The following is a 115,343-nucleotide window of genomic DNA, read 5'->3' as shown; positions in this document are numbered from 1 at the left end:
GGCCAGATCGCCCACCAGTACACCAACGGTCAGGGCTACGGCGGTGGCCTGCCCGAGGGCGCGCCGCCCTTCGGCAACTGCGATATGAACTCCGCCGACGGCCTCTCGCCGCAGGACTTCGCCAATGCCTGCGGCGTCGGCTCGGTCTCGGTGGATCCGGTGGCCGACATGTGGATTCAGTTCATGGGAACCGGCGGCAACGGCTGGCCGCAGCTGGCCGGGCACACCCTCGTCGACGGTGTCGCCACCGTGGGCCAGAGCCTCGGCCTCCCCGGGTTCGCGGCGCCCACCGGACCGACCCAGGTGCTGATGCCCGCGGGTTCCGCCGCCCGCATCCGGGACGAGTGGATCCAGCTGCTCGGGATCCAGGGCACGGGGTGGGCACAGCTCGGCGGCCACACGCTCGTCGACGCCGTCGCCGCCATCGGACAGAAGCTGGGCGTCACCGACTTTCAGCCACCCGCGCGGTAGGAGCACCGAGATGCCTTCGCTGGTCAACCTCGCCACCCGCCAGGTCTTCAATACCGCCGCGCACCGGGCCGCCCGCTCAGCTCGTCATCTCGGCGAACAGGCCAGGGTGGTAGGAGCCGCCCTGCTGGCGCAGGATCACACCCATCCGGTTGGCGGCGTTCACCATGGCGACCATGGCGACCAGCGCGGCGATCTGGTCCTCGTCGAAGTGCTCGCGCACCCGGGCCCAGGTCTCGTCCGACACTCCGGTGTGGGCGTCGGCGAGCCGGGTGCCCTCCTCGGCGAGCGCCAGCGCGGCCCGCTCAGCCGCGCCGAACACGCTCGACTCCCGCCAGGCGGCAACCAGATTGATGCGGACCGCGGATTCGCCCGCGGCCGCGGCCTCCTTGGTATGGGCGTCCACGCACCAGCCGCAGCCGTTGATCTGGCTGACGCGCAAGGCGACCAGCTCCTGCAGGGCCTCGGGCAGCGTCGACTGCGTGATCACCAGGCTCGCATTGGCGAACCGCTTGGTGAACCTGGCGCCGAGCTCGTTGCCGAACATATCCAATCGGGTCATGATCTCGTCCTCACTCCGGTGTTGCACGGTACGAACACCAGATGCCGGCGACCCGGCCCGCGTGACAGGTTCCGGACGGTGACGCTCGTCACAGCGTGCCGGTGTCACAACGCGCCGGTCTCCGGCGTCTGGTGGGTATGAGCCAGCCCGACCAGACCGCCACCGACGCGTTCATGGCCCACCGCAACCTGCTGTTCACCGTCGCCTACGAGCTGCTCGGCTCGGCCGCCGACGCGGAGGACGTGCTGCAGGAGACCTGGCTGCGGTGGGTCCGCGTCGATCTGGACACCGTGCACGACCGGCGGGCGTATCTGGTCCGGATCACCACCCGCCAGGCGCTGAGCCGGTTGCGAATCCTCGGCCGCCGCAAGGAGTCCTACGTCGGACCCTGGTTGCCCGAACCGTTGCTCACCGCGCCCGACGTGGCCGAGGACGTCGAGCTGGCCGACAGCGTCTCGATGGCGATGCTGCTGGTGCTGGAGACGCTCACCCCCGTCGAGCGGGCCGTGTTCGTCCTGCGCGAGGTGTTCGATCTCGGCTACGACGAGATCGCCGAGGCCGTCGACAAGAGCCCGGCCGCGGTCCGCCAGATCGCCCACCGCGCACGCGGGCACGTCGCCGCGCGGCGGCCCCGCGAGGTCGTGTCCGCCGCCGACACCCGCGGCGCGCTCGACGCGTTCCGCCGGGCCATCGAAACCGGTGAGCTCCAGGACCTTTTCGATCTGCTCGCGCCCGACGTGGTGCTGCTGGGCGACGGCGGCGGAATCAAACAGGCGGTGCCGCGGCCCATTACGGGCGCCGACCGGGTCGCCCGCCTGCTCGCCATCGGCCTGCCCAAGCTGCGCGGCCTGGCCCTCGTCGAGCCGGTGCAGATCAACGGCTACCCGGCGCTGCTGTTCCGCGTCGACGGCGAGATCGAGCAGGTCGTGACGGTCCGCATGGACGACGGCCTGGTCACCGAGCTCTACGTGGTCCGCAATCCCGAGAAACTGTCGCGCCTGGAGCGAGAGACCGCGCTGCGCCGCTGAATTCCGGCGGTCCGCGTTACCGGCCGATGTCGGCGAATTACGGGTGGATTTCCGGGATCGCGGCGATACCGCGCCGCCGGACCGGTCACCGGCTATGATCCGAAATGTGTTGCGCCGCATCATTGCTGAGGGGCCGATGCGGCCGGTTCTGGGCAACCTGCACAGCTTGGTACATAGGGGTTGACGGTGGGGGGAGGCAGGTCGTACGGTTCGCCCATTCTTTGTCAAGTTGTTTTCAGGGTGATCGAGGGGAAACTGTGGCCGCCTTGCTCACGGACGAGCATGCACCGGATGCCGAATCGGTTGGCAAACAGGCGAGTAAAGGCCCGCTCGGCCGTTCTCCCGGACAGCTGGCCTGGTTGCGTTTCAAGCGCGACCGGGTCGGCGTGGTGTCCGCCGTCGTCGTGTTGTTCTTCTTTCTCGTCGGTTTCGGGGCGCCGCTGATCGCCCTGCTCCACGGCCGCGATCCCTACACCCCCTACGCCACAACCGGCAATGGATTGCTCACCGACACCGGCTTTCCCATCAAGCCCAACGGCGGCATCGACGGCAATTTCTGGTTCGGCATCGAACCGCATACCGGCCGAGACGTATTCATGGTGCTGGTGTACGGGATTCGCACCTCCCTGCTGATCTCGCTGGCGGTCGTGCTGCTCACCACGATCATCGGCACGATTCTCGGGGTCACCGCCGGATATGTGGGCGGCCGCACCGACTATGTCATCAGCCGGATCACCGATACCCTGCTGTCGATCCCGTCCACGCTGTTCATGCTCGCGTTCATGCCGGTCGCGTGGGCGAGTTATCAGGCCACGGGCCAGGAGGTTCCGGTCTGGGTGCGGGCGGTCAGCATTATCGGGATGCTGACCCTGTTCGGCTGGACCCGCAATGCCCGCCTGCTGCGCGGGCAGGTGTTCTCGTTGCGGGAGCGGGAATTCGTCGAGGCGGCGAAGGTGACCGGAGCGGGCCCCGGGCGGATCATCTTCCGGGAACTGCTGCCGAATCTGTGGACCCCCATCCTGGTGCTGGCGACGCTGGACCTGCCCACCTACGTGACGGCGGAGGCGGCGCTGTCGTTCCTCGGCGTCGGCATCACCGATCCGACACCCGACTGGGGGGTCATGGTCCAGAACGGATCCGGCCTGATCTCCTCGGACATCACCTATCTGGTCTTCCCCGGCATCGGGATGATCATCTTCGTGCTCGCCTTCAACTTGCTCGGGGACTCGGTGCGCGACGCACTGGACCCGAAGGGGAGCCGGTAACCATCGAGTCGCCGGTTGTCGGCGGTACAAGGAGGGCATGAACGGGAATGAAGCGAAAGTACTTGGCGCAGGCCGCCGCCCTGGCCGCGATCGCGGCGCTGGCGGCGAGCGGCTGCTCGGCGGGCGGCACCAATGTCGGCGGCGGCAATGGGCCGAAGGCCGTGGTCAACAAGCTCACCCTGGACCCGGACGGTAAGCAGTCCTACGGTCCGGCCCCGGAGGCGCCCGAGGCCCGCAAGGGCGGCACGCTGAATCTGACGTGGCGCACGGACTTTCCGGACTACGACCCGGCCCGGGTGTACACCGCCCCGGACGACGACGCGTTCCGGCTCATGAACCGACGCCTCACGGTGCTGAAGCAGAACGACGACGGCACGATGGTGCTGGTCGGCGACCTGGCCACCAACACCGGTGTCTCCTCCGACGGCGGTAAGACCTGGACGTACACGCTCAAGGACGGCCTGAAGTACGCCGACGGCACGCCGATCAGGTCCCAGGACATCAAGTACGCGGTCGAGCGCACCTTCGACACCCGGTTCGCCACCGGACCGCAGTGGATCCAGAGCTGGCTGGCCGGGAAGGACGACTTCCACTCGGTCTATCCCGGTCCGTACGGCGGCCAGGAACTCGGGCCCGACAAGATCGAGACGCCCAACGACAAGACGATCATCTTCCATACGCCGCAACCACAGTCGGACTTCCCCTTCGCCGCCTCGATGACCCAGACCGTCCCGGTGCGCCGGGACCGCGACGCCAAGCCGGACGACCTGAACGTCAATGGGCTGGGCGACATGGCAACCGGCCCGTACCTGATCGGCTCGCACGATGTCGACAAGACGCTCACGCTGGTGAAGAACCCGAACTGGGATCCCAAGACCGACCCGGTCCGGCACCAGTACCTGGACCAGATCCACTTCCAGTTCGGCGTCCAGCCCAAACAGGAGACCGACCAGCTGCGGGCGGATACCGATCCGACCTCCGCCGCCTTCTACGATCAGATCGACACCGATCAGATTCAGGCGATCATGCAGGATCCGAACCTGAAGAAGCGCACCGTCGATCAGGAGACCACCGGGGTGGTGGCCTACAACATCAACACCTCCCGGGTCACCGACGTGAACGTCCGCAAGGCCATCGCGACCGCGTTCCCGAAGCAGGACATCATCACCACCCAGGGCGGCCCGTTCTACGGCAATGTCGCCAACACGTTCGGCCCGCGCAGCTCGGTGGGCTACTCGCCGCAGCCCAACGCCTACGGCGTCGGCGACAACGGCGACCCGCAGAAGGCGAGGCAGATCCTCACCGACGCAGGCAAACTCGGCTACGTGGTCAATATCGCCTGGGAGTCCACCCCCGCCGCCGACCGCGAGGGCGCCCCGATGAAGCGCGCGCTGGAGGAAGCCGGTTTCAAGGTCAATCTGAATCCCCTGCCGGACAAGGGTTATTTCGACGCCATCCGGCATCTGGGCAACCCGTACGACCTGATCTGGTACCAGTGGAGCCCCGACTGGCCGACCAACCGCACCGTCTACAGCGCCCTGTTCTACGGCGGCGCGGTCTCCGAGGGCGGTAACAATGTGGCCCAGCTCAGGGAGAAGCAGGTCGACGACGAGATCAACCGCATTCAGGGCATTCAGGACATCACCGAGCAGGGCAAGCAGTACATGCCGCTGGATCAGATGATCCAGAAGGACTACGCCGCGGCAATCCCGTTGGTGTACACCCGCAAACAGATGATGTTCGGCTCGAAGGTCGGCGGGGTGCGGATGGACGTGCTCAGCTCGACCGTCGATCTGTTCACGGTCTATCTGAAGAAATAGAGATACGTCCGAATGTTGGCCTTCCTCACCCGCCGGATCCTCGGCGGCCTCGTGATCCTGCTGATCATCTGCGCGGTCACGTTCATGCTGTTCTATATCGCCCCGGGCAGTAATGTCGCCCGGCTGGCGTGCGGGAAGACCTGCTCGCCGGAACTCGTCGCCGCCGTCGCGCATCAGATGGGGGTCGACAAACCGGTGTGGCAGCAGTTCCTCGTGTATCTCGGCGGCATCTTCGCGGGCCGCACCATCGGCGACAACTATTGCGGCGCACCGTGTCTGGGCTATTCGTTCCATAATCACCGGCCGGTGCTGGACACCATCGTGGACCGGCTGCCGGTCACGCTCTCGCTGACCATCGGCGCGGTGGTGATCTTCCTGGCCGTCGGCGTCGGCTCCGGCATGCTGGCCGCGCTGCGCAAGGGCAAGCTGTCCGACAAGGCCGCCATGGGTTTCGCGGTGGTGGGCGGGGCGCAGCAGATCTTCGTGCTGGGGCCGTTCCTGCTGTTCTTGTTCGTGTACTCGACGCACATCATGGACGTGCCGCACTACACCTCGTTCCTGAGCAATCCGCTGCGGTGGGCGATCGGGCTGCTGCTGCCGTGGGTCTGCCTGGCCATCATCACCGCCGCCTATTACGCGCGGCTCACCCGCTCCTCCATGGTGGAGGTGCTCAGCGAGGACTACATCCGCACCGTGCGCGCAAAAGGCATGGGGCAGGCCACCATTTACGTCAAGCATGCCTTCCGCGGCGCCATGAGCCCGATCGCCACCCTGCTCGGGCTGGATATCGCGGTGCTGCTGGGCGGTGCGATCATCACCGAGACGGTGTTCAATCTGCCCGGCGTCGGTCAGCTGGCGGCGACCTCGGTGAAGGACTCCGACCTGCCGGTCATGATGGCCGTCGTCCTGCTGGCCGCGGCCGCCGTGGTGGTGGCCAATATCGTCGTGGACGTCGTCTACGCGTTCATCGATCCGCGAGTGAGGCTGCGATGACCACACAGATCGAACCAGACCTGGAGCGCCACATGGCCGATCGCGGCGCCATCCTCTCCATGCGGGATCTGACGGTGCATTTCCGCACCGAGGACGGCGTGGTCAAGGCGGTGGACGGGCTGTCGTTCGACCTGGCCCGGGGCAAGACGCTGGGCATCGTGGGCGAGTCCGGATCGGGCAAGAGCGTCGCGACCATGGCGATCCTCGGCCTGCACAACCGCGCGAGGGCGACCATCGGCGGGCAGATCCTGTTCGAGGGAACCGATCTGGCCGGGGCCGACGAGCGGGCCCTGCGGCAGTTCCGGGGCAAGCGGATCTCCATGATCTTCCAGGACCCGCTCACCGCGCTGTCGCCCTACTACACGGTCGGCGACCAGATCATGGAGACCTACCGCCGCCACACCGGCGCGGACCGCAAACGCGCGCGGGCGCGGGCCGTCGAGATGCTCACCAAGGTCGGTATCCCGCAACCGGAACGGCGGGTGGACGACTATCCGCACCAGTTCTCCGGCGGCATGCGACAGCGGGCGATGATCGCCATCGCGCTGTGCTGCGACCCCGACCTGCTCATCGCGGACGAGCCGACCACCGCGCTGGACGTGACCGTGCAGGCCCAGATCCTGGACCTGCTGCGCGAGCTACAGTCCGAATTCGACACCGCGATCATCCTCATCACCCACGATATGGGCGTGGTCGCGCAGATGGCCGACGACGTCCTGGTCATGTACGCGGGCCGCTGCGTGGAGCGCGGCACCGTGCGCGAGGTCCTCAAACAGCCACGCCACCCGTACAGTTGGGGCCTGCTGTCGTCGATCCCGCACCTCGGCGGCGATGTGGACATCCCGCTCACACCGGTCCGCGGCACACCACCGAGCCTGATCGACGTGCCCTCCGGCTGCCCGTTCCACCCCCGCTGCGATTACGTGGCCCGCGTAGGCGGCACCCGCTGCACCACCGAGCGCCCCCTCCTCGACCCGGCCACGGGCCACGGCTCGGCCTGCCACCTACCCACCGAGGACGCCCACCACATCTTCGTCGACGAGATCCAGCCCGCACTGGGCACGGAGAAGGCATCATGATCGAACAGACTCTGCCCCAACCGACCTCACGGTCGGTCGGCGAGGAACCGCTGCTGCGGGCGAGCGGGTTGCGGATGCATTTCCCGATTCGCACCGGGTTTCTGTTCAAGCGCCGGACCGGGGAGGTGCGGGCGGTGGACGGGATCGATGTGAGTGTGGCCGCGGGGCAGACGTTCGGGCTGGTGGGTGAGTCCGGGTGCGGGAAGTCGACCACCGGGCGGATGTTGGCGCGGCTGCTGGAGCCGACCGCGGGGACGATCATCTACGACGGTCGCGATATCACCCATCAGAGCCGGCGCGAGCTGGCGGCCGTGCGGTCCGAGATTCAGATGATCTTCCAGGATCCGTACTCCTCGCTGAATCCGCGGCAGACGGTGGGCGCGATCATCGCCGGGCCGATGGAGATCAACGGCATCAATCCGTCCGGGGGGCGGCGCGCCCGGGTGCGGGAGCTGCTGGAGACCGTCGGGCTGAATCCCGAGCACTACAACCGTTATCCGCACGAGTTCTCCGGCGGGCAGCGGCAGCGCATCGGCATCGCGCGCGCCCTGGCGCTGGAGCCCAAGCTGATCGTGGCCGACGAGCCGGTGTCCGCGCTGGACGTGTCAATTCAGGCGCAGGTGGTCAACCTGCTGCAAAGGTTGCAGCGCGAGCTGGGTATCGCGTTCGTGTTCATCGCGCACGACCTGGCCGTGGTGCGGCACTTCAGCGAGCGCATCGCGGTCATGTACCTGGGCAAGATCGTCGAAATCGCCGACCGCGCGGACCTTTACGATCGCCCGCAGCACCCGTACACCCAGGCGCTGCTGTCCTCGGTGCCCGAAGCCGACCCGGACAGCGCCAAGCAGCGGGAGCGGATCCGCCTCACCGGCGACGTCCCCTCCCCCATCAACCCGCCATCCGGCTGCCGCTTCCGCACCCGCTGCTGGAAGGCACGCAACATCTGCGCCGAACAGGAGCCACCGCTGATCCAGCTGGCCGGATCGACCGAGGGCCACCACGCCGCCTGCCATTTCCCGGAGCCGCGCCATGTCGTCGCCTGAGTCGATCGTGCACGACCCGTTGCGGATTCAGTTCGAGACGTTCATCGATCAGCACCGCGAGATCCTGCGGCACTGCCTCGACGGCCTCACCGAGGAGCAGGCCCGCCGCGCGCTGGTCCCGTCGCGCACGACCCTGCTCGGACTCGTCAAGCACGCCACCTTCGTGGAGCAGGTCTGGTTCGACGAGGCGGTCACCGGCCGCTCCCGCCACGAGATCGGAATCCCTGCGGCATCGGAGGATTCGTTCCTGCTCACCGCCGAAGACTCGATCGACACCGTCCGCAAGGCACACCGCGAGGCATGCGAGGCATCCCGGCGCGCCACAGCCGATCTGGGACTCGACGACCTGCTGCCCGGCAACCGCCGCGGCCCGCTCCCGCTGCGCTGGGTCTACCTGCACGTGCTGCGGGAACTGGCCCAGCACTGCGGCCACGCGGACATCCTGCGCGAGCAGATCCTCGCGCCCGGCGCTACTTCGTCGTAGTGACCTGGGGGATCTGGATCGGGGCGAGGCCGGGGTCGGCGGGCAGGCCGAAGGCCGCGCGGGCCTGCTGCTCGGCCTCCGACGCCGCGTTCGACTTCACCAGGTCGTTGCCGTCGGCACCGGCCTGGTAGGCGGTGTCGAATGCCTTGCGCGCCGCGACAACCCGCGCCTCGCTCGCGCCGTCGTCGACGGCGTGGAAGTACACCACGCGGCTGACCTCCGCCGCGAGCGGCGCGACGATCTGATTGTCGTCGGAGTAGTCGATGGTGGCGCTGTAGTCGTGGCCGCTGGCCCGGTCGATCTTGAAGGCCGGATTCTCGAGGGTGGCCGACCGGGCGACGGCGCTGTGGGCGCGGGCGCGAGACTGCTTGAGCAGGGCCGCCTTCAGCGTCGCCGACAGTTCGACCTCGTGCAGCACATGGCCGGTCACCGGCCCGGCGAAGGCCGAACCACCGGCGGCCACACCGCCCACCACCAGGGCCACCGACACGCCTGCCACGGCCACACAACGAACAGCGAACATCGAACCTCCAGTACCCGAATCCGGACAGCCGCACGGTCACGCTACGACCCACCCACGGCCGCACACCACCTCTGCCGGGAAGTACTAAGGGATTTCGGGTAGCCACCGGTCCGGAGAATAATAGGGGTGAACGGGGTCACAGCTAGTCATTCGCGAGCAAATAGACCTTATGGTTTGCCGAGTTCTATAACAAGTTGCGCATTCAATCACACGATCGGCTCGCCGGAGGTGCCCAGATTTCAGCCACCGGCATTCCTACTTGTGGCGGCAGCATTGCATAGGTACGGTTTCCCCCTGTTCGGAAATATCGCCGAATGCGGGTACCGCGCCCCGAAACACCTTGACAATCGTTGCCGGGAGCTGACAATGGACCAGCGACATCGCCACCATCCAGCGCTGACCAACCGGGAGATCCAGGTGCTCGCCCTCGTGGTGTCGGGCGAGACCTATCGGAATATCGCCCGGAGCCTGGAGATAAGCACGCATACGGTGGACACCTATATTCGCCGCCTGCGCGGCAAGCTGGGCGCCGCGAATCGCACACAACTCGTCGTCATGGCGCTACGCCGCAAGGAATTGCCCTTCGACATCGACCGCGCCCCATCGGATTCAACCTTTCCGAGACCCCGAACAATTTCCGCCCGCCCCGGCCGAATTTAACAGAAAACATCGCGTCACGATCCGACACCCGGAGAAAGTCCAGAAATTCCGGGACCGCGCGGGTCGGCGAGACGATCAATGGCGCGGGTAGCTGGTCGCCGCCGCGAGCATACCGGCGGCCAGCAATCCCGCCAGCGCGAATCTCGGTGCGGCCGAAGCGGTGTGTGTGCCGCCGAGGTGCAGGGCGAGGGTGACGACCGCGACGCCGCCCGCGGTGCCCAGCCCTCGGCTCATATTGACCAGCCCGCCCGCGGTGCCCGACCGGCCCGCGGGGACGGCGGCCATGATGGTGGAGTTGTTTCCCGGGATGTACAGGCCCAGACCGAGACCCAGCACGCCGAGCCATCCGAACACCCATCCGGCGTCGGTCGGTCGCATCGTCAGCGCGGCCAGGGCGGCGACGGCGGCCGCGATACCCAGCAGTTGGCGACGCCGATTCCCCCAGTCGTACGGGAGAATCCGCCCACCCGCCACGGCCGCGAGCGCGAATCCGGCCGGGAGGGCGGTGAGCATCAGCCCGGCCCCGGCGGCGGTCGTCGAATGTAGTTGGGGGAACAGGGCCAACGGCCCGAACAGCACGAGGTAGGCGGCGAATGCCCCCACCAGTCCGGCCGATACGGCGGCCGGGTGCAGCAGGGCCGGATCCACCAGTGGTTCGCGGGCGCGCCGCGCCCACCACACCATGGCGACCGCCGCCGAAATCGACACCGCGACAAGCACTCCGGCCACCCACCCCGGCACGGGCAGACCCGATACCACCGAGATCGCCAGCAGCAGCGTACTGGTGCAGGTGACGAGCAGAACCAGTCCGCGCCAATCGAATTCGCGCAGCGCGGTCCGTTGCCTGGTGCGCGGCAACAGATATCGGCCCGCGAGCAGCGCGAGACATCCCACCGGCACATTGACCCCGTACACCCACCGCCACCCCACCGACCCGACCAGCAGACCCCCCACCGCCGGTCCCAGTGCCAGCCCCAGCGCCTGCGCCCCGGCCTGCACCCCCAGCGCCGCCCGCATCCGCCGCCCCGGCACGCTGGTCACCACCAGCGCAACGCTATTGGCCTGCAACATGGCCGCCCCCACCGCCTGCACCACCCGAAACCCGATCAGCCACCCCAGCCCCGGCGCCAGCGCACACGCCGCCGACGCCACCGTGAACACCACAAACCCCTGCAAATACATGAACTTCCGCCCCACCGCATCCGCCACCCGCCCCGCCGCCACAACCAGCCCCACCAGCGTCAGCAAATACCCCAGCGACACCCACTGCACCCCCGCCAGCGGCGCCCCGAACTCCCCCTGCACCGCCGGAAACGTCAACGTCACCACGCTCGCATCGAGCTGCCCCATGAACGCCCCGACACACACCGCCCCCACCGCCAGCCACCCCGCCCGCCGGTACTCCCGCACCACCCGAGGACGAGCCGACTCCTCGAACATCCACTTCCTTCCGCAGGCTATGGGTTCGATCATTCTGCACCAGCGGTCACGGATGCATCCGAGCCCCCTTCATGATCTTGTCCACCGCATTGCGGGGGCCGTAGACGGCGAGGCCGACCAGGTCGAGGGCGGTGGTGGGGACGGCTCGGACGGCGGCGCGGTTGTCGTGGTCGTTGCCGGTGGTGAACAGGTCGGAGGTGAAGATGGCCGTGGACAATTCGCGGGTCAGGGCTCGGGTGTGGGCGGTGGTGAGGAGTTCCTTGTCGGCTTCGAAGATCAGGACGGGCTGGCGGAACATGGGGCGGTAGCGGGTGGCGTCGGCGTCCTCGTAGGGGGCGCCGATCACCTCGGGGTGGGTGGTGCCCAGGCCGCTGACCAGGAAAGCCGTCACGTTCAGCCGTTGCCATGGCGCCAGGTCCGCGCGGAGCAGGACCGCGATCTTGGTGTCGAATCGCACGTTCTCCATGCGAACGACTCTGCCGCGGCGGGGAGCCGCGAGGCTTGTACGATCCTGGCATGGTTGCCGCGGCGGGGATCGAACGGGTCCGGGCCTGGCAGCCGCTCGTGCCGGGGATCGTCGAGGTCTTTCACGCCCGATTCGTCGAGCACGTGTATCCGATGCACGCGCACGACAATTGGACGCTGCTGATCGTCGACGACGGGGCCGTCCGCTACGACCTGGACCGGCACGAACACGGGGTGCTCGGGTCGGTGGTCGCCCTGCTGCCGCCGCACGTCCCGCACAACGGCCAGTCCGCGACCACCGACGGATTCCGCAAGCGCGTGCTCTACCTGGACCCCGCGCACTTCGCCGCGGCGATCGGGCCCGCCGTCGACGCACCCGCCTTCGCCGATCCGCTGCTGCACCACCGCATTCGCCAGTTGCACGCCACCCTCGCCCACCCCGGCGACGAATTCGAGGCGGCCGGACGCCTCGCGCTCGTCCTCGACCGCGTCCGGGACCGGATGCGCGGCACCGACCCGCCGCCCCGGCGGCCCGATCCGGGACTGGCGCACCGCCTGCGGGAGCTGCTCGATTCCCGGATCGCGGAAGGTATTTCGCTGGACGAGGCCGCCGCCGCGCTGCACGCCGACCCCACCCACCTCATCCGCGCCTTCGGCCGCGAATTCGGCATGCCACCGCACCGGTACCTGATCTCGCGCCGCGTCGACCTCGCCCGCCCCCTGCTGCTGGACGGCATGGCACCCCGAGATGTGGCCGCCACCACCGGTTTTCACGACCAGCCGCATCTGACGCGGCATTTCAAGCGCATTCTGGGCACCACGCCCGGCCGGTACGCACGCAGCGCGCGACGCGGACACGCGCCGCCGGGGCTTGCGCCCGGCGGTCCGCTCGGATTCAATGCAAGTAAGTAGTTACTTGCAGGAGGCTGGATGAGCGGGTCCTCGCGGGAGCGGATCATCGACGCGGCATTGCGCCTGTTCGGTGAGCGCGGTTTCGCGGGGACCACCATCGTGCAGATCGAGCAGGCCGCCGGGCTGTCCGGCGGATCGGGTGCGCTGTATCGGCACTTCCGGTCCAAGGACGAGTTGCTGGTGGAGGCGATGCGGAGCCGGCTCGGCGACCGGTCCGTATGGGGCCCGCTGCTGGATCCGGACTTCTCGGTGGTGAAGTGGCTCGAGTCGCAGGCTCCGGACGGGTCGACGGTCGACAAGATCACCCTGCTGTTCCGCATCGGCCTGGCCCGGATGGACCACGATCGCGATATCAACCGAATCCTGTTGCGGGACAACTCGATCGCACCCGAGGTGCGCGAGGTGTTCCGGCGTGACGAATACCTGGTCTTCGTGTCGGCGGTGCGGCGCGCGCTGACCGAGATGGCCGGTCCGGACCGAGACGGCGAGGACTGGGAGGCGGCCGCCGCGGTGGTGGTCGGCACGATCGCGCACTACTGGCTGATCAGCGACACGTTTCACGGACAGCATCCGACCTCGGTCGATCCGGACCGCTATCTGCGGGCGGTCGCGGAAATGACCGTCGCCCAGCTGAACCGGGCGCATCCGGAAGGGGACAATTCATGAACACCCGTATCACTGTGATCGGCGGCGGTCTGGGCGGGCTCACGGCGGCGATCACGGCCGCCGAGGCCGGGGCGCAGGTGGTGCTGCACGAGGCGCACGCCAGCGTCGGCGGCCGCGGCCGCGCGACCGAGCCGCCCTATGTCGTCCACGACGGCGCACACGTCTTCTATGCCGACGGCCCGCATTACGCCTGGCTGAAGCGGCGCGGCTTCGTCGACGATCTGGGCTGGCCGCGGCTGCGGGACTGGACCCGGCTGGGGTATCGCGCGGGCGGCCGGGTGCGCATGGCGCCCCCGGTGGGTGTGTTGCGGGCCGCCGCGCGGGCGGGGCTGAAGGCTCCCGTCGATGCCGATTTCCGGAGCTGGGCGTCGGCCCGGTGGGGCGAGACGGCGGCCGAGGGCATGGCCAATATGGTCAGCGTCGTCACCTACGACGCCGACACCGGCCGGTTGTCGGCCGCGTTCGTGTGGGGGCTGTTCCAGCGCATTTCGGGCCCGCATCTGCCCGCGGTGCGGTGGGTGCGCGGCGGCTGGCAGCGCACGATCGATCGGATGGCGGCGCGCGCCGCCGAGCTGGGTGTGCGCATCGAAACCGGTTCCCGCGTCGAGGAATTGCCCACCGGCGGCCCGGTCATCGTGGCCACCGACCTGCATGCGGCGCGCACCCTGCTGCGCGACGACACGCTCACCGGGATCAGCGGATACGCGGCGCTGCTGGATCTGGCCGTCTCCGCCGATCGCCGCGACCGGACGCTGGTGTTCGACCTGGACGAGGGTGCGTTCCACGAAAGCTATTCCATGCAGGACGATTCCGTCGCCCCGGCCGGTGAATCCCTGTACCAGTTGCAGATTCCGGTCCGCGCCGACGAGTCCCCCGCCGACGCGCAGCGGCGGCTGGAGAGCTTCGTCGATATCGTCGTCCCCGGCTGGCGCGACCGAACCACCTTCCGCCGCACCGCGACCGCGAAGGGCCGCACCGGCGCCCTCGACCTGCCCGGCCACACCTGGCGCGACCGGCCCGCCATCGATCGCGGCGACGGCGTCTACCTGGTCGGCGATATGGTCGCGGCCCCGGGCATGCGCGGCGAGATCGCCATCAACAGCGCCCTCATCGCGGCCGAACGCGCGGTCGCCAGCCTGCCGCAGTCCGACCGCGCACCCTCCGGCCAGCAGAGCGGAAACTAGCCCGTCACCCTCGCCGACGCGCGGTGAGCAGGTCGCGCACCAGCGTCTCGTATTCCCTTCGCAGCCGCCGGTATTCGGCGTCCAGTGCGGGGACGGCGCGAGCCAGTGCCGCGAACAGGTCGACGCTCTCGCGGCCGAGCTGTAATGCCTCTTCGCGTGGAGTCATCCCCGCGCAGGTCGGCAGGACCGCGCGCCGGGACCGCCACCCGCGCGCCCGGGGATGGTCGACCATCAACCGCGCCACCAGTATTCGGGCGTAGGCCGCGCTGGCCATCCGCTCCGAGGGTGTAACGCCCACGACGCCATCGATGTTCAGGCGATCCAGCTCCGGACCCGCGAATACCGCGCCGACCCGGTCCGGCCGACCGCCGGACGGGTCGGCCAGGTAGGCCGCGGCGAGTGCGGTGCGAGCATCGATCGTCGCGAAATACCGTGCGCCACTTGCCAACAGCGCGGGCACCGCCTCCTGCCCGAGCATCGACAGCGCATGGCAGGCCGCGGTCGCCTCGGTCGGGTACGAGTGCGGGTCGCGGCGCACGGCGCCGACATATCGCAGGAAGCAACGGAAGGCCCGATGGTAGGCCAGTCCGGTCCGAATCGTGGCGGCGCGCCCCTCGACGGTCCGCGCCCGCACCCACAGCTCGCGCGCCTTCTTCAGCCGATCGCCCGCGGTAGTCATATCGCCCCCTCGATGACCCCAGGCTAGCAATTGGTGCGGGCTCAGCGGTTCTGGGTGAAGACGCCGCCGAAGCGGGCGATGGCCGTGATGGCCAGTGCCAGCAGCGGTAGCGTCCACAGGGCGGTGCCGAGGCCGACTCGGTCGGCGAGGTGGCCGATCAGGGGTGGGCCCGAGACGTAGCCGAGCCAGCCGAGGGCGGAGACGGTGGCGATCGCGGAGCCGGAGTTGGGGCCGGGGTCGGCTCGTCCGGCGGCGCTGAAGGCGCTCGGAACGATCAGGGCCAGACCGATTCCCATGGCGGCGAAGCCGAGCAGGGCCGGAATCGGTTGGGCGACAAGCAGAGCCGTTGTCATGCCGAGCGCGAAGACCGTGGACAGCGCGGGGAGCAGGCGGTCGATGCGGAATCGGCGCTCCAGAATCGTGCCGCCGAGGCGGACGGCGACCATGGCCAGGGCGTAGGCCGCGTAGCCGAGGCCGCCGAGCGCCGGGCCCGCGCCCAGGTCGTCGCGCAGATAGTTGGCCGACCAGTCCGCAGCGGCGCCCTCGCACAGCATCGACGCGAAAGCGATGCCGCCCAGGATCGCAACCAGCGGGGACAGGCGCGAACGGCGAGGCGGCCGGGTCCCGCGGGGCCGCGCGCCGTCGGCGAGCATGGCGCGCGACAGCCATCCGATCACCGCGACCGCCACCACACCCAGCACGAACAGCTGCGCGGTCAGCCCGAGGCCCGCCGCCACCGCGCCCGCGCCGATCAGGGCGCCGAGGAAGCCGCCGATGCTCCACAGGCCGTGCAGCCGCGCCATGATCGCCGTGCCCGCCGCCCGTTCCACCGTGACGGCCTGGGTGTTCATCGCGACATCGAGCGCCCCCTGGAACAGCCCCCACACCGCGAGCGCCCCGAACAGCAGCACCGGCGAATCGGCCAGTCCCACAGCCACACCGCCGATCGCATACCCGACGACGGACACCCGGATCATGCGACGGCTCCCCAGCCGCGGCAGCAGCGCCCCCGAGGCCACCATGGCCAGCACCGACCCGATCGGCGCACCCAGCAGCGCGGTGCCCAGCGCGCCGTCGCTCAACCGCAACTCCGCCTTGATCTGTGGAATGTGCGCCGTCCACGAGGCGAACAGCAGGGCGTGCACCAGAAAGGTCACCGCCACCGAGACCTGTACGGCCCCAGACGTTTTCGGCTCGGCGGCGACGGCGCAGCGGTCAGACACGATGCACCTCGATACCGTCGGCCTCCAGTGCCGCGACCGCGTCCGGCGGTGCGTCGGTATCGGTGACCACGATATCGATCGCGGAGGTCGCGCACACCACGGCCAGTGCCGTGCGGGCGAACTTGGCCGAATCGAGGAGGGCGACGGTCCGGGCGGCCGCCGCCATGCCGGCGCGTTTGACCGCCGCGTCCTGGAGGTCGTAGGCGGTCACACCGCGGCGCGGGCTGAATCCGCAGCAGGTCAGCAGCATCGTGTCGCAGCGCAGGGCGGCCAGGTTCTGCTCCACCATAGGCCCGACCAGCGTCGACTCGCCCGGTCGCACGGTGCCGCCCGGCAGCAGCAGCTGTATCCGCGGGGCGGCGGCCAGCACGGTGATCGCGTGCACGGCAAGCGGAATCACGGTGAGCCGCCGCGCGCTCAGTGCCTGCGCGGCGGCCGAACCCGTTGTGCCGCTGTCGAGTATCACCGACTCACCGTCCGCGATCAGCGCCGCGGCGGCCGCGGCAATGCGCGCCTTCGCCTCCACCCGCTCCAATTCCCGCATGGCATAGGGCATTTCCTCGCCGCGCGGCAGGGCGCTCACCGCGCCGCCGCGCACCCGCCGCAGCACCCCCGCCTGTTCCAGTTCGGCCAGATCACGCCGGATGGTGACCTCCGAGGTCGCCAGTGCGCGAGCCAGTTCGGTGACGGTGACCCGCTCCGAGGCCCGCAGGGCGCGGACGATGTCCGCGTGCCGATTCTCCGCTACAGCCATACCCATAACGTACATCAAGGGTGATCATTCGAAAGAATCTTATGATCAGTTCTAAGTCTCGGCCGGGTCCCTACGGCGCCTCAGGCTTGCCCGAGTCGGAGACGTCGAAATGCGGTGGAAGCGGCGCGGCGCCGGTGACCGTGCGCACGACCTGGGCGGCCACCTCCGCCAGCTTGATATTGCGGCGCTGCGATGCCTGCCGCAGGACGTCGAACGCGGCGTCGCGGTCGCACCCGCGGCGGCCCATCACGATGCCCAGGGCCTGATCGATCACCGAGCGGGACGCCAGGGCCTGCCGCAGTTGCGCGGTCAGCGCGGCCTGGCGGGCGCGATCGACCGCCGCCGACAGCACGACGGTGAGATATCCGGCCGCCTGCCGGGTCGAGGCATCGAATCCGTGCGACCGGGCGGAGTACAGGTTGAACGCGCCGATCACGGTCTCGTTCGACCACATTGGTCGGCTGTAGATGGAGCGCACCCCGTGCGCCAGCATCCGGGCCGGATAGTCGCCCCAGCGCTGTTCGCCCGCCACATCGGGCACCCACACCGGCTGTTCGCCCCGGACCACGTCCCAGCACGGACCCACCCCGGCGTCGCACTGGACGGCGTCGACCACGGCCGTGCGCCCGCCCGCCGGGGCGATGGTCTCCGGAGCGCCCTCGTGATGCAGCGTGACCGCCGCCATCGGCCGCCCCGGCAGCAGGCGCGACGCGAGCAGCACGACCTCGCCGATCGCGGCCCTCGCCGAGCCGGACGAGGTCACGAGCGCGGACAACTCTCGCACCGTCTCCGCGAACAGGTCGGGGATATCGGCATCGCCCACCTCGAACCCTCGCCCGGGCATACCTCTTCCTACCACCTCGACAGCCGACTCATCACCGCTTCGCACTACGAGAACTTTTCGTACCCAACGAATTTCGATAACGACAGGGATGCTGGGCGGGAGATCGGGCGATGAGCGGCCGCGGCGATAGACTGAGGCCGTGAAGAACTCGCGCCGAGGTCCCTCGGCCGCGGGCTACGGCATCGTCGCGATCGGCTCCTCGGCGGGTGGGGTCGGCGCACTGATCCGGCTGCTGAGCGGCCTACCGATGCTGCTCCCGGTACCGGTCGTCGTCGTACAGCATCTGAACCGGCAGCACGACACCATCATCGCCGAGGTCCTGAACCGCAAGTCCGCGCTCCCGGTCGCCCTGGCCGAGGCCGGGATGCGGATCGCGCCGGGCGCCGTCTACATCGCGCCGCCGAACTTCCACCTGCTGGTCGGCCGGGGCGGCATGCTCATGCTGTCCAGCGGCGCCCTCGTGCAATTCGTCCGTCCCTCTGCCGATCTGCTGTTCTGCTCGATCGCCGAGGCATACGCCCACCACGCCATCGCCTGCGTGCTGACCGGGTCCGGCAGCGACGGCGCGCGGGGGGTCGACGCGGTCAAGGCCCGGGGCGGGACGGTCATCGTGCAGGACCCCGACGAGGCCGAATTCCGGGGTATGCCCGACGCCGCCGTGCGGACCGGCGCGGCGGATCTGATCCTGCCGCTGGCCGAGATCGCCGACGCCATCGGGGGTTTGGTCGAGGAGCGCGAGCCGTGACAGAGGCCGACGGTGAGATCGCAAGTGAGTGGCGACAATTCGCCCGCGAGCGGGAGCGCGCGGCCCGTGCGGCCGCCATCGCCCGCAGATACGAGCAGCAGGCCGACCGGCCGGTGGCGTCGATGCGACCGTTCCGCCTCCGCATGGCGCAGTTGCACCGCGCCATGGAGGCCCGCCACTACGCCTGCGCCCGCCTGCACCGGCAGTACGCGCTGCGCCTGCAACGCTGGCGCGCGGCCGGAATCGCCGAGCGGCGGCCGTTGTTCATGGGCACGGTCGCCGACCAGCTCGGCATGACCAGCGCCGTGGTCACCCTGTTCACCGAGAACCGGCAGGAACTGCTCACCGCGGCCTCGGACGGGATCGCCCGCACCGCCCACGATCTCGAGGCCGTCCTCGGCCGCGGCCCGGCGCGGGACGCGTTCGTCGGCGGGGAAGTGCTGGTCGGCACGCGCGCCGAGCTGATCGACCAGTGGACCGAATACGGTTCGGCGGTCGCCGAACTGGGGGTCAACGCCGTGGTGGCGGTTCCGCTGGCGTCGATGTCGCGGCGGGTCGGCGCCCTGTGCGCGTTCTCCTCGCACCGGGCGCCCGCCGGGGTCACCACCACCGCCGACCGCGTCGCCGACGCCCTGGCCAATTCCGTCCTGCTCGGCGCCCACGACACCCGCGACGACGGGATCACCCCGCGCGGCACCCTGTTCGACGAGGCCGACTACCTCGACGCGGTGAATCAGGCCGCGGGTGTGCTGTCGGTGCGCCGCCACTGCACCGTCGACGCGGCGCTGGCGCTGCTGCGAGCGAGGGCCTATACGACGAACGTGCCGCTGCCCGAGTTGGCCCGGAAGATACTCGATGGGACCTCCGAACTCTGATCGGTGCGCGACGCGCGGAATCGACCGCTCGAGCAGGTACGTTGTCGATGTGGACCATCAGGAGAATGCGCCGGACCCCGGCTTCGAGGACATCCTCCAGTACGTCAAGGAGACGCGGGGCTTCGACTTCACCGGTTACAAACGCAGCAGCCTCATGCGCCGGGTCGACCGCCGCACCTCCCAACTCGGCATCGAGGACTACTCGGAGTATCTCGATGTGCTCCAGGCGAATCCGGACGAGTTCGTGGCCCTGTTCAACACCATCCTGATCAATGTGACCGGATTCTTCCGCGACGCGGACGCCTGGGAGTTCATCCAGACCGGCGTGGTTCCGATGCTGCTGGCCGAGCGCGGCCCCGACGAGCCGGTGCGGGTGTGGTGCGCCGGCTGCGCCTCCGGGGAGGAGGCGTACGGCCTGGCCATCGTGCTCGCCGAGGCGCTGGGCATCGACGAATTCCGGCGGCGCGTCAAGATCTACGCCACCGATGTCGACGAGGAGGCGCTGGCCGTCGCCCGGCACGCCACCTATACCGAGAAGGAGGTGTCCCCGGTCGGCCCGAACCTGATTCAGCGGTATTTCGAGCCGGCGGGCACCCGCTATTGCTTCCGCAAGGATCTGCGTCGCTCGGTGATCTTCGGCCGCAACGATCTCGTGCAGGACGCGCCCATCTCCCGGATCGATCTGCTGGCGTGCCGCAACACCCTGATGTATTTCAACGCGGAAACGCAGAGCAAGATCCTCGACAAATTTCATTTCGCCCTGGCGCCCCGGGGTCTGCTGTTCCTGGGCAAGGCCGAGATGCTGCTCAGCCACAACCGCACCTTCGATCCGGTGGACCTCAAGCGGCGGGTATTCCGGAAGGTGCCGACCTCCCGGGTCGATATCGGGTCGATATTCGGGCGCACCATGACTCCGGATCCGCGGGAACCGGATGAGGCGGAGGTCCTGCGCGGCCTGGCATTCGCGGCGGGGCCGGTGGCGCAGGTGGTGCTCGGCCACGATGACGCGCTCGCCGCGGTCAATGATCAGGCCAAGCATCTACTCGGCCTGAACGACCGCGAGATCGGGCGGCCGCTGCGAGATCTGGAGCTGTCCTATCGCCCGGTCGAGTTGCGCGGCTACATCGATCAGGTCCGCGCCGAGCGCAGGGCGGTGCGCATCAAGGACATCGAGTGGCAGCGCGGCCCGGGTGAGGTGCTCGCGCTCGAGGTGCACGTCTATCCGCTGTCGGTCGACGACGCGACCGCGGGCATCTCGGTGGTCTTCCACGACGTCACCTCGAACCGCCGCCTGCTCACCGACCTCGATCGCGCCAATCGGCAGCGCGAGTCGGCCTACGAGGAATTGCAGTCGACGAACGAGGAACTCGAAACCACCAACGAAGAACTGCAATCCACCAACGACGAGTTGCAGACCATCAACACCGAACTGCGCGAACGCAGTAACGAGCTCGACGAGGTGAACGGATTCTTCGGCTCGATCATGAGTTCGTGGTTCGCGGCGGTCATCGTGGTCGACACCTCCCTGCGCGTCGTCGTCTGGAACGCGGGCGCGGAGAACCTGTGGGGGCTGCGGCCGGAGGAGGCCGAGGGCGAGCATCTGCTCAATCTCGACATCGGTCTGCCGGTGGCGGAGTTGCGCCCGCTGGTGCGCCCGGCGCTGTCGGAACCGCAGTACCAGAACGAGATCCGGCTCGAGGGCGTGAACCGCCGCGGGCGGCCGGTCACCGTCCGCGTGGTCTGCACCTCGCTGCGGGAGCGCTCGGGCTCGCCGACCGGAGCGATCCTGGTGATGGAGACGATCGAACCGAACACCGCGCCGGATTAGGGGCTTTTCACCCTTGCGGCGCCGAGTGCGGATGTGCGACAACGGTGTTTGTGCGTCCGTTCGACGTCGATCTGTTCCTGTCCTACAACCACGACGCCGATCGGGCCCTGGCCCCCGCCGTGCAGCGGGGGCTCACCCACCTGGCGAAGCCGTGGAATCAGCCGCGCGCGCTGCGCGTTTTCCGCGACCGCACCGATCTGGCCGCCGCCCACGACCTCACCGCCGAGATCGAGAACGCGCTGCGGCGCGCCCGATTCTTCCTGCTGCTGGCCTCCCCGCAGGCCGCGGCCTCGCCGTGGGTCGCGCGGGAGATCGCCTACTGGCAGCGCTACCGTTCCCCGGAGACCTTCCTCATCGCCGTCACCTCCGGTGTGGTCGCCTGGCGCGGAAACGATTTCGACTGGAACGTCACCACGGCGCTGCCGCGGTCGCTGAGCGGCTGGTTCGCGCGCGAACCGATCTGGGAGGACCTGAGTTTCGCGCACGATCGGGACAAGCAGTCGCTGCGCTACGGCGAATTCCGCAGCGCGGTGGCCTCTTTGGCCGCTCCGGTGCGCGGGGTGCCCAAGCAGGAGCTCGACAGCGAGGACGTGCGCCGCCATCGGATCGCGACCCGGCTGGCCCGGGCCGCCGTGGCCGGGCTGACGATGCTGCTGGTCGGCGCGCTCGTGCTCGCCGGGGTGGCGGCGGTCCAGAAGAACACCGCCGATCGCCAGGCGCGGCTGGCGTTGTCGCGGCAGCTGGCGGCCACCGCCGACAGCCTGCTGCCCACCAATGTGCGGTCGGCGCTGCTGCTGGCGGTGCGCGCCTACCGCATCGACGCCAATCCGCAGACCCTGGGCGCGCTGCTGCGGGCGGATACGGCCAGTCCCGCGCTGGTGCGCTACCTGCCCGCGGGGGCGGCGGTGCAGACGCTGGTGGGGTCGGCCGACGGGTCGGCGATCGCGGCGGGTCTGGCCGACGGGCGGGTCGAGCTCTGGAGGCGAAATCGCCTGTCGCAGCCGGTGTTCGCCGCGACGCTGCACGGACCGGTGAGCGGCGTGGCGGTCGATGCCGACGGCGGTGTGCTCGCCGCCACCGACGGGAGTTCCGTCGTGCTGTGGCACGCCGACGGTCACCTCGCGACCGTTGCGCACCCGCCGGGGCAGCAGCCCGACGCCGTCGCGGTCTCCCCCTCCGGGGCGGTCGCCGCGGTCCACGGCCGCAGCCCGGGATTCGAGACGCCGAAATCGATGAGCATCGTCGACACCGCGACCGGCTCCGTCCGCGCGGTACAACCCGCGAGCAACACCAGCTCCGGGACCTCGCTGGTCCTGCCGACCGACGACGAGGCGCTGATCTTCGACCCCGGGGACGGCACGTGGGAGCGCCGACGAATCGCCGACTGGTCGGTACTGGCGGCCTCGACCGTGGGTTTCGGCGTGCACCAGCAGGGCGGGCGCCCCTCGGGCAACGGGCAGTTCCTCACCGGATCGAACGGTTCCTCGACCATTCCGGTGTGGCAGACCACCGGCCCGACCGACCCCGACCACCCCGCATTCACCGCCCTGGCGGATATCACCCGGGCGTCCGCGCTCACGTTGAGCCGGGACGGGTCCGCGCTCGCGGTCGCCGACGGCGGCGACATCTACCTCGCACCGGTCGCCCCCGCGAACGCGATCGTCCCGGCCGCCCCGATCGTCGGTGGATTCGACAGCCCCACGCCGGGACCCGTGCGCGCACCGACCGTGCACCTGCACGGCACCCCGCCCGTGACGGCCACCCCGCTGCTCGACTTCCTCGGTGACGATCGGAACCTCTTGTCGGCCACGGGTGCTCAGATCGCGCTGTGGAATCTCGACCAGGTGGATCGGCTGAGCCACACCAGCCCCATGAGCATGGGATCCCTCGACGACTGCGGCGGCTGCGGCGACCCGACCGTCTCGATCGCGCCGGACGACTCCGCCGCCGCCATCGTGAGCGCCGCCAGCACCAGAACCATCGTGGCGCCGCTGGCGGGGTCCGCGCACCCTGCGGCGAATCTGCCCGCCGTCCACGGGATTCCGCTGTGGACCACCGACAGTCGGCTCACCCTCGTGGCCGACGAGTCCGCTCCGACCCGTGGGGGCTCCGTCGACATCCTGCCGGGCGGCGACGGGACCGTCCCGATCCTCGCCGCCGATCGCACCGCCGACGGCGCCACCGTCCTGGCCCTCGACGACCGCGGTGACGTGTTCGCGCGCGACGCCCGGACCGGCGCCCTGCGCCACCTGCTGCCCGGCCCGCTGCACGGCACCGCCGACAATCTCGTCGACGGCGCCGTCGACGCGCGCGCCGGATTGGTCGTGCTCGTCGGAAACGACGGGGTGGCAACGGTTTACGACGTCGTCACCCATCGCCCACCGCACACCGTCCCCGGCCACGACGTCGCGCACGTGGCCTTCGCGGGCAGCCAGCTCCTGGTCATGCGCGCCTCCGGGTCGCTCGAGGTATGGAACAACACCGGGTCGCGGCCGATCCGGACCATCGGCGGGGACGGCAACGACCGGCGGCCACCGATCCCCGATCACACCGGCACGCTGGTGGCCCGCGACCGGTTGGACGGAACCATCGTCCTCACCGACACCGCCACCGGCACCACCCTCGACACCCTCCCCTACACCTCGCCGACCCGGCCCACCAAGGTCGGGGTCGCCTTCTCCCCCGACGGCCGCTATCTGGTGAGCGCGAACATCGACCTCGACACCATGGACACCGGAACCCTGATCCAGCGCGACATCTCACCCGATGGACTCATCCGCGACGCCTGCGCCGCCGCGGCCTCCGAATTCACCGACGACGAATGGCGAGCACTCGTGGGCACCGGCCAACCACACGTCGACTCGTGCCGGTGAGGGTCGCGCGGACCCGTCGTCCGCCCAGGCGTCGTTGGGTGACAATACAATTTGCGTTTTACACGGTCCGCGCGAAACGGCCGGGCCGGGGAATACGAGGCCGATCATGAATTTTCGGGATCGAATCAGCGCCGCGGGGCCGAAGCGGCTGCTGTCGCTGGATGGCGGGGGGATTCGGGGGGCGCTGAGTCTCGAGGTGCTGGCCGAGCTGGAGCGGCTGTGCCGGGAGCGGCTGGGGGCGGACGAGAACTTCGTGCTCGCCGACTATTTCGACTACATCGGGGGTACCAGCACGGGGGCGATCATTGCCGCGGGGCTGGCCTGCGGGATGCCGGTGGACCGGTTGCGACGGCTCTACACCGAGCACGGCCGCGAGATGTTCGACCGGGCCTTTCTCGCCCGGCGACTGCGCTACCGCTACGACAGCTCCCGCCTGCAGGCGCTGCTCCAGCACGAATTCGGGGCCACGACCACCTTCGGCGACGACCGACTGCGCACACTGCTGATGATCGTGCTGCGCAACGCCAGCACCGACTCGCCGTGGCCGCTGTGCAACAACCCGCACGCGAAATACAATGCGCCCGACCGCAAGGACAACAATCTCCAGCTGCGGCTGTGGCAGCTGGTGCGGGCCAGCACCGCCGCCCCCGTCTACTTCCCGCCCGAGGTGGTCGAGGTCGGCGACCAGGAATTCGTCTTCGTCGACGGCGGCATGACCATGTACAACAATCCGGCGTTCCAGCTGTTCCTGATGGCCACGCTGGGCGCCTACGGGCTGCGGTGGCCGACCGGGGAGGACCGGATGCTGGTGGTGTCGGTGGGCACCGGCACCGCGCCCAAGGACAACGACCGGCTGCGGCCCGGGGATATGAACCTGCTGTTCAACATTCCCTCCATTCCGGCCGCGCTCATGGTCGCCGCGCAGTACGAGCAGGACATGCTGTGCCGGGTGTTCGGCCGCTGCCGCCACGGCGCGGTCCTCGACCGCGAGATCGGCGACCTGCGCGGCGACGACGACGGGCTGCCCGGCCCCCGGCACTTCACCTACCTGCGCTACAACGCCGAACTGACCCCGAAGGGCCTGGCGGAGTTGGGACTACCGGACATCGACCCGGCCGGGGTGCAGAAGCTGGACTCGGTGGACCACATCGACGAGCTGCGCCGCATCGGGCGGCGGGTGGCCGGGCGGATCACCCCGGAGCATTTCGAGGGGTTCTGGTGAACGCTCCGCTGTGCTTCGTGCTCATGCCGTTTCGCACCAAGAGCGAGGCCGGGGTGACCGTCGAATTCGACGAGGTGTACCGCCGGATTCTGGAACCGGCGGTCACCGCGGCGGGGCTCACCTGCCTGCGCGCGGACGAGGATCAGGTCGCGGCGGTCATCCACAAATCCATGTTCGAGCGAATCCTTTTGTGCCCGTTCGCCGTCGCCGACCTCACCATGGCCAATGCGAACGTCTTCTACGAGCTCGGCATCCGGCACGCCGTGCGGCCGTGGAGCACGATCCTGGTGTGCGCGCGCGGATTCCGGCTCCCCTTCGATCTGATGCCCGCGCCGGTGCTGCGCTACCCCATCGACGAGCGCGGCGGCCCGGTCGACGACGACGCCGTCCGGGCCGAGCTGATCACCCGGCTCACCCGGGCGCGGGCCGACGAGAGCACCGACAGCCCGCTGTTCGATCTGTTCGACACCCTCGGCGCGCCCGACACCTCGCGGCTGGGCCGCGAGGGCTTCGAGGCCCGCGTCCGGACGACCGAGACGCTGCAGCAGCGCCTGCGGGTGGCGCGCACGGTGGCCGAGGTGGCGCGGGCGCGCGTCGACGTCGACGCGGCCGGTGGTTCCGACGACGCGATCGCCATCGAACTGCTCATGGTCTACCGGCGACTGCGGCAGTGGCAGGCGATGGTCGATCTCATCGCCGGGTTCCCCCGGCATCTGCGGGGCAACACGCTGGTGCGCGAGCAGGACGCGCTGGCGCGCAACCGCCTCGATCCCGGCAGTCCCGCCGCCGAATTGGCACTCGAGCAGTTGTGCCGCGACGCCGGACCGTCGGCGGAGACGCTGGGTCTGCTCGGCCGCGTCTACAAGGACCGCTGGCTGGCGGCGGGGTCGTCGCCGCGCGGGCGCGGACTGCTGAACAAGGCCATCGCCACCTATCAGCGCGGCTTCGAAACCGATTGGCGCGACCCGTATCCCGGCATCAACGCCGTCCACCTGATCTGGCTCACCGACCCGCGCGACGAGCGGCTGGGCGAGCTGATGCCCGTGGTGGAGTACAGCACCCGCCGCCGCATCGCGGGCGGCAGCGACGACTACTGGGACTACGCCACCATGATGGAGCTGGCGATCTACCGCGACGACTCGGCCGCCGCGCTGGACTGGCTGGAACGCGCCCTGGCCACCGATCCCGGTCCGATGGAGGCCGAGTCCACGCTGCACACCGTCTTGCGCGTGCGCGACCATCGCCCATCCCCGACCATGGCATGGGACATTCTGATAGCGGCGCTGCGCGAGGCCGCCGCGGACCCACCGACGAAGGACGGCCCATGACGACCGGCCCCGAACAGATCAGCGTCGACCGCACCGACGATCTGGGGCGGAGCCTGGCCGCCCATCGCATTCCGCTCGGACGGCCGGTGCTGGTGGTGATCGGCGGGGCCGCAGGGCTGTCGGAGACGGTGTCCTCGCCGGTGGCCGCGCTGTTCTCGGCGCTGGCGCCGGAGCTGGACCGGCTGCGGGCCGTGGTCGTCGACGGCGGCACCGATTCCGGGGTGATGCGCATCCTGGGCCGGGCGCGCGCCGCCGCCGGGGCGAGCTTCCCGCTGGTCGGCGTCGCCGCCGCGGGCACGGTGGGCCCGGCCGGGACCGAAACCGTCACCGCCCCGGCCGAACCCGGCCACACCCACCTGGTGCTGGTGCCCGGCGACAGCTGGGGCGACGAATCGCCGTGGCTGTCGGCGACGGCCGACGCGGTGGCCGGTGCGCGGCCGTCGGTCACGCTGCTGGTCAACGGCGGCTCCATCACCCTCGGCGACGCGCTCACCAGCCTCGCCGCCCGGCGGCCGCTGCTCGTGGTCGACGGAACCGGCAGGGCCGCAGACGATATCGCCCGCGCGCACGCGGCGGGGACCGTCGCCGAATCGGTGGGCGCCATCGCCGCCTCACCCCTCACCCACGTCCTGTCCATCCACCGGCCGCGGGAGATCGTCGCCGCGATCACCGCCATGCTCGCTCCCGCGTGAACGGCGGCATCGGCGCGGCAGCACACCTTCGGCTTACTCGAGAATCAACAGGCTCCCGTTGGGCACCATGGTGAGTCCCGCCGGATCGACCCTGCCGACCACCGGTCCGGCGCAGTTGCGGCCCGCATGCACCTCGACCACTTTGTCGGTGGTATTGCCGACGATGGTCTGGAAAGAGTTGCCGGTGTCGATGCACCCGGTCGGGTTCTGGTAGACCTTACCGTTGATGCTCACCTCGCCCGTCGCTGCCTGCGCGGGACCGGCCGCCAGCACTGCGAAGGCCCCGGCCGCCGCGACTGCGGCGACCCACCCAGCGGTACGAATCATCAAATCCTCCACATCGTTTCAGCTATCTCCCCGCCGACAGGCTACTCGGTCACTCGTCCATGGGCACCGGGCTCGAGACGAACGGTCTCGATTCCGCGTTTCGTGCTCGTAGCCCTCGGGTAGTCCTTTCCAAGTGGCTCTCTTCGTCCATGCCGTGCGCACGATGTGCGGGGGGCCGAGTGGGTCGGGTTGTCGTGGGTCGCTTGGTGGATGGCTAGGAGAAGAGGGTGGCAGTTGTACTCGTGCTGCGCGCACGCGGGCTCGGTGATCTCCTCACCGCGGTCCCGGCTCTTCGTGCGCTGCGACGGGCCAGGCCACAGGATCACATCGCGCTGGCCGCACCGCATCGGCTGAAACCGATCGTCGATCTGATCGCATCGGTCGACGAGATGGTGCCGACCGCCGATCCGGAGAGCATGCGCTGGGACGGCGAGCCTCCGGCACTGGCGGTGAACCTGCACGGTGCGGGCGCCGAGGGGATCGTGGAGCTGGCGAAGACGAATCCCGCGCGGATCCTGACATATCGCAATCCGGCGTTCCCGGAACTCGACGGGCCGCACTGGCAGCACGAGATGCACGACGTGGACCGGTGGTGTCACCTGCTGGAGTCCGACGGCATCGCGGCCGATCGCCGCAATCTCGGGCTGGTGCCGCCGGTGGCGACCACCAGCCACCGCAACAGCGTGGTCGTGCACGCGGGCGCGGGCGCTCCGGCGCGGCGCTGGCCGCCCGAGCGGTTCGCCGCAGTGGTGCGGCATCTGCTGGTGCAGGGCCGCGAGGTGGTGCTCACCGGCGACGAATACGAGCGCGAGATCGCCCTGGGCATCGCCGCGCGCGCCGGGCTGCCGCACCGGCAGGTACTGGCCGGGCAGCAGAACCTCATCGAGCTGGCGGCGGCTGTCGCCGAGGCCACGCTGGTGGTCTGCGGCGATACCGGTGTCGCGCATCTGGCCACGGCGTTCGGCACCCGGACCGTGCTGCTGTTCGGGCCCACCCCGCCCAGTTTCGCCGGGCCGCCGCCGCATCTGCTGAATCGGCACGTGGTGCTGTGGGCCGGGCGCGTCGGCGATCATCATGGCGCCGAACCGGATCCGGGGCTGCTCGAGATCGAGGTGTCCGACGTGGTGGACGCGGTGGACCGGCAGTTGAACAAGCGGCAGTGGCCGGGCGTGGACCGCCGCCGCCCCGCCTACCGCCGGGTGGGCTGAGCGCCCGAGGTTTCGGTGGCGTCGGCCGCCTCCGACAGGGCCGCCGCGTAGGCGGCGAGCGCGCTCGGCCAGAACTGTTCGAGATAGTCGCGCGCGTCGGCCAGGCCGCGGGGGTCCAGGGAATAGAGCCGCCGGTTGCCGTGCGGGCGCATCATCACCAGCCGCGCCTCGCGCAGCACCCGCAGATGTTGCGACACCGCCGAACTGGTGACCCCGACGGTCGCCGCGAGCTCGCCGACCGATCTCGGGGCCTGCGGCAGCGCCTCGAACACCGCCCGGCGGGTCGGGTCCGCGAGGGCGACGAGGGCTCGGACTCCGTTAGTGGGCACTAATGCAGAGTGCCGCGCCCGGCGATCGAGATCAAGCGGTCGGGTCGCCGATATCTGCGCCGGTCCAGGGTAAATCGCCTGGCCACGAGCCTGTCGGCGATCGACCCGCGTACCCGATGGCACCGATGTGACGGTAACAACACGATTAAGGTGCGGCGCGCCTGCTCCCGTATGTTCGCCACATGCCCGTGATCGTTTCGTTACCTTCGCACCGGGCTCGCCGCGCCGCTCAGGCGGTGGCGATGACCGCGGTGGTGGGCGCCTCGCTCGGCGTGCTGGGCGCCGCGGACCGGCACAGCGCCGGGGCGGCACCCGGACTCGCCGCCCGCCAGCACACCCTGGCCGAGGTTCCGGCCGCCGCGGAGCCGACGCCCGCCGGGCCCGCGCCCGTGCCCGCCGCGATGCCCGCGCCGGAGCCGCTGGCCAAGATGGCCCGCGACTTCCACCCGCGCACGGTGCGGCCCGTCGCCGGGGTGCTCACCTCCGGCTTCGGCATGCGCTGGGGCGAGTTGCACGCCGGGATCGACTTCGGTGAGGCGCTGGGCACGCCTATCGCGGCCGTCACCGACGGCGTGGTCGTCGAGGCCGGGCCCGCTTCGGGATTCGGCCTGTGGGTGCGGGTCCAACAGGACGACGGCACCATCGGGGTCTACGGACACGTCAACGACATTCTGGCCACCGTCGGCCAGCAGGTCCGCGCGGGCGACATCATCGCCACCGTCGGCAACCGCGGCTTCTCCACCGGCCCGCACCTGCACTACGAGGTCTGGGCGGGCGAGGGCGGCGAGAAGCTGGACCCGCTCCCCTGGCTGGAGGGCCGCGGAATCCCGGTCGGTCAGCCGCAGGACTAGATCCTCATCCCGCAGTACTAGGGGCGAATGGCACCGGCGGGGGACGTGACCTGCGAGTCCGCGATCCTAGCGTCGTCGCATGACCTCACTTGCTGTGCTTTCCTCCGGCCGCCGCTGGCATCGGCCACTGCTGTGGGTGACCGGCATCATGGCGGCGCTCGTGGTGTTCAGTCTGTGCGCCATGGTCGTCGACCATCGCCGCGTTCTCGACGAATCGGTGTGGCTCAAGCCCGCCAAGTTCGGGCTGGCCTTCACCCTCTACACCGGGACGCTGGCGTGGCTACTGTCGTTCCCGCACAAGGGATCCCGTATCACCTGGTGGCTGGGGACCGTGTTCGCGGTGACCGGTGTGATGGATGTCGGGTTCATCGTGGTGCAGGCCGCGCGCGGCACCTTCAGCCACTTCAACCACGAGACCGATGCGGTGAACCGGATCGGGCAGCTGGTGTTCGACTCCGGGGTGCCCGGATTGTTCTTCGCCAATCTGTGCATCGCGCTCATCCTGTGCTGGCAGCGGATTCTCGACCGGCCGTTCTCGCGGGCGGTGCACGCCGGGCTCGGGATCGCCGTGGGCGGAATGGCATTGATGTATCTGGTGGGCACCACCGGCAAGCAGACCGTGCACGATGCCACCGGGAAGCCGGTCCCGCTGACCGCCGGGCACACCGTGCTGCGTTCGCATCCGGTGGCGCGCGACGGCGGGCCGGGACTGCCGATCACGCACTGGAGCACCGTCGGCGGCGATATGCGGGTCCCACATTTCTTCGGGCTGCACGGAATTCAGGTGCTGCTGCTCGCGGCGATCGCGCTGGCGTGGGCGGGCCGCCGGTACCCGTGGCTGACCGAGCGGGTGCGGGCGCGGCTGATCGGGGTCCTGGCCCTCGGCTACGCCGCAATGGTGGCGCTGCTGCTGTGGCAGGCGCTGCACGCCCAGCCACTCACCCATCCCGACCGGACCACGCTGCTCGCCGCGGCCGCCCTGATCACCGCCACCGCACTCGCCACCGCCGCCGTGATCGCACTGGCCCGCCGGGCCGAGCACCCCACCCTCGCGCCGCCGCCCCAATTCGACACCACCGCAGCACTTCCGATCAGACGGTAACCGAGATACCCGTGGGCACAACGCTTTTCCTTGAAGCGACCACTCCGACGATCCCGTGCGTCACTCGTACGGTCCCGGTGCGTCATTCGTACGATCCGGGCGCGTCATTCGTACGATCCGGGCGCATCACTCGTACGATCCGGGCGCATCACTCGTACGATCCGGGCGCATCACTCGTACGATCCCGGCACATCCCTCCCATGTTCCCGGCACATCAGTCTCATAGTCCAGGCGCGTCACTCTCATGGTCCCGGCGTGCTTTTGGCCGGGACCTTACGGTGAGGTCCCGGCCAAAAGCACGCCGGGACCAGAGGGGGACGACGGCGCCGGGACCAGAGGGGGGCACCACCGGGATCGGAGGCGTGGCTTGTCGGCCTACTGCCCCCGGACGGAGCGGATGGCCGACACGATGGCGTCGAGATCGATGTCCAGGCTCGGGTCCTGCTGTTTGGCCTCGCGGAATTCCTGGACCAGGTCGTCGATGGTGCTGCGGCGGGCCAGGGTGATCAGTTCCTGGCGGACGTAGTCGCTGAGCGGCAGGCCGGTGGCCGCGGCGCGACGGGCCAGCATGCCCCAGGCGTCGGCGGGCAGGTCGTAGGTGTTGAGCAGGACCATGGCGTCGCTATCGATTTCCGGGCCCGGCTGGTCGGGGCGTTCGGCGTCGAGAAATTCCACCACGGTGTCGATGGGGACGCGTCTACCGGCCAGGGCCGTCAGTTCCCGGCGGATGTACGCCACCACCGGCATCCCGGCCGCGCGGGCCCGGCGACCCAGCACATCGGCGGTGGATGCGGGCAGATCCTCGATCTCGATGAGCGCCATAGCGGACACGGTAGGGGCACCATGATCGTTCGACAAGCGCACAGGCGCGGTCGGCGCGCGGTTCAGGGCAACAATTCGGTATCGGCCCGGCATCCGCACCCGGATCCGCGTCAGCGCAGCCGCTCGGCGTCCTTGGTCAGCTTCACCAGCGTCGCGGTCAGCTCCGACAGTTCGACGGCCCCGGCCCCCTCGGCCACGGCCGTGGCCACATCCTCGGCGGCGCAGCGGGCGGCGAACCAGCGGTCCGCCAGATCGGCCGCCTCGGCGGCGCTGAGCACCACCGCGTCCTCGGGAATTCCGGTGCCCTCCAAGCCCTTCCGATGCTCGTAGGCGCGCTGGCGGCAGGACTGCCGGCAGTAGCGGCGGCGGCGCCCCAGCTCGGATTCGTCGACCTGACGCCCGCACCACAAACAGGACTGCACACGACGCATGAGCCGACACCTTAACGGGAACCCGCCCCGCCCGTCCCGGGGCACGCCGAATTCCCCTGCCACCGGTCGCACGGGGAGCCGATGTGACCCGCTACCGTATTTCCGACTAAAATGACAGGGTTGACCGTCGCCGGGAACTGAACTAATGCAAGGCGCGTTCACACTTGTGTTGGAGCGTTGCCGACAGGCTAGAGAGGACCGCACACCATGGCAGATCGCGTACTCCGAGGCAGCCGGCTCGGAGCGGTGAGCTACGAGACCGACCGCGACCACGACCTGGCGCCGCGTCGGGTGGCGCGGTACCGGACCGAGAACGGCGAGGAGTTCGATGTTCCCTTCGCCGATGACGCCGAGATCCCCGCGACCTGGCTGTGCCGCAACGGCCAGGAGGGCATCCTGATCGAGGGCACCACCCAGGAGCCCAAGAAGACCAAGCCCCCGCGCACCCACTGGGACATGCTGCTGGAGCGACGGTCCAAGGATGAGCTCGAGGAGCTGCTGCAGGAACGTCTGGAGCTGCTGAAGACCCGCCGCGGGCGCTAGTTCGCACCACGATGAAGGCTCCCTCGCATTCGTGCGAGGGAGCCTTCGCCGTTTCGGCTACAGCTCCGACAGCGCCTCCGCGACAGCATCACGCACATCGGCGGCGGTCGGCATCGGCCGCGCCTGCTCGGCGGCCAGTTCCGCCAGCGACACCATGTCCACGTCCGGGAGGCCGCAGGCGGTGAAGTCGCGGAACGGGCGCATGTCGGGGTCGACGTTGAGGGCGAAGCCGTGGCTGGTGACGCCGCCGCGGATGCGCAGGCCGATGGAGGCCACCTTGCGGTTGTCGGGGGTCCAGACGCCGACCAGGCTCGGCGCGCCGGGCGGAGTGTCGCGGCGCTGGGCGGGAAATCCCAAGGCGGCCAGGGCCGCGACCAGACCGTTCTCCACCCAACGCACGATGTCGACCGGGCCGCGGTCGCGCAGGCTCACCACCGGGTATCCGATGAGCTGGCCCGGCCCGTGATAGGTGGCCAGCCCGCCCCGGTCCACCGGGACGAGCGGAATGTCGTCGCCCACCGGGAGATCCGCGAGCGGGGTGGTGCGGCCGTAGGTGATGACCGGCGGATGCTCCAGCAGAAACAACCGGTCGCCCACTTCCCCGGCCCGCCGCTGTAGCACCCACTGCGTCATATCGTCGATAGCCTGCTGGTAGGGCACCAGCCCCAGGTCGATCCGCTGCACCGGTCGCCTGCCACCGTCGGTGACCAGCGGCACCGACTTCGAGTCTGCTTGCACCGCACCAGGTTACGCCGATGCCGGTTAGTGGCTGGCTACCTTGCGATACTGCAGCAGCGCCAGCGGCACCGCGACCACCAGAATCGCCAGCGAGCAGCCGATCGCGTATTCGACGCAATGGTCGGCCGCCCAGCCGCGCGGCGGCACGAACGACGGTGGCGCGCCGTTGTCGAACAGTTTCCGACCGGCGGCGGACACCGCGGTGATCGGATTCCATTCGGCCACCGTGCGCAGCGGCCCGGGCAGGGTCTCCGCCGAGATGAACGCCGAGGAGACGAACGTGACCGGGAACAACCAGATCAGCCCCGCGCTCTGGGCCACCTCCACGCTCGGCGACATCAGCCCGGTCAGCGCCCCCACCCACGACATCGCGAACGCGAACAGCAGAATGACGCCGAATGCCAGTGCGGCAGAAGCGATTCCGCCGTTGATGCGCCAGCCCACCAGGTATCCGCAGCCGACCATCACCGCCAGCGACGCGATGTTCACCACCAGATCCGACAGCGTGCGGCCCATCAGCACCGCCAGCCGCGACATCGGCAGCGTGCGCATCCGGTCGATGATGCCCTGCTGCAGATCGTTGGCCAGCCCGACGGTGGTGAACGCGGCATTGAACGCCACGGTCTGGGTGAAGATCCCCGCCAGCAGGAACTCTCGATACTGGCCGCCGCCCATGGACGCGCCGAAGATGTAGGCGAACAGGAACACGAACATCAGCGGCTGGATGGTGGCGGTGACCAGCAGCGTCGGCACCCGCGCGATGGTCAGCAGATTGCGGTAGGCCACGATGGCGCTGTCGCGGAACATCCGCACCGGCGCGCCGATCGGCGCCACCGTTCCTCGATCCGCCGTCGATACCGACTGCGCCGCACCGGAATTCGCGCCCTCGACCGCGAGTTCGGCGGATTTCACGACATGATCTCCTCTGCTACGTCACGGGATTCGGTTTCGGCGGCCGGCGCCGCGGGGGTGCCGGTGAGCGACAGGAACACCTCGTCGAGGCTGGGCCGGTGCACGTGCGCGTCGACCACGCACACCCCGGCGTCGTCGAGGCGGCGCAGCGCCTCGACCATGGTGCGCGAACCGTTGCCGACCACGATCGACACCTCGTCGGTGCCCGGCTCGTGCCCCGGCTCCCCCACCCCGACCTGGGCCAGCACCGGCATCGCCGAGGCCGGGTCCTGCCCGGCGGCGAGGGTGACGGTGAGCCGGTCGCCGCCGATGGAGGTCTTCAGCTCGTCGGCGGAGCCGCGCGCGATCACCCGGCCGCGGTCGATCACGGTGATGCGGTCGGCGAGCAGGTCGGCCTCCTCCAGGTACTGCGTGGTGAGCAGGACGGTGGTGCCGTCGTCGACGAGGTCGCCGATGACCCGCCACATGTCCAGGCGCCCACGGGGATCCAGCCCGGTGGTCGGTTCGTCGAGCACCACCACCGCGGGCCGGGCCACCAGCGCCCCGGCCAGGTCCAGCCGCCGCGCCATGCCGCCGGAGTAGGTGCCCGCGCGCCGATCGGCGGCGTGCTCGAGCCCCAGGGCCGACAGCAGTTCGGCCGCGCGAATGTCGGCCTGCCGGTGCGTCATTCCGTACAGCCGCGCCACCATGCGCAGATTCTCGAAACCGGACAGGTTGGCGTCGACGGCCGCGTACTGGCCCGACAATCCGATCCGGGTGCGGGCGCGCGCCGGATCGCGCAGCACGTCCACCCCCGCCACCCGGACCGTGCCGCGGGTCGGCCGCAGCAGGGTGGTGACGATGCGCACGGTGGTGGTCTTACCGGCGCCGTTGGGGCCGAGCAGGCCCATCACGGTGCCGACGGGTATGTCCAGGTCGATCCCGTCGAGCACACGGACCCGGCCGTAGTTCTTGGCCAATCCCGTGACCTCCACCGCCAGGCTCATGCCGCACCCTCTGCCGTTACCTCGCCGTGTTCGATCACTGTGCCTCCTCCGCAGGAATTTCGCTGTCGCGCAACCGATCCCGCAGGATCGGCCCGATCACCGCCAGCACCTCGGGCGTGGTCATGCCCGAATGCCGGCAGCGCACCAACTGGTCGTGGATCGCGCCGGTCACGTACGGCTCCCAGGCCCGCGCGCACCGGGTGGGATCGGCCCGGTTGACCTCGTCGTCGGCGGCGGTGAAGAACAGCAGGTCGCCGTCGAAGACGCGGGGCCGGAAGCCGTGGGCGAGGACCGCGCCGCCCGCGTATCCGGTGTAGAGCCGCTGCAGGTGTTCGACGGTCAGCGCGGTGAACGGGCCGGGCCGCGAGCGCAGCAGTTCCGCCGCGTCCTGCAAAGTGAGCCGGGGGTCGATGGCATTGTCGCCGCCGAGCAGGTCGCTGCCGAATTCGCCGATGATGTCGGCGATTCCGGGGATGGCGTGCTCGAGCCATTCGTCGGACAGCTGATAGCTGTCCATCAATGCCAGCATGCCCACCCGCTCCCCGGCCAGTTGCAGCTGCACCGCCATCTCGTGCGCGATCAGACCGCCCAGCGACCAGCCCAGCAGGTGGTAGGGGCCGTGCGGCTGCACCGACCGGATGCGCGTCACATAGTCGCGGGCGGCCTCGACCACGGTCGCGTGCTCGTCGGTCCCGCTCACGTGCGGGGCCTGCAATCCGTATACCGGGCGGTCCGGCGGCAGGTGAGCGAGCAGGCCCGAGTAGCACCACGACAGCCCGATCGCCGGGTGCACACAGAACAGCGGCGCCGCAGTCGATTCCGTCGCGGGACGGATCGGCAGCAGCGGTTGCAGGGCGACCGACAGCGCGTCGTCGGCCGAGGCCGCGAGCCGCGCGGCGATGGCCGCCGGGGTGGATTCGCCGAACATCATCTGCACCGGCAGGTCGAAGCCCGCGGCCCGCACGTGCGCGACCACCTTGGTGGCCAGCAGCGAGTTGCCGCCGAGTTCGAAGAACCCGTCATCGATGCCGACCGATTCCGCCCCGAGCACCTCCGCGAACGCCGCGCACAGCACCGACTCCACCCGGGTGCGCGGCGCCCGGGAGCCCTCGCGGGCACCGAACACCGGCCGCGGCAGCGCGGCGCGGTCCAGCTTGCCGACCGGATTCAGCGGCACCGTGTCCAGCAGCATGATCGACTGCGGCACCATGTAATTCGGCACCAGCCCGGCCAGGTGCGCGGTCAGTTCCGCGGCGGTGGGCGCGGTTGCGGCGCGCGGCTTCACATACGACACCAGCGCGGTGGATCCGGCCGGGGTGCGGTGGCCGATCGTGGTGGCGAACTCCACCGCGGGGTGGCAGGTCAGCGCGGCGTCGATCTCGCCGAGTTCGATCCGGAAGCCGCGGATCTTCACCTGATGATCGGTGCGGCCGACGTATTCCAGGTCCCGGCCACCACCGCGATCGCACCAGCGCACCAGATCGCCGGTGCGGTACATGCGCTCGCCCGGTTTGCCGAACGGGTTGGCCACGAACCGGTTTCCGGTCGGTCCGGGGCGGCCCAGATAGCCGCGGGCCAGGGCCGGACCGGCCAGATACAGCTCCCCGGTGACGCCGACCGGCGCCGGATGCAGCCGCGGGTCCAGCACCACGGCGCTGACGCCGCGGATCGGGCCGCCGAGCGCGATCGGACCGCCGGGCGTCATCGGCTCCGACATGAGCGTGACGATGGTGGTCTCGGTCGGCCCGTACACGTTGTAGAGGTTGCGGCCGGGCGCCCACCGCGCCACCAGCTCCGGCGGCAACGCCTCGCCACCGACCAGCACGTGCCGCAGCGCGGTGACCCCGGCCGGATCGACGGTGCCGAGCGCGGAGGTGGTGATGAACGCGTGCGTGATGGCCTCCTCGGCCAGCACCCGGCCCAGGTCCGCACCGCCGTACACGCCCGGCGGGGTGATCACCAGCGTCGCCGCGCCGCCCAGCGCGAACAGCAGATCCAGCATGGCGGCGTCGAAACTCGGTGTCGCGAAGTGCAGGACGCGGCAGCCCGGCCGCACCTCGAACCGCTGCGCGGTCTCGGCCGCGAAGTTGGACAGGCCGCCGTGCGTGACGACCACGGCCTTCGGCGTGCCGGTCGAGCCGGAGGTGTAGATGACGTAGGCCGGGTTGTCCATGCGCAGCGGCAGCAGCCGTTCGGCCGGATCGATCGCCGCGTCGGAGGTGCGCAGCACCCGCCGCCGGAACGACGGCGCGTCCAGCACCGTCCAGCTCGTGCCGTCGGGCAGCCGATCCCGGTGCACCGACAGCGTGATGCCCAGGGCCGCACCGGAATCGGTGAGCATATGGGTGATGCGCTGCTCCGGGTAGGTGGGGTCGATCGGCACGAACGCCGCACCGGCCTTGGCCACCGCCAGGGTCACCGCGACCGATTCGGCCGACCGCGGAATACCCAGCGCCACCAGCGTTTCCGGGCCGACCCCGGACGCGATCAGCACCCGCGCCAGCCGGTTGGTCCACCGGTCGAGCGCGTCGTAGCTGATCTGGGTGCCGCCGCAGCGCAGCGCCACCGCATGCCGGTCGACCTCGACCGCCGCCGCGAACACCTCGGGGAAGGTGATCCGGTGCTCGGCCGCCGCGCCGCGCACCGAGGCCAGGCCGGACCACTCCCCCGCGTCGAGCAGTTCCAGATCGCCCACCGGCAGTGCGGGATTGGCGGCGGCCGCGGTGAGCAGCCGCGCCAGCCGACGGCCCAGCGCGGCGGCGGTGCCGTCGTCGAACAGGTCGCGGGCGAAGTTCACCGAGACGGTGAGGCCGTCGGGTTCGCGCCGCGCGGTCCACGACTCGGTGACGGTGAACTGCAGATCGAACTTCGCCACGCCCGGGTCGGCGTCGTCGGCCTCGATCCGCAGGCCGGGCAGCTCCAGCACCCGCACCGGCTGGTTGCGCACCGACAGCATCACCTGGAACAGCGGGTGATGCGCCTGCGAGCGAGCCGGATTCAGCACCTCCACCAGCCGCTCGAACGGCACGTCGGCGTGCGCGAACGCCTCCAGGTCGGTGTCGCGGACCGCGCGCAGCAATTCGGCGAACGACAGCCCGCCGTGCACCCGGGTGCGCAGGACCAGGGTGCCGACGAACATGCCGATCATCGGATCCAGCGCCGGATGCCCGCGCCCGGCGATCGGGGTGCCGACCGGGATGTCGTCGACGGCGGTGAGCCGGTACAGCAGCGCGGCCAGCGCCGCGTGCAGCACCATGAACATGGTGACGCCGTGCTCGGCGGCCACCGCCTGCAACTCCCGGTGGGTGAGCGCGTCGATCGCGCAGTCCACGGTGCCGCCGCGATAGCTCGGGGTGGGCGGGCGCGGCCGGTCGGCGGGCACGGAGAGCAGGCCGGGCATGCCGTCGAGGGTGCGCCGCCAGTAGTCCAGCTGACGGCTGATCGTCGACTCCGGATCGTCCTCGGCGCCCAGCGACTCCTGTTGCCACAGCGTGTAATCCGCGTACTGCACCGGCAGCTCGGCCCGGTCCGGGGCGACCCCGGCGGTGTGGGCGCGGTAGGCCGACGCCACGTCGGCGGCCAGCGGTTCCAGCGACCAGCCGTCCATCGCGATGTGATGCACGACCAGCACCAGCACGTGCTCGTCGGGGGCGACGCGCAGCAGCCGGGCGCGCAGCGGGACCGTGGTGGCCAGATCGAAGCCCGCCGCGGCGAAATGGCGTACCTGCGTGGCGATTTCGGCCGGGGAGACCGCCACGGTGGTGAGCGTGATCGCCGCGACGGCCGGGTCCAGCACCCGCTGCGACGGTTCGCCCTCGAGCTCGGGGAACACCGTGCGCAGGGTCTCGTGCCGCCGCTGCAGGTCGTGCAGCGCCCGCTGCAGCGCCTCGGTGTCGAGGTGGCCGTGCAGCCGCAGCGCCACCGGCACGTTGTAGACGCCCGCGAGCTCGCCGCCGGAGTCGTTGTACCGGTTGAGGAACCACAGCCGCCGCTGCGCCGCCGACAGCGGGATGCGGCGCGGCCGGGGGCGGCGGCGCAGCTCGGGACCGGCGTCGGAGTCGCCCGCCCCGCCGTCGAGCAGGGCGGCCAGCTCGGCGACGGTGGGCGCGGCGAACACCGTGCGCACCTGCAGCCGGGTACCGGTCGCGGTGGCCAGCCGCGCCACCAATTGCGTTGCCAACAGCGAGTTTCCACCGATCTCGAAGAAGCTGTCGTCGGCGCCGACCGAGTCCGCGCCGACCAGGTCGGCCATCACCCGGGCGACCAGGTGCTCGGTGTCGGTCTCGGGTTCGCGCACCGCGGTCGGCACCGGCTGCGGGTGCGGCAGCGCGGCGCGGTCCAGCTTGCCGACCGGGGTGAGCGGAATGCGGTCGAGCACGGTGAGGCTGCTCGGCACCATGTGCGTGGGCAGGTGCGCGGCCACGTGGGCGCGCACCGCCTCGGTGTCGATCCGGGCCTCCGGCCCCGCGGGCAACAGGTAGGACACGATGCGCTCGGTGCCCGCGATCTCGCGAACCTCGGTGTGCGCGAAGCGCACCGCCGGATGACCGGTGAGCACGCCGGTGATCTCGCCCAGCTCGATGCGGAAGCCGCGCAGCTTCACCTGCTGGTCGCTGCGGCCGTGGTACACGAGCTCGCCGTGGCCGGTCCACTGCACCACGTCCCCGGTCCGGTACAGCCGGGCGCCCGCCGGGCCGTACGGGTCGGCCACGAAACGCGTTGCGGTGAGCCCGAATCGGTCGAAATAGCCGCGCGCCACGCCCTGGCCGCCGAGGTACAGCTCGCCGGGCACGCCGACCGGCACCGGCCGCAGCCGCTCGTCGAGCACCACCGCGCGAGAGCCGCGCACCAGCGAGCCGATGGTGACGGGGTCCTCGGCGCGGATCGGCCCGGCGATGGTGACGACCACGGTGGTCTCGGTCGGGCCGTAGCCGTTGAACAGCAACCGATCCGGGGCCCAGCGGGCCACCAGTTCCGCCGACAGCGCCTCGCCGCCGGTCATGAGCGAGGTCAGGTGCGGCAGCGGCCAGCGCTCCCGGTCGATGGTGGCCAGCACCGCGGGGGTCATGAAGGCGTGCGTGATGCCCTCGCGGTCCATCAGCGCCGCCAGCTCGTCACCGCCGTACACGTCGGGCGGGCAGATCACCATGGTCGCGCCGGTGCCGACCGCCAGCAGCAGATCGAAGACGGCCGCATCGAAACTCGGCGTCGAGAAGTGCAGGGTGCGCGCGTCGCGGTCGACCCGCATCCGGTCGCGCACCTCGTCCCCGAGATTGGACAGGCCGGCGTGGGTGACGGCCACGCCCTTCGGGGTGCCGGTGGAACCGGAGGTGTAGATGACGTAGGCCAGGTCCGCGGTCCACACCGTGCGCAGCCGGTCGGCGTCGGTGACGGTGGCGTAGTCGTGCTCGTCGAGTTCGGCGAGCAGGTCCGGATCGTCGAGCAGCAGCCAGGCGGTGCCGCCGTCGGCCCGCAGCAGCCGATCCGCGTGCGCCGCCACCGTGAGCCCGACCTGGCAGCCGGAGTCGGCGAGCATGTGCCGCACCCGATCGATCGGATACTGCGGATCGATCGGTACGAACGCCGCCCCCGATTTGGCGACGGCGAGTACCGCGACCACCGACTCGATCGAGCGGCTCAACCCCACCGCGACCCGGTCGCCCGCCCCGAGCCCCCGCTCGATCAGGGCCCGCGCCAGCCGATTCGAATACTGATCCACATCGGCATAGCTGAGCTCGAAATCCCCGTAACGCACCGCGACCCGATCCGGATGCAGATGCGCCGCCGCCGTGAAGTAGTTCGCCAGGCTGCACTGCGGCGCCGCCACCGGCCCATAGGCAGGCGAGAACCGCTCCTGCTCCTCGACGGTCCGCGCATCGATGTCCCGCACCCGCACCCGCGGATCCGCCGCCACCGCCCCCAACACCAACACCAACCGCTCCGCCAGCGTCGCCACGGTCCCCGCCTCGAAAAGCTCCGCAGCATAAACGAATTCGAAGTACCGATCCCCATCGCCCCGCCCTCCGGCGGGCACCGAGGAGTCGTCCCCGAGCGCCATGGAGTCGCCCCGGGGCACCACGAAGTCACCCCCAAGCGCCATCGAGTCGCCCCGGGGCACCACGAAGTCACCCCCAAGCGCCATCGAGCCGTCCCGGGGCACCACGAAGTCACCGCCAAGCGCCATCGAATCGCCCCCGGGCACTACCAAGTCGCTCCCGGGCACCACCGAGTCGCCTCCAGGCACCACGAAGTCTCCCCCGGGCCCCATAGAGCCGCCCTCGAGCACCGAGGAGTCTGCCCCGGCACGCATCTCCAAAGAGTCCCCGGCGTACATCTCCAAAGAGTCCCTGGCATGCATCTCCAGAGAGTCCCCGGCACGCATCTCCAGAGAGTCCCTGGCACGCATCTCCAGAGAGTCCCCGGCGTACATCTCCAGAGAGTCCCCGGCATGCTTTTGGCCGGGGTCCAGTACCCGCAGCTCCAAGTCGAACTTGGCCAGGGCGATGTCGAGTTCCTCGGCGCACAGGCGCAGGCCGGGGAGTTCCAGGGCCGGGAGGGGGGCGTCCTGGACGGTGAGGGCCACCTGGAGCAGGGGGCGCAGGCCGCCGCGGCCGCGGGCGAGTTCCTCCACCACGCGTTCGTAGGGGAGGTCGGCGTTGGCCATGGCGGCCAGTTCGCCGTCGCGGTCGGCCAGCAGCTGGTCGGCGAAGCTGCGGTCGGGGTCGACGTCCGAGCGCAGCACCAGCGTGTTGACGAACATGCCGACCAGATCGTCGAGTTGGGTGTCGGTGCGGCCCGCGACGGGGGTGCCGATCACGATGTCGCGGTCGCCGGTCACGATGCGCAGCAGCACCGCCAGCGCGGACCGCAGCACCATGAACAGGCTGACGCCGTGCGCGTGCGCCAGCTCCTGCAGCCGCGCCTGCACCGCCCCGGGCACCGCGAATCGCACGGTCCCGGCCCGCTGGGTCGGGTGCTCGGGCCGCGGCCGGTCGTAGGGCAGCGCCAGCTGCTCGGGCAGGTCCGCGAGGGCGCGGTGCCAGAAGTCGAGCTGGGCGGCCGCGGCGCTGGCGGTATCGGACTCCTCGCCCAGGCATTCCCGTTGCCACAGGCTGAAATCGGCGTACTGCACCGGCAGCGGCGGCCAGTCCGGGGCGGTGCCGCCCTGGCGCGCCACATAGGCCAGCGCCAGATCGCGGGTCAGCGGGCCCAGCGACCAGCCGTCGGCCGCGATGTGATGCAGCACGATGCCGAGCACGTACCGGTGTGTTCCGGTGCGCAGCAACATCACTCGCAACGGGGTCTCGCAGGTGAGGTCGAAGCCGCGCCGCGCCGTACCGTGCAGCGCCGCCCGCGCCCCCTCCGCATCGGTGTCGACCGGTTCCAGCGACGGGACGCAGCGGACGGTGTCGAGCACCACCTGGAACGCCCCGGCGTGGTCCTCCGGGAACACCGTGCGCAGCACCTCGTGCCGGTCGATCACATCGGTGAGCGCCGCCCGCAGCGCCGCCGGATCCGGGTCGCCGTCGATGCCGATCGCGAAAGCGATGTTGTAGGCACTGGATTCGGGCGAGTAGCGGTTGAGGAACCACAGCCGCTGCTGCGGCAGCGACAGCGGGATGCGGCTCGGGCGCGGGGTGTAGGGCGCCAGCGCCAGCCGCCGGGTGCGGGGCGCCTCCAGCAGCCGGGCGGCCACACCCGCCACCGTCGGCGCGTCGAAGATCGCCCGCACCGGCAGGTCGATGCCGAATTCGGCGTGCAGGGCGGCGGTCAGCCGGGTGGCCAGCAGCGAATTGCCGCCCGCGTCGAAGAAGCTGTCCGCCACGCCCGGCACCGGGTTGCCGAGCACCGCCTCGAACACCCGCGCCACCCGCTGCTCGAGCTCCGACTCCGGCGGCCGCGACCGCGCGCCGGTCGCGAAGACCGGCTCCGGCAACGCCTTTCGGTCCAGCTTGCCGGACGGGGTGATCGGAATCCGGTCGAGCACCGTGATCGCGGCGGGCACCATGTAGCCGGGCAGCTGCTGCCGCGCGCTCTCCAGCACCGCGGCCGGATCGAGACCGCCGTCGGCCGTGACGTAGGAGGCCAGCCGGGCGTTACCGGTCTCGCCGGTGTGCACCACGGTGAGCGCGAACCGCACGCCCGGATGGGCGCGCAGCACGTGGTCGATCTCGCGCAGCTCGATGCGGAACCCGCGGATCTTGACCTGATCGTCGGCGCGGCCCAGGAAGCGCAGCTGCCCGGTCGCGTCGGTGACCACCAGATCCCCGGTGCGGTACATGCGTTCGCCGCGGCGGCCGTGCGGATTGGCCGGAAACCGTTGCGCCGTCAGGCCGTAGCGGCCCAGATAGCCGCGGGCCAGGCCGTGCCCGGACAGGTACAGCTCGCCCGGCACGCCCGGCGGCACCGGATGCAGCCGGGCGTCGAGCACGAACAGCCGCATGCCGCGCACCGGCAGGCCGATCGATACCGGGCGGCCGGGCAGCATCGGCCCGGTCGCGGTGGCGGCCACGGTCGCCTCCGACGGCCCGTACATGTTGTGCATGCGGTGCTCGGCCGTCCACGCCTGCACCAGTTCCTCCGGGCAGGCGTCGCCGCCCACGATCACCGCGTCGAGGTCGGGCAGGTCGCCCGGCGGCACGGTGGCCAGCGCGGCCGGGGTGACGAAGGCGTGCGTGACCCGCTCCTCGCGCAGCAGCCGGGCCAGCTCCGCCCCGCCGTACATGCCGGGCGGGGCCACCACCACGGCCGCGCCCGCGGCGAAACCGAGCAGCATCTCCAGCACCGACGCGTCGAACGACGGCGACGAGAAGTGCAGGGTGCGAGCCGAATCGGTGACGCCGAACAGGTGGATCTGCTCGTGCGCCAGCGACGCGAGGCCGCCGTGGGTGACCACGACCGCCTTCGGCGTGCCGGTGGAGCCGGAGGTGTAGATGAGGTAGGCCGGGTGCGCGAGGCGCAGCGGATGATGCCGCTCGGCGTCGGTGACCGGGGTGCACGGGTACTGCGCGAGCTCGGCCGTCAGCCGGGCCGACCCCAGCAGCAGCCAGTCCACGTACTGCTTGCGGTGCCGCCCGCGCCGCACCGGCCAATCCGGCATGGCCGCATGGCAGTGCGCGGTGGTGAGGCCGAGCATGGCCCCCGAGTCGGACAGCATGTGCGCGATCCGATCGGCCGGATAGTCCGGGTCGATCGGCACGTAGGCCGCGCCGGTCTTGGCGACCGCCCAGATCGCGGTGACCGAGTCCAGCCCGCGCGGCAGCGCGACGGCCACCACCATCTCCGGCCCGGCGCCGTGCTCGATCAGCACGCGCGCCAGGCGATTCGACAGCTCGTCCAGCTCCCGGTAGGTGGTGTCGCGGCCGTCGAAGCGGACCGCGACCGCGTCGGGCACCCGCTCGGCGGTCTGCGACAGCAGCCGGGCCAGGGTGACCGGGGGTTCGCCGGGCGCGCCGGTGATCGGCACCAGGCGGCCGGTCTCGCGGGGGTCGAGAATGCTCAGATCGCCCACCGGCACGCTGGGCGCGGCGACCGCGGCGGTCAGCAGCCGCACGTACCGGCGCGCGATGGCCTCCACCGTGGCGGCGTCGAATACGTCGGTGGCGTAACCGAATTCGGCGGTGATCGGCCGGTCCTCGGCGGCATCGGTGTCGTGCACGGTCAGCTGCAGGTCGAACTTGGCCACGCTCACGTCCAGCGGCAGCACCCGCGCCTGCACGCCGGGCAGCTCGACGCGCAGCTCCGGGTTGTTCTCGTAGGACAGCATCACCTGGAACAGCGGGTGCCGCCCGGCGTCGCGGGCCGGGTTCACCACCTCCACCAGCCGCTCGAACGGCACGTCGGGGTTGGCGAAGGCGTTCAGGTCGGTCTCGCGGACCTGGTCGAGCATGCGGTCGAATCCGGCGGCCGGGTCGACGGTGGTGCGCAGCACCAGGGTGTTGACGAACATGCCGACGAGATCGTCGAGCGCGGGATCCGACCGGCCCGCGATCGGCGTGCCGACCGCGATGTCGGTCGTATTGCACAGCCGCGCAAGCAGAGTCGCGAGCACCGCGTGCAGCACCATGAAGGTGCTCACGCCGCGGTCGGCGGCCAGCGCGGCCACGGTCCGGCGGGTGGCGGCGGGAATGGTGAACTGCACCCGGCCGCCCTCGACGGTGCGCCGCAGCGGGCGGGGCCGGTCCAGCGGGAGGTCCAGCTGGTCGGGCAGGTCCGCCAGCGCACCGCGCCAGTAGCCGAGCTGACGGCTCAGCGCGCTCGCGGGATCGCTCTCGTCGCCGAGCAGTTCGCGCTGCCACAGCGCGAAGTCGGCGTACTGCACCGGCAGCGGCGGCCAGTGCGGGGCGTACCCGGCGGCGCGGGCGGCGACCGCGGTCATCAGGTCGCGCGCCAGCGGCGCCACCGACCAGCCGTCGCCGCAGATGTGGTGCAGCACAACGAGAAACACGTAGCGGTCCGGTCCGGTGAGATACAGCGCCGCCCGGATCGGGGCCTGGCTGCGCAGATCGAAACCGTACCCGGCGTACTCGGTGGCCAGCGCGAGCGCGTCGGCGCCGGTGGCGTCGATCGGCTCCAGGTCGAGCGGAATCTCGTCGGCCGGATGGATCAGCTGCACCGGGCCCTCGGGCGAGTCGGGGAAGGTGGTGCGCAGGCTCTCGTGCCGCTCCAGCACATCGAGCAGGCCGCGGTGCAGCGCGTCGATGTCCAGCGGGCCGGTCACCTCCAGGGCGAGCGGCATGTTGTAGGCCGAGGCGTGCTCGGCGAATCGGTTGAGGATCCACAGCCGCTGCTGCGCCAGCGACAGCGGAACCCGCTCCGGCCGGTGGGCGGCAACGAGTTTCGGGGACGCGTCGTCCGGGTCGTGGGCGTCGAAGCGGGCGGCCAGCGTCGCGATCGTCGGCGATTCGAACAAGTCGCGAATGGTCAGCCCCGCGCCCAGGATGGCGTTCACCCGGGCCACCGCGCGCGCCGCCGACAGCGAATTGCCGCCGAGCTCGAAAAAGCTGTCCTCCACGCCGATCTCGTCGCCGCCGAGCACCTCGGCGAAGACGGTCGCCAGGCGCCGCTCCGTCTCGGTGCGGGGGTGGCCCAGGCCGCGGCGGCCCACCCGGCGGGCGCCGGGTTCGGGTGCGGGCAGCGCCTTCCGGTCCACCTTGCCGTTCGCACTCAGCGGTAGCTCGTCGAGCTCGAGCAGGTGCGTGGGCACCATGTACGCGGGCAGCACGGCCCGCAGCCGGGCGACGAGCGCGCCGGTGTCCAGCCGCGCGCCGGGCGCGGCCACCACATACCCGACCAGCTCGTCCCCACCGTGCGCGGCGTAGGCGACACACACCGCCCGCGCCACCTGGGGATCGGCCAGCAACGCCGCCTCGATCTCCCCCAGCTCGATCCGCAACCCCCGGATCTTCACCTGAAAGTCACTGCGCCCCAAGTACTCCAGCACCCCGCCGCCCCCGACCCGCCAGCGCACCAGATCCCCGGTCCGATACAACCGAGACCCCGCCCCGGCGGTTCCCACCGGGTCGATTCCGAAGGTGCTCGCCGGCGCCCCGAAGGGGTTGGCCACGAAGCGGTCGGCGGTCAGGGCGGGGCGGCCGAGGTAGCCGCGGGCGAGTTGGACGCCGCCGAGATACAGCTCGCCGACGACGCCGGGGGGCACGGGGCGGAGGTGGTCGTCGAGGACGTAGGTCTGGGTGTTCCACACGGGTGTGCCGATCGGGACGGTGTCCTGGTCGGGGGCGCAGGGCCAGGAGGTGACGTCGACGGCCGCCTCGGTGGGCCCGTACAGGTTGTGCAGTTCGGGGACCGGGCCGGTGCCGGTGAAGGCGGCGTGGAAGTCGCGGACCGTCGCGGCGGGCAGGGCCTCGCCGCTGCAGAAGACCCGGCGCAGCCCGGCGCAGCCGCGCACATCGGTCTCGGTGACGAAGACCGACAGCATGGACGGAACGAAATGCGCCGTGGTGACGCCTTTTTCGGCGATCAGCCCGGCCAGATAGGCGGGGTCGCGGTGCCCGTCGGGGGCGGCGACGACCAGGCGCGCGCCGATCTGCAAGGGCCAGAAGAACTCCCACACCGACACGTCGAAGGTGGCGGGCGTCTTCTGCAGGACGACGTCGGTGGGGTCGAGCGGGTATTCGTGCTGCATCCAGCGCAGCCGGTTCACGATCGCGGCGTGCGAGACGCCCACGCCCTTGGGTCGGCCGGTGGAGCCGGAGGTGAAGATGACGTAGGCCAGGTGGTCCGGGCGCAGCGGCGCGCGCCGGTCGGCGTCGGTCACCGGGCGGCCGCTCACCGCGGACAGGTCGCAGGTGTCGATGTCGAAGCGCGCGGTGGACGCGGGCAGCGTCGGCGCGTCCCGCGCGACGGTCAGCACGCACAGCGGCCGCGCCTGCGCGAGAATGTGACCGGTGCGCTCGGCGGGATGGTCGGGATCCAGCGGCACGTACGCGGCGCCCGCCTTCACGATCGCGTACATGCCGACCACCAGGTCCAGGCTGCGCCGGATCGCGAGACCGATGACGGTGTCCGGGCCCGCGCCGCGCCCGGCGAGGACCCGCGCCAGCCGGTTGGCGCGGTCGTCGAGCTCGGCGTAAGTCAGTGTGCTGCCGCCGAATTCGAGCGCGACCCGCTGCGGGCAGACCGCGGCCCGGTCGGCGAACAGCCCGGCGAGGGTGCCCTCCTGCCGCGCCACGGCCGTCGAATTCCATTCGCGCAGCACCAGATCGCGTTCGGCGCGGGTGATGAGCGGGACCGCGGTGACCGGGGACTCCGGGTCGGCGGCCAGCAGCCGCGACAGCAGATCCAGGAACCGGCGGTGGTGCGCGGTCACCTCCTGCGCCTCGTACAGCTGCGGGTTGGCCTCGAAGTCGATGTGGATGCGATCGTCGGCGCCGTTGTACAGATTGATCGACAGGTCCTCCACCGGACCGGTGGACAGCACCCGCAGCGTGCCGGCGGTGCCGCCGAAGGTCAGATCGGTGTGGAACAGCATGACATTGACCATCGGGCCGAAGAAGCCGCGGGCGTCGCGGGAGTAGCCGCAGTCGCGCCGGATGTCGTCGTGCCGGTAGCGCTGATGCTGCAACGCCCCGGCGATCTGCAGCTCGGCCGCCCGCACCACATCCCCGAGCGTCGAGCGGTCGTCGATGCGCACCCGGATCGGGACGACATTGGACACCACGCCGGCGGACCGGCGCAGCGCCGCGGTGGTGCGCGCCGAGATCGGCAGGCTCAGCACCACATCCGGGTTGGCGGAGGTGGCGCGCACGTAGCAGGCCACCGCGGCGACGAACAGGCTGGCGCGGTGGGTGCCGAAGGCCGTGGTCGCCTCGTCCAGCGTGCGCTCGAGGCTCTTGCCGAGCACCTCGTTGGCCAGGTGCCGCCCCGGGTCCGGGACCGTCGCCGCGCTGCTCGAGGTGGACAGCCGAAAGGGCGCGCCGACCCCCTCGAGCTGCGCGCGCCAGTACTCGCGATCGACGCAGAACTGCTCGGAGTCGCGGTAGCGGGATTCCTCGGCGTAGATCTCGGCCAGCGGGACCGCGCGCGAGACGACCGGTTCCGTGCGATTCTCCAGGGCGGTGTAGATCTCCGCGGCGCGGCTGATCGCCTTCAGCGCGCCGTAGCCGTCGATGACGATGTGGTGCGCCCGCGCGTACCAGATGTAGTCCCGATCCCCGGTCCGCAGAACGATATTGGTGGTCAGCGAGTCGTTCTCGATGTCGATGGGCGAGCTCGCGTGCGCGGTCATCCAGCGCAGCGCGGCCGCGCGCGGATCGGCCTCGTGGCGCAGATCGATGCGGCCCCAGCCGGGCCGCCGCGCCGGATCGACGAGCTGGTGCGGGATTCCGTCGATGTCGAGCAGCCGGACGTAGCCGAACTCGGCCTCCGCGCAGGAGCGTTCCACGGCGTAGAGCAGGCGGCCCACGTCGAGGTCTCCGTGGATCTCCACATACTGGGCGATGGTGAGCGGGACGTCGGGGCGAATCCGTTGGGCGTACCAGAGTGCGGTCTGAGCCGGGGTGAGAGCGAATGGTTGCGCTGAAAATTCGCCGAAAGCGCATCGCGCGACGCGATCGCTGGCAAATGAACTCATCATCACTCCGTTCGGACGCTATCGACGCAACTCTCCGAGCCCTGCGAACCGGCGGACCTCGGCGAGTGCGCGCGCACCGACCGCAGGACGCGATCCACGTCCTATGATTCGGAGCCTGGCCTCGGACGGATCGGTTGTGATCGCGAGTTGTTTCAATTCGAACGACGTTGCCGGATGGGTGCTTTAGCCAGCTATCTATTCGCTATCCAGTAGCAGGTCTCTGAGCTGGGCGAAGTGAACGGTGAATCCGGAAGTGCGTCGCAAAAACGGACACTACTCGAAATCGCGCTACGAACGGGCGAACTCCGCGTCGTGTCACGAATCGTTATGAGCCGCGCCAGCACCCCGAGACAAGAATCGGACACCGGATCGGATCGGATAGCGGTGCGGTCGCTACCGTCCGGTCGGTTCGCCCGGCGAGACGGTGTCCGCGCCGCGCTCGGCCCGCGCCGTTCGCCGCCGAATTGCCGCAGCGCCAACAACAATCGCGGCGAGCGCGCCCACGACACGCTCCGGCCACGGCCCCAGGCGGGTGGCGAGGGTGGTGCCGCCGCGCAGCGGCAACGTCGCCTCCAGGGCGGCGGGCACGAACTTGGGCGTCTGCTGCCGGACCACGCCGTCCGCGGTGATGATCGCGCTGACCCCGCTGGTGGCGGCGACCACCAGCGCGCGGCCGTGTTCCACCGCGCGGACGCGCGACATGGCCAGCTGCTGGTAGGTCATCTCGCTGTCGCCGAAGGTGGCGTTGTTGGTGGGCACGGTGAGGATCTGCGCGCCGGCCCGCAGCGAATCCTCGAAGGCGCGGTCGAAGGCGACCTCGTAGCAGGTGGCGACGCCGACGGCGACGACGCCGCGATCGGTCGGCACGTGCACCACGCCGTCGCCGTGGCCGGGCACGAAATAGCCTGCGCGGTCGGCGTATTGCGAGAAGTGCCGGAAGAAGCCGCGGTAGGGCAGGTACTCGCCGAACGGCTGGATGATCTTCTTGTCGTGCCGCTCCCCCGGGCCCGCGGCGCCGTTCCAGACGATGACCGAGTTGGTGGTGGTGTCGTCGGAGTTGACCAGGACCGCGCCGACCAGGATCGGCGCGTGCACGTCCTCGGAGGCCGCGGTGATCTCGGCGGCGGCGTCGGCATTGCGGATCGGGTCGATGTCGGAGGAGTTCTCCGGCCAGATCACCAGATCCGGCTGCGCGGCCTGCCCGGCATCGATGGCGCGGGCGAGCTCCTCGGTGCGGCGGACGTGATTGTCGAGCACGGCGCGGCGCTGGGCATTGAAGTCGAGCCCCAGGCGCGGCACGCTGCCCTGGATCGCGGCGACCGTGATCGGCCGGTCACCGCCGTCCGGGGCGGGCAGCGCGGCCCGGAGGATCACTCCGGTAAGAGGAATACTAGCCACAAGTATTGCGACAGTGGCAATTCCGAGCCGCCACCTGGGCGTCCGCCGCCCCCGCAGCCGAACCACCAAGGCCGCCAACCCCGTTCCGGTCAGCGCCACCGCGAAGCTCAGCCCCGGCGCCCCCGCCACCTGCGCCAGCGGCAGATACCACCCGTCCCCCTGCCCGAATGCCAGCCGCCCCCAAGGGAATCCGCCGAACGGGAAGCTGGAGCGTATCCACTCGGTGAGCGTCCACATCCCCGCCACCCACACGGGCCAGCCCGGCAGTCCCCCCACCACCCGCACGAGCATCCCGAACAATCCGACGTACACGGCGCACACCGCCGACAACGCCAGCCACGGCACCGGCCCGACGTAGATACCCGTCCACGGCAGCAGCGGCAGGAAGAACCCCAACCCCGCCAGCAGCCCGTACCCGAATCCGCTTCGCAGCCTGCCCGGTTCGCGTACGACGAGGGTGAGCAGCGCGACACCGACGGGCGCGAGGTACCAGCAGGTGCGCGGGGGGAAGCTGGCGAAGATCAACAGCCCGGCGAGGATCGCGACGAGCATGCGAGCCGGAACCGGATACCGCCGGGGCAGACCCTGCCCACCCGAACCGTTCTGCCCCGTCGTCACCGCACCCACACCGTCCCGCTCACCACGGCACCGATGCTACGGACAGCCGCCGACCCCGCACGGCCCGGGTCGACCGAACAATCCGGACGGTTCGTCTAGGGGTGCAGGTGCCGGGTGGGCGCCTGGCGGGCAGACTGGTCCAGGTGTCCCTGGCCCGCACGCGAGACAGGAGGAACCGATATGAGCAGCACCCGCAACGCGGTACCCACCCGGCACGCCGCCTCCCTGTGGGAGGGAGACATCGTCGAGGAGTCCGAGCTCGGATCCCTGCGGCGGCTGACGGCCGACAACTTCCCCATTCTGCGCGGCATGTCGATCAAGAGACTGCTGATCAATCCGGGCGCGATGCGCACGCCGCACTGGCACGCCGACACCAACGAGCTCACCTACTGCGTATCGGGGACGGCGCTGGTGTCGGTACTCGACAACGGCAGCAAATTCGCCTCGTTCGTCGTCCGCGCGGGCGAGATGTTCCACATCGATTCCGGTGCGCTGCACCACATCGAGAACATCGGCACCGACGTCGCCGAATTCATCATCGCCTTCCGCAGTGCGCGCCCCGAGGACTTCGGGCTCGGCGCGGCCCTGGGTGCGATGACCGACGCGGTCCTGGGCAACACCTACGACCTCGACGCCGCGGACATCGCCGGAATCCGCCGCGACCTGGGCGATCGGGCGCTGGCCCGGCGACAGGGCGATCCCGATGTGCCCGCCACCGCCTACTTCGACGACCCGCACAAGTTCGGGGTGGAGGCGATGAGCCCGCCGGTCGGCGTGGCGGTCGGTTCGGCCCGGACCGCGCGCGTGCAGTACTGGCCCGCGCTGCAGGATCTTTCCATGTACTCGCTGCGGATCCGCGAGGACGGGATGCGCGAACCACATTGGCATCCCGTCACCGCCGAGATGGGCTATGTCCACCGGGGCAATGCCCGCATGACGGTGCTGGATCCCGACGGCACCATCGACACCTGGTATCTGAAAGAGGGTGACGTGTACTTCATCCCACGCGCCTTCCCCCATCACATCGAGGTCGTCGATGCCCCCGAGATCCACTTCTGCATCTTCTTCGACCAGCCCACCCCGGGCGACATCGGCTACCGCACCTCGCTGAGCGCCTACTCCCGCGAGGTGCTCGCCGCGGTGTTCGACACCGCCATCGACAACCTGCCCGCCTTCCCGTTCACCAAGTCCGACCCCCTGATCGTCAACCGCCGCAACCCCGTCGACGCACGCGGCATCGGCGAGCCGACCACCTGATCGGGCATGCGGACGATCCGAGATCGGCACGAGCGCACGAGTTGTCGTGTGCCGGAGGCCGATCGGTCACCCCACCGCGTGTCGTCGTTCCGCGCGGTGGGGTGACCAGGCGCCCGGATTCCGGTGCGCGCCAAGGCCGGAGGGCGAGATCTCGGGGACCGGGCTATGCCTCGTAGATGACGGTTCCCCGATGCACCGTGCGCAGGCAGCGGGGTAGTTCGACGCCCGGGTCCAGGGGCGGCAGGCCCGGGACCCGGGAGCGGGGGTCGGTGGACCAGCGCTGGACCTTGTCCGAGGCGGCGGCGACCACCAGGTCGGCGGCATCCCAGACGGCGTAGGAGGCGGGGGCGCCGGGCTCGAGGGTGCCTGCGATGCCGTCGCGGACACCGCCCGCGCGCCAGGCGCCGCGGGTGGCGGCGGCGAACGCGGCGCGGGGGGAGATCCGGTGGCCGGGGGTGCGGTGGTGAGCGGCGGCGCGCACGGCCGCCCAGGGCTCGAGGGCGGTGACGGGGGCGTCGGAGCCCAGGGCCAGCGAGATGCCCGCGGAAGCCATGGCGGCGAACGGGTTCAGGGCCGCGGCGCGTTCGGCGCCGAGCCGGGCGGCGTACATGCCGTCGGGTCCGCCCCAGGCGGCGTCGAAACCCGGTTGCACGCTGGCGATCACGCCGTATTCGGCGAGGGCGGCGATCTGGCGGGCGTCGAGGAGTTCGGCGTGTTCGATGCGGTGCCCGCGCGCGGCCACCGCCGGGCCGCCCACTTCGGCGGCGACCCGCGAGAACCCTTGCACCACGGCGTCGATCGCGGCATCGCCGATGGCGTGGAACCCGGCCTGGATCCCGGCCTCGGTGCAGGCGCGAATGTGCGCGGTCACGGTGTCGGCGTCGAGGTAGCCGATGCCGGTGCCGTCGCGGTCGGCGTAGCGGTCGCGCAGCCACGCGGTGTGCGAGCCGAGCGAGCCGTCGACGAACAGGTCCCCGGCGAGTCCGTGTACGCCCAGCTCGGCGACCAGGGCGCGGGCCTCCTCGGCGGTGCGCACCGCCTCGCCCCAGTAGGCGCGCACCTGCACGCCGTGTGAGAACTCCAGCAGCTCGGCCACATCCGCGCGCCCGGTGATCTGCGGCCCGGCGCATTCGTGCACGGCCACCACGCCCCGGCTCGCGGCATGGTCGAGCGCGGCGCGGCGGGCCCGATCGCGATGGGCACGGTCGAGCCGGTCCAGCGCGGCGGCGCGCACCAGGTGATGGGCCTGCGCGCGCAGCGGTTCCCCGCGCGTGAATCCGACCGCCGCGTCGACCCCCGGCACCGCATCCAGCAGCGCGGTGGACACGACCGCCGAATGCGCGTCCGCCCGAACGAGATACGCGACCCGCCCCGGCCCGACGGCGGCATCGATCTCCGCGACCGTCGGTGGCCGCCGCTCCGGCCACCGCGTCTCGTCCCAGCCCTCCCCGATGATCACGGCCTCGGCCGCCGCCGCGGCGTGTGCGCGCACCAATTCCAGGCATTCGGCCAGCGAGTCCGCCCCCGCCAGATCCAACCCGATCAGCTGCAGCCCCAGCGAGGTCACGTGCACATGCGGGTCCACGAACCCGGGCGCCACGAACGCCCCGTCCAGCTCCACGATCTCCGCATCCGGATACAGCGCCCGCCCGGGCCCGTCCGCCCCCAGCCACACCACGGTCCCCTCCGTCACCGCCATCGCCGTGGCATCGGGCGACCCGGAACTGTAAACACGACCACCGACCAGCAACTGCGTACTCACGACGCCCCAGTCTGCCGTACCGGCGGGTGGTGGATCTCAGTGCCCGTCGATCATCCGGTGGCCGGTGCCCTGCCCGTCGTCGTAGTACTGCCCCACGACCGTGCCGTCGACCACGTCGCCCGCGGGGTCGACCACCACGCCGTGGTATCCGGCGGCCATGGTCAGGCGGTCGATGCGGCGGGTGGCGAAGGCCGAAACCAGGGGGCGGAGCAGGGCGCGGGTGGGGAGCAGGAACAGCAGGCCGAACGCGGAGGTGACCAGGCCGGGGACGAACATCAGGACCGCGCCGACGGTGACCAGGGCGCCGTCGGCGACCGCGGTGCCGGGGCGGATCTCGCCGCGGGAGGCGCGGCGGAACTGGTCGAACACCCGCCTGCCCTGCGAGCGAACCAGCATCAGACCGAGGCCGGATCCGGCGATGAGCAGCAGGATCGTCGCCACGGCACCGATGAGGTGCCCGACCACCACCAGCGCGGCGATCTCGACGACCAGGTAGAGGACGAACAGCAGGGCGGGCATGACGATCCTTTCGACACCTATCTACTCCGGTCAACGTCCGCGCCGCCCGGATTTCTCCCGAGTCCGGCTGAGCGGTGTCTGAGAATCAGGCCCCCGGCCGGACCAGCCCGGTCTCGTAGGCCAGCACCACCGCCTGCACCCGGTCGCGCAGCCCGAGCTTGGTGAGCACCCGGCCCACATGCGTTTTCACCGTCGCCTCGGACAGGAATAACTCCCGGGCGATCTCCGCGTTGGAGCGCCCGGCCGCGATCTGCTCGAGCACCTCGCGCTCGCGCGCGGTGAGCACATCCAGCACCGACGGGTCGCGCATCTCGGCGGGGGCGTCGGCGATCAGCCGGTCCAGCAGCCGCTTGGTCACCTTCGGCGACACCACCGCATCCCCGGCCGCCACGCTGCGAATGGCCGAGATCAGATCCTCCGGCGGCGTGTCCTTGAGCAGGAAGCCGCTGGCCCCGGCCCGCAGCGCGCCCAGCGCGTGCTCGTCCAGGTCGAAAGTGGTCATCACGAGAACCCTGCTGCCGCACCCGGATTCGAGGATCTGCCCGGTGGCGGTGACGCCGTCGACGACCGGCATGCGCACATCCATCAGCACCACATCGGGGGTCAGCTCCCGCGCCCGCTGCACCGCCGCCGCACCGTTGTCGGCCTCCCCGACGACCTCCATGTCCGGGTGCGCGCCGAGCACCATCTTCAGCCCGGCCCGCATCAATTCCTGGTCGTCCACGACGAGAACGGTGATCGGCACGCTCAACAATCTAACGATCCGTCCCCGGGAGCGCCGTATCGCACCAGCGGAATCGTGGCGCGCACCCGCCAGCCGCCCTCCGGCCGCCGCCCGGCCTCCAGCGTCCCGCCCAGCACGGCAATGCGTTCCCGCATGCCGACCAGTCCCAGGCCGCTGCCCCGGATGCGGGTGCGGACGGGCTCGTCGGCGAGTCCGTCGGGTGCGGCGGCCACGCCGCGATCGGTCACCTCCACCAGCACATCGGTCTCGCGGCGGCGCACCCGCACCCAGGCGCACGGGTCGGGTCCGGCGTGGCGGAAGGTATTGGTCAGCGACTCCTGCACGATGCGATGCACGCCGAGGCTGACCTCGGGCGCCACCTCGTCGAGCTCACCGGTCAGCTCCAGTTCCACGGCGAGCCCGGCGCTGCGCATCATCTCCACGATCTTCGCCAGGCCCGCGGTCCCGTGCTGCGGCAGCTGTTCGGAGGCGTGCTCGGTGCGCAGCAGCGCCACCGTGCGGCGCAGTTCGCGCAGCGCCTCGCGGCCGGTGCCCGCGATGGTGATCAGCGCCTTCTCCGCGCTGTCGGGGTCCTGGCGCAGTGCGTATTTCGCGCCGTCGGCCTGCACGATCATGACGCTCACCGCGTGCGCGACGATATCGTGCAGCTCGCGGGCGATGCGGGTGCGCTCGGCCGAAACCGCCTCGTGCGCACTGCGATCGCGGTCGTAGTCGGCGACGGCCAGCCGGGCGGCGACCTCCGCGTCGTAGGCGTGTCGCGCGCCGACGAACTCCGCCAGCGACCAGCACAGCGCGTAGAACAGGGTCACGAACGCCACGGTGAGCAGGAACGGCTGCTCCCCCACCACCACGACCAGCGACGCGTCGATCGCCAGCCCCGCCAGATAGATCAGTCCGTCGCGGCGGCCGACGTAGGCGACCAGGGTGTAGAGCATGATGCCCAGCGCCACCAGCGCCGGGGGCTGGATCTCCTCGCCGACCGTGTACCCGGTCAGCGATGCCGTGATCGACGCCGCCAGCAGTCCCAGCGCGGCGGCCCGCGGGTAGACCCGCCGCCAGATCACCGGCAGCGGAACGAGCACGCCCAGCACCAGCTGCGGTACGAGTTGGTGTTTGCCGCCGAGGTCCAGCAGGTCGAGCAGCAACAGCACCAGGGCCAGCGCCGAGTCGGGCACCAGGGGTTTGCCGCGTAGCCACAGACTGAAACGACGCATCCGCCCAGCCTATTCGGCGGCGATACGGATTTGCCGAGGCGATCCCCGGTCTGATTGTCTCCCCGGAGTGAGTTTCGCAGACTGGGCGGTCTTGCTGGCCGCGGCGACCGCCGCCGGATGGGTCGATGCGGTGGTGGGCGGCGGCGGGTTGATCATTCTGCCGACCCTGTTACTGGTGGCGCCCACGCTCGCGCCGCAGACGGCCCTGGGCACCAACAAGATTGCCGCCTTCTGCGGCACCTCCGCCGCCACCGTCACCTTCGCCCGCAAGGTGCCGATGCGGTGGCGGCTGCTGCTGCCGGGCGCGGCCATCGCCGCGGTCACGGCCGGGGCGGGTGCGGCGGCGGTCGCGCTCATCGACCGCCGGTACTTCGTTCCGATCGTGATGGTGGTGCTGGTCGGGGTCGCGATCTTCGTCACGCTGCGCCCCTCGCTCGGCCGCACCATGGCCACCCATCCGCCCGCCCGGCGCAAGACGATGCTGGTGATCGCGCTGGCCGCCGGGCTCATCGGCTGCTACGACGGCCTGCTCGGCCCGGGCACCGGCACCTTCCTCATCATCACCTTCGCCACCCTGCTCGGCACCGAATTCGTCCGCGCGGCCGCCATGGCGAAGGTGATCAACTGCGGCTCCAACCTCGGCGCGCTCATCCTGCTCGGCGCGACGGGCCACATCCTGTGGGCCCTCGGCGCGGCCATGGCCGTCGCGAATGTGCTGGGCGCGGTGGTCGGTTCGCGCATGGCGCTGGCCCGCGGGGCGGGATTCGTGCGCGCGGTCCTGCTGGTTGTCGTGACGGCCATGGTCGTTCGCCTCGGCTGGCAGCAGTTCGGTTAGGTCCCGGCCAAAAGCACGCCGGGACCATGAGATCGACCACGCCGGGATGACGAAATCCCTAGCAGCGGACCTCGGCGGGTAGGTGCTCCGGCCGGTGGCGGATGGTCTGGATCGAGTGCGTCGGGTTCGCGGCCAGCCAGGGGGCGAGGACTCGCGAGGTGGTCTCACGAATCTTGCGCTGCAACCGTTCTCCGTCCTCGATCCCCTGGCGGCCGGAGAACAGCACGGTCAGGGCGCCCGAGACCGCGCCGACCACGGCGCCGACCAGCGCGGCGGCGCCGACCTCGTCCAGCTCGTCGGGGAAGGCCACGCGTAAGTGCCGGGCGATCTCCTGCTGCGCGGCCAGCTGGGCGTGCGCGGCGCGCCCGCTCACCGCGGGCACCGTCCGCGATACCTGCGCGCGCAGCACCGCGATGCGGGCCGCCAGGTCGTCGCCGATGTGGTCGCCGGGATTGTCACCGGCCGCGCGCAACGCCCGCAGCAGCACCTCGACGGGCCGCTCGTCCGGGCGGCGGGTGGCGATGGCGTGCACCGCGGCCCGCACCCGCTCGTCGGGCTCGGGGAACAGCAGTTCCTCTTTGCTCTCGAAGTAGTTGAAGAACGTCCGCGTGCCCACCTCGGCGGCCGCGGCGATGTCGGCGACGGTGGTCGCCTCGTAGCCACGGCTTTCGAACATCTCGACCGCGGCCTGGAGCAGGGCGCGGCGAGTGCGTTCACGCTTGCGGTCTCGGAGAGCGGATGGCGGCACGCGGGCAGACAGTACGGCATGAATCGGCAAATATCCGGCAGGCAGCGTGTCGCTGCGCGCCGTTCACCCCGTGCCATGCCGCATATCGTGCATGTTTGCAGTCGATGCAAATATGCACGGCGTGTCGCGGTGAGTCGCAAGGCCTTCCGTCCCCCTAGTCCTGCACCCCAATGATGTTGATCGACTCGATCATGAACAATTAGCGTGTTCCGGGTGAGCATCGCATCCCGGGTCGTGGACGAACAGTTCCGCGCGCTACCGCTGTCCGCGCTCGCCGATGCCGCGCTGAGCGCCGCGCGCGCCGCCGGCGCCGACCATGCCGACCTGCGCGTGCACCGGCTGGTGCAGCAGTCCATCCGCGTGCGCGACGGCCGGGTCGAGGCGGTGCGCAATGCCACCGATCTGGGCTTCGCGGTCCGCGTGATCGTCGACGGCACCTGGGGTTTCGCCTCGCACGCCGACCTGTCCCCCGCGACCGCCGCCGAGGTGGCGCGCCGCGCGGTGACCGTCGCGACCACCCTGCGGGCGCTCAACCGGGAGCGGGTGGAGCTGGCCGCCGAACCGGTCTACCGCGACGCGCAGTGGGTGTCGGCCTACGACATCGACCCGTTCGAGGTCCCCACCCCGGAGAAAGTGGCGCTGCTGCAGGACTATTCGCAGCGCCTGTCGGCCGCCGCCGGCGTCGACCACGTGACGGCGACGGTGCTGCAGGTCAAGGAGCAGACCTACTACGCCGACACCGCGGGCTCGACCATCACCCAGCAGCGGGTGCGCCTGCATCCGCAGCTGGAGGCGACCACGGTCGATCCGGCCGCGGGCGCCTTCGAGACCATGCGCACCCTCGCCGCCCCGGCGGGCCGCGGCTGGGAGTACGTCACCGGCGCCGACGGCCGCTGGGACTGGGACGGCGAACTCGCGCGGATCCCGGAGTGGCTGGCCGAGAAGGTGAAAGCCCCGACGGTCGCACCGGGCCCCACCGACCTGGTCATCGATCCGTCGAACCTGTGGCTCACCATCCACGAATCCATCGGCCACGCCACCGAATACGACCGCGCCATCGGCTACGAATCCGCCTACGCGGGCACCTCGTTCGCCACCCCGGACCAGCTCGGCACCCTGCGGTACGGCACGCCGGTCATGCACGTCACCGGCGACCGCACCCAGGAATTCGGCCTGGCCACCGTCGGTTTCGACGACGAGGGCGTGGCCGGGCAGCGCTGGGACCTGATCCGCGACGGCGTCCTGGTCGGCTATCAGCTCGACCGGGCGTTCGCGCCGCGGCTGGGCCTGGACCGCTCCAACGGCTGCTCCTACGCCGACTCCGCCCACCACGTGCCCATCCAGCGCATGGCGAACGTGTCGCTGCAACCGGACCCCCAGCGCGACACCACGACCGAGGAGCTCATCTCCCGCGTCGAGGACGGCATCTACATCGTCGGCGACAAGTCGTGGTCGATCGACATGCAGCGCTACAACTTCCAGTTCACCGGGCAGCGGTTCTTCCGAATCCGCAACGGGCGGTTGGCCGGTCAGCTCCGCGATGTCGCCTACCAGGCCACCACCACCGACTTCTGGGGTTCGATGGAGGCGGTCGGTGGCCCGTCCACCTGGGTGCTGGGCGGCGCGTTCAACTGCGGCAAGGCCCAACCTGGGCAGGTGGCCGCGGTCAGCCACGGTTGCCCGTCGGTGCTGGTGCGCGGGGTCAATATTCTCAATACTCGGACGGAGGCCGGGCAGTGACGGTGCTACACGGTGGCGAGGTGGTCGAGCTCGCCCTGGCGGCCTCGCGCGTCGACGAGGCGATGGTGATCGTCGTCGACGCGCACGAGGCGTCGCTGCGCTGGGCCGGAAACTCCATGACCACCAACGGATCCTCGGTGTCGCGGGAGTGGTCGGTGATCTCGATCATCCGCGACCGCGCGGGCGCGCGCGTGGGCAGCGTCAGTTCCACCAGCGTCGACCCGGACGAGGTGGAGGCGGTGGTGCGCGCCAGCGAGGAGGCCGCCCGCACCGCCGAACCGGCCCGCGACGCCATGCCGCTGCTGCATCCGTCCACCTCCGACGCGCACGGCGACGTCGACTGGGCCACCCCGCCCGCCGCCACCGGCGTCGAGGCGTTCACCGACCTGGCCCGCGATCTGGCCACCGGCTTCGACGCCGCCGACCGGCTCTACGGCTTCGCCCACCACCGGCTGCACACCACCTGGCTGGGCACCTCCACCGGCATCCGCCGCCGCTGGACCCAGCCGACCGGTTCGGTGGAGATCAACGCGAAGCGCGGCGAGGCAACCGATCTCGCCAGCGCCTGGGTGGGCGTGAGCACCGTCGACTTCACCGATGTCGACACCCCCGCCCTGCTGTCCGAGCTGAACCGCCGCCTGGACTGGAGCAAGCGCCGCGTGGACCTGCCCGCCGGTCGCTACGAGACGCTGCTGCCGCCATCGGCGGTGGCCGACTTCATGATCTACATGTCGTGGACGATGGAGGGCCGCGGCGCGCAGGAGGGCCACAACGCGTTCTCCCGCGCGGGCGGCACCCGAATCGGCGAGCGGCTCACCGATATTCCGCTCACCCTCTACACCGATCCGACCGCCCCCGGGCTGGCCTATCGCCCGTTCGTCGCGGCCGCGACCTCCTCGGAGACCCTGTCGGTCTTCGACAACGGCCTGCCCGCCCGGCGGGTGGACTACCTGCGCGAGGGCGTGATCGACGCGCTCATGTACACCCGCGCCGACGCCGCCGAATTCGGCGCGCCCGTCGCGGCCCCGGGCGACAACCTGGTGATGACCGGCGGCGCGGACGCCTCCCTGGACGACATGATCGCCCGCACCGACCGCGGCCTGCTGCTCACCTGCCTGTGGTACATCCGCATGGTCGACCCGACCTCGCTGCTGCTCACCGGCCTCACCCGCGACGGCGTCTACCTCATCGAGAACGGCGAGGTCACCGCCGCGGTCAACAACTTCCGCTTCAACGAGAGCCCCCTGGACCTGCTGCGCCGGACCACCGAGGCCGGAACCACCTCGACCACGCTGCCCCGCGAGTGGGGCGACTGGTTCACCCGAGCGGCCATGCCCCCGTTGCGAATCCCCGACTTCCACATGTCCTCGGTGAGCCAGGCGACCTAGCGCCGCAGCCGATGCGCTACGCGGGCTCGCCGATTCTGGCGCGGAGCAGCCGGGTGTCGCGCGGCAGATTCCAGCCGAGGACCCCGGTGATCCGGCCGCCGTGCGCGAACAGCGCCGCGAACCGACCCGCGCCGACCTCCCCGGCGGCGACGGTGTGCGCCGCCCCCGCCGGGAACGTGCCGTACGCCTGAATCCGGACGTCGTACTGATCGGTCCAGAAGTACGGCACCGGCGCGTACGGCTCACCCTTGCCGAGCAGCGTGCGCGCCGCGGCCATGCCCTGCTCGGTGGCGTTCATCCGGTGCTCGACCCGAATTCGCTTGCCGGACACCGGATGCGACCACGAGGCGACATCCCCGGCGGCGACCACATCGGGCGCGGCCCGGCACAGCGCGTCGGTGTCGACGCCGTCGGTCAGCGACAGTCCGCTGCCCGCCAGCCACCGCGTGTTCGGCACCGCACCGATGGCGACGAGCACCACGTCCGCGGGCGCCACCGTGCCGTCGGCCAGCTCGACGCCCTCGACCCGCCCCGCACCGGTCAGCCCGGTGACGCCGAGGCCGAGGCGCATGCGCACCCCGTGATCGGCGTGCAGCTTCGCGATCGAGTCGCCCACCCACGGGCCGAACTGGCGGACCATCGGCGCGGGCAGCGGGTCGACCACGGTGACGTCCGCGCCGAGCCCGCGGGCGACGGCGGCCACCTCGCAGCCCAGGAACCCGGCCCCGACGATCACCACCGACCGCGACGCCGACAGGTCCGCCTTGAACGCCAACGCATCCGCCATCGTCCGCAGCACGTGCACGCCGGCGAGACACCGCCCGAACGGCAACCGCCGCGGCGTGACACCGGTGGCGATCACCAGCTTGTCGTAGCCGAGGCTGTCGCCGGTGGACAGCGTCAGCCGGTGCCCGGCCAGGTCCAGTCCGGTGGCGCGCACGCCGAGCAGCCAGTCCGCCGCCACCGCCGCGGGCAGCGCCGCGCGCTCCGGTTCCCAAGCGCCGGAGAGGATCTGCTTGGACAGCGGCGGCCGGTCGTATGGCATCCGGTCCTCGTCGCCGATGACGGTGAGCGGGCCCTCGTAACCCTCCCGGCGCAGCGCCTGGGCCGCGGTCAGGCCCGCGGCCGAGGCGCCGACGACCGCGATCACGACTCGTCCAGCTCGATCGCCAGCGCCGGGCACACCCGCGCCGCCTGCCGCACGTCGTCGTGCAGCTCGGCGGGCGGATTCGCTTGCAGCAGCACCACGATGCCGTCCTCGTCGCGCTGGTCGAACACGTCCGGGGCGAGCAGCACGCACTGTCCGGCGCCGACGCACTTGTCCTGATCCACAACAACCTTCATGACTTCGATCCTTACCAGGAGACGGGGAGCGAGTGGACGCCGTACACGATCATGTCGTGTTTGAACCGCAGATCCTCGAACGGAATCGCCAGCCGCAGCGTGGGTATCCGCCGATACAGGGTGCCGTACACGACCTGCAATTCCATCCGGGCCAGCGGCTGGCCCAGGCACTGGTGCACGCCGTAGCCGAAGGCCACGTGGTGGCGCGCCTCCCGATGGATGTCCAGGCGATCCGGATCGGGGAACGCGGCACCGTCGCGGTTGGCGGCGTCGGTGGCCAGGATGACACCCTCGCCCGCGCGGATCAGCCGCCCGCCGATCTCGATGTCCTCGGTGGCCACCCGGCGGCGGCCGCCGTGCACGATGCTCAGATACCGCAGCAGCTCCTCGACCGCGTTCGCGATCAGCTTCGGGTCGTCGGTGTCGCGCAGCTCGGCGAGCTGGTCCGGATGTTCCAGCAGCGCCAGGGTGCCCAGCGCGATCATGTTCGCGGTGGTCTCGTGCCCGGCGATCAGCATCAGCACGCTCATGTCGGCGATCTCGCCGACGGTCAGCTCACCGTTGGCCAGCTGCCCGGCGACCAACCCGCCGATCATGTCGTCGGTCGGCGTCTTCTGCTTCGCCGCAATGAGATCCAGCAGGTACGAGCGCAGCTCCTCGCTGGCGGCCACCGCCTCGTCGATCGGGGTCTCCCGCGAGATGAGCTTCTTGCTGCACGCCTGGAAGAAGTCGTGGTCGGCGTACGGCACGCCGAGCAGCTGGCAGATCACCAGCGAGGGCACCGGCAGCGCCAACGCGGTGACCAGGTCCGCCGGTGTCGGCCCGGCGAGCATGTCGTCGATGAGCTCGTCGACGATCCGCTGCACCTGCGGCCGCAGCGCCGCCACCCGCTTGATCATGAAGTTGCGGGTGAGCATTCGCCGGTGTCGGTCGTGCTCGGGATCGTCCATCGCGATGAACGAGCGGTTGGTCTTGCGTCGCGACTGCACCGACTCGGACTGGTGCGGATACCCGTCCCGGCGGTTGTCGGCGCTGAATCGCTGGTCGGACAGCATGGTTCGCAGATGGTCGTAACCGGTGATCAGCCACGGCGTTTCGCCGTTCCAGATCTGCACCCGGCTGACGTCGTCGACCTCGCGCAGCTGCGGCGGCGGGTCGAACGGGCACCGCGCGGCCCGCGGCATCGGGAAGGTGGGCACGGTCTCGGGCATGGGAACCCCCAAATCACCAAACAAACGTTCACTAACTCACCCAGGATAAATCCAGTTGCTTCCGCTAACCAACTACTAGTGGAGTGTGACTCTTGTCACTCGACAACGAGGGTGACGAGCTCGTCGACGAAGTCCAGAATGAGCTCCGATTGCACGGCGGCATCCCCGCCGGAGTGCCAGAGCGCGACCCGGCCGTGCGTGCCGACAATGACGATGATCGCGGCCCGTTCCGGCGACACCCGCAGCCGGATTCCGGCGCGCTCGCACCGTTCGAACGCGGCGATCCCCTGCTGCACGATCTCCCGCATCGGACCCGTGCGCGTGGACGGGTACGCGCGATTGTTGATGATCAGCCGATAGTGACCCGGGCTGTCGAGGGCGAACCGGCAGTACGCCCGCATCAGCGCCCGGACCCGATCCAGCAGCGCATCCGGCGCGCATTCGGCCTCGGCCGCGGCCATCGCCGCCGCCAATTGCTCCGCGTCGTAGTCGATCAGCGCCTTCACCAGCGCGGACTTATCGCTGAAGTGCTGGTAGATGCTGGCCGGTGCGATCCCGGCGGCCCGGGCCACCCCGCGGATCGTCAGCCCCTGTTCGCCGCCCAATTCCGACAGCAACCGCGCGGCGGCCTCGAGAATCTCGCCCCGCAGCCGCTCCCCCTGCCCCCAGGGATTGCGCACTCGTTGCGAGGATTCGGCCACGGGCCGACTGTAATCGGTGCGCCCGGTCACCGATACGGCGACCAGGTGGTGATGTTGTCCCCGGCGCGGAAGGTGAGGAACCGGTGGCGCCACTGATCGTAGAGGGCCGGATTGGCCTCGAGGATGGGCAGCACACTCGTCACCAGCTGGAGTTCGCGCAGCTGCCGCAGGACCGGAAAGTGTTGCCAGCGAAGGATATCCATGCCGTAGGCGGCGGCCAACCGCTCGTGATCGCCGGTGGTGCTGGCGAAGCGGACCTTCCCGAACGCGACGGGGGCCAGGTCCCATTCGCGCGGTCCGTGCGCGGTCGCGTCGAAGTCGCACAGCACCGGTTCCCGTCCGTTCGGGATGAGATTGCCGACCGTGCTGTCGCCGTGGATCGGCCCGGGCGGCAGCGTGTATTCGATCGCCTCGAGCCCTTCTTCCACATCGTCGCACTTGTGTTCCAGGAATCGGAGGTCGGCGGGCGAGAGCAGATCCTGCTCCTCGAGCCGCCCCCGGATCGGCGCCAGGGGCCGCCAGGGCGGGAGATCGAATCCCGGGGGCGGCAGCGCGTGCAGCCGCCGCAGGATCATGCCCAGCTCGCGGCCGTTCGGGGTGCTGCCCGGCTCGCGTGATATCACCTTGTGCCAGAAGGTGATCCGCCGTCCGTCGACGGTCAGCGGCTGCGGCAGGTCCTCGGCCAGCCGCACCGCGGGCACCTGTTCGTCCGCCAGCCACCGGGCCACCGAGATCACCTTCGGCACCCGCCGATCGACCACCTCCGAGCCCGGGATCCGGACGATCACCGGCGCCGAAACGAGCTCGTACACAGCGTTACTCGTGAATTTGACCAATCGCGCGCCGGACGGGTCGAGACCCACCCGCCGACACGCCTCCCGTAGAACATCTTGCGCCCACGGCATTTTCCGGCACCATCCGATCGTCTACCCCGGAGTCGTTCGTTGCCCTCACATATACCCGGATACCCGCGTTGCGCCCAGCGCGAACACGATGGCACCCTGGCGCGCGGCGTTACTCCGGAGCCATGGTCGAACGAGTGCGGCTCAGGCGGATTCCGCCAGCACCGCGGCCTGCCATACATCGGCCAGGTCCTGCAGCGGGATGTCCAGCGCCCGGCCGAGACCCACCACGGTGCCGAAGGCGGGGCTGGGCAGGCGGCCGGTCTCGATCTTGCGCAGCGTCTCCGGGGAGATGCCCGCCGCACGCGCCACCTCACCGAGATCGCGGTCGGCGCGCGTGGCGCGCAGGAAGGCGCCGAGCCGGCGACCGGCCTCGACCTGTGTGGGGGTGAGCGGCAGACGAACCATGCCGCCAGCATACGGTTGGTATAGAAATACCGCCAGTGTTATCGTCGGTATTTAAATACCGAGTACGGAGGTGGCTCATGGTCGAGCTGAAGACGGCCGAGGAGATCGAGCGGATGCGGGTGACGGGCGCGTTCGTCGCCGAGACCCTGGCGGAACTGCGCGCGCGGGCGCAGGTCGGCGTCAATCTGCTGGAATTGGAAGCCCATGTGCGCCAGCGCATCCGCGAGCGCGGCGCGACCTCGTGCTACTGGGACTACGCACCGTCGTTCGGCCGCGGCCCGTTTCGCAATACGGTCTGCCTGTCGGTGAACGACGCTGTGCTGCACGGCCTTCCGTTCGACTACGCGCTGCGCGACGGCGATGTGCTGACCATGGATCTGGCGGTCGACATCGACGGCTGGGTGGCCGACGCCGCCACCACGGTGATCGTCGGCACCGCCGCCGAACAGGACCGGCGGCTGGTGCGCGCCACCGAGGAGGCGCTGGCGGCCGCGATCGCGGTCGCGGTGCCCGGCAACAGGATCGGCGACCTGTCCGCCGCGATCGGCGCGGTCGCGCGCGACCACGGCTATCCGGTCAACACCGAATTCGGCGGCCACGGCCTGGGCCGCACCATGCACGAGGACCCGCACATCCCCAACCAGGGCACCGCGGGCCGAGGCTTCCCCCTGCGCCCCGGCCTGACCATCGCCATCGAGCCCTGGTTCGCCCGCACCACCGACCGCATCGTCACCGACCCCGACGGCTGGACCATCCGCTCCGCCGACGGCTCCCGCACCGCCCACTCCGAGCACACCGTGGCGATCACCGAGGACGGCCCGCGGGTCCTCACCCTGGCGCCCTGAACCCGGCCGGGCGGATTACTCTGCCAGTCGTGGACAATCCCTTCGGCGCCGCGGGCACCTCGAATTATGTTCTGCTGACCACGTTCCGGCGCAACGGGACTCCGGTCGGTACGCCGGTGTGGGCCGTGCTCGACGAGGGCAGGCTCCTGGTCTGGACCGTCGCCGACAGCGGGAAGGTCAAGCGGCTGCGCAACAATCCCACCGTCGCGCTGCAGCCGTGCACTGTCGGCGGGAAGGCGCGGGGCGCGGTGGTCGACGGCACCGCGCGCATTCTCGACGAGGCGGGAGCGCAGCGGGTGCGCCGCCTGATCAAGCGGAAGTACTCGGTGCAGGGCTGGCTGGTCGTCACCGGCAGCCTGATCCGCCGCGGCCGCGGCGGGACCGTCGGTATAGAGATCACCGCCGAGGGCTGACGGCGCGGGCGGCCCCCGCATCCGTCCGGGGGCGCACCGCGGGCTACGTTCGAAAGACGTACCCCGCGGTGCGCGGGGTGGGCCGGGCGGAACGCCGGTTCGACGCGGAACGATCCGGCGCCGCGTCCCGGCCCGTTCGTCGAGCCCGCGAATGCGTCGCGACCGGTCGGCGGCGAGAACGCCGCCGATGGCCGGGAACACAGCCCGGTATCGCGGGCAGGACGAGAATTCCATGCTCCTCGCGTTCGTTGGACACCCCAAGCCCCCGCTTTCGGGGGGCGCACGCGCTACCGCGGCAGCGCGGCGTGCGCGGCCGCGGCCAGGGCGCCGGGCGTGGGATAGCGGTAGGCCGGTTCCTTCGCCAGCGCGGTCGTCACGACATCGTCCAAACCCGCTGGGAGATCGGGCCGATGAGCGGTCGGGCGGGGCGGCGGTTCCGACAGGTGCGCGTCGATGACCGCCCCCGGGTTCGGATGCTGGAACGGCGGGCCGCCGGTGAGCATGCCGTACAGCACGCAACCCAGGGAGTAGACGTCGGCGCGCTCGTCGATCACGTCGTCGCGCAACAACTCCGGGGCGGTGTATTCGACCGACCAGCGGGTTCCGGTGTCGCCGAGCGCGCGCCGCGAGGGCACGTCGCCGAGCAGCCGGGCCAGGCCGAAATCGGTGACGGCCGTGCGCTGTTCGCCGGTGGCGTCGCAGCCGAACCGGATATTGCCCGGATGCAGGCCGCCGTGCAGGACGCCGCGGGCGCGGGCGTAGTCCAATCCGGCGGCCGCCGCGCCGATCGCGGCCACCGCGCGATCGGCGGACACCCGGCCGTCCGAACGGGCGGGCAGGGACCGGACATCCCCGGTGAGATATTCCGTGGCCATCCAGACGCACGGGTCGGCCGGTGCGTAGCGGCCGTGTGCCGCAACGACATTGGGGTGGTCCAGCCCGCGCACCCGCTCCAGGTGGCGGGCGAGGCGATCGCACAGCGACCCGGGCAGGCCCGAGTCGAACACCTTCAGCGCGACCGTGCGCGGCTCCCACGGGTAGTGCGCGAGATAGACGGTGCCCCAGCGTCCCTCACCGAGCACACGTTCGATCGTGTAGCCCACGAACGCCGTACCGCGTTCCAAGCGCACCGCGCATCTCCTCTGCCACGCCGCCGGCGCGGACGGCCCGCGCCTGGCGTTGTATGGCTACAGTTACTCCAATTCCCCCTCGGTCTCCAGATACACCTGCCGTAGCCGGTCCAGCGTCTGCTGCTCGGGCTGCTGCCACAGTCCGCGCTCGGCCGCCTCCAGCAGGCGTTCGGCGATCCCGTGCAGGGCCCACGGATTCGACTGCTCCATGAACTTGCGGTTCACCTCGTCGAATACGTAGCTCTCCGACAGCTTCTCGTACATCCAGTCGGCGACCACGTCGGTGGTGGCGTCGTAGCCGAACAGGTAGTCGACGGTGGCGGCCATCTCGAACGCGCCCTTGTACCCGTGCCGCCGCATCGCCTCCAGCCAGCGCGGATTCACCACGCGGGCGCGGAACACCCGGGTGGTCTCCTCCGACAGCGTGCGGGTGCGCACCGAGTCGGGGCGGGTGCTGTCGCCGATGTAGGCCGCCGGATTCCGGCCGGTCAGCGCGCGCACCGCGGCCACCATGCCGCCGTGGTACTGGAAGTAGTCGTCGGAGTCGGCGATATCGTGCTCGCGGGTGTCGGTGTTCTTGGCCGCCACCGCGATTCGGCGATAGGCGCTGCGCATGTCGTCGGCCGCGGGCATGCCGTCCAGGTCGCGGCCGTAGGCGTAGCCGCCCCACGCGGTGTACACCTGCGCCAGGTCGTCGTCGGTGCGCCAGCTCTTGGAGTCGATGAGCTGCAGCAGGCCCGCGCCGTAGGTGCCGGGCTTGGAGCCGAAGATGCGGGTGGTGGCCCGCCGCTCGTCCCCGTGCTCGGCCAGGTCCGACCGGGTATGGGCGCGAACGTAATTCGACTCCGCGGGCTCGTCCAGCCCCGCGACCAACCGCACCGCGTCGTCCAGCAGCGCCAGCACGTGCGGGAACGCGTCGCGGAAGAAACCGGAGATGCGCACGGTGACGTCGATGCGCGGGCGGCCCAGTTCGCCGAGCGGGACCGGCTCCAGCGTGGTGACCCGGCGACTGGCCTCGTCCCACACCGGCCGCACGCCCAGCAGCGCGAACACCTCCGCGATATCGTCGCCGGAGGTCCGCATGGCCGAGGTCCCCCACACCGACAGTCCCACCGACCGCGGGTACTCGCCGTGGTCGGCCAGGTAGCGCTCCAGCAGCGAATCCGCCATGGCCTGACCGGTTTCCCACGCCAGCCGCGACGGCACCGCCTTGGGATCGACCGAGTAGAAGTTGCGCCCGGTCGGCAGCACATTGATCAGCCCGCGCAGCGGCGACCCGCTCGGCCCGGCCGGAATGAACCCGCCGTCGAGCGCGTGCAGCACCCGCTCGATCTCGATCCCGGTCTGCCGCAGCCGGGGGACGACTTCCGTTGCGGCGAAACGCAATACCGACCGGAGGGTGTCGATGCGGTCTGACGAGGCGAGCTCGCGCTCGATAATCTCGTCGACCGCATCCACCGACCAGTCCGCGGCCTGCAGGGCCGCGAGCAGTCGCCGCGCCCCCTCCTCGGCCGCGTCCACGCGCTCGCGGGACTCGCCGCCGGATTCGTCGAGCCCCAGGGCCTCCCGCAGGCCCGGCACCGCGACCTCGCCGCCCCACAGCTGGCGGGCGCGGAGCATGGCCAGCACCAGGTCCAGCTCGCCCTCGGCGGCGGGGGCCTGGCCGAGGATGTGCAGGCCGTCGCGGATCTGCACGTCCTTGATCTCGCACAGCCAGCCGTCGACGTGCAGCAGCATGTCGTCGAAGGCGTCCTCCTCCGGCCGCTCGGTCAGGCCCAGGTCGTGGTCCATCTTCGCGGCCCGCATCAGGGTCCAGATCTGCTGGCGGATGGCGGGCAGCTTGGCGGGGTCCAGCGCGGCGATATTGGCGTGCTCGTCGAGCAGCTGCTCGAGGCGGGAGATGTCGCCGTAGGTCTCGGCGCGGGCCATCGGCGGGATCAGGTGGTCGACGAGGGTGGCGTGCGCGCGCCGCTTGGCCTGGGTGCCCTCGCCCGGATCGTTCACCAGGAACGGGTAGATCAGCGGCAGGTCGCCGAGCGCCGCGTCGGTGGCGCAGGCCGCGGACATGCCGAGCGTCTTGCCCGGCAACCACTCCAGATTGCCGTGCTTGCCCAGATGCACCATGGCGTCCGCGCCGAACCCACCGGCCGCCGGATCCGCCGAAATCCACCGGTACGCCGCGAGATAGTGGTGGCTCGGCGGCAGATCCGGATCGTGGTAGATGGCGACCGGGTTCTCACCGAATCCGCGCGGCGGCTGCACCATGAGCACCACATTGCCGAAACGCAGTGCGGCGATGACGATTTCGCCCTCCGGATCCGCCGACCGGTCGACATACAGTTCGCCCGGCGGCGGCCCCCACGCCCGCACCACCGCCTCCCGCAGCTCCGCGGGCAGCGTGTCGAACCAGGCCCGATACCGCCGGGCCGCGATTCGAATCGGGTTGCCCTCCAGCTGTTCCGCGGTGAGCCAGTCCGGATCCTGGCCGCCCGCCGCGATGAGCGCGTGGATCAGCGCGTCGCCGTCGCGCTCCTCGAGGCCCGGGATCTCCCCCGGCGCGCCGAGATCGTAACCGGCGGAGCGCATCTCGGTGAGCAGCCGGATGGCGCTGGCCGGGGTGTCCAGGCCCACCGCGTTGCCGATGCGGGCGTGCTTGGTCGGATACGCCGACAGCATGAGCGCGATGCGCCGCTGCCCGGCGGGGATGTGCCGCAGCCGCGCGTGCCGCACCGCGATGCCCGCCACCCGTGCCGCGCGCTCGGGATCGGGCACGTAGGTCGACAGCCCGTCGGCGTCGAACTCCTTGAACGAGAACGGGACCGTGATGATGCGGCCGTCGAATTCCGGCACCGCCACCTGGGTCGCGACGTCCAGCGGCGACAGTCCGTCGTCGTTGTCGGCCCACTGATCCCGTCCGCCGGTGAGGCACAGGCCCTGCAGGATCGGCACATCCAGCTCGGCCAGCGCGCCGATGTCCCACGCCCCGTCGTCGCCGCCCGCCGACGCCGCGGCGGGCTTGGTGCCCCCGGCGGCCAGCACGGTCACCACCAGGGCGTCGGCGCGGCGCAGGGCCTCGAGCAATTCCGGTTCGGCGGTGCGCAGCGAGGCGCAGTACAGCGGCAGCGGGCGGGCCCCGGCGTCCTCGAGGGCGGTGCACAGGGCGTCGATGTAACCGGTGTTCCCGGCCAGGTGCTGAGCGCGGTAGTAGAGGACGGCGACCGTCGGGCCGTCGACTTCCCGTGCCGCACGGTCCAATTCGCCCCAGTTGGGCTGCTGTACCGGCGGCTCGAAGCCGTGCCCGGTGAGCAGCACCGTATCGGAGAGGAAGTGGTGCAGCTGCCGCAGATTGTCCGGCCCGCCCGCGGCCAGGTAGTTGTGCGCGTCGGCGGCGACACCGCCCGGCACGGTCGAGCACTCCATCAGCTCGGCGTCGGGGGCCATCTCGCCGCCGAGCGCCACCACCGGAATGCCGCTGGCGCGCACCGCCGCCAGGCCCTCCTCCCAGGCCCGGCGGCCGCCGAGTATGCGCACCACCACCAGGTCCGCGCCGTCGAGCAGGGCGGGCAGGTCCTCGACCAGCAGTCGCGCCGGATTGCCGAGCCGGTAGTCGGCGCCGCTGGCCCGCGCGGACAACAGGTCGGTGTCGGAGGTGGACAGCAGCAGAATCACGGTTCGGCCTTCCTCGGGTGACGCGCCCTTGACGAATCTGTCGATCGCCGTGAGGGTCTGACTGTCACAGTGGCGCGACCGCCCGGAATTGCACCGGTTTCCTCATATTCGGCGAACCCCCGGATGCTACCGCCTACCCCGCCGGGACCGCGTTGGGCAGGCTTCCATTCGCTTCTCTGTCGGCGCGTCGGAGCGTACGCTCGGAATATGCCGAACTCACCAGGGTGGGCCAGGCGGAACCGCTTCGCTGCCTGGTCGGGAATTGTATGCATGATGGTTGCCGTTGCCTTGCTGGCAATGGCGCTCGCGGCGGCTGCGGGACATCGCAGCACGCTCGCGGTGGTGGCCGCCGGGGTGTGCGCGGCGGTCGCGATCACCGGGCTGGTGGTCTTCGAATCGACGGTGCATCGCGACCATATCGATCACCACGAGACGCCGCATCTGCTGTCCGACAGTTACGTTCCGGTCCCGCCGTGGGTGCGTCGCGCCCGTGGTCGGTTCGACGAGGGAGGACGGTGATCATGCCCGCGACTCCGAGCTGGGTGCGGCGCAATCGCTTCGTCGCCTGGGCGAGCTACTTCTGTGTGCTGATCGGATTCGGCACGCTTGCCATGGCGCTGACCGCGGCGGGCAGCCACCACACCGGGTGGGCGCTGATGGCGGGCGGCATCTGCGCGGCCACACTCATCGTGGGGCTGACGCTGATCGGCACGACCGTGCACCGCGATCACATCGACCACCACGCCACGCCGAATCTGCTGTCGGATTCGTCGTGGGACGAGACGCCCGCCTACGCGCGGCGGCGCGGCATCCCGGCCCGGTCCAAGCGGCTCGATCCGGGGATGGGGCACTGACCCCGGCCCCGTAGGCTGGGCAGGGTCATGACTCGTTCCGCCCCCGACTCCTGTCCCGGCATCCTGCGCCTGCACGAGGCCGCCGACGGGCCGCTGGCTCGAATCCGGCTGCCCGGCGGGCGGTTACGGCCCGATCAGGTGCAGGTCCTGGCCGAGGCCGCCCGCGACCTGGGCAGCGACGCGATCGAGTTGACCTCGCGCGGCAATGTGCAGCTGCGCCGGGTCACCGATGCCGAGGCGCTGGCCGAGCGGCTGCGGGCGGTCGATCTGCTGCCCAGCCCCACCCACGAGCGGGTGCGCAATATCGTCGCCTCGCCGCTGTCGGGCCGGGTGGGCGGCTGGACCGATGTGCATCCGCTGGTCGGGGCGCTCGACGCCGGGTTGCGGGCGGCGCCCGCGCTGGCCGGGCTGCCCGGCCGGGTGCTGTTCACCCTGGACGACGGCCGCGGCGATGTGAGCGGCCTGGGCGGCGACATCGGCGTGCACGCCGTCGACGCGGACGAGTACGCGCTGCTGCTCGGCGGCCGCGACACCGGCATCCGGGTCCCGGCGGCCGACGCGGTGCCGACCATGCTGGCCGCCGCCGACGGCTTCCAGGAGCTGCGCGGCGACCACTGGCGCCTGCACGAGCTCGCCGACGGCCCCGCCCGCATCGCCGCCCGCCTCGGCCTGACCGCCACCGCCGATCCCCTGGAATTCGGTGCGCGCCATGACGTTCCGATCGGCTGGCTCACCCAGTCCGACGACCGCGTGGCCCTCGGCGCGGGCGTCCCGCTCGGCGGCCTGCCCGCCCGCACCGCCGAATTCCTGGCCGCCGTCGACCGCCCGCTCCTGGTGACCCCCTGGCGCAGCCTGGTCCTGACCGACCTCGACGAATGGGCGGCCGAGCAGGTGGTCCGCGTCCTGGCCCCCATGGGCCTGATCTTCGACGCCGCCTCCCCCTGGCTGCTGGTCACCGCCTGCGCGGGCCGTCCCGGCTGCGCCAAGTCCCACACCGATATTCGCGCCGACGCCGCCGATGCGGTCGCCTCCGGCCGCGTCGGCCTCGACGGCCCACTCCCATCGGCTCGCACCGGGATTCCCGCGAGCGACATTCGCACCGTGGGCCGCCAGCACTGGTCCGGCTGCTCCCGCCGCTGCGGCCGCCCCCGCGGCCCGCTCACCGACATCGTCGCCGCGGCGGACGGATATCACCTGATCCCACCCGATTCGGAGAATTCCTGAGCCGTACGTGACCGATCCGGTGGGCGGGGGCACGATGATCTTATGACTGCGCCCGCGGAGGACGGTCGCGCCGAACCGGCGGCGACCTCCGGCATTCTGAGCGACACCGAAATCGCGGCCCTCACCGACGCCCAGCGCCGGGACCTGATCCGGCGGATGCGACTGCCACCGGAGCGGGTGCTGCCGCATCCGGACGTGGTGCGGCTGCAGCGGCGCGTGCGGCTGACCATCATGGTGGGCGGGTCGATCGCCATGATTCCCTGGCTGGTCTACCTCGGTCTCACGCTGCCCACCGAGTACCACGCGCGCAACTGGTCGCTGGCCTGGCTCGGCTTCGACGTGGCGCTGGTGCTGACGATGGCCACGACGGCCTACCTCGGCTGGCGTCGGCGGCTGCTGCTGGTCCTGCCCGCCATCTGCACGGGCACCATGCTGCTGATCGATGCCTGGTTCGACATCGTCACCGCCGACGCCCGCGATGTGTGGGTGTCGGTGGGCACCGCGGTGCTGGCCGAGATACCGCTGGCGATCGTCCTGCTCAGCGGCGCGCTACGGCTGTTCCGCTACGTGGTGCTGGTGCACCCGCTGCACGACCCGGCGGTCAGTCCGTGGCGAGCGCGGCTGCCGATGTGACCCGCGCCGAATGCAGTTCCAGCGTGCAGCATTTCACGCTGCCGCCCGCCTTCAGCAGCTCCGACAGGTCGATGCCGATCGGGTTGAAGCCGCGGCCGCGCAGCTGCTCGGACAGACCCGTGGCGCGCTCGCTGAGGAACACGTTGTAGCCGTCGCACACGCCGTTGAGGCCGAGCACCTCGGCATCGGCGTCGGTGGCGACCACGGCGTCGGGATACAGCTCGGCCAGTAGTTCCGCGCTCGCCGGGGCGAAGGCCGCCGGGTAGTAGGCGATGGTGTCGTCGAGCACCATGAGCGCGGTGTCGAGGTGGTAGTAGCGGGGATCGACCAGTTCCAGCGACACCACCGGCATGCCGAAGAACCGCTCGACCTCGCGATGGGCCGCGGGCGCGGAGCGGAAGCCGGTGCCCGCCAGGATGCGATCGCCGACCCGGGCGAAATCGCCCTCGCCCTCGTTGATCTCGGTGGCCGCGGCCACCTCGAAGACGCCCTGGGCGGCCAGCCACGCGTGATACGCCGGGCCCTCGGCCGCGCGTTCGGGATTGGCGAATCGCGCCGACACGGCCCGCCCGCCGATCACCAGGCCGCCGTTGGCGGCGAACACCATATCCGGCAGGCCGGGCTCACCGGCGAGCACGTCCACCCGGTGGCCGTGCGCCTCGAACGCCGCGCGCAGCGTCTCCCACTGGGCCAGGGCGCGGGCGCGATCCACCGGTTCGGACACGTTCATCCACGGGTTGATCGCGTAGTACACATCGAAATGGTCGGGACGGCACATCAGATACCGGCGCGGGGTGGGGCGGCGGATATCGGAGGGCTCGGGCGCGGGGAGTGTGGCTACGGAGGTCAACGAGACTCCTCGGTCTGGCAGCGTACACGGGACTGGACACGACGGTAAATGCCGCGCCGTTGCGTCAGGAACATCTATTCGTTGCGTAAATTGAGGGCAGAGCGACGGTTTCATGCGGGAGAGGACAACACATGGACGACCTGGATCGGCGCATCCTCGCCCATCTGCTGAAACACGCGCGGGCCTCGTTCCAGGACATCGGCGCGGCGGTCGGCCTGTCCGCGCCCGCGGTGAAGCGGCGGGTCGACAAGATGGTGGCGGGCGGGCAGATCACCGGCTTCACCGCGCAGGTCAATCCGACGGCGCTGGGCTGGCGCACCGAGGCGTATGTGGAGGTCTACTACCGCGACAACATCTCCCCCACCGAACTGCGCCGCACCCTGGAACCGATCCCGCAGGTGGTCGGCGTGTGGACGATCGCGGGCGAGGCCGACGCCCTGGTGCACGTGATGGCGACCGATATGGCCGAGATCGAGTCGACCGTCGAGCGGATCCGCGAGAACGCCCGCGTCGGCCGCACCCGCAGCAGCATCGTCATGTCCCGCCTGCTGGAGCGGCCCCGCACCTGATCGCGGCGCGCACGGTTTCCCGTCGGCCCGCCGCACCCGATCGCGGCGCGCACGGTTTCCCATACTCGGCCCGCCGCACCTGATTACGTCGCGAGCCGGGAGCGCTTCTAGGGTGGACGCCATGTCCGTACCACGCACCGGCTACCTCACCGACGGGGCCGAGATCTATCGGCGCTCGTTCGCGACGATCCGCGCCGAGTCCGACCTCGCCCGGTTCCCGGCCGATGTCGCGCAGGTGGTGGTGCGGATGATCCACGCCTGCGGGCAGGTCGATCTCGCCCAGTCGGTGGAGCACAGCCCGGGGGTGGTGGCGGCGGCGCGGGCCGCGCTGCGCGGTGGCGCGCCGATCCTGTGCGATGCCACCATGGTCGCCTCGGGGGTGACCCGCCGTCGGCTGCCCGCCGACAACGAGGTGCTGTGCCTGCTCGCCGACCCCCGGGTGCCGGAGCTGGCGCGGGCCATGAACAACACCAGATCGGCTGCGGCCCTGGAACTGTGGCGCGACCGGCTGGCGGGCGCGGTGGTGGCGATCGGCAATGCGCCGACCGCGCTGTTCCATCTGCTCGACCTGCTCGACGCCGGTGCGCCCCGGCCCGCCGCGGTGCTCGGCATCCCGGTCGGCTTCGTCGGCGCAGCGGAATCCAAACAGGCCCTGACCGAGTACGGCGGCGTGGAATATCTGACGGTGCGCGGGCGGCGCGGCGGCAGCGCCATCACCGCGGCGGCGCTGAATGCGATTGCGAGCGAACAGGAATGAGCGGCACGGCACCCGGCAAACTGTGGGGCATCGGGCTGGGCCCCGGCGATCCGGAACTGGTGACGGTGAAGGCCGCGCGACTGATCGGCGAGGCCGATGTGATCGCCTTCCACAGCGCCCGCCACGGCCGCAGCATCTCGCGCGGTATCGCCGCGCCGTACATGCGCCCGGGGCAGCTCGAGGAGCACCTGATCTATCCGGTCACCACCGAGACCACCGACCACCCCGGCGGCTATCAGGGCGCGATCGATGAGTTCTACGCGGAGTCGGCCGCCCGGCTCGCCGCGCACCTGGCGGCCGGGCGCACGGTGGCGCTGCTCGCCGCCGGTGATCCGCTGTTCTACAGCTCCTACATGCACATGCACCGCCGCCTGGCCGACCGGTTCGAGGCCGAGATCGTCCCGGGCGTCACCTCGGTGAGCGCCGCCGCGGCCGCCCTCGGCACCCCGCTGGTGGAGGGCGAGCAGGTGCTGACCGTGCTGCCCGGCACCCTGCCCGCCGACGAACTCGCCGACCGGCTGTCCGGCACCGAGGCCGCCGCCATCATGAAGCTGGGCCGCACGTATCCCGATGTGCGGCAGGCACTCTCGCGGGCGGGCAGGCTCGACGACGCGTACTACGTGGAGCGCGCCAGCACCGGCCGTCAGCGCGTGCTGCGAGCGGCCGATGTCGCCGACTCGGAGGTGCCGTACTTCGCGATAACGCTGGTGCCGGGACCCGAGCCGACCACCGAAATCCCGCTCACCCGAACCGGTTCGGAGAATGCCACATCGACTCCGGCCGCGGTGCGGACGAATTCATCGGTGCCGGGTGAGGTCGTCGTGGTCGGCCTCGGACCCGGAGCATCGGAATGGACCACCCCCGAGGTGGATCGGGCGCTGGCGGAGGCGACCGATATCGTCGGCTACAGCACGTATGTGAACCGGGTTCCGGTGCGGCCGGGGCAGCGGCGGCATGCCAGCGACAATCGGGTGGAGTCCGAACGTGCCGCCATGGCACTGGATCTCGCCCGGCGCGGCGCGCGGGTGGTGGTCGTATCGTCGGGGGATCCCGGCGTGTTCGCCATGGCCGCCGCCGTCGTCGAGGAGTCCGCCGACCCGCGCTGGCGCGAGGTCCCGGTGCGGGTGCTGCCCGGTGTGACCGCGGCCGGTGCGGTCGCCAGCCGGGTCGGCGCGCCGCTGGGCCACGACTTCGCCATGATCTCGCTGTCGGATCGGCTCAAGCCGTGGGAGGTGGTGGCGCGCCGACTCGCCACCGTGGCCGCGGCGGATATGGCCATCGCGCTGTACAACCCGGCCTCCTCGCAGCGGACCTGGCAGGTGGCCGCCATGCGTGACCTGCTGCTGGAGCATCGCAAGCCCGACACGCCCGTGATCGTGGGCCGCGATGTCGGCGGGCCGGGCGAATCGGTGCGGGTGGTGGACCTGGCCGCGCTCGACCCCGCCGAGGTCGACATGCGCACCCTGCTGATCATCGGCGCGTCCACCACCACCGCCTTCCGGACCCCTACCGGCACACGCGTTTACACCTCCCGGCGCTACGCCGCGCATTGACCGCCGCGACACCGACTGCGACAATATTCCACTGTGGAGCTTTGAGGTGGGAAAGGGGTTGTGTGGTGACCGAAACCGAGTCGAAGCGGGGGCTCAATTCGACGGCGGCGTCGCTGCTGGGCTTCCTGCACGAGGGGCCGATGTCGGGCTGGGACCTGGTGAATCTGGCGCAGGAGCGCATCGGCGACTTCTGGACGATCACGCAGAGCCAGGTCTATCGGGAGCTGGCCGCGATGGACCGCGCGGGCCTGGTGCGCAAGGGGCAGCGGGGGGCGCGGGAGCGCACGCCGTACCACCTCACCGAGGCGGGCCGGGAGGAGTTCGCGGAGTGGATCGTCCGCGACCCCGGACCCGAGACCATCCGGGTGCCGCTGCTGCTCACGCTCTCGTTCGGGGAATTCGTCGAGCCCGCTCGGCTCGATCGGATCATCGCCGCCAATCGGCGGGTCCACGAGCAGCGGCTGGCGGAGTATCTCAGCGAGGAGGGCACGCCGATGTCCCGGTGCGAGCAGGCCACCCTGGATTTCGGGATCGGCTACGAGCGGGCCGTGCTGTCGTGGTTCGACCGGCTACCGGCGATGCTGGGGCGCAACGGCTCCGGTCACGCCTGAGCCCGTAGCCATTCCTGTGCCGCCGCAACGGTTTCCACGCCGCTCGCGGCATTCGGAAGCGGCGGGCGGTCGATCATCACCACGGGAATGTCGCGGGCCCGGGCGGCGGTGAGTTTCGCGGCGGTGAGCTCGCCGCCGCTGTCCTTGGTGACGAGCACGTCGATGGCGTGCTCGGCCAGCAACCGGATCTCGGCGTCGACGTCGAAAGGCCCACGGGCCAGCAGGATTTCGTGGATGGGCGGCAGCGGCCCGGTGGGCGGATCGATGGCCCGGATCAGGAAGCGGTAGCCGCTCAGGTGGGCGAAGGCGCCGACGCCCTGGCGGCCGATGGTGAGGAAGACCCGATCGCCCAGTCCCGCAACGGTTTCGGCGGCCGACGCGAGGTCGGGGACGCGCACCCACCGGTCCCCCGGCCGCTCGCGCCAGCCCGGACGCCGCAGGTGCAGCAGCGGCACGCCCGCCTGCGCCGCGGCCGCGGCGGCGTGCGCCGACATGGTTCCGGCGAAGGGGTGCGTCGCGTCCACGACGGCGTCGATCGCCTTGTCCGCGAGCCACTTCCGCAGGCCCGCGATGCCGCCGAAGCCGCCCACCCGGACCTGTCCCGCGGGCAGCACGGGGTCGCGGACGCGACCGGCGAGCGAGGAGACGATCCGCCATCCCCGCTCGCCGGTGGTCGCGTCGGCGAGCTCCCGGGCCTCCCGGGTGCCGCCGAGAATCAGGATGTTCAGGGCTGCCCGCCGAAGTAGGCGGCGCCCGCGTCCAGCAGCGGTCGGCCACCGGCGACGAGCAGACCGACGACCGCGCCGATCGCCGCGCCCGGGATCACCGGGAAGATGCCCAGGACCAGGCCGATCAGGCCGCCGATGACCGCGCCCACGGCCGCGCCCAGCGAGGCCCGCTGCAGCTCGTCGAAGAACCACTGCTGCGAGGAGATGTCCTTGGCGCTCACCGTGGCGGCCTTCGGGGTCAGGGTCAGCGTGCTGCCGTCGGCGGCGATCGCGGCGGCGATGCCCACCGTCTTGCCGTCGGCGGCCTGCGCGGTCAGCGGCACCCGGGTGACGACGTTCCCGGCGGCGTCGGTGAGCGCCACCGCGGAGCCGTCGGCGGCGAGGCCGAACCTGCCGCCGGTGACCGTGGTGACCACCGACTTTCCGGCGTCGGCCAGCCGGGCGGTGTAGGACACGCCGTGGTCTTCGCCGTGCACCGAGGGCGCGGGCTGCGCCTGCACCTGACCGGCGGCCGGGGCGGCGGGGTCGGCGTAGGCGGTGCCCGCGGTGATGCCGGTCGCGGCGGCGGCGAGCACGGCGGTGGCGGCGAACTTGGTGAATCTCATCTGTCTCCCCATCGGGTCGAACGCTCCGATAACGATCGGATTACGGGGATCGACGATACCCGCTCGTGTTTCAGACACGCTTCGACACCGACCATTGGGTGACCGGCAGGTGCGGACGCCAGGCGGTGAAGGTACCGAGCGGTTCGGCCCGATAGATCTGGAACTTGCGCAGCCGCCCGCCATGGGTGGCGGCCCAGCGCACCAGCAGCGCCTCCGATTCCGCGGTGACCGCGTCGGCCACCAGCCGACCGCCCGATCGCAGTCGCGCCCAACAGGTTTCGAATACGCCGGGCTGGGTGAGCCCGCCGCCCAGGAAGATCGCATCGGGGCCGGGGAGATCGCCGTCGCGCAGTGCGGCCAGCACCTCGCCGCGCACCTCGATGCCCGGCACCCCCAAGGCCGTTGCGTTGACGGCGATCTGGTGGCGGCGCGGCTCGGATCGTTCGAAACCGACGGCGCGGCAGGACGGATGGGTGCGGCACCATTCGACGGCTATGGTGCCCGAGCCGCCGCCGACATCCCAGAGCAGTTCGCCGGGGGCGGGGGCCAGGGCGGCCAGGGCCAGCGCCCGGATCTCGGCCTTCGTGAGTTGTCCGTCGCCGCCGTACATTTCGTCCGGCAGGCCCGGAAGGCGGGTCAGCCGGGGAGCGTCGGGGTCGGCGATGCAGTCTACGGCGACGATGTTGAGTGGGTCACCCGGCGGCTCGGTCCACGTCGCCGCCGTTGCGGTGACGATTCGTTCGGACGGGCCGCCGAGCTGTTCCAGCACCGTCACTGTGGAGGCGGCGAAGCCATTGTGCGCCAATAACTCCGCCACCTGCGCGGGGGTGCGCTGATCGGCGCTGAGCACCAGCACCCGCCGCCCGTCGGCCAGCTCCGGCAATACCGTCTGCACGGGCCGCCCGACCGCACTCACCACCGGAATCTCCGCGAGCGCCCACCCCAGCCGCGCACACGCCAGCGACGCCGACGACGGCTGCGGCAGCACCCGCAGCGCGGCCGCGCCCACCAGCTTCGCCAGCGTCACCCCGATCCCGTAGAACATGGGGTCTCCGCTGGCCAGCACACAGATGCGCGAACCATCATGTGCCGCAAGCAATTCCGGTAGCGCGGGCACCAGGGGCGACGGCCAGGCCCGCCGCTGCCCCCCGATTCCCTCCGGCACCAGCGCCAACTGCCGCGCCGACCCGAACACCACATCGGCCTCGGCCACCGCCGCGCGCCCGGCGGCCGCCAGACCTTCCCATCCGTCCGCGCCGATCCCGACCACCGCGATCGGCCGCCGCACGGGCCAGGAAGCGGGCATCACCGCGGCAGGCGGCGCCAGATGGCCTGGGGCAGTAGGCGCATGACCGCGGCGACCGGGCCGAGGACGGCGGGGACCCAGACCCTGCGGGAGCGGCGGTGCAGGGAGGTGACGACGGCGTCGGCCACCTGGGCGGGGGTGCTGGAGAACGGGGCGGGCGCCATGCCCTCGGTCATGCGGCCGATCACGAAGCCGGGGCGGACCAGCAGCAGGTGAACTCCGCTGCCGTGCAAGGCATCCGACAGGCCCGTGGCGAAACCGTCGAGACCGGCCTTGGCCGAGCCGTACACATAGTTGGCGCGGCGCACCCGGGCCCCGGCGATCGAGCCGAAGACGACCAGCTGGCCGCCGCCCTGGGCGCGCAGCAGGTTCGCCAGCACGGTCAGGACGCTGATCTGGGCCACGTAGTCGGTGTGCGCGACCGCCACCGCGGCGGCCGGATCGCGTTCGGCGCGCGCCTGATCGCCGAGGACGCCGAAGGCCACCACCGCCACGCCGAGGCGGCCGTGCTCGGCGGTCAGCTTCTCCAGCAGCGGCTGGTGGCTCGCCAGATCGTCGGCATCGAATTCGACGGTGTGCACGGCCGTCGCCCCGGCGTCGGTGAGCCGCCGCCGTTCCGCGGACAGGTCGCCGCTGCGGCGGGCGGCCAGGATCACCGTGCGGCCGGGCGCCACCCGCTCCGCGATCTCCAGGCCCATCTCGCTCCGGCCACCCAGCAGCAGGATCGCACCCTCGTCCACGTCGCGCGCTCGCACACCCATGGCCCATAGTTTGCCACCGGCCCCGATCGGTTAGCGTCGCGGCTATGCCGAGCACCGACACCCGGATCGAACTACCGCCCGCCGCCCTCGACTTCGTCACCGAGCGGCACCTGGCCACGCTGACGACGCTGCGCGCCGACGGCACCCCGCACGTGGTCGCGGTCGGCTTCACCTGGGACCCCGAGTCCGGCATCGCCCGCGTCATCACCTCCGCGCACATGGCCAAGACCCGCAATGCCGACCGCCGCGGCTATGCCGCCCTCAGCCAGGTCGACGGCCGCCGCTGGCTCACCCTCGAGGGCCCCGCCCGGGTCCTCACCGACCCCGCCGCCGTCACCGACGCCGAACACCGCTACACCCAGCGCTACCGCACCCCCCGCGAAAACCCCCACCGCGTGGTCATCGCCATCCACGCCACCCGCCTGCTCACCAGCAAGACCCTGCGCGCCTGACGGCCGCAATGGTCAGAGGACGGTCAGGCCGTGCGGGCGGTGGTTCATCGGTTCGCAGCCGTCCTCGGTGACCACCACGATGTCCTCGATGCGGGCGCCCCATTCGCCGCGGAAGTAGATGCCGGGCTCGATGCTGAAGGCCATCCCGGCCTCGAGCACGATGTCGTTGCCGGTCATGATGTAGGGCTCCTCGTGCACCGACAGGCCGATGCCGTGGCCGGTGCGGTGGATGAACACATCCCCGAAACCGGCCTGTGTCAACGGGTTTCGGGCGGCGGCGTCGACCGCCTCGGCCGTCACGCCGGGGCGCACCGCGGCGACGGCGGCGGCCTGGGCGCGCTCGAGGGCGGCCACCCGCTCCGCGATCTCCGGCGCGGGCTCGCCCAGCACGTAGGTGCGGGTGGAGTCGGAGTAGTAGCCGGGCTCCACCGGGCCACCGATGTCTACGACCACCACATCGCCGGCCTCGATGCGGCGATCGGACACCTCGTGATGCGGGTCCGCGCCGTTGGGACCGCTGCCGACGATCACGAACGCCGCCTCGGTGTGCCCCTCCTCGACAATGGCGGCGGAGATGTCGGCCGCCACCTCGGCCTCGGTGCGGCCGGGCCGCAGCCACTCGCCGACCCGGGCGTGCACCCGGTCGATCGCCGCCCCGGCCCGGCGCAGCGCCTCGATCTCGCTGGCGTCCTTGAGCATTCGCAGCTGCCGCAGCACCGGCGTGGCCGCCACCGGCAGCGCGGCCAGCACGTCCGCGATCGGCAGCAGGTGCAGGGCGGGCATGGCGTCGTCCACCGCCACCCGCGCGCCCACATTGAGCGCCGACTTCAGCACGCCGTAGGGATCGACGCCGTCGGTCCACTCCAGCAGGCGCAGGCCGAGTTCGGCGGCCGCGGACCCCTCCAGCGACGCCAGTTCCAGCTTCGGTATGACCACCGACGGCGTCTCGCCGCTGGCCGGAACCACCAGGCAGGTGAGCCGTTCGAAGGACTGGGCACGGGAACCGATCAGATACCGCAGATCCGGCCCCGGCGAAATCAGCAGCGCGTCCAGGCGAGCCGCGCGCGCCAGCTCGGCCGCCCGCTCCAACCGCTTCCCGTAGACCTCCGCCGCGAACCGCGACTCCGTATGCGAACTCATGTTTCCCGACATTACGCTGTCCCCCACCGCCCTCGAGCCCACTCCGCCCGCCCGATATGACCACCTTTGTGGTAGGAGTGCACAACTCGCCCGCGAGACATGGACGACCTCGAACTCGGCTCGCGCCCTGCCGCATCCGGTCACCCCTATGGGTTAGCGTGCAGCCATGAGTTCCCCCGTCTCCGGCCCGCTGCTGCTACTCGACGGAGCCAGCCTGTGGTTCCGCGCCTTTCACGCGATCCCGGAGAAGATCACCGCGCCCGACGGTCGCCCGGTGAACGCGGTGCGCGGCTTCACCGACATGGTGGCGGCCCTGATCACCCGGCACGCCCCGAGCCGGCTCGTGGTGTGCCTGGATCTGGAGTGGCGGCCGCCGTTCCGGGTGGCGCTGGTGCCCTCGTACAAGGCGCACCGGCTCGACGACTCCGCCGACGCGGCGCCGGGCGCCGAGCAGGTGCCCGACACGCTGACCCCGCAGGTCGACATGATCATGGAGGTGCTGGCCGCGGCGGGCATCGCGACCGCGGGCGCCGAGGGACTGGAGGCCGACGACGTGATCGGCACGCTCGCCCACCGCGAACGCACCGACCCGGTGGTCGTGGTCAGCGGCGACCGCGACCTGCTGCAGGTGGTGCGCGACGAGCCCGCCCCGCCGGTGCGGGTGTTCTACGCGGGCCGCGGCCTGGCCAAGGCCGAACTGTTCGGCCCGGCCGAGGTGGCCGCGAAATACGGTGTGCCGCAAGTGAATGCGGGCCCCGGCTACGCGGATATGGCGACCCTGCGCGGCGACGCCTCCGACGGCCTGCCCGGCGTGCCCGGAATCGGCGACAAGTCCGCCGCCCAGCTCATCTCCCGTTTCGGCAGCCTGGACGCCCTGCGCGCCGCCGTCGCCGACCCGGCCTCCGACCTGGCCCGCGGCGTCCGCGCCAAACTCGTTGCGGCCGAGGAGTATCTGACGGCCGCGGCCCCGGTCGTGCGCGTGGTCACCGACGCCGAGGTGCACCTGTCCGGCCCCGACATCCTGCCCGCCGCGCCCGCCGATCCCGATCGGCTGCGCGCCCTGGCCGCCGCCTACAACGCCGAGAGCCCGGTGCAGCGCCTGATCACCGCGCTGGCGGCCCGCTCGGCCTGATCGCTCAGCTGGGGCGGCCGACCTCGTAGGTGCCGTCGTCCTTGGTGACCTTCACGGTGACCGACTTCTGCTCGCCGCCGACCTTGAGGCTGCAGCTGAAGGAGTTGCCGACCTTGACGTCCTTGCCCGACGGGCAGTTCACATCGGAGACGTCGTCGATGCCGTAGGAATCCTTCAGCACCTTCTGCACCCCGCCCTGCACGGCCTTGTTGTCGAGGGTGTCGCCGCCGAGGAAGACGAACGCCAGCACCACGCCGACGACGATCACGACCGCCGCGCCCGCGCCCGCGAACAGCAGTCCCCGCTTCGGCTTCTTGGCCTTGGTCTGTAGCCGACCCCACTGATCCTGGGGCGGTTGCTGCGGCTGCTGACCCCATTGTTGTTGCGGCGGCGGCTGTTGCGTCCACTGCTGCTGGGTCGAGTCCCACGGCTGCGACGGCTGCTGCTGCGGCCAGGACGGCTGGCTCTGCTGACCCCACTGCGGCTGCTGCTGCGGCTGCCCCCACGGCTGCTGCGGTTGCTGGCCCCACTGCGGTTGCGACTGGCCCCACGGCTGCTGGCCGCCGGGCTGGGCCCACTGCTGCGGTGCGGGAGTGGGCTGTCCGGTCCACTGCTGAGTCGGATCGTTGCTGCGTCCCTCCCCTGGACCAGGGGTCTCGTTCGGTCCGTACGGCCCGCTCATCTGCCTGCCCTCCACTCGCACTCGTCGTACACTCGCCGTCCGCATCCAATCACAGTCGATCGCGCTACGCGGCGTCCACCGCGACGACACCCCGCCGGATGGCCCGCACCGCCTTGGCCGCGGTCGAGGCCACCTCGGGATCGTCGGCGGTGCTGTGGATCTGGTCGAGCAGGTCGATCACCTGCCGGCACCAGCGCACGAAATCGCCTGCCGACAGCGGGTTTCCCTGATCCCCGCTGGCCAGCAGCGATTCGGCCAGGCCGTCGCCGCGCGCCCACTTGTGGATGCCGGTGACGAAGCCGAGATCGGGTTCGCGGGTGGGCGGCAGCTTGTGCTTGGCCTCGTCGGTGCGCAGCGCGCTCCACACGCCGATGGTGCCGCCGACGGCCCGCCGGATCGGCGCGGTCGGCCCGGCCGGGCCCAGGTAGCCACCGGTCTCCTGCCGCGACTCGTACACCAGGATCGACACCACCGCCGCCAGCTCGGCCGCGCCCAGCCCGCGCCACAGTCCCTGCCGAAGGCATTCGGCCACAACGAGATCCGCCTCGGTGTAGATGCGGGCCAGGCGCCTGCCGTCGGCGGTCACCTCGCCCTCGTCCACGTAGCCGCGCTCGGCCAGCAGCGCGACGATCCGGTCGAAGGTGCGGGCCAGCGAGTTGGTCGTGGCCGCCACCTTCTCCCGCATGGCGTCGGTCTCGCGCAGCAGCCGGTGATACCGCTCGCCCAGGCGCGCGAGCTGTTCCCGGTCGGGCCGGGTGTGCGCCGGATGCGCGCGCATCGCCCGCCGCAGCGAGGAGAGCTCGTGATCGTCGGCGGCCCGCGCCCGCGCACCGCGCCGCTGCCGACCCGGCGCGGTGATTCCCGTGCTGCGCAGGGCCGAGGCCAGATCGCGGCGGATCCGGGCGGTGCGATGGTCGACGTGGCGCGGCAGCCGCATCCGGCCCAGCGGCTGGGCCGGGGTCGGGAAGTCGGCGACCGAGACCCGGCCCGCCCACTTGTCCTCGGTGAGCACCAGCGGGCGCGGATCCCCCGGCGTCGCATCGGGTTCCAGGATCACCGCGAGCCCCTGGCGGCGGCCGCTCGGGATCGCCACCACGTCGCCGCGGCGCAGCGAGGTCAGCGCCGCCACCGCCGCGCCCCGCCGATCGGCGCGGCCCTGCCGCTCCAGATCCCGTTCGCGCTGTTTGATGCGTTCGCGCAGCGACAGATACTCGAGGAAGCTGTCGTCGCCGAACTGGGACCGCAACTTGCGCAGCTGCCCCTCGTTGCGTTCGATGCCGCGCACCAGGCCGACCACCGAGCGGTCGGCCTGGAACTGCGCGAACGACCGCTCCAGCAGCTCCCGCGACTGCGCCGCGCCCATCCGATCGATCAGGTTGATCGACATGTTGTAGCCGGGCCGAAACGAGCTGCGCAGCGGGTAGGTGCGGGTGGAGGCCAGGCCCGCGACCGCGCTGGTGTCGACATCGGGATGCCACACCACCACCGCGTGCCCCTCGATATCGATGCCGCGCCGCCCCGCCCGCCCGGTCAGCTGGGTGTACTCCCCCGGCGTGAGCTCGGCGTGCGTCTCGCCGTTGAACTTCACCAGCCGCTCCAGCACCACCGTGCGGGCGGGCATATTGATGCCCAAAGCCAGTGTCTCCGTGGCGAATACGGCCCGCACCAGGCCGCGCACGAACAGCTCCTCCACGGTGTGCCGGAAGGCGGGCAGCATACCGGCGTGGTGGGCGGCCAGGCCGCGGTGCAGCGCCTCGCGCCACTCCCAGTAGCCCAGCACCTCCAGATCCGCGCGCGGCAGATCGCCGGTGTGCTTGGCGATGATCTCCTCGACCTCGTCGAAATCCTCGGCGCGGCTCAGGTCCAGCCGCGACCGCAGGCACTGCGCGAGCGCGCCGTCGCAGCCCGCGCGGCTGAAGATGAACGTGATCGCGGGCAGCAGCGCCTCGGCGTCGAGCAGGGCCAGCAGTTCCGGCCGCGGCAGCGAGCGGAAGTCGCGCCGCGACCCGCCCCGGTGGTGGCGCGGGCCGCCCCAGCCGTTCATCCGGTCGGCGGCCTCGCGCTGTTTGATGTACTGCACCAGATCCCGGTCCACGAGCACCTTCTGCTCGTCGGACTTCGGGTCGAACAGGTCGAACAGCCGGCGGCCGACCATGACGTGCTGCCACAGCGGCACCGGCCGGGTCTCGTCGACGACGACCGCGGTGTCGCCGCGCACGGTCTCCATCCAGGCGCCGAACTCCTCGGCATTGCTGACCGTCGCCGACAGGCTGACCAGCCGCACCTCCTCGGGCAGGTGCAGGATGACCTCCTCCCACACCGCGCCCCGGAACCGGTCGGCCAGGTAGTGCACCTCGTCCATGACGACGTAGGAAAGCCCTTGCAGCGCATCGGAACTCGCGTAGAGCATATTGCGCAGCACCTCGGTCGTCATCACCACCACCGACGCGGTCGGGTTCAGCGACTGGTCGCCGGTGAGCAAACCCACCGCGTCGCGGCCGTAGCGCTCGACGAGGTCGGCGTACTTCTGGTTCGACAGCGCCTTGATGGGCGTGGTGTAGAAGCACTTACCCCCGGCGGCCAGGGCCAGATGGACCGCGAACTCGCCGACCACGGTCTTGCCCGCGCCGGTGGGCGCGCAGACCAGCACGCTGTGCCCGCTCTCCAGCGCCGCACACGAGCGCCGCTGGAAGGGGTCGAGGGTGAATGTCAGTTCCGCGGTGAATGCCGCGAGTTCGCCAGTCGACGACCGTTGTGCCACCGTCAGAGCGTATCGGAGTAGTCCGACACCGAGCGCGGCGATTTCTGCGGCGCCGGTTGCGTTCCGATCGGCTCGGCCAGCCCGATCGGCTCGGCGGGCGCGACCGGGTCGACCGAGGCGACCCCGCCGGAACCGGTCAGCGGCGATGCCTCGTCGTCGGACAGCGCGTCCCAGTTCTCGCCACGGCGGGCGCGGCGGCGGTCGTTGAGGCGGGCGATCTGCACCGCGACCTCGAACAGCACCGTGAGCGCGCAGGCCAGCGCCAGCATCGAGAACGGGTCCTGCGGGGTGACGATCGCGGCGAACACGAACAATCCGAAGATCATGCCGCGCCGCCACTTCTTCAACCGCTCGTAGCTGAGCACGCCGACCATGTTCAGCCCAACGATCAGCAGCGGCGTCTCGAAACTGACACCGAAGATGATCAGCAGCTTGATGATGAAGCCGAAGTACTGGGTACCGCTGAGCGCCGTGATCTGCACATTGCTGCCGATCCCCAGCAGGAAGCTCAGCGCGTGCGCGATCACCAGATACGCCAGCACCGCGCCGGTGACGAACAGCGCCGTGCCCGAGCTCACGAAGCTGAGCGCGTACTTGCGCTCCTTCGCGTACAGACCCGGAGTAATGAACGCCCACAGCTGATACAGCCACACCGGGCAGGCCAGCACCACGCCCGCGGTCAGGCCCACCTTGAAGCGCAGCATGAACTGCTCGAACGGGGCGGTGGCCAGCAGGCGGCAGGCGCCGTCGGGACCCAGTTGCGCCCGGTGCCCGGCGGGCAGCGAACAGTACGGGCCGCGCAGGAGTTCACCCAGGCTTTCCAGCCCGAAGAACGAATGCGCGTACCACGCGAAACCCAGCGCCGTGGTGATCGCCACCGCCAGCAGCGACTTCAGCAGCCGCGACCGCAGCTCCTGCAGGTGCTCGACCAACGACATGGTGCCGTCGGGATTCGTCCTGCGCCGGCTGCGCCGGGGGTCGAAGGGGATGCGCATGGATGTGACTGCCTCGCTGATCGCCGAGCGCGGAATCTGGACCTGGACACGACAACGCCCGGGACGAGAACCTCATCCCGGGAGCGGCGAACGGCTACGCCTTGTGCAGATCCGGATTCGCCTGCGGGGCCGGCGTGACCTGCTGACCGGCGGACAGCTCCTGGGTGGGGGCCGGTGCCTGTGCGGCGGGCGCGCTCGGGGAGCCCTCGGTGTGCATCTCGCTCATCTCGCTCTTGAAGATGCGCAGCGACCGGCCGAGACCCCGCGCGGCGTCCGGCAGCCGCTTGGCGCCGAACAGCACCAGGACCAGCAACGCAATGATGAGCCAGTGCGTCGGGCCGAATGTACCCATCGATAACCTCCAAAGACTGTGGTATGTCCGATGCTACCGGACCCGGAAAACGCGACCGCGCTCGTCAACGCTCGTTCGCCGGATGTTCAGCCGCACCACTTTTCGCCGATCGCAACTGTGCCAGCAGCTCCGGACCCGACCACCGCCGGGGGTCGCCCTGCTCGGCGGCGGTGACCAATGCCACCAGCCGGGCATTGACCGGGGTCGCCGCCCCGAGCATCCGGCCCAGCTCCACGATTTCGCCGCACAGCCAGGCGATTTCGGTCTTGCGGCCGAGCGCCAGATCGTCGGCCATGGAGCTGCGCGCCATCGGATCGACCGCCAGGACCCGCGCGGCGATCCGGGCGAACAGGGGGTCGGGCAGGGTCAGCATCCGGATCAGCAGCGCGGGCGGCAGCACGGTGAGCCGGGCGGGCCGGATGCGGGCGCGCCGCATGACCGCCAGCGCCTCGGACTGGGCCAGCGCCCAGCAGCGCCGATAGTCCCGGTCGGCCAGTTCCTCGCGCAGCGACCGGCCCGACAGCGCGTTGACCGGGTTGTTCAGGTTGATCAGCAGCTTGGCCCACTGCACCGGCCGCAGGTCCGCCACCCGCTGCAGGTCCAGCCCGGCCCGCGCGAACAGGGGTGCGAACCGGTCCAGCGCGGGATCCTCGGCCACGGCCAGGCCGCCGTCGGTGCCGCGATGGAAGCAGCCGTCGCCGCGGTGGGCGACATTGAACAGCACCATCCCCGCCAGCACCACGCACGTGGGCAGCACCTCGCGGATGGCCGTGTCGTTGCCGATGCCGTTCTGCAGGCTCAGCACCACCGTGCCGGGCGCGACAGTGGCGGCGAGCTGCGCGGCGGCGGCCGCGGTCTGCCCGGACTTCACGCAGACCAGCACCAGGTCGGCCGGGGCCGCGTCGGCCGGGTCCGTCGCGACGTGGAAGGCGGTCGGCGCGACCCGGTCGGCGCCGCCGTCCAGGTCGGTCAGCCGCAGCCCGGCGGCGGTGATCTCGTCGAGCAGGCGCGGGCGGCCCACGAAGGTGACATCCGCGCCCGCCGCCGCCAGTTTGCCGCCCACGAAGATGCCGATGCACCCGGCGCCGAGCACCGTCACGCGAAACGTCAAGCGGGACCGACCTCCTCCGCGTCGTAGGCGGCCAGCGCGGCACTCGACCGCTCGCGCACCGCGGTGACCAGTTCGGCCGGGCCGAGCACGGTCACGCCCGAGCCGAAGCCCAGCAGCAGGCGCGCCATCCAGTCCAGGGTGGCGAAGCGCATGGTCGCCTCCACGCTGCCGTCCGGGTGCACCGCCATCCGGTGCATCGGGTACTGATCCAGCACCCAACCGTAGTCGCCGCGAATTCGCAACCGCGCCAACGGAACCGACGGGTCGTCGGAGAACAGGTCGAGGGCGGCGGACTCGTCGGTGGCGTGGCTGGGCGGGCGGGCCGGTTCGTCGAGCTCGGTCGCCTCCTCGAGGCGGTCGAACCGGAACAGGCGCACGCCCTCGGCCTGCCGGCACCACGCCTGCAGATAGGAATTGTTGTCCACCAGCACGATTCGGATCGGGTCGACCACCCGCTCGGAGACCACGTCGCGGCTGGCCGAGTAGTACACCAGCCGCAGCGCCCGCCCGCGCGCCAGCGCCGACCGCACGGTGGTGACCGCCGGGGCCTCGATCGGCGCCGCCGGGGCCGGGGCCCGCTCGGCGTCGCCGGAGATGGCCGATTCGATCTTGGCCATGGCCGAGTGCGCGGCGGTCGGGTCGACCATGCCGGGCAGGTCGGCGATCGAGCGCAGCGCCACCAGCAGCGCGGTCGCCTCGGTGGAGGTCAGCCGCAGCGGCCGGTCGATGCCCGCGGAGAAGGTGACCTCGATGCTCTCCTCGGAGAAGGACAGGTCGATCAGATCGCCCGGCCCGTACCCGGGCAGGCCGCACATCCACAGCTGGTTGAGGTCGCTCATCAGTTGTTTGGTGGTGACGCCGAGTTCGGCGGCGGCCTCGGCGGCGCTGATGCCGGGATTGGCCTGAAAGTAGGGCACCATGTTCAGCAGCCGGGACAGCCGCGTGGACAACCGGCCACTCACGGTGCCACCTCGCTAGCGCTCGGCAGCACCGCGAGCGGAGCACGCTGTGTCGATGGTTCGCTCGCAAGCTCGCTCACGCGGAGACCTCCGTCCGCTCCAGCACCGAGCGCAGCCGGTCGATGACGTCGGCGCGCAGGTCGGCGGGGGCGAGCACCAGCGCGTCCGGGCCCAGTCCGGTGATCAGGCGGGCCAGCCAGTCCCGCGAGCGGATCGGCACCTCTACGATCGTGCCCGCGCGGCCGCCGATCTCGCGGTCCTCCATGATCGCCCCGCGGCGGCGGATCTCCTGGCCGCGGCCGTCGGCGACCCAGACCGTGGCGCTGCCGGTGACCGGCGACCCGACGGTCACCTGGGCCACGATCGCGCGCAGGTCGATACCGTCCGGCTTGCGTACCGCGTTGGCCGGGCCGTAGGCGGTGACCTCGTTCCCGATCCGGGACAGCCGGAAGGTGCGCACATCGTCGCGGTCGCGATCGAATCCGACCAGATACCAGCGGCCGTGATGGGTGACCACACCCCACGGCTCCACGTCGCGCAGCACATACGGTGCGCCGTGCGAGATCCGGTGCTCGAAGCGGACGGCGCGACCGGCGTCGACCGCGGTCAGCAACTTGCCGAGCGCGGCCTCCGAGCCGCGGGTGCGGGCCGGGACCGCGGGCACCGAGGCGGGGGCGGCGTCCGGTTCGACGTGAATTCCGGCCGCCCGCAGCTTGAGCAGCGCGCCGTCGGCCGCGGCGGCGAGTTCCGGGGACTCCCACAGCTGCACGGCCACCGCGACCGCCGCGGCCTCCTCGCTGGTCAGATCGATATCGGGGAGCTCGTAGGCGTCCCGGTTGATGCGGTAGCCCTCCTGGCCGGAGTACCGGCTCACCGGGCCGACCTCCAGCGGAATGCCCAGGTCGCGCAGCTCGTTCTTGTCCCGCTCGAACATCCGGCTGAACGCCTCGTCGCTGGCGGAGTCCTCGTAGCCGGCGACACTGACTCGAATCCGCTCCGCGGTCAGGAACTGCCGGGTCGACAGCAACGCGATGACCAGATTCATCAGCCGCTCGACCTTGGATATCGCCACCCGATAGAGAGTAATGCGGTTTCCCGCATCCGTGCGCGGCGGTGCCGGGTTTCGCCGCCGTCGCGTGTTCACCGGCGGCGAACTCCCTGGCTACATCGAGGCGATCAGCCGATCGACGCGCTCGTCCACCGACCGGAACGGGTCCTTGCACAGCACCGTGCGCTGGGCCTGGTCGTTGAGCTTGAGGTGTACCCAGTCGACGGTGAAGTCGCGCCCGGCCTCCTGGGCCGCGGTGATGAAGTCGCCGCGGAGCTTGGCCCGGGTGGTCTGCGGCGGCGTGGTGACCGCGGCGTCGACCGCCTCGTCCTCGGTGACCCGCTTGGCCAGACCCTTGCGCTGCAGCAGGTCGAAGACGCCGCGGCCGCGCTTGATGTCGTGGTAGGCCAGGTCCAGCTGGGCGATCTTGGGATCGGACAGGTCCATGCTGTAGCGGTCCTGGTAGCGCTGGAACAGCTTGCGCTTGATGACCCAGTCGATCTCGGTGTCGACCTTGGCGAAGTCCTGCGCCTCCACCGCGTCCAGCGTGCGGCCCCACAGATCCACCACGGCGTCGACCTGCGGGTCGCGGTCGCGGTTGCGCAGATGCTCGACGGCGCGGGCGTAGTACTCGCGCTGGATGTCGAGGGCACTCGCCTGCCGACCGCCCGCCAGCCGCACCGGCCGGCGCCCGGTCAGGTCGTGACTGACCTCGCGGATCGCGCGAATCGGGTTGTCCAGCGCGAAATCACGGAAGGACACCCCGGCCTCGATCATCTCCAGCACCAGCGCCGCGGTGCCCACCTTGAGCATGGTGGTGGTCTCGGACATGTTCGAGTCGCCGACGATGACGTGCAGGCGCCGGTACTTCTCGGCGTCGGCGTGCGGCTCGTCGCGGGTGTTGATGATCGGCCGGGACCGGGTGGTCGCCGAGCTGACGCCCTCCCAGATGTGCTCGGCCCGCTGCGACAGGCAGAAGGTGGCCGCCTTCGGCGTCTGCAGCACCTTGCCCGCGCCGCAGATCAGCTGGCGGGTGACCAGGAAGGGCAACAGCACGTCGGAGATCCGGGAGAACTCCCCGGCCCGCACGACCAGGAAGTTCTCGTGGCAGCCGTAGGAGTTGCCCGCCGAGTCCGTGTTGTTCTTGAACAGATAGATGTCGCCGCCGATACCCTCTTCGGCCAAGCGCTGCTCGGCATCGATCAGCAACTCCTCCAGCACCCGCTCACCCGCGCGGTCGTGGGTGACCAGCTGCACCAGACTGTCGCATTCGGCCGTGGCATACTCCGGGTGGGAACCGACATCGAGGTAGAGCCGGGCACCGTTGCGGAGGAATACGTTCGAGCTACGGCCCCAGGAAACCACCCGGCGGAACAGATACCGGGCCACCTCGTCAGGGCTCAACCGACGGTGACCGTGGAACGTGCACGTCACCCCGAATTCGGTTTCGATCCCCATGATTCGTCGCTGCACACTATCGACATTACAGCTATGTCATGCCCGAAAGTGGCTGTGCGAGCGAGGTAATGCATACGGCTTCGCAACGATTTCGCGCGCTATGAACTACGGCACCGGCGCAATCAGCAGAAACGACAATGCCCCTTGCACTCGACCCAATCGAGTGCAAGGGGCACAGTACAGGGGGCCTTGCCGGAATCCGGCCGATTCTAGGAATCGGAGTCGGTCGGCTCCGCGGGCTCGGCGGCCTTCTTCTCGGCGGATTTACCCTTGCCCGACTTGCCGGCGGCCAGCAACGTCTCCAGCGCGGGGCCGACGATACGGCGGAAGGCGCGGCGCGGCCGGTTCTGCTCCAGCGTCGCCACCTCCAGCTGCCCGACGCCGAGCACCCGCTTGTCCTTGTCGGTGCCCTCGGGAGCGCCCTTCTGCAGCGCCTCGACCGCGACCTTGATCGCGGCGCCCAGCTCCAGCCCGGGCTGATACGAGGACTTGAGCGCGGAGACGATCGGGTCGGTGTTGCCGCCCATCACCACGTATTCGCGCTCGTCGACGATGGATCCGTCGAAGTTGACCCGGTACAGCACCGCCTGCGGGTCCTTCTCCGGGTAGCCGACCTCGCCGATGCAGATCTCCACCTCGAACGGCTTGAGCTGGTCGGTGAAGATGGTACCCAGCAGCGAGGCGAACATGTTCGCCAGCTGCCGACCGGTCACGTCGCGCCGGTCGTACTGGTAGCCGCGCAGGTCGGCCTGCATGATGCCGTGCCGGCGCAGGTTCTCGTACTCGTTGTACTTGCCGACCGCGGCGAACCCCACCCGGTCGTACAGCTCACTCACCTTGTGCAGGGTCGCCGAGGGATTCTCGGCGACGAACAGCACGCCCTTGTCGTACGCCAGCATCACGACACTGCGACCCCGTGCGATGCCCTTGCGCGCAAGTTCGGTCTTGTCGCGCATGATCTGCTCGGCCGACGCATAGTACGGCAGTGTCATCGCTTCGCGCTCCCTTCCTCCACCGCGCCCTCATCGATGATCAGCCGGGCGATCTCGCCCAGCCGATCGTCCGAAACCTCCACGGAGCCTTCGGCATTGATCACGACCGCCGTCGGGTAGATGCCGCGCAGCATGTCGGGCCCGCCCGTCGCGGTGTCGTCGTCGGAGGCGTCGGCCAGGGCCTCGACGGCGATGCGCAGCGCGCGATCCTCGTCGATGTCGCGGTGGTAGGTCTTCTTCAGCGACGTCTTCGCGAACATCGAGCCGGAGCCGACGGCCGTGTAGCCGAACCGCTCCTCGCTGCGCCCGCCGACCACGTCGAAGGACACGATGCGGCCCGCCCGGTCCGGATCGGTGGCCTCGAGGTCGTAACCGACCAGGATCGGGACCACCGCCAGGCCCTGCAGCGCGGCGGGCAGGTTGTCGCGCACCATCTTCGACAGCTTGTTGGCCTTGCCGTCGAAGGTGAGGGGGATGCCCTCGATCTTCTCGTAGTGCTCCAACTCCACCGCGAACAGGCGGATCATCTCCACGGCCACGCCCGCGGTGCCCGCGATGCCGGCGGCGGAGAGGCTGTCGGTGATGTAGACCTTCTCCATATCGCGGCTGGCCAGCAGATTGCCCTGGGTGGCCCGCCGGTCGCCCGCGATCAGCACGCCGCCGCGGTAGCTCACCGCGACGATGGTGGTGCCGTGGGGGGCTATATCCTGCGACGCCGCCCCGGCCGGGGCGGCGTCGGCGACACGCGCGAAACCGTTGCCGGGCAACAGGTCCGGTGCGTGTTCACGCAGGTGTTCGCTGAACGACGACAGGGCGTACCCCGTATGGAGCCGCAACGGGTCACCCGAAGTCACTGGCCGCCTTTCTGAACGTATGCGCGCACGAAGTCCTCCGCGTTCTCCTCGAGCACATCATCGATCTCGTCGAGCAGGTCGTCGGTGTCTTCCGCCAGTTTCTCGCGACGCTCCTGTCCGGCCGCGCCGTCGCCGGCCGGCCCCTCGTCCTCGTCGCCGCCACCGGCGCGCTTGGTCTGCTCTTGTGCCATAGCAGCCGACCTCCTCTGTCCTGATACCGGCGAGCACCGGAGAAAATCCGATGCTCGTACGTCAACACTACCCACCAGCGGGGACAACATGCCGGATTACATCGCAATGTGCCCACGCTGCAACGCCGCAGCAGCCCGATCCACCACGCCGCGTGTTGTCTGGATCACACTCCCGATCGGTCCATCGTGATTCCGGCATGCTTTTGGCCGGAATCACGCGAGGTCCCGGCCAAAAGCATGCCGGGAACACGATGGGGCGAGCATGCCGGGAACACGATGGGGCCCTAGGTGGTGAGCTGTTCGACGAGTTCGGCGGCGGTGTCGACGCCGTCGAGCAGCTTGCCCACATGCGATTTGGTGCCGCGGCGCGGTTCCAGGGTGGGGATGCGCACCAGCGAGTCGCCGCCCAGGTCGAAGATCACCGAATCCCAGCTGGCAGCGGCGATGTCGGCGCCGAAGCGGCGCAGGCACTCGCCGCGGAAGTAGGCGCGGGTGTCGGTGGGCGGGTTGGTCATCGCGTCGAGCACCTGCTGCTCGGTGACCAGCCGCTGCATCGAGCCGCGCGCGACCAGCCGGTTGTACAGGCCCTTGTCCAGCCGCACGTCCGAGTACTGCAGGTCCATCAGGTGCAGCTTGGGCGCGGCCCAGCCCAGGCCCTCGCGGCTGCGCATGCCCTCGAGCAGGCGCAGTTTGGCGGGCCAGTCCAGCAGGTGCGCGCACTCCAGCGGGTCGCGCTCGAGCAGGTCCAGCACGTGCGCCCACTTCTCCAGGACGTCGGTCACGCGCGCGTCGGCGGTGCCCTCGCGGTCGTGGAACTTCTCCACCCGGTCGAGGTAGATCCGTTGCAGCGCAAGGCCGGTCAGCTCGCGGCCGTCGACCAGCGCGACGACGGCGCGCAGGGTGGGATCGTGGCTGATGGCGTGCACCGCGGTGACCGGCCGGGCCAGCTGCAGATCCGATAGGTCCTCGCCCGCCTCGATCAGGTCCAGCACGAGCGCGGTGGTGCCGACCTTCAGATAGGTCGACCATTCGGCGAGGTTGGCGTCGCCGATGATGACGTGCAGGCGGCGGTACTTGTCGGCGTCGGCGTGCGGTTCGTCGCGGGTGTTGATGATGCCGCGCTTGAGCGTGGTCTCGAGGCCGACCTCCACCTCGATGTAGTCCGCGCGCTGGGACAGCTGGAATCCGGCCTGGTCGCCGGACTGCCCGAGGCCGACCCGCCCGGAGCCGCTGACCACCTGACGGGACACGAAGAACGGGGTGAGGCCGACGATGATCTGATTGAACGGCGTCTCGCGGCTCATCAGATAGTTCTCGTGGGTGCCGTAGGAGGCGCCCTTGCCGTCGACATTGTTCTTGTACAGCTGCATCCGGGGCGCGCCGGGTACGCTGGAGGCGTAGCGCGCCGCGGCCTCCATCACCCGCTCGCCCGCCTTGTCCCAGATGACCGCGTCCAGCGGGTCGGTGACCTCGGGGGCGGAGTATTCGGGATGGGCGTGGTCGACGTAGAGGCGGGCGCCGTTGGTGAGAATCATGTTGGCCGCGCCGACCTCGTCGGCGTCGATCACGGGGGCCGGTCCGTTGAGCCGGCCCAGATCGAAACCGCGAGCGTCGCGCAGCGGCGACTCCACCTCGTAGTCCCAGCGGGTGCGTTTGGCCCTCGGGACTCCCTCGGCCGCCGCGTACGCAAGCACCGCCTGGGTGGACGTGAGAATCGGGTTGGCCGAGGGCTCGGTCGGCGTGGAGATGCCGTACTCGACCTCGATTCCGATGATGCGCTGCATGACCCGAGCCTAGGCGACGAACGGCGCGCCGGTGCGGGCCCCGTCGTCGGGGGGGCTGTCGTGCGCCGCCACCCGATCCGGTCGAGGGTGTGCGATCATGCCCGTGTCCATACCCGACGCTCTCGGTGGATGGGGGTAGCCGCATGTCGATACCGCAGGCGGGTGCGGCCACCGCGCAGGTTCCGCCCGCGCATCCGGCGCCGGGTCCCGTTGCCCGGCGGCGCTTTCCGCGCATCTCCTCGACGTACGTGCTCGCGGCGCTGCTGGCGTTCGGCCTGGCGTTCGAGGGACCGCTGGCCGGTGGGGTGGCTCGCTCGCCGAAGCTGCAGACGGCCACCACCGTGTTCACCGGGGTGTTCGTGCAGGCGGTGCCGTTCCTGGTGCTGGGGGTGCTGATCAGCGGCGCGGTGGCGGCCTTCGCGTCCCCCGAGCTGATCCGGAAGTTGCTGCCGCGCAACGAGTCCGCGGCCGTCGGTGTGGCCGGGCTGGCCGGAATGGCGCTGCCCGGCTGCGAATGCGGTGTGGTGCCGGTGTCGCGGCGGCTGATGGATCAGGGCGCGCCCGGGGCGGCGGCGTTCGCGTTCCTGCTGTCGGCTCCGGCGGTGAATCCGGTGGTGCTGATCGCGACGGCGGTGGCGTTTCCGGGTCAGCCGGGCATGGTGGCGGGGCGGTTCGTCGGATCGCTGGCCACCGCGGTCGTCATGGGCCTGCTGTGGTCGCGGTTCGGGCGGGTGGAATGGTTCACCGTGCGGCCGCACGGGCACCGGCACTGGGCGCCGGGGCGGTCGCGCTGGGAGGTGTTCACCGAGGCGGCGCGGCACGACTTCCTGCAGGCCGCAGCGTTTCTCGTGATCGGCGCCGCCGCGGCGGCCGCGCTGCACGTGCTGGTGCCGCCCAGCTGGTACCGCGACCTGTCCGGGCAGCTGCTGGTGTCGATCGTGGTGATGGCGCTGCTGGCGGTGGTGCTGGCCCTGTGCTCGGAGGCCGACGCGTTCGTGGCCTCCAGCATGTCGGGCCTGCCGCTGCTGCCGCGGCTGGTGTTCCTGGTGGTGGGTCCGGCGGTGGACGTGAAGCTGTTCGCCATGCAGGCAGGCACCTTCGGGCGGCGCTTCGCCATCCGCTTCGCGCCCGCCACCTTCGTGGTGGCCTGGCGCCGATCGCGGCGCTGCTGATCATCGTGCCGCCCGCCCTGGGCGCGACCTCGGTGCAGTCCGGCACCACCGCGCGGGCCAGCGTCGCCAAGCCCGCGACCGCCGGCGACGACGGCACGTTCGCCTTCCCGCCGCTACCGGAGGGCCCGGCGCCGACCGTCCGGATGTACGACCTGCTCGACCGCGCCGCCTACGACTCCAGCGGCGAACTCGACCACCGCGCCGTCACCGTCGTCGGTTTCATCGTGCACACCGACAACGACGGCTCGCCCCGCACCGACGGCACCCGCTCCGGCGTCGACCTCGCGCGCGTCGTCATCACCTGCTGCGTGGCCGACGCCCAGACCATGCGCATCCACCTCTCGGCCCTCGCCGACCCGCCCCCGGACGACAGCTGGGTGTCGGTCAGCGGCAAGGTCGAACCCGGTTCCGCCCGCCCGGACACGGAGATGACCCCGACCCTGGACGTGACGGACATGCACCTGGTTCCCACCCCTGCTCGGGTGTACGGCTGAGCTCAGGACAAGGCCCGCTGCAGGAACCGCAGTCCCGCCGTGAAACCGTCCTTCATGATCGACATATGGTCGGCGTCGAACGCGGCGAACTCGTACCGCGTTCCGGCCGAGGACAGTTCGGCCAGCAGCGCCAGGGTCAGCGGTAGCGGCACCGACGTGTCGGCGACGCCCTGGCCGATGAACAGCGGCTGCCGGTAACCGGTGGCGGGAATCGCCAGGTAGTCGTTCAGCACGGCGACGATGGCGGGATCGTCGAGCGGACGCGAGAGCAGATCGCCGACCGAGTGATTCGCGGCGGTCTCGGTCCACTGGGTCACGCACTGCGTCCGGACCGCGTCGACGATGCGGCGGCCCTCCGGGCTGAGATATCCGCCGATCCCGGCGCCCGGCACATTCGCCTCGATACCGGCCAGCACGGCCGCGACGATCCCGGTCAGCCCGTCGAGCGCGGGAATCTCGGGCATACCCGGCCGGGCCAGCGGTATCAGCCGTTCCAGATTGGCCGCCGGAGCCAGCGCCGCCGTCCCGCGGAAGTCGAGCTCCGGGGCGTACTCGGACGCGAGGTAACCGGTGCTCAATGCCGCGTGTCCGCCCTCGGAGACACCGATCACGCCCCACCGAGCCGACAGTTCGGGAAACGCCCGGCGCGCGGCGCGCACGAGGTCGATGGTGTCCGTGGCTCCGGCGCGTCGACTCTGATAGGGATGCACTCCGGGCGAGGCCGGGCTCAGCCCGAGGTAATCCGGTGCGACGGCGGCATATCCGGCCCGATTGATCTGCAACAGCGAAGGCGAGTCGTAGGGCGCGCCCGCCGTCGAGGTCAATCCGCACTGCTGACCGAGCCCGTTGGTGCCGTGATCCCAGGCCACGATCGGCCAACCCCCGTCCGGCGCGGGCGCATCCGGGAGGAACACCAACCCGGTCGCCGTCGTCGGCCGACCGTCCAGCGCCGGGGTTCGATAGGTCACCACGAATCCCCGGTTCGTCCCGCCCCAGCCGTCCGGCAGCCGCTGCACCCGCACCGGATCTCCACCCGGATCCGCCGTCGCGGGCGTCGCCACCGCCCCGCCGACCACCGCCAGAACGCTCACCAGCAGGAGTAATCGGACCCGCCACACCAGCCCACGCATACGAACCTTCCTCACCGGCCTTGCGACAGGCCGGGTTTCACCCACCACACCGATCCCCGACGACATCCGAGATCGTATTTCGCTCGAAAAGCCCTCCGCGAGACCATGATCTCGATGGCACCCCGCCCGGCGGCTCAGTGCGACGCGGCGAGCACCCGCTGCACCACACCGGCCAGGCGGTCCGCGGCGGGATGCGGGTTGCGCAGGGGGCGGGCCAGCAGCATGGGGACCTCGGGGGCGTTCTTCAGGCGGACGTAGCGGACGCTCGGATTGGTGTGGCGGCGAACGGAATCCGGGGCGATGCCGACGCCGTGATCGGCGGCCACCGATTCCAGCCATTCCTCGAGATTGTCGGCGGTGCACAGGGCGGGGCCCCGGGCGCCGCCGGGCCAGTCGGCGTCGCCGAGGCGGTCGGCGAGGGTGTTGACGACCAGGCGCCGCCCGGCCAGCTCCGACCAGTCCAGGACGCGGCGATACTGCCAGGGGCCGGGCACCGGCACGGCGGCCACCCGCGGCTCCGGCGGCAGTGCCACCGTGCGGTAGTCCGGGCCGGGGTCGGTGTGGATCAGCGCCAGATCGCAGAGCCCGGCGGTCAGGGCGGCGAGCGGGTCGTCGCGGCGGACGACGCGGATGCCGCCGGTGTCCCCGGCGGCGCCGTCGAAGGCGCGCACCACCTCCGGCCAGCGCGCGGGCAGGTGCCAGGCGAATCCGAACCGGACGGTCTCCGCGCGCGCCGGGGCCGCCAGCGCGGCCTCCAGTCGCGGCAGCAGCACCTCCAGTTCGGCGTACAACCGGTGGCCCGCGTCGGTGAGCCGGACGCGGCGCGTGGTGCGTTCCAGCAGCCGCGCGCCGACCGCCGCCTCCAGGCCCTGCACCGCGCGTGTCACCCGCGGCTGATCGGTCCGCAACTCGTCCGCCGCCGCGGTGAATCCGCCCGCCGCCACCACCGCGGCGAAGGCCCGCAGCTGCCGCAGCTCCACATCGATCACGATCACGCCTCCATTCATGTTCCGGGGACATGAAACAAGCGCGTCTCGCATTTCTCTTCCCGGGGCTCGAATTCCTAACGTGCGCTGGCACATCTGGAGGAAAGGAATTCGACGACATGCGCCGCGTACTCGTACTCGCCGCCGGGGCCTTCGCGCTGGGCCTCGACGCCTATGTCATGGCGGGTCTGCTGCCCGTGATCGCGGGGGACCTGCACACGACCGAGGCGGTGGTGGGCCAGATGGTGACCGCGTTCACCCTCGCCTACGCCCTCGCCGCGCCGCTGTGCGCCGGGCTGCTGGCGCGCGCCCGGCTGCGCACGGTGGTGGCGGCCGCGCTCACCGTGTTCACGCTCGCCAACGCGCTCACCGCGGTGGCCGGATCGCTGACGCTGCTCATCGTCGCCCGGGTGATCGCCGGGGCCGGGGCGGGCCTGTATTCGGCGCAGGCGAGTACGGCCGCCGCCGCGCTGGTGCCGGAGGCCCGGCGCGGCCGTGCGCTCGGGACGGTGATGGGCGGCATGAGCGCCGGAACCGTGCTCGGCGTGCCGCTGGGCATCCTGCTCGCCGACACCGCGGGCTGGCGCGCCACGCTGTGGCTGATCACCGGGCTGGGCGCGCTGGTGCTGATCCTGCTCGCGGTCGCGCTGCCCGATATCCCGGCCGGGCCCGCCGTCGCGGCCCGCGACCGCTTCGCCGTGCTCATCGATCGCCGCGTCGCGGGCATCGTCGCGGTCTCCTTCCTGGCGGCCGTCGCCAGCCTGGGCCTGTACACCTACCTCGCCCCCGTCCTGCACACCGCGGCCGGAGCCTCCCCCACGGCGATCACCGGCTACCTGTGGGTCTGGGGCGCGGGCGGCGTGCTCGGCAGCCTGCTGGTCGGCCCCCTGTTGGACCGCCGATCCCGCGCCGACGGCGGCCACCTGCGCACCGCGGTCGTCGTGGCCATGGCCGCACTGACCCTCGCCCTCGCCACCCTGGTCCCCCTCGGTCACCTCGCCGCCGCGGGAGTCATTGCGCCCCTGCTGATCTGGGGTGCCTCCGGCTGGGCCCTGCAGGTCCCCCAGCAGCACCGCCTCCTCCAGGTAGGCGGCCCCACCCGAGGCGGAATCGCCGTAGCCGCCAACAACTCCGCCCTCTACCTCGGCAGCGCCGCGGGCTCCGCCCTCGGCGGCACAATCCTCGCCACCGACACCACCCCCACCGTCCTCCCTTGGGCCGCAGCAACAATCGCCGCCCTCGGCCTGACCATCGCCGCCCTGTCCGCCCTCCGCCGCACCCGCACGGACGCCACCCCGCAACCCACGCACGCCTGATCCCGCCGCACTCCCCTGGGCCCCAGCTCCCTGGCCCCGGCGTACTCCACTGATCCCGACGCACTGCACCGATCCAGGCACACTCCATCCTGATTCCGGCGCACTCCATCCTGATCCCGGCGTACCCCATCCTGATCCCGGCGTGCTTTTGGCCGGGATCTCACGGAGGATTCCGGCCAAAAGCACGCCGGAATCGCTGGTGGGCAGACGGATTCGCGTCAGGCGACGCGAATTCAGTTGGTGCGGACGGCTTCCGACTGGGTCAGCAGGTCGGAGACCAGGCTGTCGCGTTCGAGGGGCACACCCAGACTCCGGGCGTTGCCTTCGAAGATGGCGAGGACCGAGCCGGAGACCATGCCGCCGATCTGGTCGGAGGTGAGGGTGGTGGCGGGGTCGGCGCGCCAGCTGTTGACCACGCCGTCGACGAAGCCGAGGATGCCGAAGGCCATGGGGCGGGCCCGATTCGGGTCGATGCCGAATCGGGCCAGCGAGGCCGCGAACATCTCCGCCAGGCGACCGCCGATGCGGCTGCGCGCCCCGGCCAGCGCGTGCGACGAATCCCCTTCGCGCGCATCGCCGGTCAGGAAGCGGTGCAGATTCGGATGCCGCTCCACCCAGCCCACATAGGTGCCCACCGCCCCGCGCACCGCGTCCTTGACGGTGCCGTCGGCCCGCAGCGTCGGCATCAGCTCCGACAGCAGCGACTCCAGAATGCGGCGGCGAATCTGCTCGTCCAGGTCGGTGCGACCGTCGAAATGCCGGTACACCACCGGGCGCGGCAGCGACAGCCGGTCGGCGATCTGCTGCACCGACACGTCCACGCCGTTCTCCTCGATCGCGGCGACGGCCGCGTCCAGCACCTCGGCGCGGCGACGCTCCTTGTGGCCGTCCCAGCGCGTGCTGCGGCCGTCCACGGCCGCCTGCACGGTCTGCGCGGCCCGCCTGGTCACGGACTTTTCGCTGGTCTTGGTCACCCTGCAACGATACCCGGCGGGCCATTGACTGATACACCCTGTCTCACTAATCTGAGTGTTACACACCGTATCGGTAACTGAACTGGAGAGCCGTCATGGGCAACGAGGCCACACTGCTCCCGCGGGAGTCCTTCGCACAGCGCCTGCTGACCGGATCGGTCAAGAAGTCCTACGACCCGGTGGTGGACCTGGACTGGGACGCACCCCTGGATCCGGACAAGCTGTTCCTCCCGCCGGAGGTCATCTCCCTCTACGGCACCGAGCTCTGGGAATCGCTGACCGCCGAGCAGCGCCGCGAGCTGTCGCGCCAGGAACTGGCGAACGTGCTGTCGATCGGCATCTGGTTCGAGAACCTGCTCAACCGCCTGCTGCTGCGCGAACTGATGAACGGCGACCCGACCACGCTGCACTCGCACTACACGCTCACCGAGATGGGCGACGAATGCCGGCACATGATGATGTTCGGCAAGCTCATCGACCGCATCGAGGCCCGCCCGTACTGGCCGAAACCTCCTGCCCGCCTGGTCATCTCGGCCCTACAGCTGTTCCTGCGCGGCTCCATGACATGGGTCGGGGCGCTGGTCGGCGAGGAGATCTTCGACGCCCTGCAGCGCCGCTTCCTGGAGGATCCGCAACTGCAGCCGCTGGTGTCGCGCGCGATGCGCATCCACGTCACCGAGGAGGCGCGCCACATCGGCTTCGCCCGCGACGCGCTGGCCCGCCGGGTGCCCACCATGTCGGGTCTCGAATTGCGGTACACCAGGCTGTGTGTCGCGGTGGCCGCGCCGCTGTTCGTGTACCTCATGACCAACCGGCACATGTACGACCGCGCCGGGCTCGACGGCCGCGCGGCCCGGCGCATCGCCGCGAACAATCCCGATGCCAAGCGCGCCCTCGGCATCGGCGCCGCGAATCTCGGCGCGTTCCTGGACAAGCAGGGCCTGATCGGGCCGGTCGGCAAGTGGATCTGGCAGCGCCGCGGGTTGTGGGCATGATCAGCGATGCCGAGATCGTGATCGTCGGGGCCGGATTCGGCGGCATCGGCATCGCGATCGAGCTGCGCCGGGCCGGGATCACCGATTTCGTGATCCTGGAGAAGGCCGACGAGGTCGGCGGCACCTGGCGGGACAACACCTACCCCGGCGCGGGCTGCGATGTGATGTCGCTGATGTATTCGTTCTCCTACGCCCAGAACCACCGCTGGTCGCGGCTGTTCGCGCGGCAGCCGGAGATCCTGGACTATCTGCGCCGCACCGTCGACAGCTACGACCTGCGCCGCCACCTGCGGCTGCGGTCGGAGGTGACGGCGATGGACTTCGACGACGACGCCGACCGCTGGACGGTCCGCACCGCCGACGGCCGGCAGTTCCGCCCGCGCGTGGTGATCATGGCGCCCGGCCCGCTGCACGAGCCGTCGGTTCCCGACCTCCCGGGCCGGGAGTCGTTCCGCGGCCGCAGTTTTCATTCGGCGCGGTGGGAGCACGACTTCGAGGTGGCGGGCAAGCGGATCGCGGTGATCGGAACCGGCGCCAGCGCGGTGCAATTCGTGCCGCAGATCGCGAAACAGGCGGCGCGGGTGACGGTTTTCCAGCGCACGCCGCACTGGATACTACCCAAGCCGGACCGGCGGCTGTCCGACCCGGAGCGCGGCCTGTTCCGCACCGTCCCCGGCGCGCAACGACTCTCGCGCTGGGGTGTGTACTGGGCCTACGAGTCGATGATCCCCGGATTCCTGGACCCGAAGCGGATGGGCCGCATGGAGCGGGTGGCCCGCGCGCATCTGCGGCGGCAGGTGCCCGATCCGGAGCTGCGGCGACTGCTCACGCCGGACTATCGGCTGGGGTGCAAGCGAATCCTGGTGTCCAACAACTACTATCCGGCGTTGCGGCGCGACAATGCGGAGCTGGTCACCGATTCCATCGATCGGATCACCGAATCCGGCATCGTCGCCGGTGGCGTGGCCCGCGAGTTCGACGCCATCGTGTACGCGACCGGGTTCAAGATCTCCGACCGGTACGCCGATCAGCACCTCGTCGGCGCGAACGGCCTGACGATACAGCGGGCCTGGCGCGACGGCATGGAGGCGTTCCTCGGGGTCGCGGTGCACGGATTCCCGAATCTGTTCATGGTGGTGGGCCCGAATTCCGGTGGCGGGCATCAGTCCATCGTGTTCATGATCGAGGCGCAGGCTCGCTACATCCGCCAGTGCGTGCAGCTGATGCGGCGCACGTCCGGCACGCGCATGGAGGTGCGGCGCGCCACCCAGCACGAGTTCAACCGGCGCATCCAGGCGAAATTGGCTCGGACGGTGTGGAATTCGGGTGGCTGCAGCAGCTGGTATCTGGACGAGCGCGGGGTGAATCGGGCGGCCTGGCCGGGTTCCAGCGTGTCCTACTGGCGTGCCCTGCGGCGGCTGGATCCCGGGCATTTCGATCTGACCGTGGCCGCGGATCGCGAACCGGCGCACGAGTATTCGGGCCCGGCGGTGCTGGACGCCCCCGGCTTCGAGGTGCCGGTGACGGTGGCGCTGAGCGGGCATCCCGACCCGATCGACGGCCGCTACCACTGGTACGGCCGCGTGGCCGCCGACGACGGTGCCGAACTGCCCGATCCCGGCCGCGGCCAGGTGTCGCTGACGCTGCCCGGCGGCATACCCGCCACCGGGCGGTTGCAGGAGCGTGACCCGTGGGGTCATCTGCGCATCGTCGGCACGGGTGCGCCGCCGTTCCCCTCGGAAACGGCGGCGGTGCGGTAACCCGTTGTGGCCGTGCGTATTACGCGGGAACCCTGTCGAGGAACCCGGATACGCGGGCGATGCGCCCGTCGGCCACGGCGATGACGTCGAATCCGACCACCACCGGTTCGGCGTCGGGTGTGCCGAGGTACCAGGTGAATCGGGCGAGGTCGTGGTGGCCGTCCACCGGCCCGAGCGAGAAGCTCAGCCCGGCGAACTGCTGCTGGGCCCCGGCCACGAACTCGTCGATGCCCGCGGGGCCCGAGACGGCGGCCAGCGGGTCGGTGTAGGTGGCGTCGGCGGTGTACAGATCCTCGATCAGCTTCTTGCGCCGCTCGGGGTCCTGCTCGTTCCAGGTGTCGATGTAACGCTGGGCAATGGTGTCGTATTCGCTCATGCACCAAGCATCTTCGATCCCGCGCCGCGCGTCGATTACCCGTCGGGTAATGCTCTCGCGCCCGAATCCCGCTGCGCCGCAGCCCTGATCGCGGTCAGAGCAGCGACCGCAGCGAATCGTCGTCGCGCGCCACCACCGCGCGCGCACCGGCGAACACCAGCGGCCGCTGAATGAGCCTGGGATGCCGGGCCAGGGCCTCGATCCAGTGGTCCCGATCCGCGGGCGTCCGCGACCAGCCCGCCACGCCGAGCTCCCGGGCCTCGTCCTCCCCCGTCCGGGTGATGTCCCACGGCTCGAGCCCGAGCCGGTCCAGCGCCACCCGCAACTCCTCGACGCTCGGCGGCTCCTCGAGGTACCGGCGCTCGCGGTAGGCGACCCCGGCCCCGTCCAGCGCCGCCTTGGCGGCCCGGCTCTTCGAGCAGCGTGGATTGTGCCAGATCTCGATCGGCTCCGATGTCATATCCGCACCCTACCGACCACGCGCGCCGAACCCGCGGCCCGGATCAGCCACGCCGACGACGCGACCCGCCACCGCGGCGCGAGAATTCCGCCAGCCCACCGGTGCTCCCGGCCGGTGCCGCGGCATGCCCGCTCCCGCCCTCGCGGCGCTTGCGCCCGGCCGCACCGGCATTACCGGAACCGTGCGCACCCCGCGCACCACCGGAACGACCCTGCGGCACACCGGCATTGCCGCCGCCCGCACGCCGATCGCGCCCGGCCTCCGCCGAGCCACCCCGACGGTGTCCACCGCCCTCGAGCCCACGACGACCGTCCCCACCCCCGGACACCCGATGAGCACCGGCGCCCTCGGCGGCCCGACGCCCCTCGGCGCCCTTGGCCGCACGACGGGAACCGGCTCCCTCGGCGTCACGACGCACACCGGCACCGTCCGACGTATAGCGAAGACGGGCGTCCGCCGATCCACGGCGAGCACCGGCGCCCTCGGACACGCGACGGGTATCTACGCCCTCCGCGCTACGGGCAGCACCGACCCGACCGCGAGAACGATCGGATCCGCGGCGGGTATCGGTACCTGCCGGTGCGCGCCGGGCGGAGCCGCGGGTGCTACCGACGTCCGAGGTGTGGTACGCGGCAACGGATTCGGGGTTGCCGCGGGCGCGGCGCGACCTGGCCGGTTTCGCGGTGGGGGCGGGCGGAGCGGTCACCAGCGCAGCGATCGGGCCCACCAGGGTGGTGACGGCGGGCGAGTCGGCGGTGACCTGCTGGGGGCGAACGGTGATGGCGGCCTTGCGCATCAGGACGGCCAGGTCCTTGCGCTGGTCGGGCAGCACCACCGTGACCACGTCGCCCGCGGTACCGGCGCGGGCGGTGCGGCCCGAGCGGTGCAGGTAGGCCTTGTGCTCGGCGGGCGGGTCGACGTGGACGACCAGTTCGACGCCGTCGACGTGCACGCCGCGGGCGGCAACGTCGGTGGCCACCAACACCTTCGAGTCACCCGCGGCGAAGGCCGCCAGGTTGCGGTCGCGGGCGGCCTGGGAGAGGTTGCCGTGCAGGTCGACCGCCGGAATACCGGCCGCGGTCAACTGCTTGGCCAGCTTGCGCGCCTGATGTTTGGTGCGCAGGAACAGGATTCGCCGACCCGTGCCGGAGGCGAGCTTGTACACGAGATCCCGCTTGGCGGTGGCGCTTTCGGTCTCGAACACGTGGTGGGTCATCGCGGCGACCGGCGAGTGCGCCTCGTCGACGGAGTGCAGCACCGCCTTCGGCAGGAAGCGCTTGACCAGCTTGTCGACCCCGTTGTCCAGCGTGGCCGAGAACAGCAGCCGCTGCCCGCCCGCCGGTGTCGCGGCCAGAATGCGCGTGACGCCGGGTAGGAAGCCGAGGTCGGCCATGTGGTCGGCCTCATCGATCACGGTGATCCGCACGGCGTCCAGGCTCACCAGCCCCTGCCGCATGAGGTCTTCCAGCCGCCCCGGGCAGGCGACGACGATATCGACGCCCGCCTTCAGCGCCTGCACCTGCCGATGCTGCGACACACCGCCGAAAACGGTGGTCACCCGCATCGAATACGCGGCGGTCATCGGTTCGAGCGCGGCCGCGATCTGGGTCGCCAGCTCCCGGGTCGGCGCCAGGATCAGCCCCAGCGGGCGATTCGGCCGCCGCCCTCCGGCGAGTTCACCGGACAGCCGCGCGACCATCGGGATCGAGAAGGCCAGGGTCTTACCGCTGCCGGTCTTCCCCCGGCCGAGCACGTCGCGCCCGGCGAGGGTGTCGGGCAGGGTATCGGCCTGGATCGGGAACGGTGCGGTGATACCGGCTCGCTCCAGCGCCCGGATCAGGGGTTCGCGGAGGCCGAGCGCGGCAAAGGACATCGATGAATTCACAGTGGTGCCAGGGTCTTTCGGGCTGGGGTGCCGCTTCGCGCGTCGGACCGGGTGCGGTCCGCGCCGGGGCACGGGGTGGCGAGATTGCCGATGGGCAATATCGATCGCCGCAAGGAGAGCCCGTGCCGCACCGCTGGACGCCGGTGCGCCGGATAGCAATCTACGACGCTGGGCGTCGGCGACGCCCGCTGATCATCGTAGCTCGAGACTTGCCGAGAGTCGCATCCGTGTTGTGGCCGTCACCTTCCGCAGCGGCCCGTACCGACCCCTTTTCCGCCCTACACGTCGAAGTACAGGTCGAACTCGTACGGGTGTGGCCGGACGTTGATTTCGGCGATTTCGGTGTCGCGCTTGAGGCGGATCCAGGTGTCGATGAGGTCGTCGGTGAAGACGCCGCCCTGGGTGAGGTAGTCGTAGTCGGCCTCGAGGCGGTCGATGACCGCCGACAGGCTCGCGGGGGTCTGGGTGACCGACGCGGATTCCTCGGGGGTGAGTTCGTAGAGGTCCTTATCGATCGGGGTGGCGGGCTCGATCTTGTTCATGATGCCGTCCAGCCCGGCCATCATCATGGCGGCGAACGACAGATACGGATTGCCGGAGGCGTCGGGGCAGCGGAATTCCAGGCGCTTGGCATTGGGGTTGGCGCCGGTCACCGGAATGCGCACGGCGGCGGAGCGATTGCGCTGGGAATAGACCAGATTCACCGGCGCCTCGAATCCGGGTACCAGCCGCTTGTAGGAATTCACGGTCGGATTGGTGAACGCCAGCAGCGAGGGCGCGTGATGCAGCAGCCCGCCGATGTAGTGCCGCGCCAGATCCGACAGCCCGGCGTAGCCGACCTCGTCGTAGAACAGCGGCGCGCCGTCCTTCCACAGCGACTGATGCACGTGCATGCCCGAACCGTTGTCGCCGAACAGCGGTTTCGGCATGAAGGTCACCGTCTTGCCCTGCTGCCAGGCGGTGTTCTTGACCACGTACTTGTACAGCTGCAGGTCGTCGGCGGCGGCCAGCAGCGTGTTGAACCGGTAGTTGATCTCGGCCTGCCCGGCGGTGCCGACCTCGTGATGACCCTTCTCCAATTCGATGCCCGAGCGCTGCAGATTCGTGCACATGGCATCGCGCAGATCGACGTCGTGATCGTAGGGCGCGACCGGGAAATACCCGCCCTTCGGGCGAATCTTGTAGCCGCGGTTGATGGTGCCGTCCGGGTTGAACTTGGCCCCGGTATTCCAGTCCGCCGACGCCGAATCCACCTCGTAGAAGGCGCCGTTCATGGTGGTGTCGTACCGCACCGCGTCGAAGATGTAGAACTCCGCCTCGGGCCCGAAGAACGCGGTGTCGGCCAGGCCGGTGCTGCGCAGATATTCCTCCGCCTTGCGCGCCACATTGCGCGGGTCGCGGCTGTAGGCCTCGCGGGTGTGCGGGTCGTGCACGAAACAGTTGACGTTCAATGTCTTCGCCGCCCGGAACGGATCGGTCCGACAGGTCCGCAGGTCCGGCAGCAGCAGCATGTCCGATTCGTGGATCTGCTGGAAGCCGCGCACCGACGACCCGTCGAAGGCGATCCCGTCGGCGACCAGGTCGGGCCCGAACATGCTCGCCGGGATCGAGAAATGCTGCTGCACACCGGGAACATCGCAGAATCGGATGTCGACGTATTCCACCTCCTCGGTAGCGATGAATTCCTGGACGCCATCCGTGGTAGGGGTGATCACCGGTAACTCCTCGTGAACTCGCGGCCCGCACACCTTCCGTCAACGATACGGCGTGGCGTCGGGCTCCGGAACGCGAATCGCGTTCCGTACCAAGATCATTCACCACCCGCCCGGCCCCGCGTCCCGCGCGCCCCTGTTCCGGCGGTCGAAATACTGGTAATGTATCTGACCAGTTCCATCGGTTCGCCAGATCGGAGCACGTCGTGATCTGCATAGTCACTGTTCACGCCGCATCCGACCCCGCAATCGTGGTGCACAGTGCACAAACCGCCGGTCGGCGCTCTGCCCGATTGCCGGTACCGCCGCACCCCGCGGATGCGGTCTGCTGGAACCGGACATCGAGGGCACCGCCGTGTCCTCGACCGAGCATGAACCAGAGGTAGGTCGTGAGTTCTTCCGTCGTTGCCGCGGACCGGGCCCGGCCCCGCACCCTGTGCGAGGCGTTCCAGGCCGATGTCGTCCGCCACCCCGACGCCGTCGCCCTGCGCACGCGCGATGACACCGTGCGAATCACCTGGCGCCAGTACGCATCCCGGGTGCGCGCCATCGCCACCGGCCTGGCCTCGCTCGGCGTCGGGCGCGGCGACACGGTCGCGCTCATGCTCACCAACCGCCCCGAATTCCACCTCTGCGACACCGCCGTGCTGCACACCGGCGCCACCCCGTTCTCGGTCTACAACACCAACCCGGTCGCCACCCTGGCCTACCAGTTCGGCAATGCCGGGTGCGCGGTCGTGATCTGCGAGAACCGGTTCGCGCCACAGGTTCTCGCCGCGGCCGGCGAGGCCGCCGCGCAGGGCCACCGGATCGAACACGTGATCTGCGTGGACGCCGCACCCGAGGGCACCGTCGCCCTCGCCGATGTCGAGGCCAGGCCCGCACCCGGCTTCGACTTCGATTCCGCCTGGCGCGCGGTCGATCCGGAGGATCTGCTCACCATCGTCTACACCTCCGGCACCACCGGGCCGCCCAAGGGCGTGGAGCTCACCCACACCAATTTCCTCGAAAACGTCCGCATCGCAGAGGAATTCGGTGGCGGCGGCCCCGACGACCGGGTGGTGTCCTACCTGCCCGACGCGCACGCGGCCAATCGCTGGCTGGCGCACTACCTGTGCCTGGTCGAGGGCGGGCAGATCACCACCGTCCCCGAGCTCGCACAGGTCGTCGACGCCCTCGCCGAGGTGCACCCCACGATCTTTCTGGGCGTGCCGCGCATCTGGGTGAAGGTCAAGGCGGCCCTGGAGGAACGCTTCGCCGCCGAGCCGAATCCGGTGCGCCGCAGGCTGATCGGCTGGGCGATCGGCGTCGGCCGGGCCCGCGCCCGCGCCGTCTCCGACGGCCGCTCGCCCGGCGTGCTCGGCGAACTCGGCTTCCGGGTCGCCGATCGGCTGGTGCTGCGCACCATCCGCGCCCGCATCGGCCTGGACCGCGCGCGCATCGCCGTCACCGGGTCCGCGCCCATCCCCCGCGACACCCACGAGTTCTTCCTCGGCCTCGGGCTGCCGCTGTGCGAGGGATACGGCATGACCGAATGCACCGCGGGAGCCACCCTGACCCGGCCGCGGCGCATCAAGCTCGGCACCGTGGGCACGCCGCTGCCCGGCGCGGAGATCTCCATCGCGCCCGACGGCGAGGTGCTGATCCGCGGCCGGATGGTCATGCGCGGCTACCGCAACGAGCCCGAGAAGACCGCCGAGGCCATCGACGCCGACGGCTGGCTGCACACCGGCGATATCGGCGAACTCGACGCCGAGGGCTATCTGCGCATCGTGGACCGCAAGAAGGAACTCATCATCAACGCGGCCGGAAAGAACATGTCCCCCACCAATATCGAGAACACCGTCACCGAGAGCACGCCGCTGGCGGGCATCGTCGCGGTGATCGGCGACGGACGGCCCTACAACACCGCCCTCATCTGCCTGGACCCCGACCTGGCCGCGGCCTTCGCCGAGCGGAACGCGCTGGCCGACACGAGCATTGCCGCCCTGGCCGCCGAGCCGCGGGTGCGCGCCGCGATCGAGCAGGGCGTCGCCGCCGCCAACGCGAAATTGTCGCGGGTGGAGCAGATCAAGAAATTCGCCGTGCTGCCGGAGGTCTGGGCCCCCGGCGGCGAGTGTCTCACCGCGACCGGAAAACTCCGGCGCAAACCGATCGCCGCGGCCTATGCCGATACCATCGAATCCCTGTATGCCACATAACTCCGGACGGAGGAAGCCGTGGAACCACCGACCCGGGACCAGGCGCTGGAGAACCTCTACCGCCGCGCCGGTGTACTCATGCGGGAATTCTTCGACACCATGCCCCCCTACCGCTCCATTCCGCAGTCGCTGGTGGCCACCGGCCTGGAGCGCGGGACCAAGCTGAACGTCGAACTGTTCTTCGACTTCCTGCGCACCGGGCGGCTGCCCGGCGAGAACGACACCCGCGAGCTGGTCGACCTGGCGCTGGACCGGGTGCGCGACGGCGAGGCGCTGGACGTGGTGCTCGGCCGCTACCGCTCCGGCGCGGAATACATCTTCGACCGGATGCGCGCGGCCGGTTCCGCCGCCGACCGCGAACTGCTCGCCGATATGGCGGTGCCGCTGCTGCGGTATGTCACGGTGCTGGTCGAACGCATCGCCACCGCCTATGTGCGCCGCGCCCACGATCCGCGCTGGGAACTGCTGGAACGCCGCCGCGGCATCGCCGACGCCCTGCTCACCGGCCGCGATCCGGTGGAGTGGGCCGACGAACCCGCCATCACCGTGCCCGACGGATTCCTCATCGCGGTGTTCCGGCTGGCCGCGGCCGCCACCCGCGGCCGCCACGGCGTCGACACCAGCGAGCTGCGGCACTGCATCGAGGCCATTCCCGGGGTGTTCCTGCGGCTGGACAG

Annotated in this window: 101 protein-coding genes (2 of these 101 running past the window's edge); 46 read left to right on the top strand and 55 right to left on the bottom strand. The window is 70.7% G+C overall.

Translation table 11 applies throughout. The features are described from left to right. Positions 1–471, top strand: partial view of a hypothetical protein gene (locus HPY32_RS45160; protein WP_231951678.1) — the 3' end only. Its footprint begins 480 nt before the window's first position; the window shows 471 of its 951 coding nt (coding positions 481–951); the start codon falls outside the window, past its left edge; the stop codon is at positions 469–471. A gap of 76 nt (positions 472–547) precedes the next feature. Here HPY32_RS45160 and HPY32_RS34830 read toward each other — a convergent pair whose 3' ends face one another. Next, positions 548–1,030 (bottom strand): carboxymuconolactone decarboxylase family protein, encoded by a 483-nt coding sequence (locus tag HPY32_RS34830; protein WP_067595927.1) that lies wholly within the window; start codon positions 1,028–1,030, stop codon positions 548–550. A gap of 137 nt (positions 1,031–1,167) precedes the next feature. Between HPY32_RS34830 and HPY32_RS34825 the strand changes: the two genes are divergently transcribed. The 7 genes from HPY32_RS34825 (at position 1,168) to HPY32_RS34795 (ending at position 8,742) form a co-directional block, all read left to right on the top strand. Further along, positions 1,168–2,058: an RNA polymerase sigma-70 factor gene (locus tag HPY32_RS34825; protein WP_067589311.1), complete on the top strand. Its 891-nt coding sequence runs from the start codon at positions 1,168–1,170 to the stop codon at positions 2,056–2,058. Positions 2,059–2,315: 257 nt separating this feature from the next. Beyond that, positions 2,316–3,323: an ABC transporter permease gene (locus tag HPY32_RS34820; RefSeq protein ID WP_197696531.1), complete on the top strand. Its 1,008-nt coding sequence runs from the start codon at positions 2,316–2,318 to the stop codon at positions 3,321–3,323. Positions 3,324–3,370: 47 nt separating this feature from the next. Beyond that, entirely contained in the window at positions 3,371–5,143 is a 1,773-nt protein-coding gene (locus HPY32_RS34815; protein WP_067589316.1) for an ABC transporter substrate-binding protein, read from the top strand. A 12-nt stretch (positions 5,144–5,155) separates the two neighbouring features. Then, a complete protein-coding gene (locus HPY32_RS34810; protein WP_067589319.1) occupies positions 5,156–6,136 on the top strand; it encodes an ABC transporter permease in 981 nt (326 codons plus the stop codon). Next, complete coding sequence (locus HPY32_RS34805; protein WP_067589321.1) at positions 6,133–7,215, top strand: ABC transporter ATP-binding protein; 1,083 nt, start codon at positions 6,133–6,135, stop codon at positions 7,213–7,215. The genes HPY32_RS34810 and HPY32_RS34805 overlap by 4 nt, the downstream gene beginning before the upstream one ends. Continuing rightward, positions 7,212–8,258, top strand: a complete 1,047-nt coding sequence (locus HPY32_RS34800; RefSeq protein WP_067589323.1) for an ABC transporter ATP-binding protein — start codon at positions 7,212–7,214, stop codon at positions 8,256–8,258. The genes HPY32_RS34805 and HPY32_RS34800 overlap by 4 nt, the downstream gene beginning before the upstream one ends. Continuing rightward, positions 8,245–8,742, top strand: coding sequence for a DinB family protein (locus tag HPY32_RS34795; RefSeq protein WP_067589325.1), 498 nt, complete (start codon positions 8,245–8,247; stop codon positions 8,740–8,742). Before HPY32_RS34800 ends, HPY32_RS34795 begins: the two co-directional genes overlap by 14 nt. On the opposite strand, the gene HPY32_RS34790 is transcribed toward HPY32_RS34795, so the two are convergent. After that, positions 8,729–9,265 (bottom strand): hypothetical protein, encoded by a 537-nt coding sequence (locus HPY32_RS34790; RefSeq protein WP_156674522.1) that lies wholly within the window; start codon positions 9,263–9,265, stop codon positions 8,729–8,731. The genes HPY32_RS34795 and HPY32_RS34790 overlap by 14 nt on opposite strands. 366 nt (positions 9,266–9,631) lie before the next feature. Here HPY32_RS34790 and HPY32_RS34785 point away from each other — a divergent pair, with 366 nt between their 5' ends. After that, positions 9,632–9,925: a response regulator transcription factor gene (locus HPY32_RS34785; RefSeq protein WP_067589329.1), complete on the top strand. Its 294-nt coding sequence runs from the start codon at positions 9,632–9,634 to the stop codon at positions 9,923–9,925. 75 nt (positions 9,926–10,000) lie between these two features. On the opposite strand, the gene HPY32_RS34780 is transcribed toward HPY32_RS34785, so the two are convergent. After that, positions 10,001–11,365, bottom strand: a complete 1,365-nt coding sequence (locus tag HPY32_RS34780; protein ID WP_171983204.1) for an MFS transporter — start codon at positions 11,363–11,365, stop codon at positions 10,001–10,003. Between the two features lie 46 nt (positions 11,366–11,411). Further along, complete coding sequence (locus HPY32_RS34775; RefSeq protein WP_067589342.1) at positions 11,412–11,831, bottom strand: DUF2000 domain-containing protein; 420 nt, start codon at positions 11,829–11,831, stop codon at positions 11,412–11,414. 50 nt (positions 11,832–11,881) lie between these two features. Between HPY32_RS34775 and HPY32_RS34770 the strand changes: the two genes are divergently transcribed. From HPY32_RS34770 to HPY32_RS34760, 3 genes are read left to right on the top strand one after another with little or no spacing between them, the layout of a single operon-like run. Continuing rightward, on the top strand, positions 11,882–12,742 hold the full coding sequence (locus tag HPY32_RS34770) for a helix-turn-helix domain-containing protein (protein ID WP_067589345.1): 861 nt from the start codon (positions 11,882–11,884) through the stop codon (positions 12,740–12,742). 18 nt (positions 12,743–12,760) lie between these two features. Continuing rightward, complete coding sequence (locus tag HPY32_RS34765) at positions 12,761–13,408, top strand: TetR/AcrR family transcriptional regulator (RefSeq protein ID WP_067589349.1); 648 nt, start codon at positions 12,761–12,763, stop codon at positions 13,406–13,408. After that, positions 13,405–14,592 carry an FAD-dependent oxidoreductase gene (locus tag HPY32_RS34760; protein ID WP_067589352.1) on the top strand — a complete coding sequence of 396 codons (1,188 nt, stop codon included), beginning with the start codon at positions 13,405–13,407 and terminating at the stop codon, positions 14,590–14,592. The genes HPY32_RS34765 and HPY32_RS34760 overlap by 4 nt, the downstream gene beginning before the upstream one ends. A 4-nt stretch (positions 14,593–14,596) precedes the next feature. Here the strand turns inward: HPY32_RS34760 and HPY32_RS34755 are convergent, their stop codons facing one another. The 4 genes from HPY32_RS34755 to HPY32_RS45155 all read right to left on the bottom strand — a co-directional run bounded on the left by HPY32_RS34755 (position 14,597) and on the right by HPY32_RS45155 (position 18,092). After that, positions 14,597–15,271 (bottom strand): hypothetical protein, encoded by a 675-nt coding sequence (locus HPY32_RS34755; RefSeq protein WP_067589359.1) that lies wholly within the window; start codon positions 15,269–15,271, stop codon positions 14,597–14,599. Positions 15,272–15,312: 41 nt separating this feature from the next. Next, positions 15,313–16,494 (bottom strand): MFS transporter, encoded by a 1,182-nt coding sequence (locus HPY32_RS34750; RefSeq protein ID WP_067589362.1) that lies wholly within the window; start codon positions 16,492–16,494, stop codon positions 15,313–15,315. Continuing rightward, positions 16,487–17,248, bottom strand: coding sequence for a DeoR/GlpR family DNA-binding transcription regulator (locus HPY32_RS34745; protein ID WP_067595929.1), 762 nt, complete (start codon positions 17,246–17,248; stop codon positions 16,487–16,489). Before HPY32_RS34745 ends, HPY32_RS34750 begins: the two co-directional genes overlap by 8 nt. Positions 17,249–17,318: 70 nt before the next feature. Next, complete coding sequence (locus tag HPY32_RS45155; RefSeq protein ID WP_067589365.1) at positions 17,319–18,092, bottom strand: GAF and ANTAR domain-containing protein; 774 nt, start codon at positions 18,090–18,092, stop codon at positions 17,319–17,321. Between the two features lie 139 nt (positions 18,093–18,231). Between HPY32_RS45155 and HPY32_RS34735 the strand changes: the two genes are divergently transcribed. The 7 genes from HPY32_RS34735 (at position 18,232) to HPY32_RS34705 (ending at position 27,655) form a co-directional block, all read left to right on the top strand. Then, positions 18,232–18,837, top strand: a complete 606-nt coding sequence (locus HPY32_RS34735; RefSeq protein ID WP_067589367.1) for a chemotaxis protein CheB — start codon at positions 18,232–18,234, stop codon at positions 18,835–18,837. Further along, entirely contained in the window at positions 18,834–19,712 is an 879-nt protein-coding gene (locus HPY32_RS46325; protein WP_067589370.1) for an ANTAR domain-containing protein, read from the top strand. Before HPY32_RS34735 ends, HPY32_RS46325 begins: the two co-directional genes overlap by 4 nt. A 49-nt stretch (positions 19,713–19,761) precedes the next feature. After that, the gene (locus HPY32_RS34725) at positions 19,762–21,540 is read left to right on the top strand and encodes a CheR family methyltransferase (protein ID WP_067589373.1); all 1,779 of its coding nucleotides are present in this window, start codon (positions 19,762–19,764) and stop codon (positions 21,538–21,540) included. 44 nt (positions 21,541–21,584) lie between these two features. Beyond that, positions 21,585–24,413, top strand: coding sequence for a toll/interleukin-1 receptor domain-containing protein (locus HPY32_RS34720; RefSeq protein ID WP_171983203.1), 2,829 nt, complete (start codon positions 21,585–21,587; stop codon positions 24,411–24,413). Between the two features lie 106 nt (positions 24,414–24,519). Continuing rightward, complete coding sequence (locus tag HPY32_RS34715) at positions 24,520–25,635, top strand: patatin-like phospholipase family protein (RefSeq protein WP_067589379.1); 1,116 nt, start codon at positions 24,520–24,522, stop codon at positions 25,633–25,635. Continuing rightward, on the top strand, positions 25,632–26,963 hold the full coding sequence (locus HPY32_RS34710; protein WP_067589385.1) for a TRAFs-binding domain-containing protein: 1,332 nt from the start codon (positions 25,632–25,634) through the stop codon (positions 26,961–26,963). The genes HPY32_RS34715 and HPY32_RS34710 overlap by 4 nt, the downstream gene beginning before the upstream one ends. Continuing rightward, complete coding sequence (locus HPY32_RS34705; RefSeq protein ID WP_067589388.1) at positions 26,960–27,655, top strand: hypothetical protein; 696 nt, start codon at positions 26,960–26,962, stop codon at positions 27,653–27,655. Before HPY32_RS34710 ends, HPY32_RS34705 begins: the two co-directional genes overlap by 4 nt. A gap of 33 nt (positions 27,656–27,688) precedes the next feature. Here HPY32_RS34705 and HPY32_RS34700 read toward each other — a convergent pair whose 3' ends face one another. Then, the gene (locus tag HPY32_RS34700) at positions 27,689–27,982 is read right to left on the bottom strand and encodes a hypothetical protein (protein WP_067595930.1); all 294 of its coding nucleotides are present in this window, start codon (positions 27,980–27,982) and stop codon (positions 27,689–27,691) included. Positions 27,983–28,209: 227 nt separating this feature from the next. Here HPY32_RS34700 and HPY32_RS34695 point away from each other — a divergent pair, with 227 nt between their 5' ends. Beyond that, complete coding sequence (locus HPY32_RS34695) at positions 28,210–29,190, top strand: glycosyltransferase family 9 protein (protein ID WP_067589390.1); 981 nt, start codon at positions 28,210–28,212, stop codon at positions 29,188–29,190. Here the strand turns inward: HPY32_RS34695 and HPY32_RS34690 are convergent. Then, positions 29,172–29,519, bottom strand: a complete 348-nt coding sequence (locus HPY32_RS34690) for an ArsR/SmtB family transcription factor (protein WP_067589392.1) — start codon at positions 29,517–29,519, stop codon at positions 29,172–29,174. The genes HPY32_RS34695 and HPY32_RS34690 overlap by 19 nt on opposite strands. 182 nt (positions 29,520–29,701) lie before the next feature. Here HPY32_RS34690 and HPY32_RS34685 point away from each other — a divergent pair, with 182 nt between their 5' ends. Together HPY32_RS34685 and HPY32_RS34680 are read left to right on the top strand one after the other, a co-directional pair. Further along, positions 29,702–30,370, top strand: a complete 669-nt coding sequence (locus HPY32_RS34685) for a M23 family metallopeptidase (RefSeq protein ID WP_231951680.1) — start codon at positions 29,702–29,704, stop codon at positions 30,368–30,370. 79 nt (positions 30,371–30,449) lie between these two features. Then, complete coding sequence (locus tag HPY32_RS34680; RefSeq protein ID WP_231951681.1) at positions 30,450–31,472, top strand: hypothetical protein; 1,023 nt, start codon at positions 30,450–30,452, stop codon at positions 31,470–31,472. A 375-nt stretch (positions 31,473–31,847) separates the two neighbouring features. Here HPY32_RS34680 and HPY32_RS34675 read toward each other — a convergent pair whose 3' ends face one another. Then, complete coding sequence (locus HPY32_RS34675; protein ID WP_067589405.1) at positions 31,848–32,294, bottom strand: hypothetical protein; 447 nt, start codon at positions 32,292–32,294, stop codon at positions 31,848–31,850. A 110-nt stretch (positions 32,295–32,404) separates the two neighbouring features. Further along, positions 32,405–32,725: a hypothetical protein gene (locus tag HPY32_RS34670; RefSeq protein WP_067589407.1), complete on the bottom strand. Its 321-nt coding sequence runs from the start codon at positions 32,723–32,725 to the stop codon at positions 32,405–32,407. A 207-nt stretch (positions 32,726–32,932) separates the two neighbouring features. Between HPY32_RS34670 and HPY32_RS34665 the strand changes: the two genes are divergently transcribed. Then, positions 32,933–33,268, top strand: coding sequence for an RNA polymerase-binding protein RbpA (locus tag HPY32_RS34665; protein WP_067589410.1), 336 nt, complete (start codon positions 32,933–32,935; stop codon positions 33,266–33,268). 57 nt (positions 33,269–33,325) lie between these two features. Here HPY32_RS34665 and lipB read toward each other — a convergent pair whose 3' ends face one another. The 5 genes from lipB to lnt all read right to left on the bottom strand — a co-directional run bounded on the left by lipB (position 33,326) and on the right by lnt (position 51,946). Then, positions 33,326–34,006, bottom strand: a complete 681-nt coding sequence (gene lipB, locus HPY32_RS34660) for a lipoyl(octanoyl) transferase LipB (protein ID WP_231951682.1) — start codon at positions 34,004–34,006, stop codon at positions 33,326–33,328. Between the two features lie 24 nt (positions 34,007–34,030). Beyond that, positions 34,031–34,813: an ABC transporter permease gene (locus HPY32_RS34655; RefSeq protein WP_067595932.1), complete on the bottom strand. Its 783-nt coding sequence runs from the start codon at positions 34,811–34,813 to the stop codon at positions 34,031–34,033. 101 nt (positions 34,814–34,914) lie between these two features. Next, the gene (locus HPY32_RS34650) at positions 34,915–35,904 is read right to left on the bottom strand and encodes an ATP-binding cassette domain-containing protein (RefSeq protein ID WP_067589413.1); all 990 of its coding nucleotides are present in this window, start codon (positions 35,902–35,904) and stop codon (positions 34,915–34,917) included. Positions 35,905–35,938: 34 nt separating this feature from the next. Next, complete coding sequence (locus tag HPY32_RS45145; protein ID WP_253950043.1) at positions 35,939–49,999, bottom strand: non-ribosomal peptide synthetase; 14,061 nt, start codon at positions 49,997–49,999, stop codon at positions 35,939–35,941. Positions 50,000–50,389: 390 nt separating this feature from the next. Then, entirely contained in the window at positions 50,390–51,946 is a 1,557-nt protein-coding gene (gene lnt, locus HPY32_RS34635; protein WP_067589414.1) for an apolipoprotein N-acyltransferase, read from the bottom strand. Between the two features lie 246 nt (positions 51,947–52,192). Here lnt and HPY32_RS34630 point away from each other — a divergent pair, with 246 nt between their 5' ends. Then, on the top strand, positions 52,193–53,269 hold the full coding sequence (locus tag HPY32_RS34630) for a cupin domain-containing protein (RefSeq protein ID WP_067589417.1): 1,077 nt from the start codon (positions 52,193–52,195) through the stop codon (positions 53,267–53,269). A 163-nt stretch (positions 53,270–53,432) separates the two neighbouring features. On the opposite strand, the gene HPY32_RS34625 is transcribed toward HPY32_RS34630, so the two are convergent. The 4 genes from HPY32_RS34625 to HPY32_RS34610 form a co-directional block, all read right to left on the bottom strand. After that, a complete protein-coding gene (locus tag HPY32_RS34625; RefSeq protein ID WP_067589420.1) occupies positions 53,433–55,031 on the bottom strand; it encodes an amidohydrolase in 1,599 nt (532 codons plus the stop codon). A 36-nt stretch (positions 55,032–55,067) separates the two neighbouring features. Beyond that, the gene (locus HPY32_RS34620) at positions 55,068–55,550 is read right to left on the bottom strand and encodes an FxsA family protein (protein WP_067589423.1); all 483 of its coding nucleotides are present in this window, start codon (positions 55,548–55,550) and stop codon (positions 55,068–55,070) included. Between the two features lie 85 nt (positions 55,551–55,635). After that, positions 55,636–56,295 carry a response regulator gene (locus HPY32_RS34615; RefSeq protein ID WP_067589425.1) on the bottom strand — a complete coding sequence of 220 codons (660 nt, stop codon included), beginning with the start codon at positions 56,293–56,295 and terminating at the stop codon, positions 55,636–55,638. 2 nt (positions 56,296–56,297) lie between these two features. After that, entirely contained in the window at positions 56,298–57,509 is a 1,212-nt protein-coding gene (locus HPY32_RS34610) for a sensor histidine kinase (RefSeq protein ID WP_067589426.1), read from the bottom strand. A 67-nt stretch (positions 57,510–57,576) separates the two neighbouring features. On the opposite strand from HPY32_RS34610, the gene HPY32_RS34605 reads away from it, so the two are divergent. Beyond that, positions 57,577–58,344: a TSUP family transporter gene (locus HPY32_RS34605; protein WP_067589428.1), complete on the top strand. Its 768-nt coding sequence runs from the start codon at positions 57,577–57,579 to the stop codon at positions 58,342–58,344. A 58-nt stretch (positions 58,345–58,402) separates the two neighbouring features. On the opposite strand, the gene HPY32_RS34600 is transcribed toward HPY32_RS34605, so the two are convergent. Then, entirely contained in the window at positions 58,403–59,092 is a 690-nt protein-coding gene (locus tag HPY32_RS34600; protein WP_231951684.1) for a TetR/AcrR family transcriptional regulator, read from the bottom strand. Between the two features lie 213 nt (positions 59,093–59,305). Here HPY32_RS34600 and HPY32_RS34595 point away from each other — a divergent pair, with 213 nt between their 5' ends. Together HPY32_RS34595 and HPY32_RS34590 are read left to right on the top strand one after the other, a co-directional pair. Continuing rightward, a complete protein-coding gene (locus HPY32_RS34595) occupies positions 59,306–60,832 on the top strand; it encodes a TldD/PmbA family protein (protein ID WP_067595934.1) in 1,527 nt (508 codons plus the stop codon). 2 nt (positions 60,833–60,834) lie between these two features. Then, on the top strand, positions 60,835–62,220 hold the full coding sequence (locus HPY32_RS34590; RefSeq protein ID WP_067595933.1) for a TldD/PmbA family protein: 1,386 nt from the start codon (positions 60,835–60,837) through the stop codon (positions 62,218–62,220). A 16-nt stretch (positions 62,221–62,236) separates the two neighbouring features. Here HPY32_RS34590 and HPY32_RS34585 read toward each other — a convergent pair whose 3' ends face one another. From HPY32_RS34585 to HPY32_RS34560, 6 genes are all read right to left on the bottom strand, one after another. Further along, positions 62,237–63,370 carry an NAD(P)/FAD-dependent oxidoreductase gene (locus tag HPY32_RS34585; RefSeq protein WP_067589431.1) on the bottom strand — a complete coding sequence of 378 codons (1,134 nt, stop codon included), beginning with the start codon at positions 63,368–63,370 and terminating at the stop codon, positions 62,237–62,239. Further along, positions 63,367–63,564 (bottom strand): ferredoxin, encoded by a 198-nt coding sequence (locus tag HPY32_RS34580; RefSeq protein ID WP_067589434.1) that lies wholly within the window; start codon positions 63,562–63,564, stop codon positions 63,367–63,369. The genes HPY32_RS34585 and HPY32_RS34580 overlap by 4 nt, the downstream gene beginning before the upstream one ends. A gap of 11 nt (positions 63,565–63,575) precedes the next feature. Then, positions 63,576–64,775, bottom strand: a complete 1,200-nt coding sequence (locus tag HPY32_RS34575) for a cytochrome P450 (RefSeq protein WP_067589437.1) — start codon at positions 64,773–64,775, stop codon at positions 63,576–63,578. Between the two features lie 95 nt (positions 64,776–64,870). Next, entirely contained in the window at positions 64,871–65,476 is a 606-nt protein-coding gene (locus HPY32_RS34570; protein WP_197696533.1) for a TetR/AcrR family transcriptional regulator, read from the bottom strand. Between the two features lie 26 nt (positions 65,477–65,502). After that, positions 65,503–66,288, bottom strand: a complete 786-nt coding sequence (locus HPY32_RS34565) for a phosphotransferase enzyme family protein (protein ID WP_197696534.1) — start codon at positions 66,286–66,288, stop codon at positions 65,503–65,505. A gap of 234 nt (positions 66,289–66,522) precedes the next feature. Continuing rightward, positions 66,523–66,786: a helix-turn-helix transcriptional regulator gene (locus tag HPY32_RS34560; protein WP_067589448.1), complete on the bottom strand. Its 264-nt coding sequence runs from the start codon at positions 66,784–66,786 to the stop codon at positions 66,523–66,525. Positions 66,787–66,863: 77 nt separating this feature from the next. On the opposite strand from HPY32_RS34560, the gene map reads away from it, so the two are divergent. Continuing rightward, a complete protein-coding gene (map, locus tag HPY32_RS34555) occupies positions 66,864–67,631 on the top strand; it encodes a type I methionyl aminopeptidase (RefSeq protein ID WP_067589450.1) in 768 nt (255 codons plus the stop codon). Between the two features lie 29 nt (positions 67,632–67,660). Continuing rightward, a complete protein-coding gene (locus HPY32_RS34550; RefSeq protein WP_067589452.1) occupies positions 67,661–68,044 on the top strand; it encodes a PPOX class F420-dependent oxidoreductase in 384 nt (127 codons plus the stop codon). Between the two features lie 287 nt (positions 68,045–68,331). Here the strand turns inward: HPY32_RS34550 and HPY32_RS34545 are convergent, their stop codons facing one another. Together HPY32_RS34545 and cobN are read right to left on the bottom strand one after the other, a co-directional pair. Next, complete coding sequence (locus HPY32_RS34545; protein WP_067589461.1) at positions 68,332–69,174, bottom strand: serine/threonine protein kinase; 843 nt, start codon at positions 69,172–69,174, stop codon at positions 68,332–68,334. Between the two features lie 63 nt (positions 69,175–69,237). Beyond that, positions 69,238–72,843 carry a cobaltochelatase subunit CobN gene (gene cobN / locus HPY32_RS34540; protein WP_067589464.1) on the bottom strand — a complete coding sequence of 1,202 codons (3,606 nt, stop codon included), beginning with the start codon at positions 72,841–72,843 and terminating at the stop codon, positions 69,238–69,240. 270 nt (positions 72,844–73,113) lie between these two features. Between cobN and HPY32_RS34535 the strand changes: the two genes are divergently transcribed. Genes HPY32_RS34535 through HPY32_RS34520 form a run of 4 tightly spaced genes read left to right on the top strand, consistent with a single transcriptional unit; the run spans position 73,114 to position 75,554 of the window. Next, the gene (locus HPY32_RS34535) at positions 73,114–73,362 is read left to right on the top strand and encodes a hypothetical protein (protein WP_098694836.1); all 249 of its coding nucleotides are present in this window, start codon (positions 73,114–73,116) and stop codon (positions 73,360–73,362) included. Positions 73,363–73,364: 2 nt separating this feature from the next. Next, positions 73,365–73,697, top strand: a complete 333-nt coding sequence (locus tag HPY32_RS34530) for a hypothetical protein (protein ID WP_156674526.1) — start codon at positions 73,365–73,367, stop codon at positions 73,695–73,697. A 27-nt stretch (positions 73,698–73,724) separates the two neighbouring features. Beyond that, positions 73,725–74,921, top strand: a complete 1,197-nt coding sequence (gene cobG / locus HPY32_RS34525; RefSeq protein WP_067589473.1) for a precorrin-3B synthase — start codon at positions 73,725–73,727, stop codon at positions 74,919–74,921. A 42-nt stretch (positions 74,922–74,963) separates the two neighbouring features. Continuing rightward, a complete protein-coding gene (locus tag HPY32_RS34520) occupies positions 74,964–75,554 on the top strand; it encodes a hypothetical protein (RefSeq protein WP_067589476.1) in 591 nt (196 codons plus the stop codon). Here HPY32_RS34520 and ddaH read toward each other — a convergent pair. Continuing rightward, positions 75,523–76,404, bottom strand: coding sequence for a dimethylargininase (ddaH, locus tag HPY32_RS34515; protein ID WP_231951685.1), 882 nt, complete (start codon positions 76,402–76,404; stop codon positions 75,523–75,525). The genes HPY32_RS34520 and ddaH overlap by 32 nt on opposite strands. Positions 76,405–76,535: 131 nt before the next feature. Between ddaH and HPY32_RS34510 the strand changes: the two genes are divergently transcribed. The 4 genes from HPY32_RS34510 (at position 76,536) to HPY32_RS34495 (ending at position 79,894) form a co-directional block, all read left to right on the top strand. Next, positions 76,536–76,973 carry an Lrp/AsnC family transcriptional regulator gene (locus tag HPY32_RS34510; protein WP_067589482.1) on the top strand — a complete coding sequence of 146 codons (438 nt, stop codon included), beginning with the start codon at positions 76,536–76,538 and terminating at the stop codon, positions 76,971–76,973. A 121-nt stretch (positions 76,974–77,094) separates the two neighbouring features. Then, positions 77,095–77,730: a precorrin-8X methylmutase gene (locus HPY32_RS34505; RefSeq protein WP_067589485.1), complete on the top strand. Its 636-nt coding sequence runs from the start codon at positions 77,095–77,097 to the stop codon at positions 77,728–77,730. Continuing rightward, positions 77,727–79,283: a precorrin-2 C(20)-methyltransferase gene (locus HPY32_RS34500; protein ID WP_067589489.1), complete on the top strand. Its 1,557-nt coding sequence runs from the start codon at positions 77,727–77,729 to the stop codon at positions 79,281–79,283. Before HPY32_RS34505 ends, HPY32_RS34500 begins: the two co-directional genes overlap by 4 nt. Positions 79,284–79,348: 65 nt before the next feature. Further along, complete coding sequence (locus HPY32_RS34495) at positions 79,349–79,894, top strand: PadR family transcriptional regulator (protein ID WP_156674527.1); 546 nt, start codon at positions 79,349–79,351, stop codon at positions 79,892–79,894. Here HPY32_RS34495 and HPY32_RS34490 read toward each other — a convergent pair. The 4 genes from HPY32_RS34490 to dprE2 all read right to left on the bottom strand — a co-directional run bounded on the left by HPY32_RS34490 (position 79,885) and on the right by dprE2 (position 83,294). Further along, the gene (locus HPY32_RS34490; RefSeq protein ID WP_444939663.1) at positions 79,885–80,616 is read right to left on the bottom strand and encodes a cobalt-precorrin-6A reductase; all 732 of its coding nucleotides are present in this window, start codon (positions 80,614–80,616) and stop codon (positions 79,885–79,887) included. The genes HPY32_RS34495 and HPY32_RS34490 overlap by 10 nt on opposite strands. Before the next feature lie 2 nt (positions 80,617–80,618). Beyond that, positions 80,619–81,227, bottom strand: a complete 609-nt coding sequence (locus HPY32_RS34485; RefSeq protein ID WP_067589495.1) for a DUF8020 domain-containing protein — start codon at positions 81,225–81,227, stop codon at positions 80,619–80,621. A 70-nt stretch (positions 81,228–81,297) separates the two neighbouring features. Then, positions 81,298–82,533, bottom strand: coding sequence for a bifunctional cobalt-precorrin-7 (C(5))-methyltransferase/cobalt-precorrin-6B (C(15))-methyltransferase (locus tag HPY32_RS34480; RefSeq protein ID WP_067589498.1), 1,236 nt, complete (start codon positions 82,531–82,533; stop codon positions 81,298–81,300). Then, positions 82,533–83,294 carry a decaprenylphospho-beta-D-erythro-pentofuranosid-2-ulose 2-reductase gene (gene dprE2, locus HPY32_RS34475; RefSeq protein ID WP_067589501.1) on the bottom strand — a complete coding sequence of 254 codons (762 nt, stop codon included), beginning with the start codon at positions 83,292–83,294 and terminating at the stop codon, positions 82,533–82,535. The genes HPY32_RS34480 and dprE2 overlap by 1 nt, the downstream gene beginning before the upstream one ends. Before the next feature lie 44 nt (positions 83,295–83,338). On the opposite strand from dprE2, the gene HPY32_RS34470 reads away from it, so the two are divergent. Continuing rightward, positions 83,339–83,746 carry a PPOX class F420-dependent oxidoreductase gene (locus HPY32_RS34470; protein WP_067589504.1) on the top strand — a complete coding sequence of 136 codons (408 nt, stop codon included), beginning with the start codon at positions 83,339–83,341 and terminating at the stop codon, positions 83,744–83,746. Between the two features lie 12 nt (positions 83,747–83,758). Here HPY32_RS34470 and HPY32_RS34465 read toward each other — a convergent pair whose 3' ends face one another. Beyond that, positions 83,759–84,886, bottom strand: a complete 1,128-nt coding sequence (locus HPY32_RS34465; protein ID WP_067589507.1) for a M24 family metallopeptidase — start codon at positions 84,884–84,886, stop codon at positions 83,759–83,761. Positions 84,887–85,052: 166 nt separating this feature from the next. Between HPY32_RS34465 and HPY32_RS34460 the strand changes: the two genes are divergently transcribed. Continuing rightward, on the top strand, positions 85,053–86,018 hold the full coding sequence (locus HPY32_RS34460) for a 5'-3' exonuclease (protein ID WP_067589510.1): 966 nt from the start codon (positions 85,053–85,055) through the stop codon (positions 86,016–86,018). Between the two features lie 4 nt (positions 86,019–86,022). On the opposite strand, the gene HPY32_RS34455 is transcribed toward HPY32_RS34460, so the two are convergent. The 12 genes from HPY32_RS34455 to dop form a co-directional block, all read right to left on the bottom strand. Further along, positions 86,023–86,700 carry a DUF4333 domain-containing protein gene (locus HPY32_RS34455; protein WP_067589513.1) on the bottom strand — a complete coding sequence of 226 codons (678 nt, stop codon included), beginning with the start codon at positions 86,698–86,700 and terminating at the stop codon, positions 86,023–86,025. Between the two features lie 64 nt (positions 86,701–86,764). Beyond that, the gene (locus tag HPY32_RS34450) at positions 86,765–89,467 is read right to left on the bottom strand and encodes a DEAD/DEAH box helicase (protein ID WP_067595937.1); all 2,703 of its coding nucleotides are present in this window, start codon (positions 89,465–89,467) and stop codon (positions 86,765–86,767) included. Continuing rightward, positions 89,464–90,456, bottom strand: coding sequence for a twin-arginine translocase subunit TatC (gene tatC / locus HPY32_RS34445; protein WP_067589516.1), 993 nt, complete (start codon positions 90,454–90,456; stop codon positions 89,464–89,466). The genes HPY32_RS34450 and tatC overlap by 4 nt, the downstream gene beginning before the upstream one ends. A gap of 94 nt (positions 90,457–90,550) precedes the next feature. After that, positions 90,551–90,808, bottom strand: coding sequence for a Sec-independent protein translocase subunit TatA (tatA, locus tag HPY32_RS34440; RefSeq protein ID WP_067589519.1), 258 nt, complete (start codon positions 90,806–90,808; stop codon positions 90,551–90,553). A gap of 64 nt (positions 90,809–90,872) precedes the next feature. Beyond that, complete coding sequence (locus HPY32_RS34435; protein WP_067589522.1) at positions 90,873–91,919, bottom strand: 2-dehydropantoate 2-reductase; 1,047 nt, start codon at positions 91,917–91,919, stop codon at positions 90,873–90,875. After that, complete coding sequence (locus HPY32_RS34430) at positions 91,916–92,881, bottom strand: helix-turn-helix transcriptional regulator (protein ID WP_067589525.1); 966 nt, start codon at positions 92,879–92,881, stop codon at positions 91,916–91,918. Before HPY32_RS34430 ends, HPY32_RS34435 begins: the two co-directional genes overlap by 4 nt. A 73-nt stretch (positions 92,882–92,954) precedes the next feature. Beyond that, on the bottom strand, positions 92,955–93,950 hold the full coding sequence (locus HPY32_RS34425; RefSeq protein WP_067589531.1) for a helix-turn-helix transcriptional regulator: 996 nt from the start codon (positions 93,948–93,950) through the stop codon (positions 92,955–92,957). A 90-nt stretch (positions 93,951–94,040) separates the two neighbouring features. Next, the gene (gene pafA / locus HPY32_RS34420) at positions 94,041–95,399 is read right to left on the bottom strand and encodes a Pup--protein ligase (protein ID WP_194251598.1); all 1,359 of its coding nucleotides are present in this window, start codon (positions 95,397–95,399) and stop codon (positions 94,041–94,043) included. A 194-nt stretch (positions 95,400–95,593) separates the two neighbouring features. Further along, on the bottom strand, positions 95,594–96,376 hold the full coding sequence (gene prcA, locus HPY32_RS34415) for a proteasome subunit alpha (RefSeq protein WP_067589537.1): 783 nt from the start codon (positions 96,374–96,376) through the stop codon (positions 95,594–95,596). Next, positions 96,373–97,251: a proteasome subunit beta gene (gene prcB / locus HPY32_RS34410; protein ID WP_082871500.1), complete on the bottom strand. Its 879-nt coding sequence runs from the start codon at positions 97,249–97,251 to the stop codon at positions 96,373–96,375. The genes prcA and prcB overlap by 4 nt, the downstream gene beginning before the upstream one ends. Beyond that, a complete protein-coding gene (locus HPY32_RS34405; RefSeq protein ID WP_067589542.1) occupies positions 97,227–97,421 on the bottom strand; it encodes a ubiquitin-like protein Pup in 195 nt (64 codons plus the stop codon). The genes prcB and HPY32_RS34405 overlap by 25 nt, the downstream gene beginning before the upstream one ends. Positions 97,422–97,705: 284 nt before the next feature. Then, positions 97,706–99,205, bottom strand: coding sequence for a depupylase/deamidase Dop (dop, locus tag HPY32_RS34400; protein WP_067589545.1), 1,500 nt, complete (start codon positions 99,203–99,205; stop codon positions 97,706–97,708). 143 nt (positions 99,206–99,348) lie between these two features. Between dop and HPY32_RS34395 the strand changes: the two genes are divergently transcribed. Together HPY32_RS34395 and HPY32_RS34390 are read left to right on the top strand one after the other, a co-directional pair. Continuing rightward, a complete protein-coding gene (locus tag HPY32_RS34395; protein ID WP_082871501.1) occupies positions 99,349–100,377 on the top strand; it encodes a permease in 1,029 nt (342 codons plus the stop codon). Positions 100,378–100,382: 5 nt separating this feature from the next. Beyond that, on the top strand, positions 100,383–100,871 hold the full coding sequence (locus HPY32_RS34390; RefSeq protein WP_067589548.1) for a TIGR03943 family putative permease subunit: 489 nt from the start codon (positions 100,383–100,385) through the stop codon (positions 100,869–100,871). Positions 100,872–100,873: 2 nt separating this feature from the next. On the opposite strand, the gene HPY32_RS34385 is transcribed toward HPY32_RS34390, so the two are convergent. Next, positions 100,874–102,001, bottom strand: coding sequence for a lipase family protein (locus tag HPY32_RS34385; RefSeq protein WP_082871502.1), 1,128 nt, complete (start codon positions 101,999–102,001; stop codon positions 100,874–100,876). A gap of 134 nt (positions 102,002–102,135) precedes the next feature. Next, positions 102,136–102,990 (bottom strand): LysR family transcriptional regulator, encoded by an 855-nt coding sequence (locus HPY32_RS34380; protein WP_197696535.1) that lies wholly within the window; start codon positions 102,988–102,990, stop codon positions 102,136–102,138. 116 nt (positions 102,991–103,106) lie between these two features. Here HPY32_RS34380 and HPY32_RS34375 point away from each other — a divergent pair, with 116 nt between their 5' ends. Then, positions 103,107–104,303 (top strand): MFS transporter, encoded by a 1,197-nt coding sequence (locus HPY32_RS34375; protein ID WP_067589554.1) that lies wholly within the window; start codon positions 103,107–103,109, stop codon positions 104,301–104,303. 233 nt (positions 104,304–104,536) lie between these two features. Here HPY32_RS34375 and HPY32_RS34370 read toward each other — a convergent pair whose 3' ends face one another. Beyond that, the gene (locus HPY32_RS34370) at positions 104,537–105,277 is read right to left on the bottom strand and encodes a TetR/AcrR family transcriptional regulator (RefSeq protein WP_231951686.1); all 741 of its coding nucleotides are present in this window, start codon (positions 105,275–105,277) and stop codon (positions 104,537–104,539) included. A gap of 95 nt (positions 105,278–105,372) precedes the next feature. On the opposite strand from HPY32_RS34370, the gene HPY32_RS34365 reads away from it, so the two are divergent. Next, on the top strand, positions 105,373–106,272 hold the full coding sequence (locus HPY32_RS34365; protein WP_067589557.1) for an AurF N-oxygenase family protein: 900 nt from the start codon (positions 105,373–105,375) through the stop codon (positions 106,270–106,272). Continuing rightward, positions 106,269–108,032: a DUF4873 domain-containing protein gene (locus HPY32_RS34360; RefSeq protein WP_067595941.1), complete on the top strand. Its 1,764-nt coding sequence runs from the start codon at positions 106,269–106,271 to the stop codon at positions 108,030–108,032. Before HPY32_RS34365 ends, HPY32_RS34360 begins: the two co-directional genes overlap by 4 nt. Positions 108,033–108,051: 19 nt before the next feature. Here HPY32_RS34360 and HPY32_RS34355 read toward each other — a convergent pair whose 3' ends face one another. From HPY32_RS34355 to glnA, 4 genes are all read right to left on the bottom strand, one after another. Then, on the bottom strand, positions 108,052–108,408 hold the full coding sequence (locus HPY32_RS34355; RefSeq protein WP_067589560.1) for a nuclear transport factor 2 family protein: 357 nt from the start codon (positions 108,406–108,408) through the stop codon (positions 108,052–108,054). Between the two features lie 94 nt (positions 108,409–108,502). Continuing rightward, positions 108,503–108,868, bottom strand: coding sequence for an arsenate reductase family protein (locus HPY32_RS34350; protein WP_067589563.1), 366 nt, complete (start codon positions 108,866–108,868; stop codon positions 108,503–108,505). Between the two features lie 43 nt (positions 108,869–108,911). Continuing rightward, the gene (locus HPY32_RS45140) at positions 108,912–110,741 is read right to left on the bottom strand and encodes a DEAD/DEAH box helicase (protein ID WP_082871504.1); all 1,830 of its coding nucleotides are present in this window, start codon (positions 110,739–110,741) and stop codon (positions 108,912–108,914) included. 290 nt (positions 110,742–111,031) lie between these two features. Further along, entirely contained in the window at positions 111,032–112,468 is a 1,437-nt protein-coding gene (gene glnA, locus HPY32_RS34340; protein WP_067589566.1) for a type I glutamate--ammonia ligase, read from the bottom strand. A gap of 386 nt (positions 112,469–112,854) precedes the next feature. On the opposite strand from glnA, the gene HPY32_RS34335 reads away from it, so the two are divergent. Together HPY32_RS34335 and HPY32_RS34330 are read left to right on the top strand one after the other, a co-directional pair. After that, the gene (locus HPY32_RS34335) at positions 112,855–114,666 is read left to right on the top strand and encodes an AMP-dependent synthetase/ligase (protein WP_067589569.1); all 1,812 of its coding nucleotides are present in this window, start codon (positions 112,855–112,857) and stop codon (positions 114,664–114,666) included. Between the two features lie 18 nt (positions 114,667–114,684). Further along, positions 114,685–115,343, top strand: the 5' portion of a protein-coding gene (locus tag HPY32_RS34330; protein WP_067589572.1) for a PucR family transcriptional regulator. 532 nt of this gene lie beyond the right edge of the window; only the first 659 of its 1,191 coding nucleotides appear in the window; the start codon lies at positions 114,685–114,687; its stop codon lies beyond the right edge, outside the window.

Source organism: Nocardia terpenica (assembly GCF_013186535.1).
Lineage (GTDB): Bacteria > Actinomycetota > Actinomycetes > Mycobacteriales > Mycobacteriaceae > Nocardia > Nocardia terpenica.
This window is presented reverse-complemented; position numbering and strand designations above follow the sequence as displayed.

Bases quoted from the DNA above. Each gene is read 5' to 3' on its own strand.
- HPY32_RS34405 (WP_067589542.1), bottom strand. From the start codon at position 97,421: ATGGCACAAGAGCAGACCAAGCGCGCCGGTGGCGGCGACGAGGACGAG.
- HPY32_RS34800 (WP_067589323.1), top strand. From the start codon at position 7,212: ATGATCGAACAGACTCTGCCCCAACCGACCTCACGGTCGGTCGGCGAG.
- HPY32_RS34715 (WP_067589379.1), top strand. From the start codon at position 24,520: ATGAATTTTCGGGATCGAATCAGCGCCGCGGGGCCGAAGCGGCTGCTG.
- HPY32_RS34375 (WP_067589554.1), top strand. From the start codon at position 103,107: ATGCGCCGCGTACTCGTACTCGCCGCCGGGGCCTTCGCGCTGGGCCTC.
- HPY32_RS34560 (WP_067589448.1), bottom strand. From the start codon at position 66,786: ATGGTTCGTCTGCCGCTCACCCCCACACAGGTCGAGGCCGGTCGCCGG.
- HPY32_RS34355 (WP_067589560.1), bottom strand. From the start codon at position 108,408: ATGAGCGAATACGACACCATTGCCCAGCGTTACATCGACACCTGGAAC.
- HPY32_RS34630 (WP_067589417.1), top strand. From the start codon at position 52,193: ATGAGCAGCACCCGCAACGCGGTACCCACCCGGCACGCCGCCTCCCTG.
- HPY32_RS34465 (WP_067589507.1), bottom strand. From the start codon at position 84,886: ATGAGTTCGCATACGGAGTCGCGGTTCGCGGCGGAGGTCTACGGGAAG.
- HPY32_RS34575 (WP_067589437.1), bottom strand. From the start codon at position 64,775: ATGCCCGAGACCGTGCCCACCTTCCCGATGCCGCGGGCCGCGCGGTGC.
- HPY32_RS34815 (WP_067589316.1), top strand. From the start codon at position 3,371: ATGAAGCGAAAGTACTTGGCGCAGGCCGCCGCCCTGGCCGCGATCGCG.
- HPY32_RS34685 (WP_231951680.1), top strand. From the start codon at position 29,702: ATGCCCGTGATCGTTTCGTTACCTTCGCACCGGGCTCGCCGCGCCGCT.
- tatC (WP_067589516.1), bottom strand. From the start codon at position 90,456: ATGCGCATCCCCTTCGACCCCCGGCGCAGCCGGCGCAGGACGAATCCC.
- HPY32_RS34610 (WP_067589426.1), bottom strand. From the start codon at position 57,509: ATGCGTCGTTTCAGTCTGTGGCTACGCGGCAAACCCCTGGTGCCCGAC.
- HPY32_RS34810 (WP_067589319.1), top strand. From the start codon at position 5,156: ATGTTGGCCTTCCTCACCCGCCGGATCCTCGGCGGCCTCGTGATCCTG.
- HPY32_RS34780 (WP_171983204.1), bottom strand. From the start codon at position 11,365: ATGTTCGAGGAGTCGGCTCGTCCTCGGGTGGTGCGGGAGTACCGGCGG.
- HPY32_RS34580 (WP_067589434.1), bottom strand. From the start codon at position 63,564: ATGAAGGTTGTTGTGGATCAGGACAAGTGCGTCGGCGCCGGACAGTGC.
- HPY32_RS34385 (WP_082871502.1), bottom strand. From the start codon at position 102,001: ATGCGTGGGCTGGTGTGGCGGGTCCGATTACTCCTGCTGGTGAGCGTT.
- HPY32_RS34620 (WP_067589423.1), bottom strand. From the start codon at position 55,550: ATGCCCGCCCTGCTGTTCGTCCTCTACCTGGTCGTCGAGATCGCCGCG.
- HPY32_RS45145 (WP_253950043.1), bottom strand. From the start codon at position 49,999: ATGATGAGTTCATTTGCCAGCGATCGCGTCGCGCGATGCGCTTTCGGC.
- HPY32_RS45140 (WP_082871504.1), bottom strand. From the start codon at position 110,741: ATGTCCTTTGCCGCGCTCGGCCTCCGCGAACCCCTGATCCGGGCGCTG.
- HPY32_RS34470 (WP_067589504.1), top strand. From the start codon at position 83,339: ATGCCGAGCACCGACACCCGGATCGAACTACCGCCCGCCGCCCTCGAC.
- prcA (WP_067589537.1), bottom strand. From the start codon at position 96,376: ATGACACTGCCGTACTATGCGTCGGCCGAGCAGATCATGCGCGACAAG.
- HPY32_RS34365 (WP_067589557.1), top strand. From the start codon at position 105,373: ATGGGCAACGAGGCCACACTGCTCCCGCGGGAGTCCTTCGCACAGCGC.
- HPY32_RS34745 (WP_067595929.1), bottom strand. From the start codon at position 17,248: ATGGCTGTAGCGGAGAATCGGCACGCGGACATCGTCCGCGCCCTGCGG.
- HPY32_RS34760 (WP_067589352.1), top strand. From the start codon at position 13,405: ATGAACACCCGTATCACTGTGATCGGCGGCGGTCTGGGCGGGCTCACG.
- HPY32_RS34770 (WP_067589345.1), top strand. From the start codon at position 11,882: ATGGTTGCCGCGGCGGGGATCGAACGGGTCCGGGCCTGGCAGCCGCTC.
- HPY32_RS34700 (WP_067595930.1), bottom strand. From the start codon at position 27,982: ATGATTCGTACCGCTGGGTGGGTCGCCGCAGTCGCGGCGGCCGGGGCC.
- HPY32_RS34650 (WP_067589413.1), bottom strand. From the start codon at position 35,904: ATGAGCCTGGCGGTGGAGGTCACGGGATTGGCCAAGAACTACGGCCGG.
- HPY32_RS34535 (WP_098694836.1), top strand. From the start codon at position 73,114: ATGATGGTTGCCGTTGCCTTGCTGGCAATGGCGCTCGCGGCGGCTGCG.
- HPY32_RS34785 (WP_067589329.1), top strand. From the start codon at position 9,632: ATGGACCAGCGACATCGCCACCATCCAGCGCTGACCAACCGGGAGATC.
- HPY32_RS34530 (WP_156674526.1), top strand. From the start codon at position 73,365: ATGCCCGCGACTCCGAGCTGGGTGCGGCGCAATCGCTTCGTCGCCTGG.
- lnt (WP_067589414.1), bottom strand. From the start codon at position 51,946: ATGCTCGTCGCGATCCTCGCCGGGCTGTTGATCTTCGCCAGCTTCCCC.
- HPY32_RS34665 (WP_067589410.1), top strand. From the start codon at position 32,933: ATGGCAGATCGCGTACTCCGAGGCAGCCGGCTCGGAGCGGTGAGCTAC.
- HPY32_RS34795 (WP_067589325.1), top strand. From the start codon at position 8,245: ATGTCGTCGCCTGAGTCGATCGTGCACGACCCGTTGCGGATTCAGTTC.
- HPY32_RS34520 (WP_067589476.1), top strand. From the start codon at position 74,964: ATGACTGCGCCCGCGGAGGACGGTCGCGCCGAACCGGCGGCGACCTCC.
- map (WP_067589450.1), top strand. From the start codon at position 66,864: ATGGTCGAGCTGAAGACGGCCGAGGAGATCGAGCGGATGCGGGTGACG.
- HPY32_RS34680 (WP_231951681.1), top strand. From the start codon at position 30,450: ATGACCTCACTTGCTGTGCTTTCCTCCGGCCGCCGCTGGCATCGGCCA.
- HPY32_RS34455 (WP_067589513.1), bottom strand. From the start codon at position 86,700: ATGAGCGGGCCGTACGGACCGAACGAGACCCCTGGTCCAGGGGAGGGA.
- HPY32_RS34655 (WP_067595932.1), bottom strand. From the start codon at position 34,813: ATGTTCCGCGACAGCGCCATCGTGGCCTACCGCAATCTGCTGACCATC.
- HPY32_RS34350 (WP_067589563.1), bottom strand. From the start codon at position 108,868: ATGACATCGGAGCCGATCGAGATCTGGCACAATCCACGCTGCTCGAAG.
- dprE2 (WP_067589501.1), bottom strand. From the start codon at position 83,294: ATGGGTGTGCGAGCGCGCGACGTGGACGAGGGTGCGATCCTGCTGCTG.
- HPY32_RS34485 (WP_067589495.1), bottom strand. From the start codon at position 81,227: ATGAGATTCACCAAGTTCGCCGCCACCGCCGTGCTCGCCGCCGCCGCG.
- HPY32_RS34705 (WP_067589388.1), top strand. From the start codon at position 26,960: ATGACGACCGGCCCCGAACAGATCAGCGTCGACCGCACCGACGATCTG.
- HPY32_RS34500 (WP_067589489.1), top strand. From the start codon at position 77,727: ATGAGCGGCACGGCACCCGGCAAACTGTGGGGCATCGGGCTGGGCCCC.
- HPY32_RS45155 (WP_067589365.1), bottom strand. From the start codon at position 18,092: ATGCCCGGGCGAGGGTTCGAGGTGGGCGATGCCGATATCCCCGACCTG.
- HPY32_RS34790 (WP_156674522.1), bottom strand. From the start codon at position 9,265: ATGTTCGCTGTTCGTTGTGTGGCCGTGGCAGGCGTGTCGGTGGCCCTG.
- HPY32_RS34675 (WP_067589405.1), bottom strand. From the start codon at position 32,294: ATGGCGCTCATCGAGATCGAGGATCTGCCCGCATCCACCGCCGATGTG.
- HPY32_RS34510 (WP_067589482.1), top strand. From the start codon at position 76,536: ATGGACGACCTGGATCGGCGCATCCTCGCCCATCTGCTGAAACACGCG.
- HPY32_RS34775 (WP_067589342.1), bottom strand. From the start codon at position 11,831: ATGGAGAACGTGCGATTCGACACCAAGATCGCGGTCCTGCTCCGCGCG.
- HPY32_RS34480 (WP_067589498.1), bottom strand. From the start codon at position 82,533: ATGCCCGCTTCCTGGCCCGTGCGGCGGCCGATCGCGGTGGTCGGGATC.
- HPY32_RS34670 (WP_067589407.1), bottom strand. From the start codon at position 32,725: ATGCGTCGTGTGCAGTCCTGTTTGTGGTGCGGGCGTCAGGTCGACGAA.
- HPY32_RS34825 (WP_067589311.1), top strand. From the start codon at position 1,168: ATGAGCCAGCCCGACCAGACCGCCACCGACGCGTTCATGGCCCACCGC.
- HPY32_RS34395 (WP_082871501.1), top strand. From the start codon at position 99,349: ATGTCGATACCGCAGGCGGGTGCGGCCACCGCGCAGGTTCCGCCCGCG.
- cobG (WP_067589473.1), top strand. From the start codon at position 73,725: ATGACTCGTTCCGCCCCCGACTCCTGTCCCGGCATCCTGCGCCTGCAC.
- dop (WP_067589545.1), bottom strand. From the start codon at position 99,205: ATGCAGCGCATCATCGGAATCGAGGTCGAGTACGGCATCTCCACGCCG.
- HPY32_RS34805 (WP_067589321.1), top strand. From the start codon at position 6,133: ATGACCACACAGATCGAACCAGACCTGGAGCGCCACATGGCCGATCGC.
- tatA (WP_067589519.1), bottom strand. From the start codon at position 90,808: ATGGGTACATTCGGCCCGACGCACTGGCTCATCATTGCGTTGCTGGTC.
- HPY32_RS34765 (WP_067589349.1), top strand. From the start codon at position 12,761: ATGAGCGGGTCCTCGCGGGAGCGGATCATCGACGCGGCATTGCGCCTG.
- HPY32_RS34460 (WP_067589510.1), top strand. From the start codon at position 85,053: ATGAGTTCCCCCGTCTCCGGCCCGCTGCTGCTACTCGACGGAGCCAGC.
- HPY32_RS34505 (WP_067589485.1), top strand. From the start codon at position 77,095: ATGTCCGTACCACGCACCGGCTACCTCACCGACGGGGCCGAGATCTAT.
- HPY32_RS34830 (WP_067595927.1), bottom strand. From the start codon at position 1,030: ATGACCCGATTGGATATGTTCGGCAACGAGCTCGGCGCCAGGTTCACC.
- HPY32_RS34755 (WP_067589359.1), bottom strand. From the start codon at position 15,271: ATGACTACCGCGGGCGATCGGCTGAAGAAGGCGCGCGAGCTGTGGGTG.
- HPY32_RS34360 (WP_067595941.1), top strand. From the start codon at position 106,269: ATGATCAGCGATGCCGAGATCGTGATCGTCGGGGCCGGATTCGGCGGC.